Raw genomic sequence first — 112,408 nt, forward strand, 5'->3', positions numbered from 1 at the left:
CAGGTTCCAGTGCGCGCGCTGTTCCTGATGGCCCCGCCGATCAACCTCGTCAGCGAATACCCGCTCGAGGCCGCCGCCGTGCCAACCGCGATCATCCACGGCTGGGACGATGAGCTGATCCCCGCCGCCGACGTCTTTGCCTGGGCTGCGCCGCGTCGCGACCGATTGCTGCTGGTCGACGATGATCACCGCCTGTCCGATCACGTCGAAGCCTCGGCCGCGCTGTTCGCCGGGCTGCTGGGCGCGCTCGCGTCGTGAGGTTCTTCGCGAGCTGCGGCAAGGGCCTGGAATACCTGCTGGCCGATGAACTGGCGGCGCTCGGCTGCGTGCGTGCCACCGCCACCGTCGCCGGCGTCAACGTCGAGGGCGAACTGGCCGATGCGCAGCGCGCGGTGATGTGGTCGCGCCTGGCCAGCCGGGTGCTGTGGCCGCTGGCCGAGTTCTACTGCGACAGCGAGGACGTGCTCTACCGGACCATCGTCGAGCTTCCCTGGAGCACGCACCTGGCCCCCGGGCGCACGCTGGCGGTGGATGCGCGCGTGTCCGGCGACGGCATCACCCACGCGCGCTATGCCGCGCAGCGGGTGAAGGACGCGGTCGTCGACAGCCTGCGCCGCGAGACCGGCGCACGGCCGGACGTCGATCTGGAATCGCCCGACCTGCTGCTCAACCTGGTGGTGCGCAAGGGGCGCGCGGTGCTGTCGGTGGACCTTGGCGGCGGCGCGCTGCACCGTCGTGGCTGGCGCCGCGCGCAGGGCGACGCACCGCTGAAGGAGAACCTGGCTGCCGCCGTGCTGCTGCGCGGCCAGTGGCCGCAGGTGTACGCCGAAGGCGGCGCCCTGCTCGATCCCATGTGCGGCAGCGGCACCCTGCTGGTGGAGGGCGCTGCGATCGCCGCCGACGTTGCGCCGGGCCTGCTGCGCCATGGTGAAACGCCGCCGTCGCGCTGGAGCGGCTTCGATGCCGCCGCCTGGGATTCGCTGCGCCAGGACGCGCTGGAGCGCGAGCGTGCCGGCCGCGCCGCGTTGCGCCCCGTGTTTTTCGGTAGCGACGTCGATCCGGCGGCGCTGGAATCGGTGCGCGCGAACGCGGCCGCGGCCGGCTTCGGCGATGCGATCCAGCTGGAGGAGCGCCAGGTCGCCGCGCTGCGGCCGATGACCCAGCTGCGCGGCCTGGTCGCCAGCAACCCGCCCTACGATGCGCGCCTGGCCGCCGACGCCCAGCTCTACCGCGGCCTGGGCGACGCCCTGCGCCGGATCGCGCCGTACTGGCGCGCCAGCCTGCTGTGCGGCAGCCCCGAGCTTGCGCGCGCCACCGGCCTGCGGGCGCAGAAGGTCTACCAGGTGTTCAACGGCGCGCTCGAGTGCGTGCTGCTGGTGGCCGACCCGGTGCAGCCGCCGCTGCGCGAGGACGCCGGGCCGCGGCCGCTGTCGCCGGGCGCGCAGATGCTCGCCAACCGCCTGCGCAAGAACCTGCGTGCGTCCAAGTCCTGGCGCACCCGCGAGGGCGTGGACTGCTATCGCGCCTACGACGCCGACCTGCCCGAGTACGCGGTCGCGATCGACGTCTACACCGAGGCCGACGACCCCGATGCCACCTGGCTGCACGTGCAGGAATACGCCGCGCCGGCCGACATCCCCGATGCCGACGTGCGCCGCCGCTTCGGCGAGGTGCTGGGCGCCGCGCGCGAAGTGTTCGGCGTACCGCGCGAACGCCTGGCGACGAAGGTGCGTGCACGCGGCAAGGGCGGCAGCAAGTACGGCGCCGCCGTGGAGCGCCGTGGCGAGTTCATCACCGTGCGCGAAGGGGCTGCGCGGCTGCGCGTGAACCTGTTCGATTACCTCGACACCGGGCTGTTCCTCGACCACCGCCCGCTGCGCACGCGCATGCAGCGCGAGGCGCGCGGCAAGCGTTTCCTCAACCTGTTCTGCTACACCGGCGCGGCCACGGTGCACGCTGCCGTCGGCGGTGCCGCGAGCACCACCAGCGTCGACCTCTCGGGAACCTACCTGCAGTGGGCCGCGGACAACCTGCGCGGCAACCGCGTCGACGGCCGGGCCCTGGGCGGCAGCGCCCATCGCATGGTGCAGGCCGACGCGGTGTCCTGGCTGGAGGCCGACACCGGCGAGTACGACCTGGTGTTCTGCGATCCGCCAACCTTCTCCAACTCCGCGCGCGCCGACGACTTCGACATGCAGCTCCAGCACGTGCGCCTGCTGCGGGCCGCGGTGGCGCGGCTGGCGCCGGGCGGGGTGCTGTACTTCTCGAACAACTACCGGCGCTTCAAGCTCGACGAGGAGGCGGTGGCGGCGTTCGCCCGGTGCGACGACATCACCGCGGAGACGATTCCCCCGGACTTCGCGCGCAATCCGCGCATCCATCGGGCGTGGAGGCTGCGGCGGAGGTAGGAGCCCGCCGCGCGGGGTGGCCGCCACGGGCCGCTCCCCGCGCGATCCGCCGCCATGGTGGCTCCAGCGCGGTGCTGGCCGCTGCAAGGGAACCGCAGCGTTGCGCCGGCGGGGCTGTCGCGGGCGCCCTGCGGCACCATGATATGGGGAGTACCTTCGAGGAACCCGCCATGACCAATGCCCAGTTCGATTCCACCCGCGTCCTGCGCAAGGTGCGCGGCCGCGCGGCCTCCGACGGCGCCGGCGTGAAGCTGACGCGCGTGATCGGCGGCCCCGACCTGCCCGACATGGATCCCTTCCTGCTGCTCGACGAGTTCGGCACCGATCGCGCCGAGGACTACCTCGCCGGCTTCCCGGACCATCCGCACCGCGGCTTCGAGACCGTCACCTACATGCTCGACGGACGCATGCGCCACCGCGACAACCACGGCAACGAGGGCCTGCTGGTTCCCGGCAGCGTGCAGTGGATGACCGCCGGCCGCGGCCTGGTGCACTCGGAAATGCCCGAACAGGAGGAGGGCCGCATGCGCGGCTTCCAGCTGTGGGTGAACCTGCCGGCCAGGGACAAGATGGTCGAGCCGCGCTACCAGGAGTTCGCGCCCGACCGGATCCCGCTGGTGCGGCCCGCCGACGGCGTCGAAGTGCGCGTGATCGCCGGCGAGGTCACCTCGGCTGACGGCACGCGCGTGCGCGGTCCGATCGACCAGCCGGCCACCTCCCCGCTGTACCTGGACGTGTCGCTGGCGCCGGGCGCGGCCTGGGAGCACAGGCTGCCGGAAGGCCAAAGCGCCTTCGCCTACATGTTCGAGGGCGGGGCCTGCCTGGGCTGCGGAGACGAGGCGCGCCAGCTTGCCAGCCACGAGCTCGGCATCCTCGGCGGCGGCGACCTGCTGCGCGTCGAGGCCGGCGAGGCCGGTGCGCGCCTGCTGCTGGTCTCGGGCCGCCCGCTGCGCGAGGCGGTGGTGCGCCACGGGCCCTTCGTGATGAACACGAAGCAGGAGATCATGCAGGCCTTTGTCGATTTCCAGGAAGGCCGCTTCTGACGTTCGCGGTGCCCGGGCATCCGCAATGAAGAAGGGCGGCGCTGATGCGCCGCCCTTCTTCGTTCAATGGTGTCATCCCGCGCTGGTCAGCTGCCCGCCGCGGGCTCGCGGCCAAGCCAGCCGTAGATGCCTCCGCCGGCTCAGCGGATCGAGACCCGCACGTCGTCGAAGCGCAGCGATTCCGCCAGCGATATCGCCTGCGACAGTTCCTGCTCGCTGCGCCCGCGCAACGAGATGTGGGCGACGTGGGCGCGGTCGAGCTCCACCAGGGTCTCGCGCACCTCGACCCCGACCATCCCGGAAAGCTCGCTGCGGTACCACCAGTTCTGGGTTCCGTCGATCAGGGTTTCCTGGGTGCGGTTGGCGCGGCGGGGACGAAATGGCGCCTCGGTGGTGATCATCACCGCCAGCACCTGGTGGCCGTCGCTGTCGCGGAGAGCCTTGCAGAAGGTGTATCCCGCGCCGTCGAGCTTCTCCCATGCCAGCTCGCTGCCGGCCGGAAGCGTCGGGCAATCGCTGCCCGACTGGGCGTGGACGCCGCCTGCCGCAAGCAGCATGGCGATGGCCAGCGCAGTGGTCGCTTTCATTTTTTTCCCCCTGGACAGGCGCTGAACGAAGATGCGCCTTGCCCGATGCTGCTTTGTGCGTCGCGGAAAAGTCTGTGATGTTCGTCACGCTTTGTTGGGTTGCCTTCAGATTTCCGTGGAATTTGCCGCATCCAGGCGCGAAGCCAGCAGTTCCGCGAGCCGCGTCGGCTCGGGCAGGCGGTGGTCGCGGGTGAAGCGCATGACCAGGTCCGCGGCCGATGCCAGGGCCACGCGATGCCCGGGGGACACCACCAGGGGCAGGCAGCCGGGCCGGCTGCGCAACAGCCAGCCAAGCTGCCGGCGCTCGCGGTTGCGCAATGCGGTGTAGGCGCCGCGGGTTTCGTGCGGCTCGGGGCCGGATCCGGTCAGGATGGCCCTTGCCACGCCGATGCAGGGCAGCCCGCTGGCGACCCCGAAATGGGCGGCGATCCCCAGGCCCTGCGGGTGCGCGATGCCATGGCCGTCGACGAAGGCCAGGTCGGGTGGCCGCGGCAGCGCCGCCAGCGCCGCCCGCAGCGCAGGCAGCGCGCGGAACGGGAGCAGTTCGGGCAGGTCGGACACGGGCGTGGGCAGGGAGACCGATTCGCTGGCCAGCACCTCGAGGGTCCCCGCGTCCAGGAGTATCGCGGTCGCGTGCACGACTGCGCCGTCATCGCTGAAGTCGGTGCGGAACCCGCCGATGGTGGCCAGGTCCCTGGGGAAGCGGTCGCGCAGCTCCAGCTGGCCGGCCAGCCGGGACCGCAGCAGGCGCGCCTGTTCCAGTGTTCCGTCCTGGTCGATGGGAGCGGCGCAGGCCGCGGGGCCGGGCCGGCCTGCAAGGGAAGGGGGTGGGAGGGGCATCGTGTGGCAGAGGATACGCCCCGCGCTTCAGCTTCCGGAGGTGACCTGGCGGGACAGTGCGTGCAGACGCTGCGGTGTCCCGACGTCCGTCCATGGCCCGCGGTGGTGCTCGCCGCTGGCTGCGCCGCGCACCATGGCGGCCCGCAACAGGGGTGCCAGCTTGAAGCGTGGAGGTGTCCTGTCGGCGCCCGGGGCCTCGCCGATGACGTCGCGCCAGGCGTCCAGCAACGATGGCCTGTAGACGCCGATGCCCGCGAAGGTCAGCCGCGTTCCGCCTGCGTGCTCGCTGTGGACGCGGCCATCGGCAGCGAGCACGAAGTCGCCCGCGGGGTGGTGGCCGGGGTTGTCGACCAGCACCAGGTGCGCGTCTCCATCCGGCTCGCGCGGCAGGCGTGCGAAATCGAAATCGCACCAGACATCGCCGTTGACCGCGATGAAGGGTGCGTCGCCAAGCAGGGGCAGGGCGTGCAGCATGCCGCCGCCGGTCTCGAGCGGAGTCTCGCCTTCGTACGAATAGTGGATGCGCAGGCCCCAGCGGCTGCCGTCGCCCAGGCGCTCCGGAAACTGCGAAGCCAGCCACGAGGTGTTGACCACCACGTCACGGACGCCGGTGGCGGCGAGCCTCTCGAGGTGCCAGGCGATCAGGGGCTGGCCGCCGGCTTCGAGCAGCGGCTTGGGCGTGGTGTCGGTCAGCGGACGCATGCGCTCGCCGAGACCGGCGGCGAAGACCAGTGCCTTCACGGTGCGGCGTCCCGTCCGTTGCCGGCCGCGGCCAGTGCCGGGCGCACGTGGCGATCGAGCACGCCGGCCAGCGCTGCGAGTTCCGGATGCCGCGGCAGCGCCTGGTCGAGGTAGGCAAGGAAGCGCGGGGCGTCGGCGATGTATTTCGGTTTGCCGTCGCGATGGTGGAGGCGGGCGAAGATGCCAAGCACCTTGAGGTGGCGCTGGACGCCGACCAGTCCGGCATCGCGCAGGAAGCGCTCGGGGGCCGCGGGAACCGGAACCCCGGCCGCGACGGCGCGGGCGTGATAGCCGGCCAGCCATGCATCGACGCGCGCCTGCGGCCAGCTCAGGAAGGCGTCCTTGAACAGGCTCACCGGATCGTAGGCCACTGGCCCCAGCACCGCATCCTGGAAGTCGAGCACGGCCAGCCCCCCGGTCACCGGCATCAGGTTGCGCGGCATGAAGTCGCGGTGCACCAGCACCCGCGGCTGGGCCAGCGCGCTGTCGATGAGGACGCGATAGCCGAGGTCGAGCGCTTCAAGATCGCTGCAGCCAAGCTCGACGCCCAGGTGGCGGCCGAGGAACCACTCGTCGAACAGGCGCAGTTCGCGCGCGAGCAGGGCTTCGTCGTAGCGCGGGAGGTCGTCGGGCGCGGGGATGGCCTGGATGCGCAGCAGCTGGTCGATGGCGGCCTCGAAATGCGCGTCGGCATTCCCGGCGTCGATGGCCTGGAGCAGGGTATCCACGCCCAGGTCCTCGAGCAGCAGGAAGCCGCGTTCGACGTCGCGCGCCAGCACCCGTGGCACGCGCACGCCGCCGCGTTCCAGCAGGTCGTGCATGCGGAGCCAGGGGCGCACGTCCTCCAGTGCCGGGGGCGAGTCCATCACGATCAGGCTGGCGTCGCCGCTGCCGGTGGCGCGCCAGTAGCTGCGGAAGCCGGCGTCGGTCGATGCCCGCTCCAGCACGAGGCCGGGGCATGACGCGGCGGCGCGGGCCCAGTCCAGGCGTGCGCTCGCACGGATGTCGTCGATGGCTGCGGTCATGCGGTCTCCAGGCCGGCGGGGCGGCGGTGTGCACAGGGTAAACTTCGCGCTGGTCCTTTAGACAGCGCAGGCCCCGCCACATGATCCAGCTGCAACCCGTGCTCCTGTCAGGCGGCTCCGGCACGCGCCTGTGGCCGCTGTCGCGCGAGGCCTATCCCAAGCAGTTCCTGGCGCTGGCCGGTGAGCACACCATGCTGCAGGACACCTGGCTGCGCGTGGCGCCGCTGGACGCGCTGGCGCCGATCGTGGTCGCCAACGAGGAGCACCGCTTCCTGGCCGGCGAGCAGCTGCGCCAGGTGGGCGTGGAGGCCGCGGCGATCATGCTCGAACCGGTCGGTCGCAACACCGCCCCGGCCATCGCCGCCGCGGCCCTGCAGGCCACCGCTGCCGGCGCCGACCCGCTGCTGCTGGTGCTGCCATCCGACCACGTCGTCCGCGACGCCGACGCGTTCCGTGCTGCCGTGCGCGAGGCGACGCCGGCGGCCGAGGGCGGCGCGCTGGTGACCTTCGGTATCGTCGCCGAGGCCCCGGAAACCGGCTTCGGCTACATCCAGGCCGGCCCGGGTGAGGGCGTGCGCGAGGTGCTGCGCTTCGTCGAGAAGCCCGACGCCGCCACCGCGCAGGGCTACCTCGATGCCGGCGGGTACTACTGGAACAGCGGCATGTTCCTGTTCCGCGCGTCGCGCTACCTCGAGGAGCTCGGCCGCTTCCGTCCGGAGATGCTGGATGCCGTGCGCAAGGCCTTCGAAAGCGCCGCGCGCGACGGCGACTTCGTCCGCCTGGACCGGGACGCCTTCGCCACCGCGCCATCGGATTCGATCGACTACGCGGTGATGGAGCGGACCGATCGCGCGATGGTGCTGCCGGTGGACATCGGCTGGAACGACGTCGGCTCCTGGTCGGCGCTGTGGGCGGTGAGCCCGCAGGACGCCGACGGCAACGCCCACCACGGCGAGGTGATCGCCGTCGACAGCCGCGGCAGCTATGTCTGGTCGCGGCGCATGGTGGCCCTGGTCGGCGTCGAGGATCTGGTGGTGGTGGAGACCGATGACGCGGTGCTGGTCGCGAAGAAGGACCGCGTGCAGCAGGTCAAGGAAGTGGTCGCCCGGCTGAAGGCCGACGACCGCAGCCATGCCGTGCTCCACCGCGAGGTGCATCGTCCCTGGGGCAGCTACGACTCGATCGACCAGGACGAGGGCTTCCAGGTCAAGCGCATCAAGGTCAAGCCCGGCGGTCGCCTGTCGCTGCAGTCGCACAAGTGCCGCGCCGAGCACTGGATCGTGGTCCGCGGCACCGCGCGCGTGACCCGCGACAACGACGTGTTCGAGCTGCACGCGAACCAGTCGACCTACATCCCGCTGGGCGCGAAGCACCGGCTGGAGAATCCCGGCACCGAAGTGCTGGAACTGATCGAAGTGCAGTCGGGCGACTACCTCGGCGAAGACGACATCGTCCGCTACGAGGACGTGTACGGCCGTTCATGAGCGGCGTTGGCGCGATCGATCGCCAGCTGGATCGCCTCGAGGCGGAAAGCCTGCACATCCTGCGCGAGGTTGCGGGCCAGTGCCGCAGCCCGGTGATGCTGTATTCCATCGGCAAGGACAGCTCGGTGCTGCTGCACCTGTTGCTGAAGGCCTTCGCGCCCGCGCGGCCGACGGTCCCGCTGCTGCACGTCGACACCACCTGGAAGTTCAGGGAGATGATCGCGTTCCGTGACCGGCGCGCGGCGGAGACCGGCGTGGACCTGCGCGTGCACGTGAACCCGGACGGCGTGCGCGAGGGCATCGGCCCGCAGAGCCATGGTGCCAGCCGCCACACCGAGGTGATGAAGACGCTGGCGCTGAAGCAGGCGATCGCCGCCGGTGGCTACGACGCCGCGATCGGCGGTGCGCGTCGCGACGAAGAGAAATCGCGCGCCAAGGAGCGCGTGTTCTCGTTCCGCGACGCCCACCAGCGCTGGGATCCGCGCCGCCAGCGCCCGGAGCTGTGGAACCTGTACAACGCGCGCGTGAATGCCGGCGAGAGCATGCGCGTGTTCCCGCTGTCGAACTGGACCGAGCTCGATGTCTGGCGCTACATCCGCCGCGAGGGCATCCCGGTGGTGCCGCTGTACTTCGCCGCGCCGCGCCCGGTGGTCGAGCGCGAAGGATCGCTGGTGATGGTCGACGACGAACGCTTCCAGCTGCGGCCCGGCGAAACGCCGACGATGCGCCGGGTGCGCTTCCGCACCCTGGGCTGCTATCCGCTGACCGGCGCGGTGGAGTCGGAGGCCACCGACCTCGATGCGATCATCGCCGAGATGGAAGCGGGCACGCAGTCCGAGCGCGCCGGCCGCCTGATCGACCACGCCGTGGGAGATTCCATGGAGAGGAAGAAGCGCGAGGGTTATTTCTGATGGCGCGCGACTTCCTGCGCGTCGTCGCCTGCGGCAGCGTCGACGACGGCAAGAGCACCCTGATCGGACGCCTGCTGGCCGAAGCCGGGCGCGTGCCCGACGACGAGCGCGCGGCGTTGGCCAAGGCCAGCGTCGTGCACGGCACCCGCGGCGAGGACATCGATTACGCCCTGCTGCTCGACGGTCTCGAGGCCGAGCGCGAGCAGGGCATCACCATCGACGTCGCCTGGCGCCACCTGGACACGCCGCGGCGCCGCTTCCTGATCGCCGACTGCCCGGGGCACGTGCAGTACACGCGCAACATGGCCACCGGCGCGTCAGTGGCGGACCTTGCGATCGTGCTGGTCGATGCCACTCGCGGGTTACTGCCGCAGACGTTCCGCCACACCGCGATCGCCGCCATGTTCGGCGTGCGCCACGTACTGCTGGCGGTGAACAAGATGGATCGCACGGGATACGACCGGGCCATCTTCGACGCCATTGCCGGTGCCTACCGCGAGCATGCCGCGAAGCTCGGCATCGCCGACGCCACGGCGATCCCGCTTGCCGCGGCGACGGGCGACAACGTCACCACGCCTTCGGGCGCGATGGACTGGTACAGCGGCCCCACCGTGCTCGGGCACCTGGAATCGGTACGGGTCGAAACCCGCGATGCCGAGCTGCCGGTGCGGCTGCCGGTGCAGCTGGTGCTGCGCAACGGCGACGCGGGGCGCTGGCTGGCCGGCACCCTGGCCTCGGGCACCCTGCGCGTGGGCGATGCGCTGCGCGTCGAGCCCGACGGCGTGGCCGCCACCGTCGCCGGCCTGCGCCTTGCCGGTGAGGAAGCACGCGAAGTGCGCGCCGGAAGCGCCGTCTCCGTGCGCCTGGCCGAAGACGTCGATGCCGCGCGCGGCGACGTGCTGGCCGCGGCCGGTGCGCCGCTGGCGGCGACCGACCAGTTCGTCGCCGACCTGCTGTGGTTCGACGAGGCCGCGCTGCTTCCCGGGCGGCGCTACCAGCTGCAGGCGGGCACCCGCGTGGTCGGCGCGCGCGTGGGCGAGATCAAGCACCTGCTCGATCCCGAAACCCTGCAGCCGCTGGCGGCCAAGCGCCTGCAGGCCAACGACATCGGCGAGGTCGCCCTGGCGCTCGACGCGCCGATCCCGTACGCGCACTACGCCGACGAGCCCGCGATGGGCAGCTTCGTGCTGGTCGACCTGCTCAGCCGCACGACCGTCGGCGCGGGCATGATCCGCCACGGCCTGCGCCGCGCCGACAACATCCACTGGCAGGCGCTGGACGTCGACCGCGACGTGCGCGCCGCGCTCAAGGGCCAGCGCCCGCGCTGCGTCTGGTTCACCGGCCTGTCCGGCGCCGGCAAGTCGACCATCGCCAACCTGGTCGAGCGCGGCCTGGTCGCGCGCGGCTGCCACACCTACCTGCTCGACGGCGACAACGTCCGCCACGGCCTCAACCGCGACCTCGGCTTCACCGAAGAGGACCGCGTCGAGAACATGCGCCGCGTCGCCCACGTCGCGCGGCTGATGACCGACGCCGGCCTGATCGTGCTGGTGAGCTTCATCTCCCCGTTCCGCGCCGAGCGCGCATCGGCGCGCGCGCTGTTCGCCGACGGCGACTTCATCGAGGTCTTCGTCGACACCCCGCTGGCCGAGGCCGAGCGCCGCGACGCCAAGGGCCTCTACGCCAAGGCGCGCCGTGGCGAGCTTCCGAACTTCACCGGCATCGACTCGCCCTATGAGCCGCCTGGGTCGCCGGAACTGGTGCTGGACACGATGTCGGCGACGCCCGAGGCGCTTGCGGAACAGGTCGTCTCCCTGCTTCGCGCCTGATTGTCCGGGACGCGCTACGGCGTTGGCGGTTCTCCAACCAGGTGATAGACGCAACTCCGCCGATACACGGGCAGCCTTGCATTTCCCCCAACCCGGTGGTAACACACCCCCATGCGCCCGGCGGAGTCCGATCAGGCGCCACCAGTCCAAGGACCTTGGCCCGCAACGGGCCGGACGGGAGGGGGTAATGGCAGTGCGCATGGTTGCGGCCGCGGTGCTGTGGCTGCTGGGAAGCATGGGAGTCGCGCAGGCACAGAACTACGGCCTGCACCAGAAGTCGCTGGAACGGATCAACGCCGCGCAGGCTGTCGCGCCATTGAGCGTGGACACTGCCTTCGGCGAGCAGGTCAGCCACTACAACGGCAGCGTGCAGTTCGCCAACGTCGACATTTCCATCCCGGGCAACACCTCGATTCCCGTCGAACTGCGCCGCCGTTTTGCGGTGCAGGGCCACAAGGGCCCCTCGGGCCTGCTGGGCGGCATGGGCGAGTGGGACATCGACCTGCCGCACCTGAAGGGCACCTTTTCCTCGGCCGCGGGCTGGAAGGTCGGGCCGTCAAACTCCGTCCAGCGCTGCAGCACCACCAGCGCACCGCAGGACACGCCGCTGTTCCAGTCGCACGACTATTGGGACGGCTACCACCTGCACGTGCCCGGGGCGGTCGACGAGATGCTGCTGCACACCCCCAGCAGCCTGATCCCGGCGCCTGGCAGCGGCAGCTACCCGTGGATCACCAAGGGCATGTGGCGGATCAGCTGCAAGGCCTCCACCAAGAACGACTATGGCGGCGAAGGCTTCATCGCCCATTCGCCCGACGGCCTGAAGTACCACCTCGACTGGGTGGTGACACGCGCCTACCCCTCGGCGAAGTCTGGCTGGACTTCGGGTCCGGGGTCTTCGATTTCCCGCAGCGTGGTGTACTTCCTGGTGTCGCGCGTGGAGGACCGCTTCGGCAACTGGGTCGACTACACATACTCCGGCGACAAACTCACCGGGATCAGCTCCAACGACTTGCGCCAGATCAGCCTGACCTGGAGCGGCGCCAACGTGGTCACGGCGACCTCGAGCGTGGGGACCTGGAGCTATACCTATGCAAGCGGGCGGCTGTCACAGGTCACGCAGCCCGATGCAAGCAAATGGACCTACACGCCCACTGGCAATCTCGTGATCGAGACCACCGATCCCGAACCGATCGACGATCCGTTCAACAACTGCCTGGAAGGCATCGTCGACTGGACCGGCAATTTCGCCTACGGCGTGACCGCGCCCTCGGGCGCCAAGGCGCAATATGCCTTCACCATCCTGAAACACTATCGCCACAACGTCCCGAAGATCTGCGTCAAGCCCACAACCACGTACCAGTACCTGGAGATCCCGAACAGCACGCTGAACTTTACCGTGAGCCAGAAGACGGTGACAGGGCCGGGATTGCCCACGATGACGTGGGCGTACAGCTACGACACCGGACACAGCCTCGGCTTTGCCGACATGTGCGCCTCCAACCCCCTGATCTGCCCGCCCATGAAGGGAAACATCGTCACCGGCCCGGGTGGCACCTGGACGCGCTACTCCTACGGCATGCTCTACGGGGTCAACGAAGGCCAACTGCTGAAGGTCGAGCAGGGCGGTGGTCCCTCGGCGATCCTGCGCACGCAGGTCAACACCCACGTCGCGAATGCCGAGGCGGCAGGCCAGAATTTCCCGGCCAGCGTGGGCATCAACCCACTGGGCTACTCCGACCAGCTCTCGAGCAACTGGCTGCGCCCGTTGCGGCAATCGGTGACCACGCAGCAGGGGGTGAACTTCACCTGGCAGGCCGGCAGCGCGTGCTCGGGCAAGCTCTGCTTCGACGCCTTCGCGCGCCCCACACAGGTGACAAAGTCCAGCACGGTGACGGGTAACCCCACACGCACCGAGCAGACCAGCTACCACGACAACACCAGCCTCTGGGCGCTGGGTCAGGTGGCGCAGGTGAAGTGCGTGGCACCGACCACCGCGCTGCCGGCGGGCTGCGGGTCCGCGGGGGTGGTGATGTCGGAGACGAGCTACCAGGCCGCCTTCGCGCTGCCGCTGGTGAGCAAGCGCTTCGGCAAGACCATGCAGACGCTGGGGTGGGACACTACCTCGACGGTCGCCAGCGGCAAGCGTGGCACGGTGAAGACCGTTGCCGACGGCAAGGGCAACACCATCACCCTGAGCAGCTGGAAGCGCGGCATTCCGCAGTCGATCAAGTATCCCGCTACGCCTGAGGCGCCCACGGGAGCCACGCAGTCGGCAGTGGTCAGCAACGCCGGCTGGATCACCTCGGTTACCGACGAGAACAGCTTTGTCACCGGCTACACCTATGACGCCATGGGCCGACTGGCGGGCATCGTGTACCCGACCGGCGACAGCACGGCCTGGAACACCACCACCCAGGCCTTCCAGCAGGTGACCAGTGCCGAATACGGCATCCCGGCCGGTCACTGGCGCCAGACCGTCAGCACCGGCAATGGCCGCAAGGTCACGTACTTCGACGGCCTGTGGCGGCCGCTGGTCACGCGCGAGTACGACACCGCCAACGAGGCGGGCACCCAGCGCTTCCAGCGCTTCACCTACGACCATGCCGGGCGCACCACGTTCGCGTCCTATCCGGCCACGGTGCACAACCCCACAACGGGCAGCTGGAACGAGTACGACACCCTGGGCCGACCCACTTCAGCCTCGCAGGACAGCGAACTCGGCCTGCTGACGACAATGACGACCTACCTCACCGGGTTCCAGACCCGGGTGACCAGCCCGAAGCTTTACCAGACCACCATGCGCTTCCTGGCGTGGGACCAACCGACAAGCGACTTCCCGGTCCAGGTCACGCATCCCGAAGGTGCCTTCACCCACATCACCCGCGACGTGTTCGGCAAGCCCACCGTTCTCAGGCGCAGCAACAACAGCAGCCCGACCGGCGGCACGGTCGCGCTCAACCGCAGCTATACCTACAACGCCCACCAGGAGCTGTGCCGCAGCGTGGAGCCGGAGACTGGCGCCACGCTGATGGGCTATGACCTGGCCGGCAACCTCAGCTGGTCGGCCGCGGGCCTGCCGGCGGCCACCGCCTGCCATGCCACGGGCGAACACGCGACCATCAACCCGCGCAAGGTCAGCCGCGCCTACGACGCCCGCAACCGCCTGACGGCGCTCGGCTTCGCCAACGGCATCGGCAACCAGGCCTGGACGTACACGCCTGACGGCCTGCCGGCGACGATCGCCACCTACAACACCAGCGGCGGCACGTTGGTCACCAATGCCTACACGTACAACAAGCGCCGGATGCAGACCGGTGAAAGCGTGAAGCGCGGCACGGCCGCGGCCTGGGCCGTGGGCTACGGCTACAACGCCAACGGCTTCCTGAGCAGCCTGGTCTATCCCTCGGGCCTGACCGTGAACCATGCCCCCAACGCGCTGGGCCAGCCGACGCAGGCCGGCAGCTACGCCACCGGCGTGAGCTACTTCCCCAACGGCGCGATCAAGCAGTTCACCTATGGCAACGGCGTGGTGCACACGCTGAGCCAGAACGCCCGCGGGCTGCCGGCGCGCAGCACCGACTGCACGCTTGCGGGCACCTGTGCTTCAGCCAACCGGCGGCTGGACCTGCAGTACGCCTACGACGAGCACGGCAACGTCAGTGACATCACCGACCACGCCCTGGGCGGGCGGCAGACGCGCGGCATGAGTTACGACGCCCTGGACCGGTTGATCCAGACCACGTCGGGCAGCACGGTCTTCGATACCGCCAGCTACGCCTACGACGTGCTGGACAACCTGAGCACGGTGCACGTGAGCGGAGGCAGCCAGAGCCGGAACCATACCTATGCCTACGACCCGGCGACCTGGCGGCTGAGCCAGGTGAAGAACACGGTCGGCGGCACGGTGGTGGCGAACCTGACGTATGACGTACAAGGGAACTTGGCCACCAAGGGTGCGCAGACCTATCAGTTCGACCTGGGCAACCGCCTGCGCAGCGTGCCGGGGAAGGAGGCGAGCTATGAGTACGACGGCCATGGCCGGCGGGTGTACGCGCAGACGGTGGGCAGCGGGCAGATCGTGTCGCAGTACGCCGGCTCCGGGCCGCTGCTGTACCAGGAGAACCACAAACAGGCCAAGCGGATCGACTACGTATACATGGGCAGCAGCCTGGTCGCGTTCCGGGAGCGGCCGTTGTCGGGGACTACGGCGACAGTGAAGTACCAGCACACCGATGCGCTGGGGTCACCGGTGGCGGTGACGAATGCGGCGAAGGTGCTGATCGAGAGCAGCGAGTACGAGCCATACGGCCAAGTTGTGAACAAGCCGCTGTTCGACGGGCCGGGCTACACCGGGCATGTGCAGGATGCCGCGACCGGCCTGACGTATATGCAGCAGCGCTATTACGATCCGCAGCTCGGAGTGTTTCTATCCGTCGATCCGGTGACTGCTTACTCAAATCCGGTCGGGCAATTTAATCGCTACAGATACGCAAATAACAACCCGTACTCTATTACAGATCCTGACGGTCGATGCGGCACCCGCATTCCAGGGCGGGCCGCGCCAAATTGCATAAGTAATGGAACTGGAAATATATCAGTGGAAAGTCAGAACATCGACATTAAAGCACGACGAGCGGCGGGCGCGGGAGCGACTGTCATAGGAGCAAGTTCGGCTACAGGGGGCGGGGGAACGGCGAGTGGCGCATTGCAAACCGCTGGGAGGATACTCGCTGGAATGGTTAGTGCACCAGTTGCTGCCATTGTTGTGGGGATAAGCGCGGCGGTCTATTCCTCGGAGGCTGGGGCTGGTAGTGATGATGTTTCGTCGCCGTACACCTTGTATCATGGCACCTCCGAAGCGCACGCGCTTGCGTTCTTGAATGGTATGGTTCTCTCGTCAAGTGGCGCTACAGAAAACCATATTCATGGTCAGATTGGGTTCTATTTGGCAACGGACCCAGGCGCCGCGTTGGCATTCAGTACTTATCACTCTGACAGATATGCAGTGCTACAGTTCACGATAAGCAAGGAGGCTATGTCCAGTTTAATACAATCTGGGGCGAGATTTCAGCCCATCCCCCAAGGAGGCCTGAGGATGACTGGAGTCGAGTTCTATGTACCAGTTTCTTCATTCGGAACATTCAATGGGATGATCGGCTCAGGCGGTATACTTATAACGCCGTATGAAGGAGGATTTTGAAGTGAAAGTTTACAGAGGAATGGATGCACTGAGAATTTCTCCACATATTTTCCTTCGAGATAAGATTTCTGCTAATCAATCTATTTCTTTGTCGTTAATTGAAACGGCATTTTACGACGGGGTGCCGTCGATTGCCGCTGAAGTTAGCAGTGAATATTCTTCGGTATTTTTTAGTAGTAATTGGATAGAAGAATTTTATGGAGCCAAGAAGTTCTCCTCTTTTACTTTGCTTCCGCTCTCAGGGATGCAAAATACTTTTCGCGGCGAAGTGTTGCTTTCTGCGTTCTGTGATTTTTACGCATTCTTAGAGTATGGCAGGATAATATTTAAATTCGGCGAGTGTGAGGATGGTTCTGTTATCGACAGGATTGTGGAGAAGAGTTGTGGGTTTAGGTTTGGAGTTGTTTTCAGGTCTCCTGGTAATGAATAGCTTCGCGCCGCTAGTGACATGAAATTTTCCGGTAGAATGTGCCTCGGGCGAATTAATGCAAGAGTGTTTGTGCTGACTGGATCATTTAATAGAAGTGGCTACTTCCGGCGAGTTTCCACGCCACCCTATGGCGTATGCCCGGCCACGTGCGCACTCCGCTGCGCCGCCAGGAACGCCCGCAGCGACGCGGGCTTGATCGGCTTCGTCAGTACCCGGTAGCCCCGGGCCCGGACCCGGGCATCCCGCTTCACCTGGTCGCTACCGTCCGCGGTCACCAGCGCACCCGGCACGCGAGGGCCGTGTTCGCGAAGTGCGTCGAGGGTGTCCAGGCCGTCCATCCGGTCGTGCAGGTGGTAGTCCACCAGCAGTACATCCGGTGCCTTGGCCATCTTCCGCAGCGCCTCGTCCACGGTGGTTGCATGCAGCACCTCGATGTTCCAGCGTCCCAGCAGCAGGACCAGCCCACCAGCGATTTGCCTGTCCAGGTCACGCATCCCGAAGGTGCCTACACCCATATCACCCGCGACGTGTTCGGCAAGCCCACGATCCTGCGCCGCAGCAACAACAGCAGTCACACCGGCGGCACGGTCGCGCCCAATCGCACGTATACCTACAACCAGACCGGGGAAAGCGTCAAGCGCGGCAGCGATGCGGCCTGGGCCATCGGTTATGGCTACAACGCCAACGGCGTCCTGAGCAGTCTGGTGTACCCGTCGTCGCTGACCGTGAACTACGCCCCCAACGCGCTGGGCCAGCCGACGCAGGCCGGCAGCTACGCCACCGGCGTGAGCTACTTCCCCAACGGCGCGATCAAGCAGTTCACCTATGGCAACGGCGTGGTGCACACGCTGAGCCAGAACGCCCGCGGGCTGCCGGCGCGCAGCACCGACTGCACGCTTGCGGGCACCTGTGCTTCAGCCAACCGGCGGCTGGACCTGCAGTACGCCTACGACGAGCACGGCAACGTCAGTGACATCACCGACCACGCCCTGGGCGGGCGGCAGACGCGCGGCATGAGTTACGACGCCCTGGACCGGTTGATCCAGACCACGTCGGGCAGCACGGTCTTCGATACCGCCAGCTACGCCTACGACGTGCTGGACAACCTGAGCACGGTGCACGTGAGCGGAGGCAGCCAGAGCCGGAACCATACCTATGCCTACGACCCGGCGACCTGGCGGCTGAGCCAGGTGAAGAACACGGTCGGCGGCACGGTGGTGGCGAACCTGACGTATGACGTACAAGGGAACTTGGCCACCAAGGGTGCGCAGACCTATCAGTTCGACCTGGGCAACCGCCTGCGCAGCGTGCCGGGGAAGGAGGCGAGCTATGAGTACGACGGCCATGGCCGGCGGGTGTACGCGCAGACGGTGGGCAGCGGGCAGATCGTGTCGCAGTACGCCGGCTCCGGGCCGCTGCTGTACCAGGAGAACCACAAACAGGCCAAGCGGATCGACTACGTATACATGGGCAGCAGCCTGGTCGCGTTCCGGGAGCGGCCGTTGTCGGGGACTACGGCGACAGTGAAGTACCAGCACACCGATGCGCTGGGGTCACCGGTGGCGGTGACGAATGCGGCGAAGGTGCTGATCGAGAGCAGCGAGTACGAGCCATACGGCCAAGTTGTGAACAAGCCGCTGTTCGACGGGCCGGGCTACACCGGGCATGTGCAGGATGCCGCGACCGGCCTGACGTATATGCAGCAGCGCTATTACGATCCGCAGCTCGGAGTGTTTCTATCCGTCGATCCGGTGACTGCGCATGATGCCAAGGATTGGCGCCTTTTCCACCGTTACGCGTATGCCTTTAACAATCCCTACGGCTTCACTGATCCCGATGGACGGCGAGCAAGTGGCGAGAATGAGCCGTCGCCTCCACCGGAGCCAACGACGATCGAGACAATTACTGTCAGAGGTGATCCCAGTAGCTCATTGCCCCAACCTCGCATACCGAGCTTCTTTAGACTAACGACCACGGAAACTCTTCGTAGAGATAGATCCGCCGAGCAGGCGATCGAAGACGGCGTTTTGACACGGACAGTGACTTTGCCTGCGATGATAGTGACAGCATCGCCCAGCGCAATTTCTATAGGCAGTAGCGCTGCGCCATCCGTTGGTAGCGGCATGCTTGTTGTGGGCCGCGCTGCTGTTGATCCAAGATCCGTCAGGAGTGTCTGCTTGGCTGCCGGAATTGGTGCTTCGTTCTGTAATGGCAGGGGGTTTGAAGTGCTCGATGACCTACTTCAGAAGGGCCAGCAACGTAGAGAAGCGCGTGAGGGGGTGGTGCGGGAAACAAGAGAGAGGGCTGACAAGAGAGAAGTTTCGCAATGATTTCACCCAAGGTTGAGTCTGAGTCCTATCAACGGGCAATTCAAATGCTCAGAAAGGGCAGTGTTGATCTAGCGGTGCGAAAACTGGAAGGACTTTCTGCGGACGGCGATGGCCATGCAGACGCCATTCTTGGAGCCATCTTTGAGTTTGGAAAAGGGGACATTAAGCCGGACGCACGCCGAGCACTCAGCTACTACGAGCGTAGTGTTCGTTTGTCCGCATCTCTTCAGGGCTGGATGGGTGTCGGGCGTATTCGCTTACTTGGAAACGATGAGCTCCGCAATTACCAAACCGCACTTGGTGCGTTTGTTCGCGCCGCGGAGTCTGCAGATTATCCCCAAGCATGGTTATCAGTTGCCGAGATGAAGATGCGGGGATTAGGAACGCCGGTCGATCTTGATGAAGCAGAACGATCGTTTCGGCATGCGGTCGAACTGGGGAACATTCTTGGCTACACGGGGTTAGCCGCCGTTGCATTTCGCCAAGGAAAGCTGCTTTCGTCTCTACTGTTCAGATTTAAAGCGATATCGAAGGCTGTGGCGGCTGTCGCGAAGCACAAGGGCGGTGGGGACGCATTGCAACGTTGGTAATCGTGCCGTCGCGCCTGAAAGGCTGGCCAGCATGGCGCCGCAAATGGGCGTCGGATCAGAGTGTTCAGCGCTAATACGATCCACAGCTAGGACTCTTCCTCAGCGTCGATCCGGTGGCGGCATTTTCAAACCCGGTGGGACAGTTCCATCGATATAGATATGCAAGTGGCAATCCTTACACATTCAAGGATCCTGATGGACGCAAGTCTTCCATGAGAGATCATCCATGCATCACGCAGAGCCTTGTGTCCATCTCTATGAGCGGAATGGCAGCTGCCGGAGCCAAAACAAAGACATACTCCGTGAAGGTTCTCGGGGACCAGGTTGCGGTAATCACGCCTAGTAATTGGTCTGGAAATCGAGGCGCGCAACAAGTTCAAGTTCAATTTAGAGAGGGATTCCCGTGAGGCTTCTAGTAGTTCTTCTGAGTGCGGCGACTCTGATGACGGCATGCCATCCTCCGGAGGAGGAAGTTGCAATCGCCATTGCGAAGGAGCAATTTGGACTTGAAAAGGCGCTTGCGTGCACAGATGAACATTTTATTAAGTCAGTGACGACAGATTATTATATTGAAACGTTTTGGGTATGCCGGGACGGGCAGGGGGAAGAGTTAAACGTAAATATACTCATAGATGGGAACGGGGTGAGGGAGGTCCTTCGCGCCGAGGCCTATTCAGAGTTGTCTGATGACAAGCTGATAATCCGCGGAGAATAGGCTGCTGTGCGGTAATCGTCTCGGGTTTAGTAGACACTCACTGACCGCTGAGGGCACAGCGCCATTCAAGCTCTACCGGTGAGACGCCACCAGCAGAACAGATCATCGCCTTGTTGCTCGACTGAGCGCCGGAGCCTTCCCCCGCAAAGCGGGGGAAGGTGCCCGAAGGGCGGATGGGGGAAATCCCGCGGGACACCCCATCCACCACAATCTCAGCGCCGCTTCCGCTTGCCGTTGACAAACTCGGCAATGAACAGCAGCACGATGGCGCCGATCAGCGACGCGATGAAACCCACTTTCTCGCCCTGCTGGTACCAACCCACGAGCTGCCCGACCCAGCCCGCGAACAGCGCGCCGACGATGCCGAGCACCACCGTCAGGATGATGCCGATGTTCTGTTTGCCGGGCTTGATCAGGCGCGCGAGCACGCCGACCACGAAGCCCACCAGGATGATCCACAGCCAGCTGCTGCCGCCGAATACACCTTCCATGACGCCCCCTCTCAAGTGGATGACCCGCGGAGCTTAGCAGGCCCCGGAGGCGCCGCAGGGCGTGCGCGCCTCCCGGCCGGCGCGCCTCAGCAGCAGCCGTGGTCGCCGTGGCGGGTGCCGCTGTCGGCCGCCACCGCCGCACCCGTGGTTTCGCCGCGCGCGCTGGCCGCCTGGTGGGCGGCGATCACCTGCGCCACGCAGGACGTCACCCGCTTGCCCATCTCGATGTGCAGGAACTCGTTGGGGCCGTGTGCGTTGGAGTGCGGGCCGAGCACGCCGGTGATCATGAACTGCGCGCCCGGGAACTTCTCGCCGAGCATGCCCATGAACGGGATCGACCCGCCTTCGCCCATGTACATCGCCGGGCGCTTGTAGAAGGCCTGGCTGGCGGCGTCCACGGCGCTTTCCAGCCATGGCGCCATCGCCGGCGCGTTCCAGCCGCTGGATGCCTTCTCCAGTTCAAGGGTCACCTTCGCGCCGTTCGGCGGATCGCGCAGCAGCGCCTCCTGCAGCAGCTCGCCGGCGCGCTTGCCGTCGAGCGTGGGCGGCAGGCGCAGCGACAGCTTCACCGCGGTCTGCGGCCGCAGCACGTTGCCGGCCGACTCCAGGGTCGGCATGCCGCCGATGCCGGTCACCGACAGCGCCGGACGCCAGGTACGGTTGAGCACCAGCTCGGTGAGGTCGTCGCTCATCGGCGTCATGCCGGGCAGGAACGGGAACTTGTCGAACACCGCCGTGTCGAGCACGTCTGCGCACTTGCGCGCCTGGGCCAGCCGGTCGGCGGGGATCTCTGCATGCAGGCCGTCGAGCAGGATGCGGCCGGTGTCCTCGTCCTCGATGCGCGAGAGCAGCTGGCGCAGCAGGCGGAAGCTCGACGGCACGACGCCGGAGGCATCGCCCGAGTGCACGCCTTCATCGAGCACGCTCACGCTGAAGTTGCCGCCGGCCAGGCCGCGCAGCGAGGTGGTGCACCACAGCTGGTCGTAGTTGCCGCAGCCCGAGTCCAGGCAGACCACCAGCGAAGGCTGGCCGATGCGGTCGGCGAGGTGATCGACATAGGCGGGCAGGTCGTAGCTGCCGGACTCCTCGCAGGCCTCGATCAGCACCACGCAGCGCGCGTGCGGCAGCTTCTGTTCGTGCAGCGCCATGATCGCGGTCAGCGAGCCGTAGATCGCGTAGCCGTCGTCGGCGCCGCCGCGGCCGTAGAGCTTGCCGTCGCGCAGCACCGGCTTCCAGGGGCCGAGGTCGTCGTCCCAGCCGGTCATCTCGGGCTGCTTGTCGAGGTGGCCGTAGAGCAGCACGCAGTCGTCGGCGTTGCCGCCGTTGGTCGCGGGGATCTCGATGAAGATCAGCGGCGTGCGGCCTTCCAGGCGGACCACCTCGAGCTGCATGCCGGGGATGTCCTGGGCGCGCGCCCAGCCCTCCATCAGCTTGACCGCGTCCTCCATGTAGCCGTGTTCCACCCAGTCGGCGTCGAACATCGGCGACTTGTTGGGGATGCGGATGTATTCCACCAGTTGCGGAACGATCTCGTCCTCCCACTTGGACGACACGAACTGCTCTGCGCGGGCGGGATCGATCAGGCTGGTATCCATGGCGGAACCCTGTTTCAGCGGGGAAACCGCAATTCTACGCCCCTCCCGTCAGGGTTTCCGGACGCCCGGGGGCGCGGGGGACTGGTATCCGGGCGGGCGTCGTGGCGATGCACGTGGCCTGCGGCGGCGTCGGAGACTGGCCCCGCCGGTGCCAGGAAGGCCCGGCGGAATGGAATCCATACACCGCAAGGAACCGCAAGGAGAGCGCCATGATTCCCCTGAAGTCCGTGCTTGCACCCGTGCTGCTGTCGCTGCTCATCGCCGGCAGTGCGTTCGCGAGCGAGAAGGTCAACATCAATACCGCCGACGCCGAGGCCATCGAGCGCGCGCTGGTCAATATCGGCCTGTCGAAGGCCGAGGCGATCGTCGCCTACCGCAAGGCCAACGGTGCGTTCAAGAGCGCCGATGAACTGGTCAACGTGAAGGGCGTGGGCCTGAAGACCGTCGAGCGCAACCGCGACCGGATCGTGGTGGGCGGCGGCGTTGCGAAGCCCGCGGCCGCGGCGGCAAAGCCCACCCCCGCCAAGCCCAAGCCTGCGGCCGCCGCGGGAACGCCCTGAGCAAGGCCGGGCCTGTTCCGGGGCGCAGGGACGCGCCCTGGAGCAAGGGCGGGGCCGTCGGTTCGCACGCGATGGCCCCGTCTGTTGTCAAGGCGCATCGGGACGCAGGGACGCGTCCCGGGCGCCTTCGCGTGGACGCCCGAGCGGGATGCCCGTGCCGGCACATCCGCGCGGGACTCCCGCTCGGACACTGGTGAGCGCTTTGGCAGCGCTACACTCGCGCCATGTACAGCGCCGCAGCCTTCGCGCGACATCTTCCGGCGAACGAATACCGGCGCCTGCGCTGGCGCAACGGCCTGGGCTGGACGCGCGAGATCCACGCGGCGTCGCTGGCCGGGGGTGATGGCTGGGACTGGCGGCTGTCGATTGCGGAGATCGAGGCCGATGGTCCGTACTCCGCGTTCCCGGGCGTGGAGCGCGAGCAAGTGCTGCTGTCGGGCGAGGGCCTTGCGCTGGATTTCGGCGACGGCCACGAACGGATGCTTGCACCGCCGCACGGACGGCAGCGCTTCGGCGGCGACGCGGCCGTGCAGGCGCGGCTGCCGGCGGGCCGGGTCGAGGTGTTCAACCTCATGTGGCAGCCTGGGCGGGTTGCGCCGCGGCTGTGGCATCGGCCGCTGGTGGACTCGATGCTGCTGTTCGTCGACCCCGGGAGCAGTTGGGCCGTGCACGTGATGGCCGGACAGGCCACGGTTGGCGGCGATCACGCGATGCCGCTGCTGGAGATGGGGGACAGCGCGCTGCTGGCCGCCGGTGATGCGCGCCTTCGGTACGTGATCGAGGGCGCGGGCGAACTCCTGCTGGTGCGCGTCGAGCCGAAGGCTCTGCAGACACTTCGGCCTTAGCGCGTGGTGGTCGCTCAGTACACGTCGCGGCGGTAGCGGCCGGCGACGAGCAGCTCCTCGACGCGCTCCTTGCCCAGGACCTCCCGCAGCACGGCATCCACGCCCGGCGCCATGCCCTTGAGGCTGCCGCAGACCAGGATCGTGGCGCCGTCGTCGACCCATTGGCGCAGGCGGGCGGCTTCGGTGCGCAGCGCGTCCTGCACGTAGCCGCGGTGCATGGCCGCGTTGTCGCCGGTCGCGGCGGAGGCTGGAAGGCCCGCGCCGTCCCCGTCGCGGGAGAAGGCGAGGTCGAGCCGCGCCAGGGCGCCGTCGTCCAGCCACTGCAGGATGTCCTCGCGCAGGTGGAAGTCGCGGTCGGCGTGGCGCTCGCCGAATAGCAGCCAGCTGCGGTGGCCACCGGCGGCGACGCGCTCGGCGAGGTGCGCGCGCAGTCCGGCAATGCCGGTGCCGTTGCCGACCAGCACCAGCGGGACATCCGTTGCAGGGCCGCGGAAGCCCGGGTTGGCACGGGTGCGCAGGTCGATCATGCCGCCCGCCGGCGCGTGGTCGCAGAGCCAGCCGCTGCCGACGCCGGGGCTGCCGTCCGGGCGCAGCATGCGCCGCAGCAGCAGGCGCAGCGCGCCTTCGCCCGGCACTGAAGCGATCGAGTACTCGCGATGCGGCAGCGGCTGCAGGCGGGCGGCAAGGGCCTGCGCATCGAGTCCCTGGACATCTTCAGCAGCGGGCAGGTGTGAGCGCGAAAGCAGGTCGCGCAGCGAGGCCCGGGCGTCGCCGACGCGGACCTGGGTCGCGGGATCGAGGCCGGTCGCAACGAGCAGCGCGGCGACGGCCGACGGCGCCTGCCGCGGCCCGATCTCGGCGATGTCCCCGGCGCGCCACTGCGGGTGGCTGCCGGCCGGCGGCGACAGGCGGACCTCATGCACCGCGCCGCCGACGCTGCCGGGGTTGAGCTCGCGCCGCGCGGCCAGCGTCCAGGGCGCGTAGCTTGCCGGCGACCAGTCGGGCAGCTCCGGCGCCCCGGCGGCGACGCCGAGGTGGTGCTGCCAGTGGCGCAGCGCGGCGGGATCGCCGTTGTCGACTTCGACAAGGTCGAACAGCGGACTGGCGCCCGCGCCGCGCAGCCACTGGTCCAGGGCGTGGCCGAAGGCGCAGTAGTTCTGATAGCTGCGATCGCCCAGCGCCAGCACGGCATAGCGCAGGCCGGGCAGGGCGAGGTCGGGGCGCATCGCGGCGCGGATGAAGGCCGCGGCGGGGTCGGGCGGGTCGCCTTCGCCGGTGGTGCTGGCGACGAACAGCGCCTGCCGCGCCGCGGTGAGCGTCGCCGCGTCGAGCCTGGCGATATCGCGCAGGCGCGCGCGCAGGCCGGCGGCGCGCAGGGACTCGGCCGTGCGTTGGGCGAGTTCGAACGCCTGGCCGGTCTGGCTTGCATGGATCACCAGCCACTCGTCGGCTTCGGGTGCGCGGGCGTCCGTGGCGTCGGACGCGGCTTGCGCGCGCTCACCGCGGCGGGTGCGCCACAGCCTGGCGACGCTGGCGCCGACGTATGCGGCCAGGAGCAGGGCGGCCAGCCATCCCTGCCGGGCGGAAGGCGGTCCGGGCCACCAGGACTCGTCGTGCAGCGGGATGAAGGCCAGCGCTGCCAGACACAAGGCGAACAGGATCCCGGCCTGCAGCACGCGTGCGGTGCTCACGGCGCGAGGTGCCGGCGGAAGGCGTCGGTGCTGCGTTCGTGCAGGCCTTCGGCGTCGCGCAGCACGAAGCGTGCGGCGATGCCGCGCGCCTGCGCCAGTCGATGGCCATCGTCTGAGCCCAGCACCGTGAGCGCGGTCGCCCAGGCGTCGGCGGCCAGGGCGGTGCTTGCAACCACGGTGACCGCGGCGGGGGCGTGGTCCACCGGTGCGCCGGTGCGCGGGTCGACGGTGTGCGAATACAGGCGGCCGTCGTGGTCGAAGCGGTGCCAGTGGTCGCCGGAGGTGGCCACGGCGGCGTCTTCCAGGACAAGCACGCAGGGCGGCAGCGTGTGTTTGTCGCCGTCGCCGGCATTGCCGTCGACGCTGATGGCGCCGCCAACGTCGCCAGTGCCGATACCGTTGTCGCTGTCCTCATCCGGCCAGGCCTCGGCCAGCACCTGCCAGGCCTTGCCGTCGGGCTTGCGCCCGTAGCCACGCAGTTCGCCGCCGACTTCGACCAGCGCGGCCGGCACCCCCTGCGCGCGCAGCCAGGCGACGGCGGCATCCACGCCGTGGCCCTTGGCGATGCCGGAGAGGTCCAGGCCGACGCCGCCGGGCTGGCATGCGCGCCGGCCCGGCGCGTCGAGTTCGACGCGCTGCCAGCCGACCCGTGCGCGTGCGGCGGCAAGCGTCGCGGCATCGGGCACCGCGCCGCCGTGTCCGCCCGGACCGAAACCCCAGGCCGCGACCAGGGGGCCGACGGTCGGATCGCAGGCACCGCCGCTGTCGGCGGCGATCGCCAGCGCGTCGCGCAGCACGTCGAAGAACGGCTGCGGCAGCGCCTGCCAGCTGCCGGCGGGTGCGCGGTTGTAGCGACAGATGTCGGAGTCGTGCTCCCAGGTGCTCATCTGCGCGACCACCTCGTCCAGGCAGGCCTGGATGCCGACATGCAGCGCGTACAGGTCGGCGTCGGGCGGTGCCGACACCGAAGCGTGCCAGAGCGTGCCCATGGTGGCGCCGCCCAGCGCGTGCACCGCGTGGGCGCGGCGCGCGTCGACGGCGCCTTCCCGGGTCATTACTGCGGCAGCACTTCCATCGTGGCCACGTAGCCCAGGCGGCGGGCGTCGGCCTGCGGCAGGGTTGCCTTGTCGTCGCGCAGGTTGGCTTCCAGCCAGTACATGCCGGCCTCGGGCCAGGTCACCGTGAACTCGCCCTTGGCGTCGGTGGTGACCATGATTTCTTCCTGGGCGTTGCGGTAGCGGGTACCGCCGCGGGTGATCTCGAACTCGACGCCGGCCGCGGGCGCGCCGTCGGCCAGCATGCGAAAGCGCGCTTCCTCGCCGGCGAACAGGTCGTTGGGGTGGGTCACCGGCACCAGCTCCAGGCCTTCGTTGGACGGCTGCAGGTTTTCCGTGGTCGGCGAGCCGTTGGTGACGAAGGTTTCGATGCGGCTCACGCTCTGCGTGACCGTGAGCTCCGGCGCGTCCTTCGGCACCTCGGTGGCGAAGGTCTCGGCGGTACCGCGCCAGCGCTTGGGCTTGCCGTCTTCCTGCCAGCTCGCGTTGAGCCCGGTGTTGACCACCGCGATGCGGTACGTGCCCTGCTGCAGCAGCTCGACGTCGAACACGCTGCGGTACTTGCCGGTGGCGGGATTCTGCGCTTCGACCGCGGTCCCGTCGGGCGCGGTGATCACCAGGTTCCGGGTGCGCAGCGGCACGTGGTTGAAATAGAACAGGTCGTTGGACACCGCGGCGTCGACCGTGATCCACGGGTTGTTGCCCGCGATCACCGTCTGCGAGGGCTGCAGCCAGGCCTTGTGGGCGGCGGCGGTCATGGGCAGCGTGGCGGCCAGCGCGATCGCAAGCGCGAGGGTCTTCTTCATCGTGGATCTCCGGTTCGTGTGCTGGTCGTGGTTCAGGGCTTGATGGCGAGGGCGATGGCGCCGAGTTCGGTCTTGCCCTGCGCCTTGCCGGACTGGGCGGCGGTCGCGGGCCAGTCGAAGGGGATCTTCAGCAGTTCGCGGCCGCCGACTTCGCGCACGGCTTCGACCACGAGGTTGTAGCGGCCGGCGGCGAGGCCGGACAGGCGCGGGTCGCGCGCATCGAACTTGACCGCATGGCGGCCGGCCGGGCGGGTCGGCCCGGTGACGCCGTCCACCGGCATCTGCTGCGTGCGCCCGGACTTGCGCCACCACTGGCGCAGGTCGGGCAACCACTTGGTGCCGTGGCCTTCGGCGGTGTCCTTCAGCATGTACCAGACCGTGAGGTCGGCGGCGGCCTTGCCCTCGGCGCCTTCGACGTAGACCGCGACGTAGGGGCGGTGGTACTCGGCCACGGTCATCGTGGGGATCTCGACCTCGACGGTCAGCTCCACGGCGTATACCGGCGCGGCCAGCAGGCCGCCAAGGACGATGGTCAGGGGAATGCGCATATGCGGTTTCCTGGTGGTCGTGTGGTCAGTGGATGAACAGCAGCGCGAGCAGCACCGGCACCACCAGCCCCAGGCCCACCCAGGGCCAGGTGGTGGGGCGCTGGCGCGCGTGCATCTGCAGCAGGAACAGCCCGGTCAGCGTGAACACGATGCAGGCGATGGCGAAGACGTCGATGAACCAGCCCCAGGCGGGACCGGAGTTGCGACCCTTGTGCAGGTCGTTGAGGTAGGAGATCCAGCCGCGGTCGGTGCGTTCGTACTCGACGGCGCCCGCGGCCTTGTCGATCGCCAGCCAGGCGTCGCGGCCCGGGCCCGGCATCGACAGGTAGACCTCGTCTTCCGACCACTCCGCATCACGGCCGCCGACCGGCGCATCGAGTTCGTCGCGCAGCCAGCGTGCCAGCGGCTGCGGCAGCGGCGCATCGCCTTCGGAGTGTGCGTCGAGCTGCGGGAGCAGGGCCGCGGGCAGTTCGACCTGCCGGTTCTCGACCGAGGGGCTGCCCTCGATCTTGGCCGCGTGGTTGAGCGTGATCCCGGTGACCGCGAACAGCAGCATGCCGACCAGGCAGACCGCCGAGCTGATCCAATGCCACTGGTGCAGCGTGCGCAGCCAGAAGCCGCGCCGCTGCCGGGCTGCCTCAAAACTGCACATTCAACCCCACCCAGAGATTCCGCGACTTGTCCTTGTTGTTGTAGTCGTCAAGGTACGTCGGTGCCCAGGCCCCGGTGTTCGCGTCCTGCGTCCAGATCGTCTGGAACGAGGTGAAGTCCTCGTCGAGCAGGTTGTTGATCCGCGCGTTGATGCTGATGCTGTCGTTGAACCGGTACTGCGCGCCGAGGTGGAACGCGGTGTAGTCCTCGTAGTCGCGACGGACGCCGTCGACCGCATCGCGGTAGCGCTTGGAGCGGGTCTCCGAAACCAGCTGCATGCTGAACCTGTCGGTCGCCTGCCAGCCCAGCGTGGCGTTGGCCATGTGCTTGGCGGTGTCGGTCAGCGGCAGGCCCTTGTCTGCGCCGCTGAGCTGCTCGCTGTCGGTGAAGGTGTAGTTCGCGCGCAGCGACAGGGTCTCGCTGATGCCCCAGCGCCCGGCCAGCTCGGCGCCCTGGATGCGGACCTCGTCGATGTTGATGTTCTGTGCGTAGGTCGTGTAGCCCAGCAGTGCAAAGTCGCCCAGGTTCGCGCAGGGACGCACGCCGCCGGTCTGCTCGCAGCTCTGGTTGGCCTCGCCACGGGTGATCTTGTCGTCGAAGTCGTTGCGGAACACGGTGACGTTGAAGTTGTGCCGGCTGTCGGGCGAGGTCCAGTACAGCGCGACCTCGCTGTTGACGCTGGTCTCGGGCTGGAGGTCCGGGTTGCCGACGAAGGGCAGGGTGCCCTGGGCGCCGAAGCCGGTGATGCCGTCGTACAGGTCGGTGGTCTTGGGCGTCTTGTAGCCGGTGCTGACGCCGCCCTTCAGCGTCCAGGCCGGGGCGATGTCCCAGACCGCGTAGGCGCGCGGGCTGAGCTGGCCGCCGAACACGTTGTGGTCGTCGTGGCGCAGGCCCAGGGTGATGGTCAGCGCCTCGATCGGGTTCCAGTTGTCCTCGGCGAACAGCGACCACATCTTGTGCTCCTGCACGGTGCCGTTGCCGTCGCCGCCGGCCTCCATGCCGAACACGCCATCTTCGAGCTCACCGTCGGTGACCTGGCCGCCGACGATGACGTGGTGCCGCTCGCCCACGGCGAAGTCGAGCTTGGCGTCCAGCGTGTACTGGCTGCTTTCCATGGCGCGCTTGGGGCGGGGCAGGAAGGTGTCGGCAAGCAGCTGCCGGCGTTCGTCGCGGCCCAGCCCCGCGTAGGGACCGGTGGCGCAGGTGGCCGCGTCGTCGCAGTACATGTCCTCGTGGAGCAGGCGCTCGGCCACGGTGAAGGGCAGGGTGCGGCCGTGGTTGGCGGTGTCGATGTGCGCCAGCGAAACGAAGCTGTTGCCCCAGCCCCACTGGCCCTGGTACGTGATCGACCACTGGTCGCGGGTGAACTCCTGGTCGGCGGCGTAGCCGACGCGCGGCGCCGCGCGCCAGAGGCCCTCGATCCCGTCGACGGTGCCCAGCGGATAGGTTTCGGTGCCGAGGTTGTTGATCCAGGGCGTGTTGTCGTACTTCTGCTCGGAGGTGTCGTAGTCGAACACCACGCTCTGGTATTCGCTCGGCGTCCAGCTCAGGGTCACGCCGGCAGTCTTGTTGGTGTTGTTCACCGTCTTGCCACCGCCGCCGAAGCCCAGCGAGCGCTCGAACCCGGTGCCGTCGGGCGCGGTGATGACCTCGTACTCCGGCGTCGAGGCGTCGCGGTCGTACCACGAGCCGCGCACGCCCAGGCCGAGCCTGTCCTTCACCAGCGGACCGCTGAGGGCGAAGTCGAAGGTGCTGTCGCTGCCGAAGTCGTCGTTTTCCTGGTAATTGTGCGAGACGGTCGCAGAGCCGTACCAGCGCTCGCCGACCTTGCGGGTGATGATGTTGATCACGCCGCCCAGCGCGTCGGCGCCGTACAGGGTGGAGGCCGGGCCGCGGATCACCTCGATGCGCTCGATCATGTCCAGCGGCGGGATGTGGTTGAACTGGTTGCCGCCGAAGTTGTTCGGGTAGATGTCGCCGTGGTTGTTCTGGCGCCTTCCGTCGATCAGGATCAGCGTGTAGTCCGGGCCCATGCCGCGCATGCTGATGGTCTTCTGGCCGGTCTTGTCGGAGGTCTCGCCGACGTCCACGCCCTCGAGGTCGCGCACGGCGTCGATCAGCGTCATGTACGGACGCTTGGTCAATTCTTCGCGGGTGATCACGCTGATGCTGGCCGGTGCGTCGGTGATCTTCTGTTCGAAGCCGGCGGCGGTGACGACGATGGTGTCGAAGTCCGTCGGATCACCGCTGCCGTCGGGCTGCGCCACCTGGGCCGTGGCCTGGGACAGGGGCAGCAACGCCGCGATGGTGGCGAAGAGAAGAGTGCGCGCGGGGACGTGTCGCCCAGAGAAGCGGGCAGCAGTGGTGGACATGGAAAGAAAGCTCCGGAGTCGTTTGCAGCAATGAAGGGTGCCCACGTCTCTGGCGGCTGCTGGACGGGTCGAACGGCTGTCGGGATCCCTGGAATCCGCGGTCAGCCGTTCGTATGGCCGTCATGTTAATGAGAACCATTAACAGGCGCAACAGAAAATCAATACGCTTTCCGGAAAGCGCCGGGTTTCAGTCCCGGTCGTCGCGGGTCCAGACGCCGTCGTGTTCGCGCTTGACCGGGAACTTGGCCACCGGTTCGTAGGCCGGGGCGCAGAGCGCGCGGCCGTCGCGGACGTCGAACTTCGCCCCGTGCAGCACGCATTCGATCGTGCCTGCGTCGGGATCGAGGGTGCCGGCGGAGAGCTCGAAATCCTCGTGGCTGCAGATGTCCTCGAGCGCGTACAGCTCGCCGTCGAGGTTGAGTACCAGGATCGGCGCGCCGGTCACTTCGTCGAACGCAGTGCGCATTTCTCCGGGCAGCAGCTCGGGGCTGGCGCAGACGAAGGTCCAGGTCTCGCTCACAGGGCTTTCTCCAGGACCTCGAAGCGGAGGTCGTCGCGCCTGGGCGCGCCGAAGCGGGCGTCGCCGTAGGGGAAGGGTCTGTACTCGCCGGTGCGCCGGTAGCCGAGGCGTTCGTACCAGCTGATCAGCTCCTCGCGCAGGTCGATCACGGTCATGCGCATCAGCGGCAACTGCCAGTCATCGCAGGCGATGCGCTCGCATTCGGCGACCACGGCGCGGCCGATGCCGGCACCCTGCAGCGTCGGCTCGACCGCGAACATGCCGAAATAGCCTTCACCGCCGGCATCGGCCACGTGCGCGCAGGCGACGAGCGCGTCGCCCCGGAAGGCCAGCAGCACGCGGTTGCGCGGGCGGGTGATGTCGATGCGCAGCAGCGCGGGATCGATGCGCTGGCCGTCGAGGAGTTCAGCCTCGGTGGTCCAGCCCTGGCGGCTGGCGTCGCCGCGGTAGGCGCGCGTGACCAGGGCGACGATGGCGTCGATGTCGGCCTCGTTGGCCGGGCGGAACCCGAGTGGTGTCATGGCGTGATTCTGCCGTCCCCCGGCTGCATCACGCCAGCAGCTTGCGTACCTTGTGGAGCGCGGCCATGAAGGCCTCGATTTCCCCGTGGGTGTTGTAGAAGGCCAGCGAGGCGCGGCAGGTGGCGGACACGCCCAGCCATTCCAGCAGCGGGTGGGCGCAGTGCTGGCCGGAACGCACGGCCATGCCTTCGAGATCAAGCAGGGTGGCGAGGTCGTGCGAGTGCACGCCGTCGATGGCGAAGGAGACCACCGCGGCCTTGCCCGGCGCGTGGCCGAAGACGCGCAGGCCGTCGACCTTGGCGAACTCCTCATCGAGGTGCGCCAGCAGTGCCTGCTCGCGCGCTTCGATCCGCGCCATGCCCAGGGCCGAGAGGTAGTCGACCGCTGCACCGAGTCCGACGAAACCGGAGATGTTCGGCGTGCCGGCCTCGAACTTCCGCGGCGGGTCGTTGAACACGGTGCCGTCCAGGCGCACTTCCTTGATCATCTCGCCGCCGCCGATGAAGGGCGGCATCGCCTCGAGGTGTTCGCGGCGCGCCCACAGCGCGCCGGTGCCGGTGGGCGCGCACATCTTGTGGCCGGTGAGCGCGTAGAAGTCGCAGCCGATGGCGGCGATATCGACCGGGCGGTGCGGCAGCGCCTGCGAGCCGTCGACCACGGTGACGATGCCGCGCCTGCGCGCTTCCCGACAGATGTCGGCCACGGGGTTGACGGTGCCAAGCACGTTGCTGACGTGGGCGAGGGCAAGCAGCTTCACGTCGCCGGTCATCTTCGCGCGCAGCATGTCGAGGTCGAGGCTGCCGTCGGGCAGCAGCTCCACCACCTCGATCCGCGCGCCGGTGCGCTGTGCCACCAGCTGCCAGGGCACGATGTTGGCGTGGTGCTCCATGCGCGTGATCAGGATCGCGTCGCCGGCCTTGAGTCGCGGCAGCGCCCACGAATACGCGACCAGGTTGATCGCGAAGGTGGTGCCGGAGGTGAGCACCAGGTCGTCGACGCGGACATTGATGAAGCGCGCCAGCTTCGCCCGCGAGCCTTCATAAGCTTCGGTCGCCTCGCTGCCGAGCTGGTGCACGGCGCGGCTGACGTTGGCGTTGTGCCTGCGGTAGAAGTCGTCGACCGCCGCGATCACCGCCGCCGGCTTCTGCCCGGTATTGGCCGAGTCGAAGTACACCAGCGGCTTGCCGTGCACCTCCCGCGCCAGCAGCGGGAAGTCCCCGCGGATCCGGCTCCAATCCACCTCCGCAGCCGCCCCGCCTTCCTCCAAGGCCGCACCCCCTTCTGCCGGAAGGTGTCCGAAGGGCGGATGGGGGCGAAGCTCGCGGGACTCGCTCATACCAGGGCCTGCCCCGAGATCGCCCGATCCAGCCGCGCTTCCAGCATCTCGCGCATCGCCGGCGTTTCCACCACCGACAGCAGCGGCTCGCGCACGAAGGCCGCGGTCAGCAGCGCTCGCGCCTCCGGTTCCGGCAGCCCGCGCGTGCGCAGGTAGAACATCGCGTCCGCATCCAGCTCGCCCACGGTCGCACCGTGCGCCGCGGTCACCTCGTCGGCGTGGATCACCAGCACGGGCTGGGTGTCGATCTCCGCGGTGTCGGACAGCAGCAGGTTCTTGTTCGACAGCCGCGCATCGGTGCCGTCGGCGCCTTCGCGGATTTCGATGCCGCCGTGGAACACGGCGCGGCCGCGGCCCGCGGCCATGCCGCGCCAGCCCAGCTCGCAGCGGGTGTCGCGGGCGATGTGTTCGATGCCCAGGCGGGTGTCGAGGTGGCGGCGGCCCGACGCCAGCAGCACGCCGTTGGCGACGAGCTCCGCCCTGTCGCCTTCGAGGCGTACGTTGAGCTCGTGGCGCGAGAGCGCAGCGCCCAGTTCGAGGTCGAGCCGGCGATAGCTGGACTCGCGCGCAAGCACGGCGTCGGTGCGGGTGAACAGGCTCGCGCGCGCCGATTCTTCCTGCACGCGCGCGTGGCGCAGCGTGGCGCCGGCGGCGAGGTGGACATGGGCGATGGCGTTGCCGAGGTGGGCGTGCTCGCCGCCGGCGATGTGGTGCTCGACCACCGTGGCCGAGGCGTTGCGGCGCAGCTCGAGCAGATGGCGCGAATGCCAGGCAAGGTCGCCCTCGACGGGCAGGCCGATGAACACCAGGTGCACCGGCGCGTCCACCGTCACGTCTTCGGCGACGCGCAGCACGGCGCCGTCGTCGGCAAGCGCGGCATTGAGGCGTGCGAAGACTTCGTCGGCGCGCTCGTAGCTGCGGGCGAGCACGTTGCTTTCGCGCGGGTCCGGATCCGCCAGTGCTTCGGCCATGGTCAGCAGGCGTGCGCCGTCGGGAAGCCCGGACCGGTCGGAAAGCGCGGCGTCGTAACGTCCATTGGTGAACACCAGGCGCGGCGCCGGGATGCCGGCGACAAGCGCGGGATCGACCGGCGCGTGCGGCAGCGCCGCGGGCGAGAAGCCGCGGCGCTCCAGCGTGCGCAGCGAGGTGTACTTCCAGGCTTCGCTGCGCGCGTGCGGCAGGCCGTCGCGCAGCGCGGCGTCGAGCGCGGCGCGGCGTGCGCCATCGCCGCTGAAGCCGGTGGAGAGGGAGTCGAGCAGTGCGGCCATTACGCCACCGCCTCCGGCACCTTGCGCTCGCGCAGCCACTCGTAGCCCTGGGCCTCGAGCTGCAGGGCAAGCTCCGGGCCGCCGGACTCGACGATGCGGCCGTCGGCCAGCACGTGCACGGCGTCGGGCTTGATGTAGTCGAGCAGGCGCTGGTAGTGGGTGATCACCAGGAAGGCGCGGTCGGGCGAACGCAGCGCGTTGACGCCGTCGGCGACCTGGCGCAGGGCATCGATATCGAGGCCGGAGTCGGTCTCGTCGAGGATCGCCAGCCTGGGCTGCAGCACCGCCATCTGGAAGATCTCGTTGCGCTTCTTCTCGCCGCCGCTGAAGCCTTCGTTGACGCCGCGGTGCAGCAGCTTGTCGTCGAGGTGCAGGATGCCGAGCTTCTCGCGCACCACCTTCAGGAACTGCATCGAGTCGAGTTCCTCTTCGCCGCGCGCCTTGCGCTGCGCGTTGAGCGCGCTGCGCAGGAAGTAGGTGTTGTTCACGCCGGGGATCTCGACCGGGTACTGGAAGGCCAGGAAGACGCCGGCCGCGGCGCGCTCCTCGGGATCCAGCGCCAGCAGGTCGATGCCCTCGAACTCGACGCCCCCGGCGGTGACCTCGTAGCCGTCACGGCCGGCGATGATGTTGCCCAGCGTCGACTTTCCGGCGCCGTTGGGACCCATGAGGGCGTGGATTTCGCCGGGCTTCACCTCGAGGTCGAGGCCCTTGAGGATTTCGCGGCCGTCGCCGACGGTGGCGTGGAGGTTGGTGATCTTGAGCATGTGTGTGGTCCGGTAAGAGATGGTCGCGGGGTTGCCCCGGACAGGGGCGGATCGGGCAACCCTGCAGTAAGTCGGAAAATCAGCCGACGGAGCCTTCGAGGCTCACTTCCAGCAGCTTCTTCGCCTCCACCGCGAACTCCATCGGAAGCTCGCGGAAGACCTGCTTGCAGAAGCCGTCGACGATCAGGCTGACCGCGTCCTCTTCGCCCAGCCCGCGGCTGCGGCAATAGAACATCTGGTCGTCGCTGATCTTCGAGGTCGTGGCTTCGTGCTCGACGGTGGCGCTCGGGTTCTTCACCTCGATGTAGGGGAAGGTGTGCGCCCCGCACTGCTTGCCGATCAGCAGGCTGTCGCACTGGGTGTAGTTGCGCGCGCCCTCGGCGCCGGAACCGACCTTCACCAGCCCGCGGTAGGTGTTCTGGCCATGGCCGGCGCTGATGCCCTTGCTGATGATCTTCGACTTGGTGCGCTTGCCGAGGTGGATCATCTTGGTGCCGGTATCGGCCTGCTGGCGGTGATGGGTCAGCGCAACGGAATGGAACTCGCCCGAGGAGTCGTCGCCGAGCAGCACGCAGCTCGGATACTTCCAGGTGATCGCGGAACCGGTCTCGACCTGGGTCCAGATCACCTTGCTGCGCGCGCCGCGGCATTCGGCGCGCTTGGTGACGAAGTTGTAGATGCCGCCGACGCCGTTTTCGTCGCCGGGATACCAGTTCTGCACCGTCGAATACTTGATCTCGGCGTCATCGAGCGTGACCAGTTCCACCACCGCCGCGTGCAGCTGGTTCTCGTCGCGCATCGGCGCGGTGCAGCCCTCGAGGTAGGACACGTGCGAGCCCTCCTCGGCGATGATCAGGGTGCGCTCGAACTGGCCGGTGTGGCCGGCGTTGATGCGGAAGTAGGTGCTGAGCTCCATCGGGCAGCGCACGCCCTTGGGGATGAAGACGAACGACCCGTCCGAGAACACCGCCGAGTTCAGCGCCGCGAAGTAGTTGTCGCCCGTCGGCACCACGGTGCCGAGGTACTTGCGCACCAGCTCAGGGTGTTCCTTGATCGCCTCGGACATGGAACAGAAGATCACGCCCTTCTCGGCCAGTTCCTTGCGGAAGGTGGTGCCGACCGACACCGAGTCGAACACCGCATCCACGGCCACGCCCGCGAGCCGGGCACGCTCGTGCAGCGGCACGCCGAGCTTGTCGTAGGTGTCGAGCAGTTCCTGCGGGACTTCGTCGAGCGACTGGTACTTCGGCCCCTTGGGCGCGGAGTAGTAGCTGATCGCCTGGAAGTCGATCGGTGCGATCGAAAGCTTGGCCCAGTGCGGCACCGGCATGGTCAGCCAGTGGCGGTAGGCCGCCAGGCGCCACTCGGTCATCCACTCGGGCTCTTCCTTGATCGCGGACAGGGCGCGGACGGTGTCTTCGTCCAGGCCGGGCGGAAGCGAGTCCGACTCGATGTCGGTGATGAAGCCGGCGTCGTAGCGACGGCCGAGCTGCTCGTGGATCTCGCGATTGGCGATGGGTTCGACGGGTGTTTCGATCTGGGTGGCCATGGGGGGCTGCCTGGTATTCAAACGGTGGCGAGGCGGGCGGGGATGCGTCTGGGCGCAACCGGGCCGGCCCCGGGATCGGGAGGTGGCGCCTCGAGCATCTGCGCGAGGGTCACATTGCGCAGGGCATCGGCGACGATGTCGTTGATGCGCCGCCAGTTGGCGCGCGCGCCGCACTGGCTGGCGATGCCGCAGCTGGTGTCGTCGAGGCTGCACTCGGTCATCGCCAACGGACCTTCCATGGCCTCGACGATGGCGATCAGGCTGACCTCTTCCGGCGGGCGCGACAGGCGGTAGCCGCCGTGCGCACCGCGGAACGCTTCGAGCAGGCCCGCCTGGGCCAGGGGCCGCAACACCTTGCTGACCGTGGGCGGCTCCAGGCCGGCGCGCTCGGCCAGCTCCACCGCACTCAGCACGCGTTCGGGCTCGGCGGCAAGCACGGTGAGCACCACGGTGGCGTAGTCGGTGAGGCGGGTGACGCGGAGCATGGGGCGGCGGTCCTTCAATCAGGACCGAAATTGTACGCTTTTGCATCCGGCCCGTCCAAGGGGGCCGTTCATGCACGGGCGTGGAAACAGTGTTCCGCGGATGCAGCGCTGCGATGGAAGATCGTGGGCGCTTGCACCACAATGCTCCCCTTTCCCGCGAGACGATGCAAAGCCGATGGCCAAGAGCAGCAAGGACAAGCCCGAAAAGAAGAGCAGGAAGGTCGAGGCCCGCCAGTCGGAGATCCACGGCAACGGCGTGTTCGCCATCGCCGCCATCGGGAAGGGCGAGCGGATCATCCGCTACAAGGGTGCGCTGCGCACGCACGACCAGGTGGACGAAGATTATGGCGACGTCGACGAGAACGGGCATACCTTCCTGTTCACGCTCAACGACGACTACGTCATCGACGCCAACATCAAGGGCAGCGTCGCGCGCTGGATCAACCACAGCTGCGACCCCAACTGTGAAGCCGTGGTGGAAGAGGACGACAAGGGCCGTCCGCACAAGGACAAGGTGTTCATCGAGGCGATGCGCAGCATCGAGCCGGGCGAGGAGTTGACCTACAACTACGGCATCGTGCTGGACGAGCGCCACACGCCCAGGCTGAAGAAGCTCTGGGGCTGCCGCTGCGGCGCGTCCAACTGCACCGGGACCATGCTCCAGCCCAAGCGCTGAGGTCCTGGCTGTGGGTCTCCGAGGCGGTCGCGATGCGGCTGCCGCGCAAAGGGTTTACATGACTTGTGCCATGCGGTAGCCGCGCCTGCCGCAGGTAAGGTTGCGCCGCACGCGGCCCGACGCCGCGGATGGATCCGACGATGCGCTCACCGCGCCCCTGCCTCGCCCTTGCCCTGCTTGCAACGCTGTCCCTGCCGGCGGCGGCGATCGAAGTCGACGGTGTGATCGACCCCGCTGAATGGGCGGGCGCGCAACGCGTCACCGACTTCCGCAAGGTGCAGCCGATGTCCGGCGAGCCGGCGACGCTCCCCACCGAGGCCTGGATCATGGCCACGCCCGATGGCCTCGCGGTCGCCTTCCGCAACGTCCAGCCGGCCTCGGTGCCGCGCACCCGCCAGCGCGTGCAGCGCGACTTCAGCGAGCAGGTCGACCGCGTCAACCTGATGGTCGATTTCGACGGCGGCGGCCGCACCGCCTACAACTTCGTGGTGGCGTCCACCGGCGGCGTCGCCGACGCGGTGATCAGCAACCAGAACCAGTTCAACGACGACTGGGACGGCCACTGGCGCAGCGCGGTGGCCGAGGATGACGAGGCCTGGACGGTCGAGATCCTGGTGCCCTGGTATATCGCACCGATGCGCAGCGGCAGCGACGGTCGGCGCACGCTCAAGGTCTACCTCGACCGCGTGGTCGGATCCACGGGTGAGCGCGCGGCCTGGCCCGCGGCGAGCCACGAGCGCTCGCGCTTCGTGTCCGAGTTCGCAGCGCTGGAGGTGCCGCACTACAGCCAGTCGCTGCTGGCGGTCACGCCGTACGCTTCGGGCCTGTACGACAACGTCGGCGGCGGCGGCGAATTCGAGGCCGGCGCCGACGTGTTCTGGAAGCCCAGCGGCCAGTTCCAGCTCACCGCGACCCTCAACCCCGATTTCGGCCAGGTCGAAAGCGACGACCTGGTGGTCAATTTCGGCGCCACCGAGACCTTCATCAGCGACAAGCGTCCCTTCTTCACCGAGAACCAGGGGCTGTTCGAATACACCACGCCGTCCGACTTCAGCCAGCTGCTGTATACGCGCCGTATCGGTGGGCCGGCCGATGACGGCGAGGGCTCGGGCGACATCACCGCCGCGCTGAAGCTCAATGGCAGCACGGGAGCCACCCAGTACGGCCTGTTCGCCGCCGACGAGGCCGATGCGGACGGCCGGCGGTTCGCGGCGCTGCGGCTGGTGCACGATTTCGAGAAGCAGAACCTCGGCGCGATGGTCACCCACGTCGAACGGCCGTGGCTCGACCGCGAGGCGCTGGTCGCCGGCATCGACCACAACTGGCGGCCGACGCCGCGCTGGAACCTGCGCAGCCGGCTGTTCGGCAGCCACATCACCCAGCCCGGGAACGACAGCGACGACCTCGGCGCCACCCTGTGGGCCGACTACGAGATGGACCACGGCTGGCGCCAGCAGTGGATCGCCATGCATTTCGGCGACGCGCTCGAGATCAACGACATGGGCTACCTGGCGCGCAACAACCTCAACTACCTGCACTGGCAGCTGCAGCGCCGCTTTCCCGACCAGGCGGCCGGCTCGCGTTACGCGTCCAAGGACTGGCGCTGGCGCGCCAGCTCCACGTACAACGACCACGGCCAGCGGCTGAACCACCAGTTCCGCATGAGCCGCGACGCACAGCTGCGCAACGGCGCCCACGAGTACGCGCAGATCAACGTCAACAGCGCGGGCGTGGATGATCGCCTGACCCGCGGCAACGGCGTGCTGCGCCTGCCGTCGAATTTCAACGCGTACTTCGAGTACTCGGTGCCGCGCAAGGGCGACTGGGCCTTCGACACCGAGGCGGAGGTGTTCAGCGGTGGCCTGGCCGGCAACGACAGGGTCGGCTACGCAGTCTGGCTGCAACCCACCTACTTCTTCAGCGACGCGCTGAGCATGTACGCCGGCGTCGCGGCCAAATCCCGGCCGGACTGGCTGCTGTGGCAGCGCGAGAACCTGATCGGCAGCTTCCGCGGCCGCGAGCTCACGTTCGAGGCCGGCGCCGACTGGCACATCGACCCGCGCCAGGAGCTGCGGGTGAAGCTGCAGGCGCTCACCGTCGATGCGCGGCTGCGGCAGGCCTGGCGGATCGACGGCGCCGGCAACGCGGTGGCCAGCGCCGAGCCGGTGGACGACGTCGCGGTCCGCACCCTGGGCTTCCAGGTGCGCTACCGCTACGAGCTGGCGCCGCTGAGCTACCTGTACGTGGTGTACGCGCGCGGCGGCTACCGCGAGGACACGCTGGTGGACGGGCCGTTCGATGGGCTGGAGGACACCTTCGGCCTGCGCGACGACGAGCAGCTGCTGGTGAAGCTCAGCTATCGCTTCGAGCTGTAGGCCGGCTCAGGGCCGCAGTTCGCGCAGTTCCGCCGAGGCGATGTACCAGCCGGGCGCCGCGCCTTCCACCTGCGAGCTGCGCATGACGAAGGCGCCGACCTGGCGCACCTCGCGGCCGTCGCTGCCGCGGCTGGTCACGGTGACCGGTATCTCCACATAGCGCGATCCGGCCGCGCCTTCGATGCGGCCGGTTTCCCCGACGGATACCGACAGGATGTCGAGGCCTTCGACGCCCGCGGCGAACTGTTCGGGAGTGCGCCCGCTGGCGCGGCCGCCGTCGGACCAGGCGGCGTAGGCCCGGGCGAGGTCGCCTGCCTGCACGGCGTCGTAGTACCCGCGGACGGCCGCGACGGCCTGTGCCGCGTCCGGCGCCGGCCCGGCGGCGATGGTGGCGCTGTCGACTGGCGCAGGTGCCAGGCCTGTCTCCGGGTTGTCTTCTAGAGGGGGCAGGGTCCCATCGGCGAACGCGATCACCGCGACAGGTCCCTCGTCCGCCGCGGCCGCATCGGGTGGCGGGGCCGTGCTCTCCAGCAGCGCCGTCCCCGATGCCGGAGGTTCGGGGATGCTGGTGACGGGACCGTTCGCGGGCAGCGGTGCCGGTAGCGGTTCGGCCTCGCCTTCGGCGGTGACGACGGGCTCGAATTCGCGCTCGCCGCAGGCTGCAAGCGCGAGGGCGATGAGCACGACGGAGAGGCTTTGCTGAAGCGACATGGCGATGCCGGTGGCAGGGGGCCATGACCACGATACGCAGCGCCGATGAAGGCGCGGTCAGCATGCGTCAGGGCGGGGGAAGCAGCCCGCGCCGGTGCGGCTGCAGCCAGGCCAGCAGCATCCCCAGCAGCACCATCGCCACCAGGTCGAGCGCCACCTGGCGCAGCATCAGCGACAGCGGCAGCGGCTGCCCGACGAAGGCGAGCACATGCCCGGGCACGTAGGACACCAGCGCGACCGCGAGCCCGAAGCGCGCGCCGCGCCCCAGGTCGACGCCATCGCTCGCGGGCATGCGGCGGTACAGCCAGGTCATCGCCAGGCCGAGCAAGAGGTAGGCGGGAAGGATCCAGGCCGCCTGGGCGTTGGCCTGTTCCTGGCTACGGTACAGCGTGGCCAGCGCCTGGTAGTCGGCGCGCAGCAGCAGGCCGTGGACGAGGAGGCCCAGGATCAGCGCCGCCGCCGCGACCACGATCCCGCATATCCAGAAACGCTTGTCCATGCCGTGGTGTCCCATCCGTACCGGCGCGGTGCCGCCGCGCGACCCGCTGAGCCTAGCGCCGCTCAGGCACCGCGTCGATCACCGCATGGTATCCGCGGAGCCGGATGCGTCTCCAAATGTTGCCGGCCAAAAACGACTCGGGACGGCAATTGCCGTCCCGAGCAGGTGTTGCCCTGGCGCGCTGCGATCAGGCAGCGGCGTCCTTCAGCTTCTTGAGCGGGCGCACCTTCACCTTCACCGAAGCCGGCTTGGCGGCGAACCACTGCTCTTCCTTGGTGAAGGGGTTGATGCCCTTGCGCTTCGGCTTGGCCGCGACCTTGACCGAGGTGATCTTCAGCAGGCCGGGCAGGGTGAAGCTGCCGATGCCCTTCTTGCTGATCGAACCCTGCACCGCGCCCTCGAGCGAGGCCAGCACCGCACGGACGTCCTTCGCGACTACGCCGGTGGATTCGGCGATGTGGGAGACCAGGCCGGCCTTGGTCAGGGCGTCCTTGATCGGCTTCGGTGCGGCAGGCTTCGCTGCGGCGGCCTTCTTCGGGGCGGCCTTCTTAACCGCCTTGGTTGCTTTCTTCGCCATTTGAGTGTGATTCCGTTTATCGGTAGATGGGATGTCGGCCGACCCCGTCGGCAAGCGCAATGTAGGGCATGCCCGGGGCCACGCCAAGTGGGAAAGCGCAGGAAAACCGCATCTTTCGCGTGCGATGTCGATGCGGGGGGCGCCTAGTCGTCGTCCTGGCGGGGGTGCCAGGCCTCGGCCAGCTTCTGCTGCAGCTGCGCGGGAACGGGCTCGTAATGGCTGAAATCAAGCGAATACCGGCCGCGTCCGGCGGTTGCCGACTGCAGTTCCGCTGGGTAGCCATCAAGCTCCGACAGGGGCACCTGCGCCTTTACCACGATGTCGCCGCCGCGCGCGGAGTCGGTGCCCAGGATGCGCGCGCGACGGCCGGCCAGCCCGCCGCTGATGTCGCCCATATGCGCCTCGGGCGCGGTGACCACCAGGTCGACGATCGGCTCGAGCACCCTGGGCGAGGCCTTGGCCACCGCGTCCAGGAAGGCCTTGCGTCCTGCGGCCGCGAACGCGACTTCCTTGCTGTCCACCGGGTGGTGCTTGCCATCGTGCACGGTCACGCGCACGTCCTGGATCGGATGTCCGGCCACGGCGCCGCCCGCCATGGCCTGGCGTACGCCTTTCTCCACCGCCGGGATGAACTGGCCGGGGATGGTGCCGCCCTTCACCGCGTCGACGAATTCGAAGCCGGCGCCGCGCTGCAGCGGCTCGACGCGCAGCATGACCTCGCCGAACTGGCCGGCGCCTCCGGTCTGCTTCTTGTGCCGGTGGTGGCCCTCGGCGGCGCTGGTGACGGTCTCGCGGTAGGCGATGCGCGGCGGCCGCGTCGACACCTCGACGCCGTGGCGATCACGCAGGCGCTCGAGCTGGATGCGCAGGTGCAGCTCGGACAGCCCGCGCACCACCGTCTCGTTGGTTTCGGCATCGTGCTCGACCTGGAAGCAGGGATCTTCCTCGGACAGCCTGTGCAGGGCGGTGGCGAGTTTCTGCTCCTGGCCGCGGCTGCCGGCCTCCACCGCCAGGCCGAACATCGGGCGCGGCCAGGCCATGGGTTCGAGGCGGATGTTGTCCTCGTCGTGGCTGTCGTGGAGCACGGCGTCGAAGTGCAACTCCTCCACCTTCGCCACGGCGGCGATGTCGCCCGGCACGGCCTGGTCGATCTCGATGTGGTCCTTGCCCTGGATCCGGTACAGGTGGGCGACCTTGAACGGCTTGCGGCCGTCGTCGACGAACAGCTGCTGGTCGCGCTTCACCGTGCCCTGGTGGACGCGGAACACGCCCAGTTTGCCCACGAAGGGGTCGTTGATGATCTTGAAGACGTCGGCGATCACGTGCGCGTCCGGGTCGGGACGCGACGCCACCGGTTCGGCGCCCTTGCCGGCGCCACGCGTGAACGGCGGCGGATTCGCCTCGCCCGGGTGCGGGAACAGGCCGGCGACGACGTCGAGGCACTCGCGCAGGCCGGTGCCGGTGCGCGCCGAGACGAAGCACACCGGCACCAGATGGCCTTCGCGCAGGCACTGCTCGAAGGCGTCATGGAGCTCGTCGTGGCCGAGCGCGCGCTCGCCGCCGTCGAGGTAGTGCTCCATCACCGACTCGTCGACCTCGACCACCTGGTCGAGGATGCGCCGGTGCCAGTCGGCCACCGGGCCGAGGTCGCTGTCGCCGCCGTCGCCGGCGAAGCAGTCCACCACGCGGGTGCCACCGCCGGCGGGCAGGTTGACCGGCAGCACCTCGGCACCGAACTCCCCGCGCAGCTCGTCGAGCAGGCGCGCGCAGTCCGCGCCCTCGGCATCGATGCGGTTGACCACCACCGCACGGCACAGCCCGCGCCGTGCGGCGTGCTCCATGATCCTGCGGGTGCCGTGGCCGATGCCGGCATCGGCGTCGACCACCACCGCCACGGTTTCCACCGCCGACAGCGCCGACAGCGCAGGGCCGCGGAAATCCGGGTAGCCGGGCGTGTCGAGCAGGTTGATGTGGACCTGCGTGCCGTCGCCTGCGCGGTGGTCGATGCCGGCGATGGCCGCGTCGATGGAGTGCCCGCGCGTTCGCTCCTGCGGATCGAAGTCGGACACGGTGCTGCCGCGCTCGATGCTGCCTGCCGCCTGGATCGCGCCGCCGGCATGCAGCAGGGCTTCGAAGAGCGTGGTCTTGCCGGCGCCTGGGTGGCCTGCGAAGGCCACGTTGCGGATGTCTGGGGTGGCATGGGACATGGGTCCGTTTCTCCCTTGGCTGGGCGGAAAGGACGTCATGGCTGTCCGTCGCATGTTGCGACCGGGCCTGCGAGCGGCGGGCGGTCATGGCGGATCGCAACAGTAGCGCGGCCCCCGCGCGGGCGTCGCGTTGCGCCGCAGCATCCACGCGGACCGACGCCGGCGTAACGGATGCAAGCCTAGTGTGAAAGGTCTCACTCAACACACGGAGCATCCGACATGGGCATTTCGCGCAAGGCCACCGCACACTGGGAAGGCGACCTCAAGTCCGGCCGCGGCAGCATCAGCACGCCGGCCAGCGGGCTGCTGCAGGACACCCGCTACGGCTTCAACAGCCGGTTCGGCGACGAAAAGGGAACCAATCCCGAAGAGCTGATCGCCGCCGCGCACGCCGGCTGCTTCACCATGGCGCTGGCCAACGCGCTGGCCGAGGCCGGGCATCCCGCGGATTCGGTCGATTCGCGCGCCGAGGTCGACCTGTCGATGGAAGGCGGGCCGACGCTGAGCGCGATCCGGCTCTTCACCAAGGCGAAGGTGCCGGGGATCGACGAGGCGAAGTTCCGCTCGATCGCCGACGACGCCAAGAAGAACTGCCCGGTCTCGAAGGCGCTGTCGGCGGTGCCGATCACGCTGGAGGCCGAACTCCTGGGCTGAGTCCCGCGACGCCGGCGGATGCTGTCGGCCCGATGAACGCGCGCAGTGCCGCGGCGCTGCGCGCGCGTGGATTCAGCCGCGCGTCAACGCCAACGCCATAGCGTTGCCTTCGAGCGCCAAGGGTGGCGCGTGGAGCCTGCCATGCGTCGTGCCGCCGTCCTTGCCATCGCCCTGGCCGCTGCCAGTGGCTGCGCCTCTGCGCAGTCGCCCTACGGGCCCGTCTATCCCCAGGCCGACCGCTATGGCCAGGGCATCCCGGACGATGGCTACGATTATGCGCGCGTGGTGCGCGTCGACCCGGTCTTCGATGGCGCCCGCGGCTATCCCGCGTCGCAGCAGCGCTGTTACACGCGCGAGGATCAATATGCCGGCGGGTATGGAAACGAGGACTATCGCGACTACGGTTCGTACGGACGCGACGGGTACGGACGCGACCCATATGGCCGCGACGCGTACGACCGCCATGACGGCGATCGCTATCGCCGCGACGACGAGAACCGGCGCATGGTCGCGACAGTGGTGGGCGGCGTGGTCGGCGCGGTGCTGGGCAGCAAGGTCGGCGGCGGCTCGGGCCGCTACGCCACGTCGGCGATCGGCACCATGGTGGGTGGCATCGCGGGGCGCGAGATCTACGACGCCAGCCAGCGCGACCGCGTCGACCGCCATGGCCGCGTGACCGTCTGCGATCCGGTGCCCGACCGTCCTGGCTCGGGCCGGTATCCGGATGACCGCTACGGTGGCGTGGCCGAGTACGACGTGACCTACGAATACGGCGGCCGCCGCTACACCACCCGCACCGATTACCACCCCGGCGACACCATCCGGGTGCGCGTGGACGTGCGACCGGAGTAGGCGGCGGGGCTGCACGCGGCGGCGTGCTGCGGAGCGTCATTGCCCCGCCGCGCGATCACGGACATAGTCGGCGCGGTCCATCCAGGGAGCCTGCCGCATGCGTCGTCTCGTCAATATTCCGATCGCCCCCGTCGCCGCGGGCCTGCTGCTCGCGCTTGCCGCGACAGCCCATGCCGCTGATGGCGAGCGCCTGCTGACCGCGGCGCGCATCCACACCTCCGACGCCGCGATGCCGGTCGCGACCGCGATGGCCTGGGATGCCGAGGGCCGGATCATTGCCGTCGGCGATGCATCGGAGCTCGTCGCGCGCTATCCCGATGCCGAGCGCATCGACGCCGGCGACGCCACCGTGGTCCCCGGCCTGATCGACGCCCACGCCCATCTGGTCGGTCTTGGCCAAGCCCTCATGCAGGCCGACCTGGTGGGCGCGCGCAGCACCGCCGAGATCGTCGAGCGTCTGCAGGCATTTGCCAGGGACATGCCGGCCGATGCCTGGCTGCTCGGTCGCGGCTGGGACCAGAACCTCTGGCCGGAGACCGCGTTCCCGACCGCCGCCGTGCTCGATGCCGCGTTCCCGGAGCGGCCGGTGGTGCTCGAACGCATCGACGGCCACGCCACCTGGGCCAACAGCGCGGCGATGCGCGCCGCCGAGCGTGACCTGTCCGGCGACTGGCAGCCGGACGGTGGCCTGGTGCTGCGCGAGGACGGCCAGCCGACCGGCGTCTTCATCGACACCGCCGCGCGCCTGGTCTACGCCGCGGCGCCTGCGCCCAGCGAGGCGTGGCAGGACCAGGCGTTCGAGCGCGCCCTGCAGCACGTGGCCAGCCTTGGCCTGACGGGCGTGCACGATATGGGCACTTCCGACGCCGGGTTCGCGCTGATGAACCGCTTCGCCGACCGCGGCGCGCTGAGCCTGCGCGTGCGCGCCTACGCGTCCCGTGGCGCCGGCGCGATCGAGTCGCTGTGCCGCGACGGCGCCTACCACCACGACTCCGGCCGCCTCGACATGCGCGGCGTGAAACTGATGATCGACGGCGCCCTGGGCAGCCGCGGCGCGGCGCTGATCGAGGACTACAGCGACGATCCGGGCAATCGCGGGCTGCTGATACAGGACGAGGACGCGTTTGAAGCCGCGGTGCGGCGCGCGCACGAGTGCGGGCTCCAGGTGGCCACCCACGCCATCGGCGATCGCGGCAACCGCATCGTGCTCGACACCTACAAGCGGGTGCTGGGCGACGATGCGTCCGGCGACCACCGCTGGCGGGTCGAGCACGCGCAGGTGATGGCGCCCGGCGACATCGCGCGCTTCAGCGGGTTGAAGCTGGTGGCGTCGATGCAGCCGACGCATGCGACCTCCGACATGCCCTGGGCGGGCGAGCGGCTGGGCGAGGAGCGCCTCGCCGGGGCCTACGCCTGGCGCAGCTTCGTCGAGGCCGGCGTGCCGCTGGCCCTGGGCTCCGATTTCCCGGTCGAGTTCGCCGATCCGCGGCTGGGTTTGCTCGCGGCGGTGACGCGGCAGGACGCGCATGGGCACCCGCCGGGCGGCTGGCTACCGGGGCAGGCGCTGACGGCGGCCGAAGCGCTGCATGGCTTCACCGCCGGCGCGGCGTGGGCGGCGTTCGACGAGGACGAGGCCGGGCGCCTGGCGCCAGGCCTGCGCGCGGATTTCGTGATCCTTGGCCAGGACCCGCTGGTGATCCCCGGCGCCGAACTCGATTCGCTCGAGGTGCGCTCGACCTGGGTCGACGGCCGGCCGGTGTACGAAGCCATCGACCAACCGTAGGAGCAGCCATGGCTGCGACCTGGCTCTGGGTGGTCATGCAGGGCTGGTCGCCGCCGTAGCGGCCCCTGCGGGGGCCGTTCGGGTTTGCGGCTACCAGTCGATCGTGCCGCTCACGACGCTGCGCGCGCGGCCGCCGGACCAGACTTCGCCTTCCTCGTCCACGCGCAGTTCGATGATGGCGTCGTGGCCGACTTCGCGGCCCTGGCTGATGCGGTAGAAACCGGTGTCGCCGGGGAGGGCGTCGCGTTCCGCAAGCCAGGCCGCAAGCGTGGCGTTGGCGGCACCGGAAGCGACGTCTTCGAACGGCGCCGGCGAACCCACCCAGGCGCGCACCGCAAGGTAATAGACCGGGTCGTCGCTGCGCGCGAACACGCACAGGCCCATGGTGCCGGTGGCTTCGGCGAGCGCGGTGACCGCCGCCCAGTCGGGGGTGGCGGATCGCAGTTCGGCCTCGTCGCGCAGCTCGGCCAGCCACCAGCGGCGGCCGCCGTCCATCAGCGCCGGCGGCAGGGCGCCGGTGACGAGTCCGGCGAGCGCGTCGCGAAGCCTCGGATCCGCGGCATCGGCCACTTCGACCACGCTTGCGCGCGGCGTGCGCACGGCGACCGTGCGCTTTGCGCCTTCGCCGTCCACGCGCAGCGGCAGCTCGCCCACTGCGCAGGACTGGACCAGGATGCCTTCGCGCGGCGTGACCAGGCCGCGGTCGAGCAGTACGTGCGCGGTGCCGACGCTGGGGTGCCCGGCGAAGGGCACTTCGCGGCGCGGGCTGAAGATGCGCACCGCGTAGTCCGCCGTGGGCGTGGGCGAGGGGAAGACGAAGGTGGTTTCCGGCAGCCGCGTCCAGCGTGCGATCGCCTGCATCGTGGCGTCGTTCAGGCCGGTGGCATCGGGGACGACGGCGAGCGGATTGCCCGCACCGGGGCGATCGGCGAAGACGTCGAGCTGGACGTAGGGGCAGGCGGGCATGGAAGGGGCTCCAACGCGGGGCGCGACAGTGTAGCCGTGGCCGCTTGCCGCGCAGGGGCAGCGGCCCGCCCGCACTGCACACGGCGCTAGAATCGCAGGCCTTGCCCGCTCCGCCGGACCACCGGCTGCCCATGCCTACCATTCCCGAACCCGACCGCTGGATCGTGCTCAAGTTCGGCGGCACCTCGGTGTCGCGCCGCGAGCGCTGGGACACCATCGGCCAGCTCGCCGTGTCGCGCGCAGCGGAGGGGGACCGCGTGCTGGTGGTGGTCTCCGCGCTGTCCGGCGTCACCAACGAACTCACCGCGATCGCCGACGGCGCGCCGGACACGCCGGCGCGGCTGCATGCGCTGGTCGAACGGCATGTCGTCTTCGCCACCGGGCTCGGACTCGATCCGGAAGCGGTGGTCGGGGGACGCCTGGATGCGCTGCGCACCCTGGTCGCCGAGCCGCGCGCGAGCACGCGGCCGCTGGACTGGCAGGCGGAAGTGCTGGCCCAGGGGGAGCTGCTGTCCTCGACCCTCGGCGCCGCCTACCTGCGCAGCCGCGGCCTCGATTTCGGCTGGTGCGATGCCCGCGACTGCCTGCAGGCCGTTGCGCTGCCCAACCAGAACGACTGGGCGCGGCGGCTCTCGGTGGCCTGCCGGCGCGACGCGGATGCCGGCTGGCGCGCGCGCTTCGACGCGCAGCCGGGCGCCATGCTGCTCACCCAGGGCTTCATCGCCCGCCACGAGGACGGTGGCACCGCGATCCTCGGCCGTGGCGGTTCGGACACGTCCGCGGCGTACTTCGGGGCGCTGCTCGATGCACGCCGCGTGGAGATCTGGACCGACGTGCCGGGCATGTTCAGCGCCAACCCGCGCGAGGTGCCCGACGCCCGCCTGCTCACCCGCCTGGACTACGCCGAGGCCCAGGAAATCTGCACCACCGGCGCCAAGGTGCTGCATCCGCGTGCGATCAAGCCCTGCCGCGAGGCCGGCGTGCCGATCGCGATCCTGGACACCGCGCGCCCGGAACTTCCCGGTACGCGCATCGACGGCGATGCCGACACCGTGCCCGGGGTCAAGGCCATCTGCCGCCGCGACGGCGTGGTGCTGGTGTCGATGGAAACCATGGGCATGTGGCAGCAGGTCGGCTTCCTGGCCGACATCTTCGAGACCTTCCGCCGCCACGGACTGTCGGTCGACCTGATCGGTTCGTCCGAGACCAACGTCACCGTGTCGCTGGACCCGAGCGAGAACCTGGTCAGCACCGACGTGCTGGCGCGGCTGTCTGAAGACCTCGCGCAAAGCTGCCGGCTGAAGGTGATCGCCCCCTGCGCGGCGATCACCCTGGTCGGGCGCGGCATGCGCTCGCTGCTGCACAAACTGTCCGACGTCTGGGCCACCTTCGACCGCGAGCGCGTGCACCTGATCTCGCAGTCGTCCAACGATCTCAACCTGACCTTCGTCATCGACGAAGCCGACGCCGAGGGCCTCATGCAGGAAATCCACGACGAACTGATTGCCAGCGGCGCGATGCCGGTGCGCGAAACCGATGTCTTCGGGCCGCGCTGGCGCGAGATCGAAGGCCGGCTGCGGCGGCGCCCGGCGCCGTGGTGGCAGGCGCGCCGCGACGCGCTGCTGGCGCTGGCCGCGCAGGGCACGCCGCGCTACGCCTACGACCCGGCCACGGTGCGCGCCCGCGCGCGCCAGCTGGAGGCGGTGGCGGCGGTCGATCGGCGCTTCTACGCGATCAAGGCCAATCCGCACCCGGACATCCTGCGCCTGATCGTGGACGAAGGCTTCGGGCTGGAGTGCGTGTCGGCGGGGGAACTGGAGCATGTGTTCTCGGTGCTGCCGGGGCTGGATCCGGAACTGGTGCTGTTCACGCCGAGCTTCGCGCCGATCGGGGAGTACGCGATTGCGTTTGCGCGCGGCGTGACCGTGACCCTGGACAACGTCGAGGCGCTGCAGCAATGGCCGGACGTGTTCCGCGGCCGCCCGCTGTGGCTGCGCGTCGACCTCGGCCGCGGGGAAGGGCATCACGAGAAGGTGCGCACCGGCGGCCTGGCCTCGAAGTTCGGCCTGCAGGTCGATCGCGTCGAGGACTTCCTGGCCGCCGCGCGTCCGCTGGGCGTGCGCGTGACCGGGCTGCACGCGCACCTGGGCAGCGGCGTCGATACCCCCGACCACTGGCGCGAGGTCTGCGACGAGCTCGGCGGCATCGCCGACCGCATCGGCAGCATCGACACCATCGACATCGGCGGCGGCCTGCCGATCCCCTATCGCGAGGACGACGAACCCTTCGACCTCGACGCCTGGAGCGCCGGCCTGGCCGAGGTCAAGGCCGCGTATCCGGCCTACCGCCTGGCGATCGAACCCGGCCGTTTCCTGGTCGCCGAAGCGGGCGTGCTGCTGCTGACCACGACCCAGGTGGTGGAGAAGGGCGGCATCCGCCGCGTCGGCGCCGACGCCGGCATGAACGTGCTGCTGCGCCCGGCGCTGTACGAGGCCTGGCATGACATCCACAACCTGTCGCGCCCCGACGGCGGCGAGATGGTCGCCTTCGACATCGTCGGCCCGATCTGCGAATCCGGCGACGTGCTCGGCCACCACCGGCCGTTGCCAGGCGACACCGCGCCGGGCGACGTGCTGCTGGTCGCCGACGCCGGCGCCTACGGCATGGCCATGGCCAACACTTACAACCTGCGCGCGTTGCCTGCGGAAAGCGTGCTCGTGGAGAGCAAGGAATGAGCATCGTGTTCACGCGCGAGGCGGTGGCGTGCTTCCGCTTCGTCGACTGCGGCTTCGACCCGGCCACGGGCGTCGCGCGGCTGGCCTACGCCTTCGACGACGGCCCCGAGCTGGTCGAGACGGTGACCGTGCCGGGCGCGCCGTTCGTGCTGGAAGGAGCGCGCGCGGAGGCCGCGACGCAGGCGCTGCGGCTGCTGCACCTGGTCGCGGGCGTGAGTTATTACAAGGCGGCGGTGCCGGGGGACATCCGCATCGACGGGTATGGCATCGACGACGGGACCGCGACGCTGCTGGAAGAGGTGTACCTGCACGGGCTCGGGGAGTTTGCGTATCGGAACGGCTTGGACCTGCACGGCAGGATCCGCTTTCCGCGCTCCGCTCGCCCCAAGGAAGGTGCGCGAAGGGCGGATGGGGGCAGCCTCGCGGAAAATCCCCGCGCACATGCCCTCGTCGCCATCGGCGGCGGCAAGGACTCGCTGGTTTCCATCGAAGCCCTCCGTGCCGCCGGCATCGAGCAGACCGTGGCCTGGATCGGCGGTTCGCAGCTGATCCGCGCCTGCGCCGAGCGCACCGGCCTGCCGACGCTCAACATCGGCCGCCAGCTGGCGCCGGAGCTGTTCGAGTACAACCGCCAGGGCGCATACAACGGCCACATCCCGGTGACCGCGATCAACTCCGCGATCCTGGCCTTCGCCGCGGTGCTGCTCGGCGCCGGCCAGGTGGTGTTCTCCAACGAGCGCTCGGCCAGCTACGGCAGCATCATCGAGGGCACCGGCGAGGTGAACCACCAGTGGTCCAAGGGCTGGGCCTTCGAGCAGGCCTTCGCCGCCCATCTCGCGCGCCACGTCGCCGCCGACCTGCGCTACTACTCGCTGCTGCGGCCGCTGTCGGAGCTGGCGGTGGCGCGGCAGTTCGCGCGCATCGACCGCTACGACGCCTGGTTTTCCAGCTGCAACCGCAACTTCCACCTGCTCGGCGAGCGCCCCACCAGCCGCTGGTGCGGGGTCTGCCCGAAGTGCCACTTCGTGTTCCTGGCGCTGGCGCCGTTCATGCCCAAGCCGCGGCTGGTGGGCATCCTCGGCCGCAACCTGCTCGACGATCCCGCGCAGATCCCGGGCTACGACGCGCTGATGGAGTACCGCGACCACAAGCCCTTCGAGTGCGTCGGCGAGGCGCGCGAGTCGCGCGCCGCGATGGCGGCGCTGGCGGCGCGCCCGGAGTGGCGCGAGGACGCGGTGGTGGCGCGCTTCCGCAGCGTGATCCTGCCGCAGCTCGCGGGCGACGACCTGGAGATCGCGTCGCTGCTGGTGCCGGACGAGGAGCACGGCATCCCCGACGCGGTCTGGAGCCGCCTGCGTGCGTATTTCGCAGCTTGAAGGCCGGCGCGTCGCGCTCTGGGGCTGGGGGCGCGAAGGTCGGGCGGCCTACCACGCGCTGCGCGGGCGGCTGCCGGAGCAAGCGCTGACCCTGTTCTGCAGCGCCGACGAGGCGGCGTCGGCCGACGCGCTGGGCGATGGCCTGCTGTCGGTCGAAACCGACGCCAGTGCCGGCCGCCTGTCGGCGTTCGAGGTCGTGGTGAAGTCACCCGGCGTCAGTCCCTATCGACCTGAAGCCATGGTCGCCGCGCGTGCGGGCACCGCCTTCATCGGTGGCACGGCGCTCTGGTTCGGCGAACGGGCAGGGGAGGGCGAGGTCGCCCGCGGTGTCGCCTGCGTGACCGGCACCAAGGGCAAGAGCACGACGACGGCGCTGATGGCGCACCTGCTGCGCGCCGGGGGCGTGCGTACCGCGCTGGCCGGCAACATCGGCCTGCCGCTGCTGGAGCTGCTGGATGACGACGCCGACGCCTGGGCGATCGAGCTGTCGAGCTACCAGACCGGCGACGTGGCTGCCGGCGGCGTGCGCCCGGACGTGGCGGTGGTGACCAACATCTTTCCCGAGCACCTGGACTGGCACGGCAGCGAGGACCGCTACGTCGAGGACAAGCTGGCGCTGGTGACGCGCGCGCGACCGCGGATCGTCGTGCTCAATGCCGCCGACCCGCGGCTGGCGACGCTTGGCGCCGCGCTCGATCCCGGGACCGAAGTGTGCTGGTACGGCCGCGACGACGGTTGGCACCTGCGCGGGGACGTACTCCATCGCGGCGACACGGCGCTGTTCGACACCCGCGACGTGCCTCTGCCCGGACGCCACAACCGCGGCAACCTGTGCGCGGCGCTGGCGGCGATCGAGGCCCTGGGCCACGACGCCGCGGCGCTGGCGCCGGCGGCACGCGCGTTCCGGCCGCTGCCGCACCGCCTGCAGGTGCTGGGCGAGCGCGGTGGCACCACCTGGGTCAACGATTCCATCAGCACCACGCCGCACGCGACCCTGGCTGCGCTGGATGTCTACCGGGGGCGGCGCGTGGCGCTGCTGGTGGGCGGCCACGACCGCGGACTGGACTGGTCGGACTTCGCTTCGCGGATGCGCAGCCATGCGCCCGCGGCGGTCGTGAGCATGGGTCGCAACGGACCGCGCATCCATGAGCTGCTGGCGCCACTGGCGGGGGACGGCGGCTTCGTCCTGCGCGAAGCGCCCGACCTTGCGGGTGCGATCGAGCAGGCGCGGGCGGCGCTGGCCGCGGGCACGCGCCCGGCGACCGGCGACGTCATCCTGCTGTCGCCAGGCGCGCCCAGCTTCGGTCCCTACCGTGACTACGTCGAACGCGGCCGCGACTTCGCGCGGCTGGGCGGCTTCGATCCCGATGCGATCGCGGCGATCCCGGGGCTGGGCATCGCGTCATCCAGCCCGGACTGAGCCGCCGGGCCAGGGTTCTCGCACTTCGCCCGTCAAACCGGCGAGTCCCGCACGACGGACTCCGTCAGGCGCTGCGATCCACCGCGTGCCTGACCAGTCCGCGCAGCGCGGCCACGGCCTGGCTGTCTTCCAGGCCGTCGAGCGCGGCCTCGGCCAGGGCGGCGTATTCCCGGGCGCGGGCGATGCTGTACTCCAATCCGCCGCTGGCGTGGATCGCGGCGATCGCCTCGCCGAGCGCGTCGACATCGCCCTGCTCGACGATCGCGCGCAGGCGCACGCGCAGCCCGTCGTCGGCCCGGGCCATGGCGTGGATCAGCGGCAGGGTCATCTTGCCCTCGGCGAGGTCGTCGCCCAGGTGCTTGCCCAGCGAAGCCTCGTCGGCGCTGTAGTCGAGCACGTCGTCGGCGATCTGGAAGGCGATGCCGAGGTTGAGACCATAGTCGTGCAGGCGCTGCTGCACGCTTTCATCGGCGCCGGCCAGCAGCGCGCCCAGGCGCGTGGCGGCGGCGAACAGGATCGCGGTCTTGCGCTCGATCACGCGCAGGTAGGCGGTCTCGTCGACGTCCGGGTTGCGCACGTGCAGCAGCTGCAGCACCTCGCCCTCGGCGATGCGGTTGGTGGTATCGGCCAGGATCTCCTGGATCGGCATCGAGCCCAGCTCGACCATCAGCTGGAAGCTGCGCGAATACAGGAAGTCGCCAACCAGCACGCTGGCGGCGTTGCCGAACACGGCATTGGCGGTGCTGCGGCCGCGACGCAGGTCGGATTCGTCGACCACGTCGTCGTGGAGCAGGGTGGAGGTGTGGATGAACTCGACCACGGCCGCCAACTGGTGGGCGTCGGCCCCCTGGTGGCCCAGGGCGCGGGCGGCGAGCAGCAGCAGCATCGGGCGCAGGCGCTTGCCGCCGCCGGCGACGATGTGCTCGGCCACCTGGTTGACCAGGACCACGTCGGAGGCGAGTCGGCGGCGGATCAGGGCGTCCACCGCGGCCATGTCGGCGGCGGCGTAAGCCTGGACCTGAGGCAGCGGCAGGACGGAGCTGGCCGGGACGGCCTGGGCGTTGGGATCCATGTCGGGCGCGGTTCTGGGGGCGGCCATTATAGGGGCCGGGACCTGTCCGCAGCCCCACGCGGCGTTCCCCGACCCGGGGCCGGGTGAGCGGCGGATGGTCCCGGGCCGGCGGTTATACTCACCCTTTTCCTCTGCCAATCCCGGCGGAGAGCGAAAGGAACCCAGTTCATGGCCCGCGGAATCAACAAGGTCATCCTCGTCGGCAACCTCGGCAACGATCCCGACGTCAAGTACACCCAGAGCGGCACCACGATCACCACGATCAGCGTCGCGACCACCGAGGCCTGGAAGGACAAGCAGTCCGGCCAGCAGCAGGAACGCACCGAGTGGCACCGGGTCAAGTTCTTCGGCCGCCTGGCGGAGATCGCCGGCGAGTACCTGAAGAAGGGCCGGCAGGTCTATGTCGAAGGCTCGCTGCGCACCGAAAAGTACACCGGCAAGGACGGCGTCGAGCGCTACAGCACCGACATCATCGCCAACGAGATGCAGATGCTCGGCGGCGGTGGCGAGGGTGGCTCGCGCGGCGGTGGCGGCGAGAGCGGGGGTGGGCAGCGCGGCGGCGGCGATTACCAGCGTGGCCAGCGCGAGCCGTCCCGTCCGGACCAGGGCGCCAAGCCCGGCCCCGTGTCCGATGACGGCTTCTCGGACGACGACATCCCGTTCTGACCGCCCTCCGGCGGTCGCAGCAGCGTTCCAGGAGGATTCCCCCGCATGCCTGTTTGGCTGGTCACCGGCGGTGCCGGTTTCATCGGCGGCAACTTCGTGCTCGAAGCGGTCGCCGCGGGTGTGCGCATCGTCAACCTCGACGTGCTCACGTACGCCGGCAACCTTGACACCCTGTCGCCGCTGGCCGGCCACCCGGACCACGTGTTCGTGCAGGGCGACATCGGCGATGCCGGGCTGGTTGCCGGCCTGCTGGCCGGGCACCGTCCGGACGCGGTGATCAACTTCGCCGCCGAGAGCCACGTCGACCGTTCGATCGATGGCCCGGCGGCCTTCGTGCAGACCAACGTGGTCGGCACGCTGGCCCTGCTGGAGGCCGTGCGCGATTACTGGAAGACGCTGGAAGGCGACGCGAAGGACGCCTTCCGCTTCCTGCACGTGTCCACCGACGAGGTCTACGGCACCCTGGGCGACACCGGCAAGTTCCTCGAAACCACGCCGTACGCGCCCAATTCGCCGTACTCGGCGTCGAAGGCCGCCAGCGACCATCTGGTACGCGCCTTCCACCACACCTACGGGCTGCCGGTGGTCACCACCAACTGCTCGAACAACTACGGCCCCTACCAGTTCCCGGAAAAGCTCATTCCGCTGGTGATCGCCAAGGCCCTGGCCGGCGAGTCGCTGCCGATCTATGGCGACGGCAAGAACGTGCGCGACTGGCTGTACGTGGGCGACCACTGTTCGGCGATCCGCGCGGTGCTGGAGCGCGGCCGCGTGGGTGAGACCTACAACGTCGGCGGCGACGCCGAGCGCCAGAACATCGAAGTGGTGCGTGCGATCTGCGCCCTGCTCGACGCCGAGCGCCCGCTGGCTGGCGGCCGCGCGCGCGAAGGCTTGATCACCTATGTCACCGACCGTCCCGGACACGATCGCCGCTATGCGATCGACGCCGCCAAGATCCAGGGCGAGCTCGGTTGGGCGCCGTCGGTGGGCTTCGAGGAGGGCATCGCGCGCACCGTGCGCTGGTACCTCGAGAACCAGCCCTGGGTGCAGCGCGTGCTTGACGGCAGCTATCGCCTGGAACGCATCGGGGTGGAGGCATGACCGCGCGTCGCGGCATCATCCTGGCCGGCGGCTCCGGCACGCGCCTTTATCCGATCACGCAGGCGATCAGCAAGCAGCTGCTCCCGGTGTACGACAAGCCGATGATCTACTACCCGCTGAGTGCGCTGATGCTCGCCGGGATCCGCGAGGTGCTGATCATCAACACCCCGCACGAGCAGGCGCTGTTCCAGCAGTTGCTGGGTGACGGTTCGCAGTGGGGCATGGACATCCGCTACGCGGTGCAGCCCAGCCCCGACGGCCTGGCGCAGGCCTACCTGATCGGCCGCGACTTCGTCGACGGCAAGCCGAGCTGCCTGGTGCTGGGCGACAACATCTTCCACGGCCACGGCTTCACCGGGATCCTCAAGCGTGCCGATGCCCGCCAGGACGGCGCCACGGTGTTCGGCTATTGGGTCCGGGACCCCGAGCGCTACGGCGTGGCCGAGTTCGACGCCGCCGGCAAGGTGGTCGGCCTGGAAGAGAAGCCGGCCAAGCCGCGTTCCAACTATGCCGTCACTGGCTTGTACTTCTACGATGGCCGAGCCAGCGAATTTGCGGCCTCGCTCAGACCCTCTGCGCGCGGCGAGCTCGAGATCACCGATCTCAACCGCTGTTACCTCGAAGAGGGCAGCTTGCACCTCGAGCAGCTCGGTCGTGGCTACGCTTGGCTCGACACCGGCACCCACCAGTCGCTGATGGAGGCCTCGAACTTCATCGGGACGATCGAGGCGCGCCAAGGCCAGCGCGTGTGCTGCCCCGAGGAGATCGCCTGGTCCCATGGCTGGATCGACGATGCCGACCTCGAGCGCCTTGCCGCGCCGCTGGCCAAGAATGGGTACGGCCAGTATCTGCTGTCGCTGCCCAAGCGCGGAGTGTTGCGGTGAAGGTGGTCGAAACCGGGCTGCCAGGCTGCGTGGTGATCGAGCCGCAGGTGTTCGGGGACGAGCGTGGCTTTTTCTTCGAATCCTTCAACGCCGAAAGGCTGGCCGCTTACGGGCTCACGCCTGCCTTCGTGCAGGGTAACGTGTCCTCGTCCTCGCGCGGCGTGTTGCGGGGGCTGCACTACCAGTGGCCGAAGCCGCAGGGCAAGTATGTCTCGGTCGTGCAAGGCGAGGTCTGGGACGTGGTCGTCGACATCCGTAGGGGCTCGCCCACTTTCGGCAAATGGGCTGCGGCGGTGCTGAGCGCGGAGAACAAGCGCCACGTCTGGATCCCCGGGGGATTCGCTCACGGCTTCGTCACCTTGAGCGAACGCGCCGTGTTCACCTACCTCTGCACGGCAAGCTATGACCGCGCGGCAGACGCAGGCATTCGCTGGAATGATGCCAGCCTGGCGATCGATTGGCCCGTTGCCGAGCCGGTGCTCTCAGACAAGGACGCTCGCGCGCCGTTCCTGGCCGATGTGCCCCAGGAGCGGTTGCCGGTCTACGCGCCGTGAGGCTGCTGCTGCTGGGCGCCAACGGCCAGGTCGGCCATGCGCTGCGGAGCGAGCTGGCCTTCCTGGGCGACCTGGTCTGCACCACGCGCAGCGGCGTGCTGTCCGATGGCAGTGCCTGCGAGACCGCTGATTTCGACGTGCCCGGGACGCTGCCGCCCCTGGTCGACCGCATCGCACCCGACGTGGTGGTCAATGCCGCCGCCTACACGGCCGTGGACCGCGCCGAGCAGGAGCGCGACGCCGCCTTCCGCGCCAACTCGGAAGCGCCCGCGGCCCTGGCCGACGCCTGCGCCCGCCGCGGCGCGCTGCTGGTGCATTACTCGACGGACTATGTCTTCGACGGCAGCGCCGACCGGCCCTGGCGCGAGGACGACCCGACCTCCCCGCTGGGCGCGTACGGCGCCAGCAAGCTCGCCGGCGAGGCGGCGGTCCGCGGCAGCGGTGCCCACCATATGGTGTTCCGCACCGCCTGGGTCTACGGCGCCCACGGCCACAATTTCATGCGGACCATGTTGCGCCTGGGTGCGGAGCGCGATGAGCTGGGCGTGGTCGCGGACCAGGTCGGCACACCGACCCCTGCGCGGCTCATCGCGCAGGCGACGGCTCACGCCCTGCGAACGGATCCGGGTGCCAGCGGCCTCTGGCACCTCACCGCGGCCGGAGGCACCACCTGGCATGGCTTTGCCGAGGCGATCTTCGCCGGGGCGCGGGCCCGCGGCCTGCTGGCCAAGGTTCCGCGGGTGCTGCCGATCGCCACCAGTGATTACCCGACACCCGCGCGCCGGCCGGCATATTCACGCCTGGACACCGGCAGGCTGGAGTCGGACTTCGGTATCGCGCTCCCGGAATGGGAGCAGGCGCTCAAAGCCGTTCTGGACGAGGTGGCCGCGCCCGGTTGAGTCTGGAAGAATGCGTGGCACTCCCGGAGGGAGGCGGGATTCCAGTTCGCGTGCTGCACAGGGAAGAGCGTGAGCCACCGCCGAGCGGGCCACTGCAACAGGGGACATCCATGTACACGTTCAGCATCCGTTTCGCTGCAGCCTTGCTGCTGGCCGTTGCATGCGCAACGCCGGCCGCGGCACTCGACATCGAGCCGTTCATCCGCAAGTCCGAATTCGGCGAGATCACCATCTCGCCCAGTGGCGAATACCTCGCCGCAACCGTGCCGATGGAGGACACGACCGCGCTGGTGGTGCTGCGGCGCTCCGACATGGAGATCACCGGCGGCGGCGGGCTGGGGAAGAACCGCCACGTGTCCGACATGTGGTGGGCCAATGACGAACGGCTGCTGTTCTCGGTGGCGGAGAAGATGGGTGCGCTCGACCAGCCCCGCCAGACCGGCGACATCTACATGATGAAAGCGACTGAGCGCCGGATCGAATCGCTGGTCGGCCAGAACGTCAACGCGATGAGCGCGGGCACGCGCCTGGGCGGCAAGAAAGCGGAGATGGTCTGGGCGCAGGTGGTGGATACGCTTCGCGACAATCCCAACGAAGCCATCATTTCCGTGGGCGGTTTCGGCGACGATCCCTACACCCGCGCCGAGCGCCTGAACGTGGTGACCGGACGCAGGCTGCCGGTCACCCGCGCGCCGGTGCGCAATGGCCGCTACGTAACCGATGGCGCCGGCGTGGTGCGCGCGGCCCATGGCGTCACCATCGAAAACTCGGTGAAGACCTTCATCCGGCAGCGCGACGGGGCGGAGTGGACCCTGATCAACGACGAGGCCAGCAATGGCGTGTCCCTGATCCCGATCGGGTTCTCCGCCGACGACGCCTCGCTCTACGTCTACGCCCAGCGCAACAGCGGCACCTCGGTGATCGAGGCCTACGACATGGTGACCGGCAAGCGCACGGTCGTGCTGGCCGACGAGAAGGCCGAGCCCGAACGCGTGCTGCGCGATCCGGTCAGCGGTGTCCCCGTGGGCGTCCGCTACATGGACGGCATTGCGCGCACAGGGTTCTTCGATCCGGAATCGGCCATTGCACGCCAGTACCGCAGCCTGGAGGCCGCCTTCCCGGGGCAGTCCGTGCTGATCACTTCGTCGACCGCCGATGGGTCGATCATGCTGTTCCACGTGTGGAGCGACCGCAATCCGGGGGAGTTCTACACCTACGACAGCGTCAACAAGCGCGCCGCGCACGTGCTGGCCACGCGGAGCTGGCACGACCCGGAAAAGATGGCGGCGATGCGCCCGATCGCGCTGCAGGCGCGCGACGGCCTGCCGCTGGCCGGTTACGTCACCCTGCCGCACGGCTCGGACGGCACCGGCCTGCCGATGGTTCTGATGCCTCATGGCGGGCCTTACGGCATCTACGACCGCTGGGCCTTCAATCCGGACGTCCAGCTCCTGGCCGCGGCCGGTTACGCGGTCCTGCAGCTGAACTATCGCGGTTCGGGCAACCACGGCCGTGCCTTCCAGCAGGCGGGCGCGCGCGAGTGGGGCGGCAAGATGCAGGACGACCTGACCGATGCGACCCGCTGGGCGATCAGTGAAGGCATCGCGGATCCCTCGCGCATCTGCATCCATGGCGGCAGCTATGGCGGCTATGCGGCCCTGATGGGCGCGGCCAAGGAACCTGACCTCTACCGCTGCGCGTCGGGCTACGTGGGCGTGTACGACTTGCCCGCCATGCAGGCTGAGGACGCGCGTTCCAGCCGCCGGCTGGGCAACTGGTCCAAGGACTGGGTCGGCGACGATCCGGTTGCCCTGGCGGCGGTGTCGCCGAGCCGGATGGCCACCCGCATCAAGGTGCCGGTGTTCCTGGCCGCCGGTGGCGAGGACGAGGTCGCGCCGGTCGAGCACACGAGGAAAATGGAGCGCGCGCTGCAGGCGGCGAACGTTCCGGTGGAGTCCCTGTACTACCGCAACGAAGGCCATGGCTTCTACGTCGACGCCAATCGCCGGGAGTACTACTCCAGGCTGCTGGACTTCCTCGGCCGGCATATCGGCGGGAAGACCGCGGTCGCGGCGGCGGACTGACCGGACCTCCGGGCGGGGTGCCCGGGCGTTTCGCCTTTGCGCCGACGGGCCCCGGCCCCTACCATCGGGCCTTTCCGCTCCGGAGTTCCGATCCATGCCGCGTATCGCCTTGCTGGCCCTGTGCCTGATCGCCGCGCTCCCCGCGCTCGCCGATGCCCGCGGGCTGGAGGGACGCGACCTCGCTGCGATGGAACGCGTTTCGTCGCCGGCTCTGTCGCCCGACGGCAGGCAGCTGGTGTTCGCGCAGCGCAGCGTCGACCTCGACGCGAACGCGTCGACCACGGCGCTGTACGCGCGCAACCTGGTCACCCGCGACATGGCGCCGCCGAAGCGGCTGACCCCCGAGGGCTGGAACGTCAATTCGCCGTCGTTCTCCCCTGATGGCGCAACCGTCTATTTCCTCAGCTCCAGGAACGGTTCGCAGCAGCTCTACGCGATTCCGCTTGCCGGCGGCGAGCCCCGCCAGTTGACGGCCTTCGAAGCGGATGTCGGGACCTACCACGTCTCGCCCGATGGTCGCCGCGTGGCGTTCAGCGTCGACACCTTCGCCGACTGCGGCGCGGACTTCGCCTGCACGAAGAAGCGGCTCGACGAGCGCAAGGAATCCAAGGTCTCCGGCGTGGTCTACGACCAGCTGTTCGTGCGCCACTGGGACACCTGGACCGACGGCCGCCGCAACCGCCTGTTCGTGGCCGGCCTGCCGGACGCCGGCGCCAAGCCGGTCGTCGCCGCCACTGCCGTCAGCGCTGCGCTCGACGGCGACGTGCCGGGCAAGCCCTTCGGTGGCGCCGGCGACTACGCCTGGGCGCCGGACGGCGGCAGCATCGTCGCCAGCGTGAACGTGGCCGGCCGCGAAGAGGCCTGGTCGACCAACTACGATCTCTATCGCCTGGATGCCGCCGGCAGCGCTGCACCGGTCAACCTCACCACGGACAACAAGGCCTGGGACGCCGGCCCGGTGTTCAGCGCCGACGGCAAGACCCTGTTCTACCGCGCCATGGCCCGTCCGGGCTTCGAGGCCGACCGCTACGCATTGATGGCGCTCGACCTGGCCAGCGGCGAGCGTCGCGAGATCGCGCCCGACTGGGACCGCTCGCCCAGCGGCCTCCAGCCCTCGGCCGATGGAAGCACCCTGTATGTCACCGCGCAGGACACCGGCGAGTACCCGCTGTTCAAGGTCGACGTCGCCAGCGGCGAGGTCACGCGCGTGGTCGGCGACGGCAGCGTGTCGTCTTTCGAAGTGGCCGGCAACACCCTGGTCTTCAGCCGCAACGCCATCGACACCGGCGACGTGATCTACGCCGCCTCGCCCGACGGGCAGGGGCTGCGCGCCATCACCCCGGCCGCGTCCGAGCGCCTGCCCGACGTTGGTTTCGGTGCCTTCGAGCAGTTCAGCTTCACCGGCGCGAAGGGCGCCACGGTGTACGGCTACGTGGTCAAGCCCTGGAACTTCGAGGAGGGTCGCGAGTACCCGGTGGCGTTCCTGATCCACGGCGGCCCGCAGGGCAGCTTCGGCAACGGCTGGAGCTACCGCTGGAACCCGCAGACCTATGCCGGCCAGGGCTACGCCGTGGTCATGATCGACTTCCACGGCTCCACCGGCTACGGCCAGGACTTCACCGATGCGATCAGCGGCGACTGGGGTGACGCGCCGCTGGAAGACCTGCAGAAGGGCTGGGCCGCCGCGCAGCAGCAGTACGCCTTCCTCGACGGCGACAATGCCTGCGCGCTCGGCGCCAGCTACGGCGGCTACATGGTCAACTGGATCGCCGGCAACTGGAACGAGCCGTGGAAGTGCCTGGTCAACCACAACGGCGTCTTCGACACCCGTTCGATGGGCCTGGTGACCGAGGAGCTGTGGTTCACCGAGTGGGAAAACGGCGGCACCGTGTTCGACAAGCCCGAAGCCTACGAGCGCCACAACCCGGCGCGGCACATCGACAAGTGGCGCGTGCCGATGCTGGTGGTCGCCGGCCAGAACGACTTCCGGGTGCCGATCGACCAGAGCCTGTCGACCTTCACCGCGCTGCAGCGCCAGGGCATCGAGTCGAAGCTGATGTACTTCCCCGACGAGAACCACTGGGTGCTGAAGCCGCAGAACAGCGTTTTCTGGCACGACACCGTCAACGACTGGCTCAAGCAGCACATCGGCCGGTAATCGCCACTCCGCGCGGCCGGCACAGCGCTGCCGGCCGCGCGCGACCCTGCACCACCCATCCCGAACCGAACCGACAGGAACACTGCCGATGGCCCCTGCATCCACCGCGCCCGAAGCATCCGCCGAAGCCGCCGCCATCGACGCCATGGACCCGGTCGGCGCGGTCGAGGCGATCGACGCTGCGGCGCCGCTGATCACCAACGACATCGTCGTCTTCGGCCTGATCGCCGCCACGCTCGGTGCCATCTTCTGGCTCGCGTCCGGGCCGACGCCGTTCTGGAAGAAGTTCTTCGCCTGGGTGCCGGCGCTGCTGCTGTGCTACTTCGTGCCGGCCATCTACAACACCGCGGGGCTGATCGATGGCGAAAGCAGCGCGCTGTACAACCCGATCGCCAGCCGCGTGCTGCTGCCCGCCGCACTGGTGCTGCTGACGCTGTCGATCGATCTCAAGGGCATCCTCAAGCTGGGGCCGAAGCTCCTGTTCGTGTTCTGCGCGGGCACCTTGGGCATCGTGCTCGGCGCGATCGTCAGCTTCCAGCTGCTGGAGTGGTTCTGGCCGGCGGCCGTGGCCGGTGACACCTGGAAGGGCATGGTGGCGCTCGCTGGCAGCTGGATCGGTGGCGGCGCCAACATGGTCGCCATGCGCGAGATCTACGGTGTCGACGCGACGCTGTTCGGGCAGTTCGCGGTGGTCGACGTGGCGATTGCGAGCACCTGGATGGCGGTGCTTCTTTTCCTGGCCAACCGGTCGCAGCAGATCGATGCGCGTGCCGGCGCCGATACGCGGGCCATCGACGAGATGCGGGCGCGCGTGTCGGCCTACGAGACGGCCAACGCGCGCGTGCCGACGCTCACCGACCTGATGGTGATCGTCGCGGTGGCGTTCGGCCTGGTGGGCCTGGCGCACGCGGTGGCGGACCCGGCCTCGGCGTGGTTCAAGGTCAACGTGACCTGGGCGGCGCAGTTCAGCCTCGATGCGCCCTTCGTCTGGGTGATCGTGCTCTCGACGTTCTCGGGCCTCCTGCTGAGCTTCACGCCGGTGCGGCGCCTGGAGAACGCGGGTGCGTCCAAGCTGGGCACGGTCTTCCTGTATTTCCTGATCGCCTGCATCGGCATGCAGATGGACTTCCTGAAGCTGGCCAATCGCCCTGAACTGCTTGCGATCGGCGTGCTGTGGATGGCGGTGCACGTCCTCGTGCTGTGGGCCGCGGCACGGCTGGTACGCGCGCCCTTGTTCTATATCGCCATGGGCTCCCAGGGCAACATCGGTGCCGCGGCCTCGGCCCCGGTCGTGGCCGCGGCCTTCCATCCGACCCTGGCGCCGGTGGGCGTGTTGCTGGGCACGGTCGGCTATGCCACCGGCACGGTCATCGCGTACGGCCTTGGCCAGATCCTGCGGGTGATGGCGGGCGCCTGAGCGACTGCGCTGGTGCTGCCCGCGATTGCGCGGTCAGCAGCAGCGGAACCCGCCACGCCCGCCGTAGCGGGCTTCCTGGCGCTCGCGGAAGAAGGTCGGGTAATCCATCGGCTCCCGGTCGGGGTGCTTCTCGAGGACGTGGCGGACGTAGTTGTCGTAGTCCGGGATCCCGCAGCACAGGCGCGCGGTCTGCAGGACCCTCCGCCACACACGCTTGTGCGTGGCGAAGTGGTCCAGCGTGACCAGCTGTCCTGCCATCAGAGCCAGACCTTCTGCTGCTCGGCCGTCAGTGCGACGTACGGCGTCTCACGATCGGTACGCGCGGGGTTGGCGCGCGCCTTGCGCACCGCGCCGACCGAGTAGAACAGCACCGCCAGCACAACGAACATGAAGAGCGCGGTCAGCCCGGCATTGACGTAGTTGTTGATCATGATCTGCTGCATGCCGCCGAAGTCCCTGGACGGGGCGATCAGTTCGCCGGCCGCGAGCGCGTCGCGGTACTTGTTGGCCTGGGCCAGGAAGCCCACGCCCGGATCACTGTCGAAGAGCTTGATCCAGCCGGCGCTGAGCGTGCACAGCAGCAGCCAGATGGTCGGTACGATCGACACCCAGGCGTAGCGCCCCTTCTTCATCTTGAACAGCACGACCGTGCACAGCATCAGCGCGATGCCCGCCAGCATCTGGTTGGCGATGCCGAACAGCGGCCACAGCATGTTGATGCCACCCAGCGGGTCGTTCACGCCCTGGTAGAGGAAGTAGCCCCAGAGCGCCACGCAGCCGGCGGTGCCGACGAGGTTCGCGCCCCAGGATTCGGTCCTGCGCATCACCGGCACGAAGTTGCCGAGCAGGTCCTGGAGCATGAAGCGCCCGGCGCGGGTGCCGGCGTCGACCGCGGTGAGGATGAACAGCGCCTCGAACAGGATCGCGAAGTGGTACCAGAAGGCCATCATGCCTTCGCCCGGGATCACCGCGTGGAAGATCTGCGCGATGCCCACCGCCAGCGTCGGCGCACCGCCGGCGCGCGAGATGATCGAGGCCTCGCCGACGTCCTCCGCGGTCTGGATCAGCACCTCGGGCGTGACCACGAAGCCCCAGCTCGACACCATCTCGGCGACGGCGGCCGGATCGGTGCCGATCAGCGCCGCCGGGCTGTTCATGGCGAAGTACACGCCCGGGTCGATGATCGAGGCCGCGACCATGGCCATGATCGCCACGAACGATTCCATCAGCATGCCGCCGTAGCCGAGGTAGGGCGCGTGGCGCTCGTTGGCCATCAGCTTGGGCGTGGTGCCCGAGGCGATCAGCGCGTGGAAGCCCGACACCGCGCCGCAGGCGATGGTGATGAACAGGAACGGGAACATCGAGCCCTTCCACACCGGCCCGGTGCCGTCGGTGAACTGGGTCAGCGCCGGCATGCGCAGCTCGGGCATCACGATCAGGATGCCGACCGCCAGGCCGAGGATGACGCCGATCTTCAGGAAGGTGGAGAGGTAGTCCCGCGGTGCGAGCAGCAGCCACACCGGCAGCACCGCGGCGACGAAGCCGTAGCCGATCAGCATCCAGGTGATCTGGGTGCCGGTGAAGGTGAAGGCCGGGCCCAGCGTGGGATGCGCGGCGACGTGGCCGCCGTACCAGATCGCCGCCATCAGCAGCACCAGGCCGATGACCGAGATCTCGCCGATCCTGCCGGGCCGGAGGTAGCGCATGTAGACGCCCATGAAGATCGCGATCGGGATGGTCGCGATCACGGTGAACATGCCCCACGGACTCTCGGCCAGCGCCTTCACCACGATCATCGCCAGCACTGCGAGGATGATGATCATGATCAGGAAGGCGCCGAACAGCGCGATGGTGCCCGGTACCTGGCCCATTTCCTCGCGCACCAGGTCGCCGAGCGAACGCGCGTCGCGGCGGCTGGAGACCACCAGCACCATGAAGTCCTGCACCGCGCCGGCCAGGACCACGCCGACGATCAGCCACAGCGTGCCGGGCAGGTAGCCCATCTGCGCGGCCAGCACCGGGCCGACCAGGGGGCCGGCGCCGGCGATCGCGGCGAAGTGGTGGCCGAACAACACGTGCTTGTTCGTGGGGACGTAGTCGAGGCCGTCGTTGTTGATCATCGCCGGCGTGGCACGCGAAGCGTCCAGCTCGAACACCTTGTTGGCGATGAAGCGTGCGTAGAAGCGGTAGGCGACCAGGTAGATCGAGACGGCGGCGACCACGATCCACAGCGCGTTGATCGGCTCGCCGCGGCGCAGGGCGATGGTTCCGAGGCAGAACGCTCCCAGCACGGCGAGTGCCGCCCAGGCCAGTTTTCCAGCGGCACCTTTCATCACCCACACCCCACGTCGTCTTGTGAAGTGGGGAGAGTCTCGCTTGCGCCGGCGGTGGTCAATCCTATTGCGCCGCACAACGACCCTGGCCGGCTAAGACTTTGGTCTATGCCCCGGTCGCCACAGCACCGCGAGGAGGGCCGCCTGCAGCGGCAGCATCAACGCAAGCCAGTGCCCGTTGCGCTGGGACTGCAGCGGCATCCACAGCAGGAACGGCGCGATCAGCAGGCCCACGGCGACCACCGCCAGGGCCGCGCGGAACATCGGCCCCCCGTCGCGGCCGCGGCTGATCCGCCAGGCTCCCGGCAGCAGCAGCAGGCACAGCGGGTTGAACAGCAGCAGGTTGTGGTTGGCCCAGCCGAAGCGGTGGGCTGTGCCCAGCCAGATGTAGAGCATCAGCGCACCGATGGCCGCGCAGAGCAGCCAGACGGGCTGCGCTGCGGTGGCAACGGCACGGGGCCGGTCGCGCTGCGACCAGGCCAGCGCCGCCAGCGCAAGCCCCGCCAGCAGCCAGGGCCACCAGGCCACGCGGCGCGGAACGGGCTCGGGCTCCAGCAAGTGTGGCAGCAGCGCTTCTTCGGCCACGACCAGGGGCCGTCCGTCGGCCAGGCGCACGTCGCGCAGGGACTGCGCCAGCCGCATCGGCACGAAGGCGTCCTCCCAGAGCGCGTTGGGGCGGTCGGACGCCGGGCCCAGGCCGAGGTCGAAACCCAGCGCCATCAGCCGGTCCGGGCGCGCCAGGCGCACGGCCTCGCTGCGGAAGGTGTTGCCCTGCGAGCGCCCCTGCAGGTGGCGGGCCAGCGCGCCGTCCAGCGCCGCGTCCAGCGCGTCGCGCACGCGGGTGCTGCAGTTGTCGAGGAAGTAGTCGTAGGGGTAGCTGGCGTTCTCGGGGCGCGCGTTCCAGGCCAGGCGTCCGGCGAGCTCCGTGGCTGCTGTTTCGTCGAGGTCGAGCCACTGGATGGAGACGCCGCGGCCGACGCTTTCGTAATACGCAAGGTCCTGCGCCAGCGGCAGCACGGCGAGCCGGTACTCCATTTCGCCGCGCATGAAACGCTGGTGGAAGTCGGGTTCGTCGGGATCGAAGAAGCCGAAGTTGTAGGACAGCGGCGGGCCGGCGGCGGGGTCGTCGACCACGATCGCGTTGTGCCCGAAGCGCTCGAAGAAGATCTCGCCGGGCTGCATCGTGGCCACGCCGATGCGCGGTGCGGCCAGTGCCGGCAGGCAGCAGGCCATGAGTGCCAGCAGCAGGCACAGCATGGCGGAGCGGCTCGGGCGCGCCGCGCGGTGCGTCATCGCCAAGCGTGCAGTCACGCGTCAGTCGCCATGGATCGACAGGTGCAGGGCGTGCAGCCGGCGCGCGTCGGCGCTGGCCACGCGGAACGTGAAGCGGCCGAGCGTGAGCTCCTCGCCGGCCTCGGGCAGGTGGCCGATGGCGGCGGTGACCAGGCCGCCGATGGTGTCGTACTCGTCGTCGTCGAAATCGGCGCTGAAGCGCTCGTTGAAGTCGTCGATCGGGGTCAGCGCGTCGACCACGTACTGGCCGTCGGCCTGGGCCGCGATCAGGGCCTCGGGATCCTCGGCGTCGTCGTGCTCGTCGTCGATCTCGCCGACGATCTCCTCCAGCACGTCCTCGATCGTGATCACGCCGGCGACGCCGCCGTACTCGTCGATCACGATCGCCATGTGGTTGCGCGACTGGCGGAATTCGCGCAGCAGCACGTTGAGCTTCTTCGACTCCGGGATCAGCACCGCCGGGCGCAGCAGCTCGTGGATCGAGCCGGGCCCGTTGTCTGCGACCACGCCGCGCAGCAGGTCCTTGGCCAGCAGGATGCCGAGGATCTCGTCCTTGTCCTCGCCGTGCACCGGGAAGCGCGAGTGGCCGGATTCGACCACGTCCTTCATCAGCTCGATCAGGCGGGAGTCGACGGGCAGGGACACCATCTGCGAGCGCGGCACCATGACGTCGCCGACGGTCATGTCGGACACGGCAATGGCGCCTTCCATCATCCGCAGGGTGTCGGCCTCGATCAGGCCGTCGGCCTGGGCGTCGCGCAACAGTTCGACCAGGTCGTCACGCGAACTGGGATCGCCGGAAATCGCCGAGCTCAGGCGATCCAGCCAGCTGCGCCGGCGTTCCGGGGGTTCCGGCACCGTGCCGTTGCCATTGCCACTACTACTGTCGTCTTCGGACATCTCGCTCGTATCGTCGCCCCGGGGGGTAGGGCGGCCGGGTGCAGTTTACCGCGTCCGTTCAGGCTGCGCGGTAGGGGTCGTCGATGCCCAGCCCGGCCAGGATGTCCCGCTCCAGCTGCTCCATGGCCTCGGCCTCGACGTCGTCGCCGTGGTCCCAGCCCAGCAGGTGCAGGGTGCCGTGGACGGTCAGGTGGGCGTAATGGGCCGCGAGCGGCTTGTCCTGCTCGCGGGCCTCCCGGGCGATGACCGGGGCGCAGAGCACCAGGTCGCCAAGCAGCGGCATGCGTACGCCCGGGGGCAGCTTGATGCCCTCGTCAAGCTCGGCGGGGAAGCTGAGCACGTTGGTGGCGTAGTCCATCCCCCGGTAGTGGCGGTTCAGGGCGCGGCCTTCCTTCGTATCGACCAGGCGGATCGCGAGGTCGGCCTCCAGGATGCGGCCGGCCAGCGCCGCGGCCACCCACTTGCGGAAACTCACAGAGGCCGGCAGCCCGGCGCGGGGCAGGGCATAGCCGACGGACACGTCGAGGCGGACCGGACCCTTGGTCATGGCCCGGAGTCTACGCCGGTCCGCTGGACGCGTCCTGCGCGTCGCGGCGGTCATAGGCGTTGACGATGCGGGCCACCAGCGGGTGGCGGACCACGTCGCGCGATTCGAAGAAGGTGAAGCTCACGCCCTCGACGTCGTGCAGCACGTCCAGCGCGTCGCGCAGGCCCGACTTCACCTGCTTGGGCAGGTCGATCTGGGTGAGGTCGCCGGTCACCACCGCCGTGCTGCCGAAGCCGAGGCGGGTCAGGAACATCTTCATCTGCTCGATGGTGGTGTTCTGGGCCTCGTCGAGGATCACGTAGGCGTCGTTGAGCGTGCGTCCGCGCATATACGCCAGCGGCGCGATCTCGATGACGTTCTTTTCCAGCAGGCGCAACACGGTCTCCACGCCCAGCATTTCGTACAGCGCGTCGTACAGCGGGCGCAGGTAGGGGTCGACCTTCTGCGACAGGTCGCCGGGCAGGAAGCCGAGCTTCTCGCCGGCCTCCACCGCCGGGCGTACCAGCACCAGCCGCTGCACCCGCGATTCGTTCAGGGCCTCGACCGCGCTGGCCACGGCCAGGAAGGTCTTGCCGGTGCCCGCCGGGCCGACGCCGAGATTGATGTCGTGGGTGGCGATGGCGTGCAGGTATTTCTGCTGGTTCGGCCCGCGGCCGCGGATGGTGCCGCGCTTGACGCGGATCGCGACTTCCTGCGGCACGAAGTCCGGGTCGGCGCGGCGCGCGGTGGTGGCGTGCCGGGTCGCTTCCTGGTCCTCGCGCGCGGCGCGGAAGGCGTTCAGGCGCAGGTGGATGGCATGGCCGTCGAAGGTTTCGGCGGCCGCCTCGCGGTACATGTCGCGCAGCAGGCGCTCGGCCTCGCCGACGCGCGCGGCATCTTCGCCGGTGACCCGGAAGACGTTGCCGCGATTGGCGATCTCGACGCCGAGCGCGAGCTCGATCTGGCGAAGGTGGCCGTCGAAGGGGCCGCTGAGGTTGGCCAGCCGTTCGGTGTCGGCGGGTTCGAGGCTGAAGTCGCGCTGGTGGGGGCTGGGCATAGGTGGAGAAGGGTAGCGCGCCGCCCGTCCAGGGACCATGACCGCGGCACCGGGCCTGGTACTCGCTGAGGGAATGGCGCGCCATTGATACGCTCGGGCGCCGGGTGCCAAGGCCCTTGAGTGCTCATGTCCCCCGGCGCTGGCCTGCGGCCATCGCCTCCTCCTTTACTTCGCTCTCAAGGGCCTTGGCACCCGGTGCGCAGCAGTACGCGGTGGCCCGGGAGCAAAGCCGGTATCCCGCGAACCCGCAGCAACGCCGAGCCCCGTCGTGGCCGGGAGGCCTTCGCGGGGAAGTCAAGGAGGAGGCATCCGCCGCCAGGCGGATGCCGGGGGACATGAGCCGCGAAGGCCTCCCGGCCGCGGCGGGGCCCTCCAGGTCACGACGAAGCATGGCGAAGGAAGCAGACGCTCCTCGTCGAAACCGTTTCCCCGGAGATGGGAGATGAACCAAAAAGAAACCCCGGCCTTGCGACCGGGGTCGTGTCTCGCGGAGCGGGAGAGAGGTCGCGCCGCGATTCAGGGGCTTGCCAAAGGACTTACCAGGTGAAACGGGGGCCGACAAACCACTCGGTCACGTCGCCGTTGAACTTGACGTCGCCGTTGAGGCCCCAGTTCGGGCTGAAGCGGACGTTGGCGCCCAGGCGGCCATAGAAGTCGCCGTCGATGCCGCCGTCGTAGTCCTCGTAGCCGACCAGCGCGTAGCCGTCGAAGTTGTTGGCGAGCAGGCTGCGTGCGCCGACTTCGGTGCTCCAGCCGTCGAAGTCGAGGTCGTTGCCGAGCACGCGGCCGGCGTCGAGCTTCTGGTAGGCGACGCGCGCCAGCAGGTCGGTGCGCTGCGAGATCCCGAGGTTGTAGCCGAGGCCGATGCGGTACTGGTCGACGTCGATCCGGGTGTCGTCGATCTCCTGGCTGTTGAAACCGCCGAAGACGTGGAAATTGTCGTGGAAGGCGAACGAACCATTGGCGGCATAGCCGTCGGCGTCGACGTCGCCGTTGGAGGCCAGGTAGCCGGCTTCCAGGTAGTTGTAGGAGATGCCTTCGGCCGCATTCGCGGCGAGCGGCAGCGATGCCGCCAGTGCAATGGCGATCAGGGAACGCTTCATCGGGGGGAATCCTCTGTTTAGTTCTAGCTTTAGGGAGAGGACCGGCCACGGGGGCAGGGGAGGGAGAGAACCGATCGGGGAAATCGGATACCGCCCGTGGCCGGTGGATGCATTCTCGCCAAGCGAAGGCAACGTGGCCTGAATATTGAACCCGGGGGTTCAGGAACTTTTTGCCCGAGGGGTGTACAGCCCGCGTCAGCCGTGCCTCAGTCGGCCGTCCATCCCCACGCGTCCAGCATCACCTGGAACAGGTGCGTGCTCGGGAAATAGCCCCGGACGCGGTGCGCGCCCGCGCCGATCCCCAGGGCAACCACCTCCTCGGCGGTATGCGTCCGGTTGACCAGGACGTTGTCCAGGCGGACGAGGTCGTCCTTCGTGCCGGACGCGTCCACGGCCTGTTTCCACTGTTCATACCCCTGCAGCAGCGGCTCGCCGCGTTCGCCACCATCGACCTGCAGGCCAAAGGAGTGGTCGGCGGTGAACAGCAGGAGGGTGTCTTCCAGGTCGACGCGCTTCTGCACCTCGGCGATCAGGCGGTCGAAATCGACGATGTTCTGCAGCCCCTTGCGCACGTCGTCGGTATGGGCGTCCCACTCCACCATCAGGAAATAGCCTTCCGGGGAGTCCTGCAGGATATCCAGCGCCTTCAGGGTGGCCTCATGGACGTCCAGCCCGTCGGTGACCACCACGGGCCTCGCGTCGGAGTCCACCACCTCGGCCAGTGAGGCGTGGATCGGCCGGTCGTGCCGCCTGCCCAGGGCATCGAAGCTGGTCCCGGCCTCTGCAAGCTGCTCGCCGATCTTCTGGCGCCCGGTGCCCATCAGCACATCCACGCCGTCGCCGTAACGCGGCGAAAACGCCTGCGGGAAGATCTCGCCCCACTTCTTGCGATCGTTCGAGTGCGCGTAGGTCGCGGCCGGCGTCGCATCGGCGATGGACTGCGTGCTGATGACGCCGGTGCGCAGGCCGCGCTCTTCGGCGTACTCGAGGATGGTCTTGGTCGGGGCGCCGTCCCTGCTGCCACGCACGGCATCGGGGCCCTGGCTGATCACGCCGTTGCGCGTCTGGACCCCGGTCATGATCGAGGACATGCCGTTGGCGGAGTCCGACACCCATTTGTCCACCGGCGAGGTTTCGCTGAGGCCGAGGTGGGGCCAGGTCTGGATGTGCAGCTGGAGCGGTGCGCCATGCCCGTGCAGGCTGGCCGCGTGCAGGGTGGAGACGCCGGCGGCATCGGCCAGGAAGACGATGACGTTCTTCGCGCGCGGTTCCGCGCCTTCGGCCGCGAGCGCGCCGTGTGAAACGAAGGTCGCCGCAAGCAGGGCGGTCGCGAGGAGTCGTGGAAGCGGGCGTTTGTTCAAGGTGTGCTCCGGGTCAGGGGCGTGTTCGAGGCCGGCGGACACCTTGCCGCAGGACAGCTGGCAGCTTCGGCCGGGAGACCGCGCATGTTCGGTTGCGAAGGTGACAGGGCGATGGCGCAGCGCACGTGCCATCCGGGTGGCGAACTAGCGCGCGCCCGAAAACCCCAGCTGGCGCCAGGCCTCGTAGGCCACCACCGCCACGGCATTGGACAGGTTGAGGCTGCGATTGCCCGGGCGCATGGGCAGGTGCAGCCGGCGGTCGGCCGGAATGGTCTCCAGCACGTCGTCGGCAAGGCCGCGGGTCTCGCAGCCGAACACGAACGCATCTCCGGCCGCGAAGCGCGGGGCGTCGTATCGCACCTGGCCGCGCGCACTGAGTGCGAACAGGCGCGGCGGTGCGATCGCGGACAGGGCCGCGTCAAGGTTGTCGTGCACCAGCACCGGCGCGAACTCGTGGTAGTCCAGGCCGGCCCGCCGGAGCTGGCGATCGTCCAGGGTGAAACCCAGGGGGCGTACCAGGTGCAGGCGCGCGCCCGTGTTCGCGCACAGGCGGATCACGTTGCCGGTATTGGGCGGGATCTCGGGCTGGTGGAGGATGATCTCGATCATCGGTGTCGGTGGAATGCCAAGGCGCGGGGCGGCCGGGCGCGGCAGGATACCCGGCCGCGCACGGCTACCAGGCGAGCGCTTCGCCGCGCCAGTCGAGGAAGCGGCCGCTGTCGCCGGCGTCCAGGCCGTCGATGACGCCAAGCAGGCCGGTGGCCGACTCGCCCACCGTTTCGGTGGCCTGCTCGCCGCCCATCCCGGTCTGCACCCAGCCCGGATGCAGCGCGACCACCACGATGCCGCGCTCCGCCAGCGCATGCGCCAGCAGCGCCGTGGCCATGTTCTGCGCGGCCTTGCTGATGTTGTAGCTGGGCGTGCCGAAGCGCCCGCAGCCGGCGATCGAGCCCAGCTGCGATGACAGGTTGGCCACTCTCGCGCCGTCCGCCAGCAGTGGGGCCAGGGCCTGGGTGAGCAGCAGCGGGCCCATGGCGTTGATCCGGAAGCTGTGCTCCAGCGTGGCTTCGCCGAGCGTTCCGAAGCGCTCCCCGGAGTGCAGCACGCCGGCGTTGTTGAGCAGCAGGTCGATGCGTCCGCCGTCGCCAAGCACCAGCGGCAGCTCGGCCGCAAGGGCGGCGCGGGAGCGCGCGTCGGCGACATCCAGCGGCAGCACGTGCAGGCGCCCTGGATGCTCGCCGGCCAGGGCATTGAGCGCCGAGGCCCGGCCCGGCTCGCGGCAGGCGGCGATGGCGTGGTCGCCGCGGGCCAGCAGGCGGCGGATGAATTCCAGGCCCAGGCCGCGGTTGGCGCCGGTGACCAGGGACGTGCGCGGTCGGGTATCCATGCCGCGAGCATGCACCAGCCGCCGTCGTGGCGCAGTGGCCAACGGGACCTATGGCCCGGTCACCGGCGTGGAAAGGCGGCTTACCATGGGCGCCTGACCCATCAAGGAAGACCTCATGCCGACGCTCAAGACCTCGCCGCGCCGCGGCACCGTCCTCGCCATTGCGCTTGCCGCCGCCCTTGGCACGGCCGCCCCGCTGGCCTGGGCCGAGGCGCCGCCGGCGGCGGCCCAGGCCGGCGTCGACATTCCCTACGAGCAGTTCACCTTGCCCAACGGCCTGCGCGTGGTGGTGCACACCGACCGCAAGGCGCCGATCGTGGCGGTCAACATCTGGTACCACGTCGGCAGCAAGGACGAGCCTTCCGGGCGCAGCGGCTTCGCGCACCTGTTCGAGCACCTGATGTTCCAGTCGTCGGAGAACCACCAGGGCGAGTACTTCACGCCCTTCAAGCAGGTCGGCGTGACCAACCAGAACGGCACCACCAACACCGATCGCACCAACTATTTCCAGAACGTACCCACCACCGCGCTCGACACCGCGCTGTGGATGGAATCCGACCGCATGGGCCACCTGCTGGGCGCGGTCGACCAGGCGGCGCTGGACGAGCAGCGCGGCGTGGTCCAGAACGAGAAGCGCCAGGGCGAGAACCAGCCCTATGGCCAGGCCTGGACCAAGCTGATGCAGGCGCTGTACCCGGTCGGCCACCCCTACAACCACACCGTGATCGGCTCGATGAACGACCTCGACGCCGCCGCACTCGAGGACGTGCACGCCTGGTTCCGCGCCTGGTACGGCCCGAACAACGCGGTGCTGGTGCTGGCCGGCGATATCGACCTTGCCACCGCGAAGGACAAGGTGGCGAAGTACTTCGGCCACATCCCGGCGGGCCCGGACATGGCGCAGCCCGCAGTGGACATCGCCCGGCGGACGGAGCCCACCCGCGAAACGATGCACGACAAGGTCCCGCAGGCCCGCATCTACCGGGTCTGGAACGTGGCCGAGGTGGGCGACGCCGACCTCGATCGCCTGCAGCTGCTGGGCCAGGTGCTCGGCGGCAGCCGCTCCTCGCGCCTGGACGCGCGCCTGCTGCACCGCGACCAGCTGGTCGACAGCATCAGCGCCGGCACCTATGCCAAGCAGCTGGGCTCGAACTTCATCGTCATGGCCAACGTCAAGCAGGGCGTGGACCCGGCGAAGGTCGAGGCGGTGATCGACGAGGAGATCGACCGCCTGCTGGCCGAGGGTCCGACGGCGGATGAGCTGGAGCGCGCGCGCACCGTGTTCCGCGCCGGCTTCGTCCGCGGCATCGAGCGCATCGGTGGCTTCGGCGGCAAGGCCGACGCGCTGGCCGAATGCGCGGTGTATGCCGATGACCCGGGCTGCTTCCGCGAGTCGCTGCGCATCATCGACACCAGCACCGCCGACCAGGTCCAGGCCGCCGGGCGCGAATGGCTGGCGCAGGGCGACCACACCCTGCTGATCCTGTCCGGCGAGCGCACCGCGCTGGTCGAGGACCCGGCCGGCACGCCCGGGCCCTGGGACCTGCCCGCCGTCGACGGCCGCTACGGCGTGCAGCCGGCCGCGGTCGACCGCAGCCTGGGCGTGCCGCTGCCCGAAGCGTTCCCGGAGCTGAAGTTCCCCGAGGTCGAGCGCGCCACGCTCGGCAACGGCAGCACGGTGGTGCTGGCGCGCCGCAGCGGCGTGCCGGTGGTGCAGCTGCGCTACCAGTTCCCGGGTGCCGGCTACACCGCCGACGCCGGGCACAGGATGGGCACGGCGAGCTTCGCCATGGGCATGCTCGACGAAGGGGCCGCCGGCCTCGGTGCGCTGGAGTTCGCCGACCGCGCCGAGGCGCTGGGCGCGCAGATGGGCGCGGGCTCCGGCCTGGATGCCGGCACTGCCTGGCTGTCGGCGCTGACCGGCAACCTCGACGCGTCGGTGGCGCTGTTCGCCGACATGCTGCGCAAGCCGGACTTCGTCGCCGCCGAGATCGAGCGCGTGCGCGCGACCTGGATCGCCAACATCGCCCAGGAGAAGGCCCGGCCGCAGACCGCGGCGCTGCGCGTGCTGCCGCCGCTGCTCTACGGCGAGGGCCACCCCTACGCGATGCCGTTCACCGGCAGCGGCACCGAGGACTCGATCGCAGCGCTGACCCGCGACGACCTGGTCGCCTTCCACCGCACGCAGATGCAGCCCGAAGACGCGACCCTGATCGTGGTCGGCGACACCACGCTGGCCGAGATCGTGCCCGTGCTGGAGAAGCACCTGGGCGACTGGTCGGGAGGCGGCGAGGCGCGCGCGGCGGCGGCGGAGATCCCCGCGGTCGCCCGGCCGTCGGCGGCGCGCGTGTTCCTGATCGACCAGCCCGGCGCGGTGCAGGCCAACATCTACGCCGGCCTGCTGGTGCCTTCGACCATGGACGACGGCGCGGTGCGCTTCGACATCGCCAACGGCGTGATCGGCGGCGACTTCACCGCGCGCCTGAACATGAACCTGCGCGAGGACAAGCACTGGTCGTACGGCGCCCGCAGCGGCGCCTCCGGTGCGCTGGGACCCCGCCCGTGGCTGGCATCCGCCCCGGTGCAGATCGACAAGACCGCCGAAGCCATGGCCGAGATGCAGCGCGAGATCGCGAGCTTCGCAAGCGGCGAAGCACCGCCGACGGTGGAGGAGGTCGAGCGCATCCGCGCGATCAACACCCTGAGCCTGCCGGGTGCGTACGAGACCGCGGCGTCGGTGGCTTCGACGATTGCCGGCAACGTCATGTACGACCGCCCCGACGACTACGTCGTGCGTCGCAAGGCCGAGATCCAGGCCATGACCCCGGCGCAGGTGGCGGAGGCGGCGAAAACGATCGACGCCAACGCCCTGACCTGGGTGGTGGTCGGCGACCTGTCGCAGATCGAGGCGCCGGTGCGCGCGCTGGAACTGGGCGAGGTGACCGTGCTCGACACGGACGGAAAACCCGTCCCCCAATGAGGCGACCAACCGCTGCCGCTTCCACAAGGCACAATCCCCCGGTCTCCCACGGAGCCTGACCCATGCGCCACCTCCTGCTGATCCCCTTCTTCGCCGTGCTGTCCGCCTGCACCTGGGTGCACATGGCGCCCGGGGCCTCCTCGGTGCGCGTCGCCGCCTCCCCGCCGGTCGGCTGCGACAAGCGTGGCGAGGTCGAGGTCGCGGTGAAACACAGCATTGCATTCATCGACCGCAACCCGCTGCGCGTGCGCGAGGAACTCGAGACCCTGGCCCGCAACGAAGCCCCCGGCCTGGGCGCGGACACCATCCACCCGCTGTCGGATCCGATCCGCGGCGCCCAGCGCTGGGCCGCCTGGCACTGCGGCGGCTGATCGCCCGCCCTGAACAGGGCGGGGCCGGAAGTGCGCAGCGGGCTGGAAGCCGGTACCCTAGGCGGTCTTTGTTCCTGTTCCCCACGGCGGCCAGCCCATGATGTTCCAGCACGTAGCCATTGCCGGTCTCGCGCACATCGACGCCCCGCGTCGACTGTCCTCCGACGAGATCAATGCCCGCCTGAAGCCGACGCTCGACCGTCTCGGCATCAAGACCGACGTCCTCAGGGACGTCGCCGGCATCCACGCCCGGCGCCTGTGGGATGGCGACATGCTGGCTTCCGACGCGGCCACCCTGGCGGGCGTCAAGGCCCTGGCCGACGCCGGCATCGACCCCGCGCGCGTGGGCCTGCTGATCAACACTTCGGTCAGCCGCGACTACCTGGAACCTTCGACCGCCAGCATCGTCAGCGGCAACCTCGGCCTGCCCGACACCTGCCAGAACTTCGACATCGCCAACGCCTGCCTGGCCTTCATCAACGGCATGGACATCGCCAGCCGCATGATCGAACGCGGCGAGATCGACTACGCCCTGGTCGTTGACGGCGAGACCGCCGACCTCGCCTACGAGAAGACGATCGAGCGCCTGAGCCGTGCCGACTCGACCGAAGAGAACTTCCGCAATGAACTGGCCACGCTGACGCTGGGCTCCGGCGCGGCGGGCATGGTCCTGGCCCGCGCCGAGCTCGCCCCCGGCGCCCCGCGCTACAAGGGCGGCGTGACCCGCGCGGCCACCGAGTGGAACAAGCTCTGCCGCGGCAACCTCGACGGCATGATCACCGACACCCGCATGCTGCTGATCGAAGGCATCAAGCTGGCCACCAAGACCTTCGAGGTCGCCAAGCACAAGCTGGGCTGGGTGGCCTCCGAACTCGACGAGTTCGTGATCCACCAGGTCAGCAAGGTGCACACCGCCGCCTTCACCAAGGCCATGGGCATCGACCCGAAGAAGGTCATGACCATCTTCGGCGAGCACGGCAACATCGGCCCGGCCTCGGTGCCGATCGTGCTCAGCAAGCTGCGCGAGATGGGCCGCCTGAAGAAGGGCGACCGGGTGGCGCTGCTGGGCATCGGGTCCGGCCTGAACTGTTCGATGGCCGAGGTGGAGTGGTAAACGCCCGCGGCTGCTGATGCGCAGGAAGGCCGGCCTGTCCGGCCTTCGTTGTTTTCGGGGCCCGTCGTCATGGGATGCGGGTCGGGATTCTTCCAGGGCATGTCATGGAATTCGGAATCGAGGTGCTGGCGCTACTTGCGCTTGCGGCCTTCGTCGCAGGCACCATCGATGCGCTGGCCGGCGGCGGCGGGCTGATCACCATCCCCGCGCTGATGGCCGCCGGCGTGCCGCCGGTGCAGGCGATCGCCACCAACAAGCTGCAGTCGAGCTTCGGCACCACCAGCGCCGTGCTCGCCTTCGCGCGCCAGGGGCGGATCGACTTCCGGCGCTTCCTGTGGCCGGCGGTGGCTGCGTTTGCCGGCTCGGTGGGCGGTGCAGTGGCGGTGCAACTGGTGGACCCGTTCGTCCTCGCGGGCCTGGTGCCGGTGCTGCTGGTGGCGATGGCCGCCTATTTCCTGCTTGGCCCCAAGGCCAGCGAGGCCGGGACCCGTGCGCGGCTGGGCCAGGCCGCGCTGGTCACGATCATGTTCGCGATCGGCTTCTACGACGGCTTCTTCGGGCCCGGCACCGGATCGTTCATGGCCACCGCGCTGGTGGCGCTGTTCGGCATGGGGCTGGTCTCGGCCACGGCGCACACCAAGTTCCTCAACCTGGCGAGCAACGTCGCCGCGCTGGCGACGCTCATCGTCGGCGGACAGGTGCTGTGGCTGGTGGGCCTGGTGATGGCGGTGGCGAGCATCGCCGGCGGGCAGCTGGGTGCGCACCTTGCGCTGGGCCGGGCCGGGGCGCGGCTGATCCGGCCGCTGCTGGTGGTGATGTCGCTGGTGCTGACCGCGAAGCTGCTGCTGGAGCCGGACAATCCGCTGGTGGCGTTCGTCGTCGGCTGAACTGCCTGCGCCGCGACGCATCTCGGCCACAATGTGCACGAACGCAAGGACACGGGACGCAGGTAGGCATGAGCAAGAGAACGAAGGCCAAGCGGAAACGGACGCAGCCGGCACGGCATGGCGCTGGCGTGGCGACAACGTCGAAAGCACTGACAGCGCCGCGATCAAGCACCGACATCGCATTGCGTGTGCTCACCGCGTTCGGCCTGCTGCTGACCGCCTACCTGACGTGGGTGGCGGTGCGCGACACCGGTGCGGCGTTCTGCACGGAAGGCTCGGGGTGCGACGTGGTGCAGAACAGCCGGTGGTCGCGCTTCCTCGGCGTGCCGATCGCGCTGTGGGGCGGCGCGCTGTATGCGCTGCTGGCGTGGGCGACATGGCGGCCGGCGCCGAGGCTGACGCGCTGGCGGCGGCTATGGCGCCTGTCGTTCCTGGGCCTGGCGATCAGCGTGTACCTGACCCTGGCGGGCTGGATCGCGTTGGCTGCGTTCTGCGCCTGGTGCCTGCTGTCGCTGGCGACGTTGCTGGCGATCTTCGTGCTGGTGCACGTGGCCCGGCCCGACAGCGCGCCGGGAACGCAGTGGTCGACGTGGTGCCTGGGCAATGGCCTGCTCGCGCTTGCGGTGGTGGCGGCCTTGCACGTCTCGTCGTCGGGTCTGCTGGACCGCCGCGGCGGCCCGCGCCTGCATGCACTTGCCGCGCATCTGGAAGAGTCAGGTGCGAAGTTCTACGGCGCCCATTGGTGCCCCACGTGCACCCAGCAGAAGCGCAAGTTCAGCGGCGCGGCCGCGCAGCTGCCGTACGTGGAGTGTGCGCCCAACGGCCCCAACGGCGGCATGGTCTCCGAATGCGCCATTGCCGGCGTGACCGGCTACCCGACATGGGTCATCGGTGGCCGCCACTATGTCCAGGTGATCGAGCCAGAGCAGCTGGCCGCGATGACCGGCTTCGACTGGGAGGGTGCACGCGGCGACTGACGACGGGCAGGTGCCTGCTCGACCACCCGCCACCTCCGCATCTTCTGGCAAATAACGAAAAAAAGTGGTATTTAATTTTCCTTGACCACGCCGCGGGTGCCCGCAAGGAAAGCTGACCATGGCCACCAGGGTTACAGGCCACTATGTCACCGGCTCCCTGGCCGGCAGCCGTTATCAGGCCTTCATCCCCGATCCACTGCCGCCGGAGCCGCCGCTCGACCTTGCCGCAGGGGATCTGGTTGCGCGCAAGGAGCGCGCCGACCAGGCGCTTGGGCGTCTGGACGGCATCACCCTGATGCTGCCGGACCCGGAGCTGTTCCTGTACCAGTACGTGCGCAAGGAAGCGCTGCTGTCTTCGCAGATCGAGGGCACCCAGTCCTCCCTGTCCGACCTGTTGTTGTTCGAGGTTGACGCCGCGCCAGGCGTGCCCATCGACGACGTGGAGGAGGTCTCCAACTACGTGGCCGCGCTCAAGCACGGCCTGCGCCGCCTTCGCGAAGACGACTTCCCGCTCTCCCTGCGCCTGATCCGCGAGATGCATGCGCTGCTGCTGCGCGGCGGGCGTGGTGCCACCAGGCAACCCGGAGAGTTCCGCAAGGGACAGGTGTGGGTCGGTGGTCCGTCGCCGGCATTGGCCCATTTCGTGCCGCCGCCACCGGAGGCCCTGCCCGACGCACTGGCTGCGCTTGAGCGTTTCCTGCATGAGCCGGCAGGCCGGACCCCGCCGCTGCTGAAAGCCGCACTGGCGCACGTGCAGTTCGAGACCATCCATCCCTTCGGTGATGGCAACGGCCGCCTCGGTCGCCTGCTGATCGTGCTGATTCTTTGCAATGAAGGCGTGCTGCGTGATCCCAGCCTGTACCTCAGCCTGTACTTCAAGCGCCATCGTGCCGACTACTACGACCGCCTCAACGGCGTGCGCGTGCGCGGCGACTGGGAGGGCTGGCTGGGCTTCTTCCTCGACGGCGTGGCCGAAACCGCGCAGCAGGCGGTCGACACCGCGCAGCGCCTGCTGGCCCTGCTGGCAAGCGATCGCGCCCGCATCGCAGCGCTGGGGAAGCGTGCCGGCAATATCGGCCTGGTGTTCGACCAGTTTGCCCGCCGCGTAATACTGACCGTGCCGCGCGTGGCCCCTGAGCTCCCGCTCAGCCCACCCACTATCCGCGCGGCGGTGCGCGCGCTGGAAGAACTCGAGATCGTGAACGAAGTGACTGGGCAGCAGCGGCATCGCGTGTTCGCCTACACCCGGTATCTCGACATCCTCAGCGAAGGAGCGCAGCCGCTGTGAGCAGCACCGGACTGCGGAAGATCAGGGCCGACAACAGGAGCATGTGCACATGCCGCTGAGCCTCAACGAGATCCGAGACCGCGCCCGTGCCTTCGCCCGCGAGTGGGACGGCGAAACCTCCGAGCGCGCCGAGGCGCAGAGCTTCTGGAACGACTTCTTCCACGTGTTCGGCAAGAAGCGCCGCAGCGTGGCCGTGTACGAACAGAAGGCGAAGCGCTTCACCGGCACCGCCAGCGGCCGCATCGACCTGTTCTGGCCCGGCGTGATGCTGGCCGAGCACAAGAGCGCGGGCGTCGACCTGGACGCCGCCTTCGACCAGGCCACCGACTACTTTGCGGGCTTGAGCGAATCGGAGAAGCCGCAGTACATCCTGGTCAGCGACTTCCAGCGCTTCCGCCTGTACGACCTCGACGGCCGCGAGCCGCACGTGGAGTTCCCGCTGGCCGAGCTGCACCGGGAGATCGGCCGCTTCGGCTTCATCAGCGGCTACCAGACCCGCAGCTACAAGGAAGAAGACCCCGTCAACGTGCAGGCCGCCGAGCGCATGGGGCGGCTGTACGACGCGCTGAAGGCCGCCGGTTACGACGGCCACGCCCTGGAAGTGCTGCTGGTGCGGCTGCTGTTCTGCCTGTTCGCCGACGACACCGGCATCTTCCCCCGCCACGCCCTGCACGACCTGATCGACCAGCGCACCAGCGAAGACGGCGCCGACCTCGGCGGCTGGCTGGCGCGCCTGTTCCAGGTGCTCAACACGCCCGAAGACCGGCGCCAGAGCACGCTGGACGAGCAGCTGGTCGAACTGCCCTACGTCAACGGCCGGCTGTTCGAGGAAATGCTGCCGCTGGCCGACTTCAACGCCGCGATGCGCCGCCAGCTGCTGGACGCCAGCGCCCTGGACTGGAGCCGCATCAGCCCCGCGATCTTCGGCTCGATGTTCCAGTCGGTGATGGACGCCAAGGCCCGCCGCAACCTGGGCGCGCACTACACCAGCGAGAAGAACATCCTCAAGCTGATCGGCCCGCTGTTCCTCGACGGCCTGAAGGGCGAGCTGGACAAGGCTCGCCAGGACACGAAGAAGCTCGCGCAGCTGCACCGCAAGCTGGCCACGCTCCGCTTCCTGGACCCCGCCTGCGGCTGCGGCAACTTCCTGGTCATCGCCTACCGCGAGCTGCGGTTGCTGGAGCTGGAGATCCTCAAGCGCCAGTTCGCGACCCAGCAGTCGGTGCTGGCACACGTGCAGGACCACGTGCTGGTGGACGTGGACCAGTTCCACGGCATCGAGATCGAGGAGTTCCCGGCCCAGATCGCCCAGGTGGCGATGTGGCTGATGGACCACCAGATGAACCTGCGGGTGGCCGAGCAGTTCGGCGAGACGATGGTGCGGCTGCCGCTGAAGAAGTCGGCGGCGATCTTGCATGGAAATGCGTTGCGGGTGGATTGGAATGAGGTGGTGGGGGCGGGGGAGTTGGATTACATCTTGGGGAATCCGCCGTTCATCGGGAAAAAGGAGCAGAGCGCAGAACAGAAGACCGACATGAGGCGCGTGTTCGCAGGAGTGAATGGTGCCGGCGTGCTGGACTTTGTCGCAGCATGGTATGTGAAGGCCGCCGCGATGATGCAGGACAATCCCGCGATACGGTCGGCGTTCGTGTCCACGAATTCGATCACGCAGGGAGAGCAGGTGGGGGTGCTCTGGTCAGCACTCTACCCGCGCGGCATGCATATCCAGTTCGCACACCGAACTTTCAAATGGAGCAATGAAGCGCGCGGCAAGGCGGCGGTGCATTGCGTGATCATCGGTTTCGGTCAGGGCGAGTTGGCACAGAAGCGGCTGTTCACCTACGAGGCAATAGATGGTGAGTCGCATGAAGTTATTGCCGACAACATCAATCCATATCTGGCGGATGCTGTGGACGCGTTGGTGGTTCGACGTGAACATCCGATCTGCGACGTGCCGAAGATCAACAAGGGTAGTGAGGCTACTGACTTCGGTCATTTGTTTCTTGACCCGGATGAGCGGGCGCATTTGCTCGTCACGACGCCTGAGGCAGATAGATGGCTGCGCCGTGTCTATGGTGGAGATGAGCTGATCAACGGCATCGAGAGATGGTGTCTGTGGTTGGTGGATGCTCGTCCGGAGGAGTTGCGCCAAATGCCGGATGTCTTAGCTCGGGTGGAGCGCGTGCGCCACGAGCGGGCGAGGAGCGGCAAAGCCAGGACGCGGGAATGGGCGGCAAAACCGAGTCTTTTCTCAGAGAACCGGCAACCTGACAAGCCGTACTTGGCTGTGCCCAAGGTTTCATCGGAGCGTCGGAGCTATCTGCCGATCGGCTTCCTGGCGCCTGAAATAATTGCTACCGGCAGTTTGCAGGTTGTGCCGGACGCTACTGCATTTCACTTCGGAGTCCTCTCTTCCGCCATGCACATGTCATGGATGCGCTACACCTGCGGCCGCATGAAGAGCGATTACCAGTATTCGAACAGCATTGTCTACAACAATTTCCCCTGGCCCGAGCTTGTCGGTGACAAGCATCGCAGCGCCATCGAAGTGGAAGCTCAAGGCGTCCTCGACGCACGCGCCGACTTTCCCGACAGCACACTGGCCGATCTCTATGACCCGTTGACCATGCCGCGGGATTTGATCAAAGCCCACCAGCAGCTCGACAAGGTGGTGGTAGCAGCCTACCTTGCGGCCGAAAAGGCCGCAGGTCGAAAGGCGCCAAAGCTTGGAACGGACGCGGAGCGCGTCGCATTCCTGTTCGAGAGGTATCAGCAGATTGTGTCGCTGCTCCCGACAGAGAATCGCAAGCGGGTAGCCCGCAGAGGATCATGAAGAGGCATGGCAGTGTGGCGCGCGAGCAACATCTTGATAGGCGGTCCGTTTGCCGGGAATGTCGGCTATCGGCCAAGAGCGGACATCACGTAGCAACGCCCGGGATGAGAGAGCGGCCGATGACTTACCGCCAAGCAAATCGCGCTGCACGCCCCAACAGATGTCATTTGGCCAGATAGGTGTCGGCTGAAATGACTTCCGCATACCCGAATGCGAGCGTTGACATCAGGGCCGTATGCACTTGCTCGGCGGGCACGCTCTTCCCATCGAACTCGAGCTCGCGGGTTGCGCAGGCGTCGTGCACGACCGTTGTCTTGTAACCAAAATAGCCGCGGCGCAAGTTGTCGCGTCGATGCACATGTGGCTCATCGGCCAATAACCGTGACTTATTCGATGCCGTCGGAATCGAGTGTCTCCTTGAGGTCCGTCTTGTGGAACGAGTTCGGATAGTTCTTTGTGATGACGTGCTCGTCGTCTTGGGGGGCTACCTTCGGATGTATCAGCACGCCCTCGGTGCCGGGTACGAAGAACGGCAGGTCGCCGGCGCGAACGCTTACCGGATCATGGACGCAGTCCGGCACTGACCGGACCCGGCACGCAGCGGTCGTTAGCCCGGGACCTTGCTCCTGGCCTGGGAAGCGTCGGCCTCGATCCTGCGGCGCACCTCTTCCTCAAGACCCTTGAGCCCCCAGGTTCTTCCGATCGCGATCGCTTCATCGGCCTCCTTTCCGTCCACCCATGCGGCCCGGAGCGCTGCCATCGCACCGACACGGTTGCCGCTGGCACAGTGCACGAGCACCGGACGTTTCGCGTCTCGAACAATGGCATCAAACGCCATCACGTTCTCACGGGTGAGATCCACTGCACCGCGTAATGGCAGGTTGGAGTACAGAAGGCCGGCCGCGCGGACGGCTGCCGCCTCGTCGAAATCTGGCGTCTCCGCATCCAAGGTGAGGTCGATGACGTGGCGGATGCCAGCATCACGCACGCGTGAGATGTCGTCGGCATCCAGCCGCCCCGCCGACACGATGCCCGGCGCAGGTGACACCGCATCCGCAACGGTCGGCAGTGCAGTCGGGTACGTGGCGGAGGCGCAGCCGGGGCCTGCGAGCGCAACGACAAGGAAGAGCAATGGAATAGGCTTCATGGCATAACCTCAGGCGCGGTTGACGACACGGTGCAACAGGATGCCAGCCAGCATGGCCGGGATGAACCACAGCGCTTCGACCGAGCCGATCCCCAGGCCCGCGAGTGCAGGACCTGGACAGTAGCCGGCGATACCCCAGCCGATTCCGAACAGTGCCGCACCGCCGAGCAGCTTGCGGTCGACCTGCTTCAGGTTCGACAGCTGGAACGTATCGGCGAGCACCGGGCTGCCACGGCGCAGCACCAAGCGGAACAGCAGCCCGGTGGTGGTGACGGCGCCGCCGAGGACGAACGCCAGCGTCGGATCGAAATCTCCGAACACGTCGAGGAAGCCGAGCACGATGCGGGGGTCGGTCATGCCCGACATTGCCAGCCCCAGACCAAACAGCGCACCCGACAGCAGCGCGGCAATCGAGAACTTCATCATCAACTCCAGACGTGGCGCACAAGGAAGGTGGTTGCAATGGCCGTGGCCATGAAGGTCAGGACGGCCGCCAGCGAGCGCATGGACAGTCGGCCGAGCCCACACACGCCGTGGCCGCTCGTGCAGCCGTTGCCCATGCGCGTGCCGAAGCCCACCAGCAGCCCGGCGACCACCAGCCCGACTCGCGAATAGTCCGTCCGCGGCAGTGGTGCACCGGGCACCAGTGCCATGTATAGGCCCGCGGCGACGATCAAGCCCAGCAAAAACATGGCGCGCCACGACACATCACCTGCCTTCGGGAACAGAACGCCGTTGAGGATGCCGCTGACGCCCGCGACCCGTCCGTTGAGCCACAGCAACAACGTCGCGGACAGTCCAATCAGCACCCCGCCTGCCAGGGCGATCATCCACGTGGTCATGCCTCACCTCCCAATTGGTTCAGGGGCAGCCGCAGGTAGCGGATGCCGTTCGCGTCCGTCGGCGGCAGCTCGCCAGCGCGAATGTTCACCTGCAACGCCGGCAGAATCAGCTTGGGCGCCGCCAGTCTTGCATCCCGTTCGGTCCTCAACTTCACGAACGTCTCCTCATCTGCCTCGCCGCCCACATGCACATTGCGCTGCTTCTGCTCGTCGAGCGAGCTCTGCGGATGCGCCTCGCGCTCGGCCGGCGGGTAGTCGTGGCACAGGAACAGGCGGGTGTCGGCGGGCAGATCGAACAAGGTGCGGATCGATCGGTAGAGCTTGCGCGCGTCGCCCCCTGGGAAGTCCACTCTCGCGGTGCCCGTTTCAGGGGCAAACACCGTATCGCCCACGAACGCGGCGTCACCAACGAGATAGGTCAGACTATCGTCGGTGTGACCGGGCGTCGCGATCGCACGCGCTTCGAGCTCGCCGATGGCGAACGTGTCTCCATCGGCGAACAGCCGATCGAACTGGCGGCCGTCGGTGGCGAACTCCGGCTCCATCCCGAACAGCGCCTTGAAGCGCTCCTGCACCTGGGTGATACCGCGACCGATCGCGACCTTCGCGCCGGTTTCGCGTTTGAGGTATGCCGCCGACGTCAGGTGGTCGGCATGCGCATGGGTTTCAAGGATCCAGTCCACGATCAGCGAATGATCGCGCACGAACGCGAGCACGCGGTCGGCCGAGGCGGTCGAGGTTCGGGCACAGGCGGGATCGTAGTCGAGCACCGGGTCGACGATGGCGGCATGGCCACCGTCACGATCGTAGACCACGTAGGTGAAGGTGAACGTGGCCGGGTCGTAAAAGCTCTGCACCTGCGGATTCATTTGACAGCTTCTTGCTCTGTACTTTAGGTACTGCTAAATTATATTCGTCACCTGTCCTTGTCAAGAACTTACTAAACTACATCCGCCATGGCCCGTTCATCAAAGAAGATACGTCCGATGCCCTCGACCGAGCAGATGGCGCAGCATGCCAATGAAGCGGCCGCACTGTTGAAGGCACTGGCCCATCCGGCACGCCTGCTCGTGCTGTGCCAGCTGGTCGAGGGCGAGGCTTCGGTAGGAGAGTTGCAGCCGATTACCGGGCTCAGCATGTCCGCCCTGTCGCAGCACCTGGCCGTACTGCGCGAGATGCAGCTCGTCACGACGCGTCGCGAGGCGCAGACCATCTACTACGCGCTAGCCGAGGGCCCTGCTGCAAGCGTGCTCGATACGCTATACGCCGCCTACTGTGGCAGCCAGGAGGCTGTCCAATGACCACGTTCCAGTTAGTGATGGGGGTCATTTCCGGCGGCGTCGTCGGCTTCACGCTCGGGCTGGTCGGTGGCGGCGGCTCCATTCTCGCGGTCCCGCTCATGGTCTACCTCGTCGGGGTGCGCGACCCGCATGTGGCGATCGGCACCAGCGCGCTTGCGGTTGCGGCCAACGCACTTATCGGCCTGACCAACCATGCCCGCAAGCGCAACGTGAAGTGGCGTTGCGCCGCGGCGTTCGCTATCGCCGGCGTGCTGGGCGCGTGGTTCGGGGCGATGCTCGGCAAGGCCATGGACGGGCAGCAGCTGCTTGCATTGTTCGCGCTCCTGATGCTCGTGGTCGCCGGCATGATGTTCCGCTCGCGCGGAAGTGAAGGGGATCCGGCGGTGGTGCTCAATCGGGGCAACGCGCCGAAGCTGCTGGGTTCGGGCGCGGTCACCGGGCTCCTGTCGGGTTTCTTCGGTATTGGAGGGGGCTTTCTGGTAGTACCGGGCCTGATCGCCTCGACCGGCATGCCGATCCTGTTCGCGGTCGGTTCATCGCTGCTCGCCGTTACCGCCTTCGGACTGACCACCGCATTGAGCTACGCGAGCTCCGGACTGGTCGCCTGGTCGCTTGCGGTGGCGTTCATCGGCGGCGGCGCGGTCGGCAGTCTGTTTGGCGCCCGCCTCGCCACACGCCTGGGCGACCGCAAGGGCGTGCTCAACACGGTGCTTGCCGGCCTGATCGTCGTCGTCGCGGTGTACATGCTGTACCGCACCGCGAGTGAACTCGGCTGGATCTGAATTTCGTTCTTCCCCGCAAACATTCCGGAGGCTCCCATGAACACACCCTGGCGCTTCGCTGAAGATCACTACGCCGGTGGGCAGCCCACGCCGGCGCATCTGGCCGAACTCGTGCGCGAGGGCGTGCGCACGGTTATCAACCTGCGTGCCCCGGACGAGCCCACGGAATATGACGAAGCCGCCGAGGCCGCCCGGCTCGGCCTGAACTACGTGTCGCTGCCGATCGCCGGCGCCGCCGATCTCGACCGAGCCCGGGTGCGCGAGTTCGGCCAGACGCTGGACGATGCGCGCCGCGAAGGCGGGGTCCTGATCCATTGCGCGAGTTCCAACCGCGTGGGCGCAATGATCGCGCTTGACGCGACACTTAACCGCGGCTGCTCGCTGGAAGCGGCACTCAAGCGCGGCCGTGAGGCCGGTCTGGCGACGCTGGAGCCGGCCGTAGTGGCGCTCGCGGAAAAAGAAGGAGCCCGGTCATGATCGGTCCCGCCACCATCTTCCGCCAGCTCTTCGAGCCGGTGTCTTCGACCTACACCTATCTGATCGCCTGCCCCGAAACGCGCGAAGCCGCCCTCGTGGATCCGGTGATGCCCGCCTGGCAGCGCGACCTGCAGGTAGTCAACGAGCTCGGTCTGAAGCTCGTCATGACGATCGACACGCACATTCATGCAGATCACATCACGTCGGCGTCGATGCTCCGGCGGGAGGTAGGCAGCCGCATCGCTACCCCCGCGCTCGACGCATTGTCCTGTACCGACGTGCCGATGGAAGACGGCGTCCCCCTGCAGGTCGGCGGCGTGCGCATAGACCCGATGCACACGCCCGGCCACACCGACAACCACTTCGCGTTGGTGATGAATGACCGCGTGTTCACCGGCGACGCGCTGCTGATCGACGGCTGCGGCCGTACGGACTTCCAGAGCGGCGACGCGCGTGAACTGTACGAGAGCGTACGCGGTCGGCTGTTCGGCCTCCCGGGCGAGACGCTCGTGTACCCGGCGCATGACTACCAGGGGCGGTGGGTATCGAGCATCGCGCAGGAGAAGCAGCGCAACCCGCGGCTCGGCGCCGAACGCACGCTCGAGGATTTCGTCGAGCTGATGGAAAACCTGAACCTGCCATACCCCAAGTTCATCGACTATGCCGTGCCGGGTAACAAGGCGTGCGGGCAGTGTCCTCCGGACCTGCCGGAGCACCTTCGCCAGTACTGTCAGGAAATGGCGGAAAGCCCCCAAGGTTAGCGAGGGTCGGGGGTTGGAGGCATTCCACGGCCGCCGAATCTAACCGTCCTGCCTCGGCAGGACGAGCTCCGAGACCGTCCCACCTCCCTCCCTGGGACGCAAGACCACGTACCCGCCATGACGCTCGGCGATTGCCTCGACGATCGTCAACCCCAACCCGCTGCCTCCTGCGCTGCCGGTCGCGCGTCCTCGCCAGAACCGTTGCGTCGCCTGCCGGTACTCGTCAGGTTCGAGACCAGCGCCACGATCGGTCAGACGGAACCGTACCGTGGTGGCATCGGCATCAACAACAAGGTCTACGGCACTTCCCGGAGGCGAATAGCGCAACGCGTTGTCGACGAGGTTGCGCAACGCCGCCACGGACAGCGCGGGGGGCACCGCCGGCACCGCCTGACTACCGCTTCCAGCCACGACAACGACCCGGCCATTGGCCGCCGGACTGCTGGCCGCCACCGCCTGCTCCACCACCTGCGCGGCGGTGATCCACTGTCCGTCGTCGAACGGCAGCCGTCCTTCGACCCGCGCCAGCATCAGCAACTGGTCCAGCGTCGCACGCATACGCTGCACGCCTTCACCGGCATCGGCCAGCGCACGTCGTGAGTCCTCGCCACCAGTCAGCCGCGCAACCTGCAGGTGAGTGTCGATCGCAGTCAAGGGTGTGCGCAGTTCGTGCGCAGCATGGTTGGTGAAGCTGCGCTCTCGTGACACCGCGTCGGAAACGCGCTGCAGCAGGTGGTTGAGGGATTCGACCAATGGCCGGAGTTCGCCCGGCATTGGTTGCGCGTCGAGGGGCTCGTCGGCATCGGGCTGGCGTTGCGCAAGCGTGCGACGCAGCCGATCGAGCGGCGCGAGCGCACGGCCCGCGCCCAGCCACAACGCAAGCAAGCCACCCACCGCGGCAATCAGGAACGGCAGCCCGGCCGCCAGCGCGATCTGGCGGCTCAGTTCGGCACGCTCACCGAGACTGTCGGCAGTGGTAATGCTGTAACCGTTCGCCTCCAGCGTGTAGGTACGCCACGCCGTACCCTCGATCTCACGCGTGCGATAGCCCGGCGCGTCGGTCGCCATCAGTGCGCTGGATGCGCCCTGGGTGGTGGCGATCACCTCCCCACGCAGCGAGCGTATCTGGCACGCCATCCCGCGACTGCCGGCAACGGTCACCGCATCAGCCGCCGCTACCGGCGAGGCGCCCACCAACGCGCCCTGCGCCAGCAGTCCGGACACCATGCGTGCCGACATCGCCAGCCGGTCGTCGAGGGTATGCTGCAGGTTGCGATCGAGGTCACGCAGCATCCACGCCGCCGCCACGCTCCACAGCACCGCCAAGGCGATGCCGATTGTCAGCACCAGGCGGAATCGCAGGCTCATGGCTCGGCCCTGCCGAACCGATATCCGAGTCCGCGCACGGTTTGAATGACATCGGCACCGAGTTTCCGGCGCAGGTGATGGATGTGCACGTTGATTGCGTTGCTGCCGACCTCCTGTTCGAAACCGTACAGGCTGTCCTTGAGCTGTTCGCCGGACAGGCAGCGCCCGCCTGCCTGCATCAGGCTGGCGAGCAGTGCGGTCTCGCGACGCGACAGGTCGACGGGTATGCCGTCGAGCCAAGCCTGCCCACTGGCGGGATCCAGCGCCAGTGAACCTGCTTCGATTAGGTTCACGCTGCGGCCAGCGGCACGCCTCGACAAGGCGTGCAGCCGTGCCACGAGCTCGCCGAGATCGAACGGTTTGACCAGATAGTCGTCGGCGCCGCCTTGCAGGCCGGCGATGCGATCCTCCACCGCATCGCGCGCGGTCAGCAGCAGTACCGGCAATTCATCACCGCTCTGGCGCATGCGCACCAGCAGCTGCATACCGTCCTCGTCGGGCAGCCCAAGGTCCAGCACCATCGCGTCGCAATGGGTCGTCTGTCGCGCGAGTTCGGCGTGCGCGACGCTCTCCACGCGATCGGCTGTCATTCCAAAAGCCCGAAGACCGGAGACTATGCCCCGGGCGATCAATTCGTCGTCCTCAACGACCAGGATCCTCATTGATGCCAACTCCGGAAACCAGATGCGCGCTGCACCCTAGCGCAGGGTACCCGGCGTCGCCACCGCCGGGTCATGGCTCCAGCCTGGGGGGCCTTTAATCGTGACTTAATCGCGCGCCTTCATCGTGGCCGGCTGGATCTCCGGAGTACTGAATGATGCTGTTGCTGCGCCGGTTGTTGCTAAGCCTGTTGATGTTGCCGATGTTGGCGGTTCCCGTGCCCGCGATGGCGCAAGGCTGGCTCGCACCACCGAGCGGGCAGCAGCAGCCCGAGTTCCTCGAGGTCAGCGAGGTGTTCAGGGTCGAGGCAACGGCCGTGAAGGATGGCGCGACCCGGCTGAGCGGCACTATCGCGCCGGGCTACTACCTCTATCGACACCGCCTGAGCGTTGTTCTCGACGGCGGCAAGGCGTTGCCGCTGCAGTTGTCGAACGGCAGGGCGAAAACCGACGAGTTCTTCGGCCGCACCGAGGTCTATTACGACACTGTCGAAATCATAGTCAATGGTGGCGACGCACGCTCGGCGACGCTGCATTGGCAGGGCTGCGCAGATGCCGGCATCTGCTATCCGCCGCAGACCATGCCGGTCGATCTGCCATCGGTCGAGACGCCACCGGCAACCAATGCCGCTGTGGACACCGCAGCGACGACGCCGCCCTCGGAAAAGGCGACAAGCGACAGCGCCCCGCAGCCGCCCACCGCCCCCTCTGCGGCCTCCGTCGCACAAAACTCGGCAGGCGTCGGCGCATCATCCGTCACGGGCTCGATCAGGGAGGCCGCCCCGGCGCCTTCCGTTGCCGGCGAGGACCAGCGCTTCGCCAGCCGCCTCGCCGATGCCAGCCTGTTCGCGTCGGTCGCGGTGTTCTTCGGCATGGGGCTGCTGCTCGCGTTCACGCCGTGCACGCTGCCGATGATCCCGATCGTTTCCAGCCTGATCGTTGGCGGACAGCCGACCACGCGGCGTGCGCTCGCCTTGTCGGTGGCCTACGTTCTGCCGATGGCGTTGACCTACGCCGCGCTCGGCGTGGCCGCCGGGATCGCCGGTGCCAACCTGCAGGCGGCCTTGCAGAACCCGTGGCTGTTGGGCGCCTTCGCGGCGGTGTTCGTGGTGCTTGCGCTGTCGATGTTCGGTGCGTTCGAGCTGCAGTTGCCGGCGTGGCTCGGCAACCGCCTGGATCGCGCCGGTCGCCAGCAGCGCGGCGGCACGCTCGCTGGCGCCGCCGCGCTCGGGTTCCTGTCCGCGCTGCTGGTGGGACCGTGCATGACTGCGCCACTTGCCGGCGCGCTGCTCTACATCAGCCAGTCCGGCAGCGCGCTGACCGGCGGCCTGGCGCTGTTCGCGCTTGGGCTGGGCATGGGATTGCCCCTGCTCGCGATTGCGGTGTTCGGCGCACGCATCCTGCCGCGCCCCGGCGCGTGGATGGATCGCGTCAAGGCGGTCTTCGGCTACGTCCTGCTGGCGTTGGCGATATCGATGCTGGCGCGGGTGCTGGCACCGGCGACGGCGCTGGTGCTATGGGGCGCCTGGCTGCTCGGCGTGGCGGCGGGTTTCCTGGCCCTGGTCGCACCGCCTGCAAGCGGCCCGCTGCGCCTGTGGCTGCCGCGCTATTTTGCAGCCGCGTCGGCGGTCTGGGCACTGGCACTCATGATTGGCGGTGCCAGCGGCTCCGGCGATCCGTGGCGCCCCCTGGAACGACTCGGTGCCGGCGATGCGAGTGCGCAGACAGCCGCGCCGACGGTCGCCTTCGTCCAAGCCAAGACGGCCGACGACCTGTCACGTCGCATCGCCGAAGCCGGTGCGCGAGGCCAATGGACGCTGGTCGATTTCTACGCCGACTGGTGCGTTTCCTGCCATGTCATCGAACGGGAAGTGTTCGGTGATCCGCAGGTGGCATCGATGCTCGCCGGCATGCAGGTCGTGAGGCCCGACGTCACCGCCAACGATGTGGCCGATCGGGCATTGATGAAGGCATGGCAGGTGGCCGGTCCGCCGACGTTGCTGCTCATCGGACCCGACGGCCAAGAACACCGCGCCGAGCGCACGGTGGGCGAGATCACCCCCGAAGCATTCCTGGCCCGCCTGCAGCGCGTCCAGCAAGGAGCGCAATGATGGTCAGTCTTGGCCCGTTTCCCATGTCCCTGGTGGTGCTGCTGGTCGCACTCGCGATTGCCGCACTGGTCGCCCGGCAGTTCGTTGTGCCCTTGCCCGGGCAACCCGCGATCAAGCCGCCTTCGACGTTCCTCGACATGCTGATGGTCGGCGTGCTCGCGGCGCGGCTAGCCTTCGTGCTCGCATGGTGGCCGCAGTACCTCGCGGATCCGTGGTCAATTGTCCGCATCGGCGACGGCGGCTTCTCGATCTGGGCGGGCGTGCTCGCGGGCCTCGCATTCGGCGCATGGCGAGCGCGAAACGCTCCCGCGCTGCGACGTCCGCTGCTGTTCGGTGCGATCGCAGGGCTGGCTTCCTGGGCCGTTCTCGGTGGCGCGCTGCTGTTGATGCAGCAGTCGGTGGTGAAACTGCCGGCGACCGAACTGAGCACGCTCGACGGCGGCAGCACGAAGCTTTCGGCGATGACCGGCGAGCCGATGGTCGTGAACCTGTGGGCGACGTGGTGCCCGCCGTGTCGCCGCGAAATGCCGGTCCTGGCCAAGGCGCAGGAAGAACGCGGCGACGTGACGTTCGTCTTCGTCAATCAGGGGGAATCCGAATCGGAGATCCGTGACTACCTGCGCGAGAGTCACCTGCAACTGAGCAATGTGCTGCTCGATCCATTCTCGTCCGTAATGCAGGAGTCCGGCTCGCGCGGCCTGCCAACGACGCTGTTCTTCGATGCCGACGGCCGGCTTGTGGACACCCACATGGGCGAACTCTCGAATGCGAGCCTTGCCGTAAAGCTGCGGCGCTTCGGTGCTGCGCCCTCATCGAGTCCCCCAACCCTTCCAACCAAGGAGGTGCCGTGATGGCACGAGTGAACCCCACTGCAATACTGCTTTCGTCCGCCCTGCTGCTCGCCACCGGTTGCAGTCAGGCCGCCGAGGAAAAGTCGGTTTCCACCGCACCGGCTGTCCCAACGAACGCCACCAGCAACCCGGAGACTGAAAGGCCCGCCGTGATCGAAGCCATTGAAGCCCAGGGTTTCGAAGTGCTCGGCGAGTTCGACGCCCCATCGGGTCTTCGCGGCTTTGCAGGCGTCGCAGGCCAGCAGCCCGTGGCGGTATACGCGACCAACGACGGCGAACATGCCGTCGTTGGGACGCTGATCAATGCAAAGGGCGAGGACATCGGCGCCGAGGCGCTGCAGCGACTTGTCGCCGGTCCGATGTCGGCCCGCACCTGGGCACTGCTGGAGGCGAGCGAATGGATCGCCGACGGAAAGGCCGATGCGCCCCGCGTGATCTACACGTTCAGCGACCCGAACTGCCCGTTCTGCAACAAGTTCTGGAATGCAGCGCGGCCGTGGGTGGATTCGGGCAAGGTGCAACTGCGGCACATCATGGTCGGTGTGATCCGTCCGGACAGCGCCAACAAGGTTGCCACGATCATGACCGCCAGCTCGCCGTCGGAGGCGCTCCGTCGCAATGAAACCAGCTACAGCTCAGGCGGCATCAAGCCGGCGGCCTCCGTGCCCGCCAATGTGCGCGCCACCCTCGATGCGAACCAAAGACTGATGGTCCAACTAGGGTTCCAAGGCACGCCGGGCATCCTGTTCCGCGACGACAACGGCACGGTCCAGCGCCGAGCCGGCATGCCGGCACCAGATGACCTGGCCACCGTGCTCGGACCGCGCTGATGCGGGGCACATCCTTGCTATTGGGCCTGGTGCTGGCGGGCATGACCTACTTCGCGCAGGCGGCGACGCCGGCGACGTCTCCCGCCCACACTACCGCCATGCATGGCAAAGCGATCGTCCTGCCGGACGCCGCCCACCAACCCGACCCGAAAATGCGCCAGCGGGCGGTATTCAGCCTGACCGTGGCGCCGGCTTCACCCGCTGCGACGGATCCGGGCTTGGAGCGGGTCGCGCGCGCCGTCAACCTGCTCAAGGCAAGCGGAGTGACGAAGAAGCAGTTGGACTTCGTCGTGCTGCTCAGCGAAGGAGCAACGGATTCAGCGCTGGCTGATCCCGCGTACCGCGTCCGCCATGGGGTCGCTAACCCGAACCTCGGGCTGATCGCGCAACTGTCGGCGGCGGGAGTGCAAATGTTCGTGTGCGGCCAGGCCTTGCACTCCCGGCAGCTGGACAGCAACTCGCTGGCACCCAGCATCGCAATATCGCTTTCGGCGTTGACCAGCATCATCACGCTGCAGCAGCAAGGCTATGCGCTGGTTCCGCTGTGAACCAGCAGCAGACGCCGCTGGCTGAATCGACTGTGCCCAGCGATGGTCTCCGGACACCGATCTCGGTGCCTTCCGCAATAGGAGTTCGTCGGCAGTCACTGAGGGGGGGGGCTCGCCGGCCAGCTGCTCCAGGGTCGGCTCCTGTACCGCTTCTAGGTATGCGGTCGAAGCGTTGATCACGAGAATCAGTCGACCGCGACGGAGACTTGGAGCCAGCGATGTCCGCTTTGGGTCGAAAGCTGCCCTTGCCGAACTCAGATATCGCTGCCTAATCGCTTTGTCCGTCAGTGCTAGAAAGCTCCCGAAGCAGATCCTGATGAAACCGCTCCGGGTCCTGGATATGCGGGGAATGCCCCAGATCTTCGTACTCGACCAGCACGGCCCCCGGGATTGCTTCCGCGGTCCGGCGACCCAGCGCCCGGTAATCGCCAAGCCCGGCCTGCACCTCCGGCGCCGCCGCTCCTCTGCCAAGCGCGGTCCGGTCGTGGACACCGATGAACAGCGTGGTCGGAACACGCAGCAGGGGCAACTCGTACACCACCGGCTGCCACATCAGCATGTCGAAGGTCAGTGCCTGGTGCCACGCCACGACTTCGCGGCCCGGGCCCGCATACATGCCGGCCTGCATCCTCGCCCAGCGCTCGAACTCCGGGCGCCACTGCCCTGCGTAGTACACCGCGACCTGGTAGTCGCGAATGCTGTCGTAAGTCGTGCGCAGTTCCGCGGCGTAGACCTGTTCCACCGGCTGGTAGGGCACGCCCTTCGCCTTCCAGTCCTCCAGCCCGATGGGACCCACGAGGGCAAGGTGCTCGACAGCCTCGGGATACATCAGCGCGTAGCGCATCGCCAGCATCCCGCCCATGGAATGTCCGACCACCACGCTGCGCTCGATGCCGAGCGAGGCCAGCAGGCCGCGCGTGTTGTGTGCAAGGCCTGCGAGCGCGTACTGGTAGCCGTCGGGCTTGCTGGACTTGCAGAAGCCCACCTGGTCGGGCGCGATCACGCGGTATCCCGCCTCCTCAAGCGCGGTGATGGTGTGCTCCCAGGTTGCGGCACAGAAGTTCTTGCCGTGCAGCAGCAGCGCGGTCCGGCCGTTGGCCTCGCCGGTGGGCGGCACATCCAGGTAGATCATTTCGACCTGCTGGCGCTGCGACTCGAACGCATGCGTGCGAACGGGATGCGGGTAGTCGAAGCCTTCGAGTCGCGGGCCATAGACGGCGCCGCCCTCGGTCGCGGCAGCCATGCCGGTCATGCCAAGCAGGCCCGCGAGCAGGAGGGCCGCACGGGACAACCGGAACGGATGGCCATGGTCGGCTCGAGGACGTCCGCCGGCACCGGCGGTGATGAGGGCGCGCTGGCTCATTGCAGGTCTCCTGGATGAGTGGCTCGCAGGAGTGCGAAGGTCCTTCGTCCCGCGTGATCCGTGAGTTTACGCACCCGATCTGCTGGGCAAGCGCTTGCGTCTGCGCCATAGCTTCGCCGCGTAGAACATGGCGATCGCGGCGCTGATCAGAAGGGCCGGGACCAGGTACTTGTTGGCCAGGCGCCCGATTGCATCGCGTGGAAGCTTGATGTCGATCGGTACCGCCAGGTCGGTGAGCGGAGCGACGACGCCTTCACCTTCGCCGTCGGCCCAGAAACGCATGGCTGTCACGTCTCCGGTCGCGTTGCGCAGCACCTGCAAGCGGGTGAAGTCTGTCGGATACACGAATGTGTCGACGGCGATCGCGGTGAGTTCAGAGCGCATCCCCAAAGTGCGCTGGGCGGTCAAGGTTCCGCCGACAACGCGCAGCGTCCGCGTCGCATCCTGGTCGACGCGATACACGCCCTCGTACTGCTTGAGCACGGCAACGTCCACGACGACCGGCTTCACCGGCGGATACGGATCGCCCAGGGCGGCGGCCGCAAGGCGGCGCGCGACCGTGCTGGGCGAATGTGCCGAAGGTGGCCTTTCGCTGTTCTGGAGCACAGCGACCGTGACATCCGCTCCCGGGACATAGACCAGGTACGAGGTGAAGCCGGGAATGCCGCCATCGTGCTGCAACGCCGGGGCGCCCCGCACCGTGGACGTCCAGATGCCGTACCCGTAGTCGTTGGGCTCCGCCTGGCCGACTGGCGTGATCATGCGCGCATAGGTGGCAGGCTTGAGCACGTGCCCCTCGTGCAGGCCGCGGTTCCAGCGTGCCAGGTCATCAACCGTCGAAACCAGCGCACCCGCGGCATGAGGTTGGGTCATGCTGAGCTGCGGGGGAGGTGCCGGGGCTCCGCCGTACATAATGTAGCCCTTGACCTGACGCTCGATGACCGCGGGGTCCGCGCCGTACCCGGTGTCGTTCATGCCGAGTGGCTTGAAGAAGGCCTGGTCGAGATAGCGGTGCCAGGGCTGGCCGCTTGCCGCTTCGATCACGGCACCGACGAGCACATAGCCGGAGTTGTTGTACATCCATCCTTCGCCCGGCGCGAAGTCCGGGGCTTCGTTCTTGAAGTAGTCGACCAGCTGCGCGGTCGTGACGTGGCGCCTGATCGGTCCGTCGAACGTCCCCGGAATGGATGTGTAGTCCTTGACGCCGGACGTGTGGTTGAGCAGTTGCTCGATCGTGATGCGCTCACCGCCCGGATAGGTCGGCAGGTACTTCGAAAGCGGGTCATCCAGCGAGACCTTGCCGGCGTCGACCAGCGTCAGCAGTCCGGCCGCGGAGAACTGTTTGGTGACCGACGCGATGCGAAACCGGTCGCAGGGATCGAGCGGCACGCCGGTGGCAAGATCGGCCTTGCCGCGCGCGCCCCGATACAACACCTCGTCCCCGCGCATCACAAGCACCGCCCCGCCCGGAGCCTCCGCGGGGTACGCGTCCGCCAGCAGCGTGTCCGCATAACGCGCGAATTCGGCGGGCGTGGGCGGCGTGGGCGGCGTTGCGGCGGTCGCCGCCTGCAGCGTCAGCAATCCGGTGAGGGTGAGCGTCACGCCGATCATTCGCATGCGTGGAGATCCTTTCACAAGATGGCGGACCGGCACCGCGTCCGCAGCGTAGCAACATCAAGCCTTCCAGTGCGCCACGTAGGTCTTGCCGTTGCGAGATCGATAGCCGGCTACTTCGAGCTCAGCCAGTAGGCGAGGGCTGAGGCTGGTCCTCTCGATCTGACGTCGAGTGACCGGGGACCGCAGGGGCGGGCGCGGGCCGGCGGGCTACAATTGCCGGATGGAATTTCCCGGTTATCCCGCCACACGCCACCGATTCCAGGTCCGCCCGGGCATCGAGCTCAGCTATCTCGACGAGGGCCCGCGCGACGGCGAAGTGGTGGTCATGGTCCACGGCAATCCGTCGTGGAGCTATTACTGGCGCACGCTGGTCGCGGGGCTGTCGGATCCCGCTTCTGGCAAGGGTTATCGCTGCATCGTCCCCGACCACGTCGGGATGGGTCTTTCCGACAAGCCCGACGATGGTCCGAACGCGGTGCCGCGCTACGACTACACGCTGCAGTCGCGCGTGGACGACCTGTCCGCGCTGCTCGGGCACCTGGGCATCGATGGTCCGGTGACGCTGGCGGTGCACGACTGGGGCGGCATGATCGGCTTCGGCTGGGCGCTCTCGCACCAGGCGCAGGTGCAGCGGCTGGTGATCCTCAACACCGCCGCGTTCCCGATGCCCGAGACCAAGGCGATGCCCTGGCAGATCGCACTGGGCCGCGACTACAACGTCGGCGAACTGGTGATCCGCGGCTTCAACGCGTTCTCCGCCGGGGCCTCGTGGCTGGGCGTGAAGCGACGGATGCCGGCCGATGTGCGTCGGGCCTACGTGGCGCCCTACGACAGCTGGAAGAACCGCATCTCCACGGTGCGCTTCATGCAGGACATCCCGCTGTCACCCAAGGATCGCGCCTGGCCGATGCTCGATGCCGCGGGCCGGCGCCTGCACGAGTACGCGGGGCTGCCCGCCTTCATTGGCTGGGGCCTGGAGGACTTCGTGTTCGACCACCACTTCCTCGATCGCTTCAAGGCCGAGCTGCCGGGTGCCGAAGTGATGGCGTTCGACGATGCGGGGCACTACGTGCTGGAAGACAAGCATGAAGTGCTGGTGCCGGCGATCCGCGACTTCCTGGACCGCAATCCGCTCTGATCCCGGCGCGTTGCCGACCGCCGGAGCGATGTCAGGCCGCGATCGGCGGAGGCAGGGCGGGCGGCGGCCGTGCACCGCCGTCATTCGGCGCGTCGTCGTCGCGCGGATTGCCATCGCGGTCGTTTGCCGCGGCCTCGCGCCAGATCCAGTCGGCCGGAGTGAGCGGCGGCAGGCCGTGCGCGATGCGTGCGTTGTCGCACTGCCGGCTCGGCAGGCCGAATTCCAGGGACGCGGGGACGTCGCGGCAGGCCTGCGGGCGTACGGGATGGATCGTGCAGCGGGAATACCGGCCGATATCGGCATCCAGCGCGACGCAGCGCGGCTTGTCGCCGCCCGCGGTGCCGCGCATGGCGCGTTCGTGGCTGCGCAGCGGCACGGTCAGCGCCGCCGGCACCGTGCCGCCGAGCGCGGGCTCGGCTTCGGACCAGTGGAAGCTCACGCGGTAGTGGGCGCAGCAGGCGCCGCAGCTCAGGCAGGGGTGCGGCATCGGCAGGTGGCCGGGCGGAGGGCGGAGTGGAATCTTTCTCCGTCCGGCGGTGCCGCGCAAGGGGCGATAATCGGACCATGAGCGAACCCTGCAACATCGCCGCGGCGCTCCCGCGGCTCGCGGCCGAAGCGCCGGACCGCATCGCCATGCGCTGCCCCGGTCGTGGCGGCCGCTACGACATCGCCCTGAGCTATGGCGAACTGGATCGGCGCAGCGACGCCATCGCCGCCGGCCTGGCCGGGCGCGGCATCGCGCGCGGCAGCCGCGCGGTGGTGATGGTGCGGCCGACGCCCGAGTTCTTCCTGCTGATGTTCGCGCTGTTCAAGGCCGGCGCGGTGCCGGTGCTGGTGGATCCGGGCATCGACAAGCGCGCGCTGAAGCAGTGCCTGGACGAGGCCCGGCCGGATGCGTTCATCGGCGTACCGCTGGCGATGTTCGCGCGCACGCTGCTGGGCTGGGCGAAGGCGGCGCGCGTGCGCATCACCACCGGGCCGCGCGCGCGGCTGGCCGACGCGACGCTCGCCCAGGTGGAGCGCGAAGGCGCCAGCGCCGGGGCGCAGCTGACCGACACGCAGCCCGACGATGTGGCGGGCATCCTGTTCACCAGCGGCTCCACCGGCGTGCCCAAGGGCGTGGTCTACCGGCACCGCCACTTCGTGGCCCAGGTCGACATGCTGGGCGGCATGCTCGGGCTGTCGCCCGGCGGCGTGGACCTGCCGACCTTCCCGCCGTTCGCACTGTTCGACCCGGCGCTGGGCCTGACCTCGATCATCCCGGACATGGATCCCACGCGCCCGGGCAAGGCCGACCCGCGCAAGCTGCACGCGGCGATCAAGCGCTTCGGGGTGACCCAGCTGTTCGGTTCGCCGGCGCTGATGCGCGTGCTGGCCGAGCATGGCGAGCCGCTGCCCACCGTGACCCGCGTGACCTCCGCCGGCGCGCCGGTGCCGGCGGAGGTCGTCGCGAAGATGCGTGAACTGCTGCCCGCCGACGCGCAGTTCTGGACGCCCTACGGCGCCACCGAATGCCTGCCGGTGGCGGTGATCGAAGGTCGCGAGCTGGTCACCCTGCGCGAGCGCACCGAAACCGGCGCCGGCACCTGCGTCGGCCGCCCGGTGCCGCCGAACGAGGTCCGCATCATCCGCGTCACCGACGCCGCCATCCCCGAATGGTCCGACGCGCTGCTGGCGAGACCCGGCCAGGTGGGCGAAATCACCGTCGCCGGCCCCAGCACCACCGACACCTATTTCAACCGCGACGCGCAGACCCGGCTGGCGAAAATCCGAGAGGCATGCAGCTCTGCCGCAAGCTCGCCCCCGTCCGCCCTTCGGGCACCTTCGCCCGCAGGCGGGTTCCGCATCGTCCACCGCATGGGCGACCTCGGCTACTTCGACGTCGAAGGCCGCCTCTGGTTCTGCGGCCGCAAGTCCCAGCGCGTGGTCACGCCGGAGCGCACGCTGTGCACCGAGCAGGTCGAACCCGTCTTCGACACGCACGCCGACGTCCGCCGCACCGCCCTGGTCGGCATCGGCGAACGCGGCGCCCAGCGCCCGCTGCTCTGCGTCGAACTCCATCCCGGCATCGCCAAGTCCGAACACGCCCGCATCGCCGACGAACTGCGCCACCACGGCGAAGGCTTCGTCCACACCGCGCACGTCGACAGCTTCGCCTTCCACCCCGCATTCCCGGTCGACATCCGCCACAATGCGAAAATCGGCCGCGAGAAGCTGGCCGCCTGGGCCGCGCGCGCGCAGCGCGCCGGCAGGGTGTTCGCGCCGGCGGCCACGCCCGATTAAGTGAGTGATTGACGTGCGTGATTGACGCGATGGAGGACTGAAGTGCGGGTACTGGTAACCGGCGGCGGCGGATTCCTTGGCCAGGCCTTGTGCCGCGGCCTGGTCGAGCGGGGACACGAGGTCACCAGCTTCAACCGCGGGCACTATCCGGAGCTCGACGCGCTCGGCGTGCGCCAGCTGCGCGGCGACCTCGCCGACCGCCATGCCGTCATTGCCGCCTGCGCCGGCATGGACGCGGTGCTGCACAACGCCGCCAAGGCCGGCGCCTGGGGCAGCTACGACAGCTACCACCGCGCCAACGTGATGGGCACCGGCAATGTGCTGGCCGGCTGCCGGGAACACGGCATCGGGCGCCTGGTCCATACCTCTTCGCCCAGCGTGACCCACCGCGCCACGCATCCGGTGGAAGGTGGCACCGCCGACACCGTGCCCTATGGCGAAGACCTGAAGGCGCCGTACGCGGCCACCAAGCTGATCGCCGAGAAGTGCGTGCTCGCCGCCAACGACGACACCCTGGCCACGGTCGCCCTGCGCCCGCGCCTGATCTGGGGGCCGGGCGACAACCAGCTGGTGCCGCGCCTGGCCGAACGCGCCCGCGCCGGGCGCCTGCGCTTCGTCGGCGGCGGCATGAACCGCATCGACACCACCTTCATCGACAACGCGGCCCAGGCCCATTTCGATGCGCTCGAGCATCTGGACATCGGCGCCGCCTGCGCCGGTCGCGCCTACTTCATCAGCAACGGCGAACCCATGGCCGCGCGCGAGATCGTCAATGCCCTGCTGCGCGCGACGGGCGCGCCCGAGGTCGAGGGTTCGATCCCCTTCGGCGTGGCCTATGCGGTCGGTGCGGCCTGCGAGACCCTGTGGCCGCTGCTGCGCCTGCGCTCGGAGCCGCCGATGACCCGCTTCCTGGCCGAGCAGCTCAGCACCACGCACTGGTACGACATGGCGCCGGCCACCCGCGACTTCGGCTACGTGCCCCGGGTGTCGATCGCCGAAGGCCTCGAACGACTGGCCGCGGCCAGCCGGGGCGCCGTCACTTCCTGACGACCCCGGCCCCGTGAACATGGCGCCAAGCCGTCCGCGCTCCGACGGACTGGAGAGCCACCATGCTGAGCTACGCCGTCATCTTCCTCGTCATCGCCCTGGTTGCGGCCGTACTGGGTTTCAGCGGCATCGCGGGTGCCGCAAGCAACATCGCCTGGATCCTCTTCATCGTGTTCCTGGTGCTGGCCGCGATCTCGTTCTTCCGCGGTCGAAAGGTCTGAGCCACGCTGCCGGCCGCCGCCCCGGCGGCGCGCCGGCGGCCCCGGGCTGGCCGCTACAATGCCGGCCATGGCCCGATCCCCATCCCCGCTGTCCGGCTTGAAGCCGCTGGCCGGTCGTGCGCTGGAGTCAGCGCTAAACCGTGCGCTCGCCCTCGACGACGACACCCGCCAGGCGCTGTCCAGGCTGGATGGCCGCCGCGTGGCCCTGCACCTGGCATCGCCACCGCTGGCGGTGTCGATCCGCGTGGATGGCGAGGCGCTGCGGGTCGGACCGGTGGATGCGGACGCCACCACGCCCGACCTCTCGGTGCGCACCACGCTGGGCGGCCTGCTCGGCCAGCTGCAGGGCATGCTCGGCGCGGCCGACGAGCACGCCACGCCCAGCGGGCGCCTGCGCATCGAGGGCGATGCCGAGCTGGCGCGCGCGCTGCAGCGGCTGGCGCAACGCTTCGATCCGGACTGGCAGCGGCCGTTCGTGGCGGCCTTCGGCGAGGTCATGGGCGTGCAGGTGGCGAACGCCGCGGCGTCCGCGCTGAAGGGCGCGCGCCGCGCGGGCGAAGGCTTCGCCGCCACCGCGGCCGAATACGTGGTCGAGGAGTCGCGCGACGTGGTCGGCCGCCACGAACTCGACGCCTTCCACGACGACGTGGATACGCTGCGCGACGATGTCGAGCGCATCGCCGCGCGCGTCACCCGCCTGGCCTCGGCCGCCGGGGGCGCGCGGTGAGGTCGGCGCTGCACGCCCTGAAGATCGGGCGCGTCCTGCTCCGTTATCGCCTGCACAACCTGGCCGAGGGCACGCCGGCCGGGCGCTGGCTGTGGCTGCTGCGCCCCTTCGTGCCGCGCGCCTCGCGCGAGGTCACCGACCTGCCGCGCGGCGCGCGCGTGCGCCTGGCGCTGCAGGAGCTGGGGCCGATCTTCGTCAAGTTCGGACAGGTGCTGTCGACCCGCCGCGACCTGGTGCCGGCCGACGTCGCCGACGAGCTGGTGCTGCTGCAGGACCAGGTGGCACCGTTCGACGGCGAGGTCGCGCGTGCCATCGTCGAGCGGGAGCTGGAGCGCCCGGTCGGCGAGGCCTTTGCCGCGTTCGACACGGTGCCGCTGGCGTCCGCGTCCGTGGCGCAGGTCCATGCGGCACTGCTGTCCGGTGTCGACGGCCAGCCGCCGCGCGAGGTGGTGGTGAAGGTGCTGCGTCCCGGCATCGACGCGCGCATCGCCGCCGACATCCGGCTGCTCGAGCGCATCGCCGGCTTCGTCGAGCGCACCCATCCCAATGCCGGGAAGATCCGCCCGCGCGAGGTGGTGGAGGAAGTCGCGAGCACGCTCGCGGCCGAGCTCGACCTGCAGCGCGAAGGCGCGAACGCCTCCGTGCTGCGCCGCAACTGGGAGAATTCCACCGACCTCTACGTGCCGGCGCCGGTGTGGTCGCACAGCACCGAGCGCATCCTGACGCTGGAGCGCGTCAGCGGCATCCCCAGCGACGACATCGCCGCCATCGAGGCCGCGGGCATGGATCGCAAGCTGCTGGCGGCCAAGGCCGTGCGCGTGTTCTACACCCAGGTCTTCCGCGACAACTTCTTCCACGCCGATGCCCACGCCGGCAACATCTGGGTGGATGACGATCCGGCGCGACGCGCCAACCCGCGCTTCATCGCGCTGGACTTCGGCATCGTCGGCCAGCTGTCGGGCGACGACCAGTACTACCTCGCCGAGAACTTCATGGCGATCTTCAACAAGGACTACCGGCGCATCGCCGAACTGCACGTGCAGGCGGGCTGGATGCCGTCGAACCTGCGCCTGGACGAACTCGAGGCCGCGGTGCGCGGCGTGTGCGAACCGTACTTCACGCGCCCGCTGTCGGAGTTCTCGCTGGGCGAGGTGTTGCTGAAGCTGTTCCGCACCGCGCAGCGCTACCAGCTGACCCTGCAGCCGCAGCTGATCCTGCTGCAGAAGACCCTGCTCAACGTCGAGGGCGTGAGCCGCCACCTGGATCCGACGATCGACATCTGGGCGGTGGCGCGACCGGTGCTGGAACGCATCCTGGCCGAGCGCTACAGCCCGCAGCGGCTGGCCAGCGAGTTCCGCAAGCGACTGCCGGAGCTGGCCACCCGCGCGCCGGAAATGCCGGGCCTGCTGCACGCCTGGCTGACGCAGCAGGTGGAGGGCCGGCACCAGTTGGGCATGCACTCGAAGGAAATGGCCGACCTGGTCGACGTGATGCGCGCGATGCAGCGCCGCACCGTGGCCGCGATCCTCGGCGTGGGCCTGCTGGTGGCGGCCGCGGTGCTGTACGGCCTCGACGCCGGCGGGCCGCGGCTGTGGTCGGTGCCGGTGGCGGCCTGGGTCGCCGGCATCGGCGGCCTGTGGGCCATCATCGCCGCCCGCCCGCGGCCGTGAACCAGCAGGCTGCGACGGTGCCGCCAGACCCCTGTAGGAGCAGCCATAGCTGCGACCGCAATGTGCTGGCAGCCGAATCCGCTCTTGCCGGTGGCGTTGGGGGTGACCGGGTCGCAGCCATGGCTGCTCCTACAAGTGCAGATGCGAATGCGGCTGCAGATGCCGGACCACGTGCGGAGTCCCCGCTCCGCGTCCTGCATCTGGAAGACACCTTCGCGGTGGTCGACAAGCCCGCCGGGCTGATGGTCCACGACAGCAAGCTCGCGCGCGGCGAGAGCGACTTTGCCGCCGACCGCCTGCGTGCGCAGTTCGGCAAGCCGATCTTCCTCGTGCATCGCCTGGACCGCGCCACCAGCGGCTGCCTGCTGCTGGCCTTCAATCGCGAGACCGCCTCGGCGTTGGGCAAGTCACTGATGGCCGGGGAGGTCGACAAGGCCTATCTCGCCGTGTGTCGCGGCTGGCCCGCGGACGCGGAATTCACGGTCGACCATCCGCTGGACGGCGGCCCCGGCAAGCCGCAGAAGAAGCCCGCGGTGACGCGCTTCGAACGCCTGGCCACGGCCGAACTGCCGGTGCCCTCGGCCGGCTTCGAGACCTCGCGCTACGCGCTGCTGCGCGCCTGGCCGCAGACCGGGCGCTTCCGCCAGATCCGCCGCCACCTCAAGCACCTTTCGCACCACCTGATCGGCGACACCAGCCACGGTGACGGCCGCCACAACCGCAGCTTCCGCATGCTCGGCATCCATCGCATGCTGCTGCACGCGGAGCAGCTTTCGTTCCCGCATCCATGGGACCCGGCGCGACGCGTGCACGCGGTGGCGCCGCCTGACGCGGAGTTCGCGCGCGCGCTGGCATTCTTCACGCAGCCCGCCGATGCCGCGCCGGCTGCCGAGGCGGGACCGCGCTGACCGTCGCGCTGGCCATCGATTCCGGACGCCCATGACCACCACGCCATCCGCCATCGAAATTCCCGAAGCCGAAATCATCGAACGCTTCGTGCGCGCATCGGGCCCGGGCGGGCAGAACGTCAACAAGGTCGCGACCGCGGTCGAGCTGCGCTTCGACATCGCCAACTCGCCTTCGCTTCCCGAGCCCGTGCGCGAACGTCTGCTCGCCAAGCGCGATCGCCGCCTCACCGACGACGGCGTGCTGGTACTCAACGCGCAGCGCTTCCGCACCCAGGACCGCAACCGCCAGGATGCGCGCGAGCGGCTGGCGGCGTTCATCGAGTCCGGCCGCAAGGCGCCGAAGAAGCGCGTCCCGACCAGGCCCAGCCGCGCTTCCAAGGCACGGCGGCTGGATGCCAAGCGCGAGCGGAGTACGATCAAGCGTGGCCGCACGGGGAAGGGTTGGGATTGAGCGGCACGGGAGGCCCATGAGCGGAGCGAACGCCGACATCCTGCCGCCCCTGCCTCCGCAGGTGCCGCGGGTGAAGCGCAACCGGTTCACGCGCTGGCTCGGGCGCGGCATCCTCCGCCTCGGTGGCTGGCGCGTGGTTGGCGAGTTCCCGGACGAGCCGCGCCTGGTCCTGATCGCGGCGCCGCATTCGTCCAACTGGGATGGCATCTGGGGCTTCGCGGTCAAGTTGGGCCTGGGCCTGGACATCAAGCTCCTCGGCAAGCGCGAGCTGTTCTGGTGGCCGCTGGGGCCGCTCTTGCGCAAGCTCGGCGTGATCGCGGTCGATCGCAACCGTTCGGCGGGCGTCGTGGAGCAGGTCGCGGCGATGATCCGCACCCACGACCGCTTCTGGTTCGGGCTGGCGCCGGAGGGCACGCGCAAGCCGGTGGAGCACTGGAAGAGCGGCTTCCTGAAGATCGCCCGCGCCGCCGACGTGCCGGTGCTGCCGGTGTACTTCCACTATCCGGACAAGGTCATCGGCATCGGCCCGCTGTTCCAGGCGGGCGAAGATGCGGTCGAGGACATGCGCCGCATCCGCGAGTGGTACCGACCGTGGCAGGGGCGCAACCGCGGTACGGTGTGAGGTGCTGACGGCTGGTCCTGCCGCGGCGGCCGGCGGCGGTGATTTCGAGGAGAAGTACATGAAGCAACATCGACGAAAGCTTGCCATCATTGCGGCGCTGGCCTGCCTGGCGCTGCTGGCGCCGGTGTCCGCCGCGAACGCGGACGAAGCCGCGGCAAAGCCCGTGCTTGCCATCCACGGCGGCGCCGGCGTGGTGCGTGCCGGCCTGTCGCCCGGGGACCAGGCCGCCGCCCGTGCGGGACTCGAGCGCGCGCTGCTGGCGGGCCACGCGAAGCTCCAGGCCGGGGCGGCGGCGCTCGACGCCGTGATCGCCGCGATCACCGTGCTCGAGGACGATCCCGCCTTCAATGCCGGGCACGGCGCGGTGTTCACGCACGAAGGCCGCAACGAGCTCGATGCTTCGCTCATGGATGGCCGTGACGGCAGCGCGGGCGCGGTGGCCGGCGTGCAGCGGGTGCGCAATCCGATCCTGCTGGCGCGCGCGGTGATGGAGCACTCCCCGCATGTGATGCTGGTCGGCAGCGGCGCGGAAACCTTTGCAGAAGGACAGGGCATCGAGCTGGTCGACCCGTCCTATTTCCGCACCGAACGGCGCTGGGAACAGCTGCAGCGCGCGCTGCGCAAGGACGCCGCGGAGGGCGCGGAGGCCGGGGCTGGCGTGGACGCGGACGTGGACGTGGAGCGTCGCGGCCTGAAGTATTTCGGCACCGTCGGCGCCGTGGCGCTCGATGTCGAGGGTCACCTCGCCGCCGGCACCTCCACCGGCGGCATGACCAACAAGCGCTGGGGCCGCGTCGGCGACGCGCCGATCATCGGCGCCGGCACCTGGGCGGACGCGCGCTGCGCGGTCTCGGGCACCGGCTGGGGCGAGTTCTATATCCGCACCGCTGCGGCGCACGAGGTCTGCGCGCGCGTGCGCCATCGTGGTGAAGGCATCGCGGCCGCCGCGGACGCGGTGATCAACGGCGAGGTCGTGCGCGCGGGCGGCGACGGCGGCGCGATCGCGATCGACGCGGCGGGCAACGTCGCCTTCCCCTTCAACACCGAAGGCATGTACCGCGGCTGGATCGGTGCCGACGGCGTGCCGCACGTGGCGGTGTTCGCCGACGAGGCGCTTCCGGGCCGCTAGGGCGTCCCGTAGCCGCCGAAGCTGCCCGCCGCGCCCGGGAACACGACCGGGCTTTCGGCGCCGTCCTTCGCGACGGCGGACACGCCAAAGAAATAGTTGTCGATCACCACGTTCTTCAAAGTGTGCTGCGTCACGTCGCCGACGTAGACGCTGTGCGTCCACTGCGGCTCGGTGGTCAGCCGCCAATGGACCCTGTAGCCGGCGAGGTCGGGCGCCTGCGACGCGGGCGGGCGTGTCCATCCGAGGGTGGTGTCGGCGGTGACCGCGCCCGTGATCGACACGTCCGCCGGCGGTGGCGGCGCCGAAGCCATGCCGGCCAGGCTGACGGCGTTGAGCGCGGTGAGCTTTGCGACGTAGTCGAAGTCCACGCCTTCGATCACGTCGCCGTAGGCGATGCCGCCCTCCGTGCGCAGGTCCTGGTGCTGGCGGTCGTAGTTCTCGTTGGTCTCCATCACCCGCACCGCCGGATAGCCGAGGTCGTTGAAGGGGCGGTGGTGGCCGCCGCGCCCGAAGCGGTCGAGCCGGTAGACCATCATCACGTCGAGGTTCGGAACGTAGAGGTCGGCCATGCGGTCGATGTAGCGGGCCAGGTTGCGCGAGGGCGAATCGACCTCGCCGCCGGTGAAGCGGCGCTGCCTGGCGTCCTCCGGCGTCTCGGTCACGCGGGTTCCCTCGGCGAACACGCGTGCGGTGGTGTTGTCGACCACGCCGTTGCCCCCGGCGATGTTGCCGATCATGTCGTTGTTGAGCACCGCCTCGATGCGCCAGCCGTCCTGCTGTGCCTTCGCGGCGACGATCTTTCCGCCGAACAGGCCCTGCTCTTCGCCGGAGAGCGCGGCATAGACGATGGTGCCGGGGAAACGGTGCTTCGAAAGGATCCGTGCCGCCTCGAGCGCGCCGGCGACGCCGGAGGCGTTGTCGTTGGCGCCCGGCGAGTCGGAGCTGAAGTCCATCACGTCGGAGACGCGCGAGTCGATGTCGCCGCTCATGATCACGTAGCGGCCCGGATCGCTCGTGCCGCGCTGGATCGCGAGCACGCTGACGACTTCGGTCGGCTCGGGGATGCGGTCCTCGCCGGAGATCGTGCCGGCGACATCGATCACCTCCAGGCAGCCGCCGCACTGCGCCGAGATGCGCTCGAACTCGGCGTGGATCCAGCGCCGCGCCGCGCCGATGCCGCGGCTGTCCGATGCCGTGTCCGACAGCGTGTGGCGGGTGCCGAACGACACCAGCTGGCGGATATCGGCCTCGATGCGCGCGGCCGAAGGCGCGGTGCCGATGTCATGCAGCAGCGCCTGCGTGGCCGGCGGCGCCACCGGCGCATCCGCGGCGGCGACGGGGGCGGCGACGGGCGTCGCGAGGCAGGCGGACAGGATGGCGATGGGCAGGTGGCGCATGCGCGGGCTCCGGCGTTCGGGCGAAGGACGCAACCGTACGCCATCGGCGGCGCGGATGCGTCCCGCATCGCAGGATGGCCCGGGCCCCGCGCCGGACATCAGCGCCGGCTGATCACCTCCTGCAGCGCCAGCGAATGCGGCCAGCCGCCGGCCAGCGCACGGTACAGCGCCACCGCACCGGTGGCGCTGCGGGTGCGCCCGGCGGCGAAGGCGTCCTCGGCCTGCAATCGGGTGCGCTCCGCGTCGAGCACTTCCAGCAGGCCGATGGCGCCGGCATCGAAGCGGATGCGGGCGAGCTCCGCGGCCCGCGCGCTGTCGCGGGCGGCGCGTTCGAGATGCGCATCCTCGGCGCGCGCGCGGTCCAGGCGGACCAGCGCGTTCTCGGTGTCCTCCAGGGCCAGCAGCACGGTCTGCTGGTAGTAGGCGAGTTCGCCGGCGGCATCGGCGTCGGCGGCGGCAATGCGCGCGCGCACGCGGCCGATGTCGAGGAACGACCAGTCGATGCCCAGCGCGATGAAGCGCGTCTCGCTGTCGCGCTCGAACAGCATGTCGCTGTCGATCGCCTGGCTGCCGATCAGGCCGCCCAGGGTGAAGCGGGGGAAGAGGTCGGCGGTGGCGACGCCGATGCGCGCGGTGGCCGCGTGCAGCCGCGCCTCGGCGGCGGCCACGTCGGGCCGGCGGCGCAGCAGCTCGCCCGGCGTGCCGGGATCGATCGCGCCGGGAAGCGTGGGCAGGGGCGCGGCTTCGCCGAGCAGGGCCGCGAGTGCGTCGGGCGTGCGGCCGGTCAGCACGCCGAGACGGTGGATGGAGAACGCCACCTGGGCTTCGAGGGCAGGGATCCGGCTCAGCGTCGCTTCCAGCTGGGCGCCGGCGCGCGCGGTGTCGA

Annotated in this window: 102 protein-coding genes and 1 pseudogene (2 of these 103 only partly in view); 54 read left to right on the forward strand and 49 right to left on the reverse strand. The window is 68.7% G+C overall.

The genetic code is table 11. The features are described from left to right. From E2169_RS10370 to E2169_RS10380, 3 genes are all read left to right on the forward strand, one after another. On the forward strand, nt 1-258 hold the final stretch of the coding sequence (locus tag E2169_RS10370) for an alpha/beta hydrolase (RefSeq protein ID WP_132986538.1). 279 nt of this gene lie to the left of the window's left edge; the window shows 258 of its 537 coding nt (coding positions 280-537); the start codon falls outside the window, past its left edge; it ends in the stop codon at nt 256-258. After that, nucleotides 255-2,408 carry a bifunctional 23S rRNA (guanine(2069)-N(7))-methyltransferase RlmK/23S rRNA (guanine(2445)-N(2))-methyltransferase RlmL gene (gene rlmKL / locus E2169_RS10375; protein ID WP_132986539.1) on the forward strand — a complete coding sequence of 718 codons (2,154 nt, stop codon included), beginning with the start codon at nt 255-257 and terminating at the stop codon, nt 2,406-2,408. The genes E2169_RS10370 and rlmKL overlap by 4 nt, the downstream gene beginning before the upstream one ends. A 170-nt stretch (nt 2,409-2,578) precedes the next feature. Continuing rightward, complete coding sequence (locus tag E2169_RS10380) at nt 2,579-3,451, forward strand: pirin family protein (protein WP_132986540.1); 873 nt, start codon at nt 2,579-2,581, stop codon at nt 3,449-3,451. A 140-nt stretch (nt 3,452-3,591) separates the two neighbouring features. Here the strand turns inward: E2169_RS10380 and E2169_RS10385 are convergent, their stop codons facing one another. The 4 genes from E2169_RS10385 to E2169_RS10400 all read right to left on the reverse strand — a co-directional run bounded on the left by E2169_RS10385 (nt 3,592) and on the right by E2169_RS10400 (nt 6,644). Then, nucleotides 3,592-4,038: a hypothetical protein gene (locus E2169_RS10385; RefSeq protein ID WP_132986541.1), complete on the reverse strand. Its 447-nt coding sequence runs from the start codon at nt 4,036-4,038 to the stop codon at nt 3,592-3,594. Between the two features lie 105 nt (nt 4,039-4,143). Next, nucleotides 4,144-4,878 carry an endonuclease V gene (locus tag E2169_RS10390; RefSeq protein WP_132986542.1) on the reverse strand — a complete coding sequence of 245 codons (735 nt, stop codon included), beginning with the start codon at nt 4,876-4,878 and terminating at the stop codon, nt 4,144-4,146. 27 nt (nt 4,879-4,905) lie between these two features. Next, complete coding sequence (gene murU, locus E2169_RS10395; RefSeq protein WP_132986543.1) at nt 4,906-5,619, reverse strand: N-acetylmuramate alpha-1-phosphate uridylyltransferase MurU; 714 nt, start codon at nt 5,617-5,619, stop codon at nt 4,906-4,908. Next, nucleotides 5,616-6,644, reverse strand: a complete 1,029-nt coding sequence (locus E2169_RS10400) for an aminoglycoside phosphotransferase family protein (protein ID WP_132986544.1) — start codon at nt 6,642-6,644, stop codon at nt 5,616-5,618. Before E2169_RS10400 ends, murU begins: the two co-directional genes overlap by 4 nt. Before the next feature lie 80 nt (nt 6,645-6,724). Between E2169_RS10400 and E2169_RS10405 the strand changes: the two genes are divergently transcribed. The 5 genes from E2169_RS10405 to E2169_RS10425 all read left to right on the forward strand — a co-directional run bounded on the left by E2169_RS10405 (nt 6,725) and on the right by E2169_RS10425 (nt 16,501). Continuing rightward, the gene (locus E2169_RS10405) at nt 6,725-8,128 is read left to right on the forward strand and encodes a mannose-1-phosphate guanylyltransferase/mannose-6-phosphate isomerase (RefSeq protein WP_132986545.1); all 1,404 of its coding nucleotides are present in this window, start codon (nt 6,725-6,727) and stop codon (nt 8,126-8,128) included. Beyond that, nucleotides 8,125-9,039, forward strand: a complete 915-nt coding sequence (gene cysD / locus E2169_RS10410) for a sulfate adenylyltransferase subunit CysD (RefSeq protein ID WP_132986546.1) — start codon at nt 8,125-8,127, stop codon at nt 9,037-9,039. Before E2169_RS10405 ends, cysD begins: the two co-directional genes overlap by 4 nt. After that, nucleotides 9,039-10,868 (forward strand): adenylyl-sulfate kinase, encoded by a 1,830-nt coding sequence (gene cysC / locus E2169_RS10415; protein WP_132986547.1) that lies wholly within the window; start codon nt 9,039-9,041, stop codon nt 10,866-10,868. The genes cysD and cysC overlap by 1 nt, the downstream gene beginning before the upstream one ends. Nucleotides 10,869-11,055: 187 nt before the next feature. Then, on the forward strand, nt 11,056-16,071 hold the full coding sequence (locus tag E2169_RS10420) for an RHS repeat domain-containing protein (RefSeq protein ID WP_132986548.1): 5,016 nt from the start codon (nt 11,056-11,058) through the stop codon (nt 16,069-16,071). A 1-nt stretch (nt 16,072) separates the two neighbouring features. Next, a complete protein-coding gene (locus E2169_RS10425; protein WP_132986549.1) occupies nt 16,073-16,501 on the forward strand; it encodes a hypothetical protein in 429 nt (142 codons plus the stop codon). A gap of 125 nt (nt 16,502-16,626) precedes the next feature. On the opposite strand, the pseudogene E2169_RS10430 reads toward E2169_RS10425, so the two are convergent. Beyond that, a pseudogene (locus tag E2169_RS10430) lies at nt 16,627-16,989 on the reverse strand (response regulator); the annotation flags it as partial. On the opposite strand from E2169_RS10430, the gene E2169_RS14690 reads away from it, so the two are divergent. The 3 genes from E2169_RS14690 to E2169_RS14565 all read left to right on the forward strand — a co-directional run bounded on the left by E2169_RS14690 (nt 16,921) and on the right by E2169_RS14565 (nt 19,828). Then, the gene (locus tag E2169_RS14690) at nt 16,921-18,831 is read left to right on the forward strand and encodes an RHS repeat domain-containing protein (protein WP_132986551.1); all 1,911 of its coding nucleotides are present in this window, start codon (nt 16,921-16,923) and stop codon (nt 18,829-18,831) included. The pseudogene E2169_RS10430 and the gene E2169_RS14690 sit on opposite strands and share 69 nt — an antisense overlap. Beyond that, complete coding sequence (locus E2169_RS10440; protein WP_132986552.1) at nt 18,828-19,421, forward strand: SEL1-like repeat protein; 594 nt, start codon at nt 18,828-18,830, stop codon at nt 19,419-19,421. Before E2169_RS14690 ends, E2169_RS10440 begins: the two co-directional genes overlap by 4 nt. A 113-nt stretch (nt 19,422-19,534) precedes the next feature. After that, nucleotides 19,535-19,828, forward strand: coding sequence for an RHS repeat-associated core domain-containing protein (locus E2169_RS14565; protein WP_370465126.1), 294 nt, complete (start codon nt 19,535-19,537; stop codon nt 19,826-19,828). A gap of 520 nt (nt 19,829-20,348) precedes the next feature. On the opposite strand, the gene E2169_RS10450 is transcribed toward E2169_RS14565, so the two are convergent. Together E2169_RS10450 and E2169_RS10455 are read right to left on the reverse strand one after the other, a co-directional pair. Beyond that, nucleotides 20,349-20,627 (reverse strand): GlsB/YeaQ/YmgE family stress response membrane protein, encoded by a 279-nt coding sequence (locus E2169_RS10450; protein ID WP_132986553.1) that lies wholly within the window; start codon nt 20,625-20,627, stop codon nt 20,349-20,351. Between the two features lie 86 nt (nt 20,628-20,713). Beyond that, nucleotides 20,714-22,222, reverse strand: coding sequence for a M20 family metallopeptidase (locus tag E2169_RS10455; protein WP_370465125.1), 1,509 nt, complete (start codon nt 22,220-22,222; stop codon nt 20,714-20,716). A gap of 209 nt (nt 22,223-22,431) precedes the next feature. Here E2169_RS10455 and E2169_RS10460 point away from each other — a divergent pair, with 209 nt between their 5' ends. Both E2169_RS10460 and E2169_RS10465 read left to right on the forward strand, forming a co-directional pair. Continuing rightward, on the forward strand, nt 22,432-22,782 hold the full coding sequence (locus E2169_RS10460; RefSeq protein WP_132986554.1) for a ComEA family DNA-binding protein: 351 nt from the start codon (nt 22,432-22,434) through the stop codon (nt 22,780-22,782). 224 nt (nt 22,783-23,006) lie between these two features. Then, nucleotides 23,007-23,627, forward strand: coding sequence for a HutD/Ves family protein (locus E2169_RS10465; protein WP_132986555.1), 621 nt, complete (start codon nt 23,007-23,009; stop codon nt 23,625-23,627). A gap of 14 nt (nt 23,628-23,641) precedes the next feature. Here E2169_RS10465 and E2169_RS10470 read toward each other — a convergent pair whose 3' ends face one another. The 13 genes from E2169_RS10470 to E2169_RS10530 form a co-directional block, all read right to left on the reverse strand. Next, on the reverse strand, nt 23,642-25,318 hold the full coding sequence (locus E2169_RS10470; protein WP_132986556.1) for a flavodoxin domain-containing protein: 1,677 nt from the start codon (nt 25,316-25,318) through the stop codon (nt 23,642-23,644). Beyond that, a complete protein-coding gene (locus E2169_RS10475; protein ID WP_132986557.1) occupies nt 25,315-26,373 on the reverse strand; it encodes an FAD:protein FMN transferase in 1,059 nt (352 codons plus the stop codon). Before E2169_RS10475 ends, E2169_RS10470 begins: the two co-directional genes overlap by 4 nt. Then, on the reverse strand, nt 26,373-27,179 hold the full coding sequence (locus tag E2169_RS10480) for a DUF4198 domain-containing protein (RefSeq protein WP_132986558.1): 807 nt from the start codon (nt 27,177-27,179) through the stop codon (nt 26,373-26,375). Before E2169_RS10480 ends, E2169_RS10475 begins: the two co-directional genes overlap by 1 nt. A gap of 32 nt (nt 27,180-27,211) precedes the next feature. Next, nucleotides 27,212-27,727 (reverse strand): DUF2271 domain-containing protein, encoded by a 516-nt coding sequence (locus E2169_RS10485; RefSeq protein ID WP_132986559.1) that lies wholly within the window; start codon nt 27,725-27,727, stop codon nt 27,212-27,214. A gap of 25 nt (nt 27,728-27,752) precedes the next feature. Continuing rightward, on the reverse strand, nt 27,753-28,379 hold the full coding sequence (locus tag E2169_RS10490; RefSeq protein WP_132986560.1) for a PepSY-associated TM helix domain-containing protein: 627 nt from the start codon (nt 28,377-28,379) through the stop codon (nt 27,753-27,755). Then, on the reverse strand, nt 28,366-30,750 hold the full coding sequence (locus tag E2169_RS10495; RefSeq protein WP_132986561.1) for a TonB-dependent receptor domain-containing protein: 2,385 nt from the start codon (nt 30,748-30,750) through the stop codon (nt 28,366-28,368). Before E2169_RS10495 ends, E2169_RS10490 begins: the two co-directional genes overlap by 14 nt. A 187-nt stretch (nt 30,751-30,937) precedes the next feature. Continuing rightward, nucleotides 30,938-31,270: a non-heme iron oxygenase ferredoxin subunit gene (locus E2169_RS10500; protein WP_132986562.1), complete on the reverse strand. Its 333-nt coding sequence runs from the start codon at nt 31,268-31,270 to the stop codon at nt 30,938-30,940. Then, entirely contained in the window at nt 31,267-31,791 is a 525-nt protein-coding gene (locus E2169_RS10505) for a GNAT family N-acetyltransferase (RefSeq protein WP_132986563.1), read from the reverse strand. The genes E2169_RS10500 and E2169_RS10505 overlap by 4 nt, the downstream gene beginning before the upstream one ends. 28 nt (nt 31,792-31,819) lie before the next feature. Further along, on the reverse strand, nt 31,820-33,031 hold the full coding sequence (locus E2169_RS10510) for a cysteine desulfurase (protein WP_370465124.1): 1,212 nt from the start codon (nt 33,029-33,031) through the stop codon (nt 31,820-31,822). Between the two features lie 92 nt (nt 33,032-33,123). Next, nucleotides 33,124-34,395: a Fe-S cluster assembly protein SufD gene (sufD, locus tag E2169_RS10515; RefSeq protein ID WP_132986565.1), complete on the reverse strand. Its 1,272-nt coding sequence runs from the start codon at nt 34,393-34,395 to the stop codon at nt 33,124-33,126. Beyond that, nucleotides 34,395-35,162 carry a Fe-S cluster assembly ATPase SufC gene (sufC, locus tag E2169_RS10520; protein WP_132986566.1) on the reverse strand — a complete coding sequence of 256 codons (768 nt, stop codon included), beginning with the start codon at nt 35,160-35,162 and terminating at the stop codon, nt 34,395-34,397. The genes sufD and sufC overlap by 1 nt, the downstream gene beginning before the upstream one ends. Before the next feature lie 79 nt (nt 35,163-35,241). Next, nucleotides 35,242-36,711: a Fe-S cluster assembly protein SufB gene (sufB, locus tag E2169_RS10525; protein ID WP_132986567.1), complete on the reverse strand. Its 1,470-nt coding sequence runs from the start codon at nt 36,709-36,711 to the stop codon at nt 35,242-35,244. 17 nt (nt 36,712-36,728) lie between these two features. Further along, the gene (locus tag E2169_RS10530) at nt 36,729-37,196 is read right to left on the reverse strand and encodes an SUF system Fe-S cluster assembly regulator (RefSeq protein ID WP_132986568.1); all 468 of its coding nucleotides are present in this window, start codon (nt 37,194-37,196) and stop codon (nt 36,729-36,731) included. Nucleotides 37,197-37,371: 175 nt separating this feature from the next. Here E2169_RS10530 and E2169_RS10535 point away from each other — a divergent pair, with 175 nt between their 5' ends. Both E2169_RS10535 and E2169_RS10540 read left to right on the forward strand, forming a co-directional pair. Further along, complete coding sequence (locus E2169_RS10535) at nt 37,372-37,872, forward strand: SET domain-containing protein (RefSeq protein ID WP_132986569.1); 501 nt, start codon at nt 37,372-37,374, stop codon at nt 37,870-37,872. Nucleotides 37,873-38,012: 140 nt separating this feature from the next. Then, a complete protein-coding gene (locus E2169_RS10540) occupies nt 38,013-40,247 on the forward strand; it encodes a DUF5916 domain-containing protein (RefSeq protein ID WP_132986570.1) in 2,235 nt (744 codons plus the stop codon). 6 nt (nt 40,248-40,253) lie between these two features. Here E2169_RS10540 and E2169_RS10545 read toward each other — a convergent pair whose 3' ends face one another. From E2169_RS10545 to fusA, 4 genes are all read right to left on the reverse strand, one after another. Further along, a complete protein-coding gene (locus tag E2169_RS10545) occupies nt 40,254-40,958 on the reverse strand; it encodes a hypothetical protein (protein ID WP_132986571.1) in 705 nt (234 codons plus the stop codon). A gap of 67 nt (nt 40,959-41,025) precedes the next feature. Then, nucleotides 41,026-41,457, reverse strand: coding sequence for a hypothetical protein (locus E2169_RS10550; RefSeq protein ID WP_132986572.1), 432 nt, complete (start codon nt 41,455-41,457; stop codon nt 41,026-41,028). Between the two features lie 187 nt (nt 41,458-41,644). Continuing rightward, nucleotides 41,645-42,034, reverse strand: coding sequence for an HU family DNA-binding protein (locus E2169_RS10555; protein WP_132986573.1), 390 nt, complete (start codon nt 42,032-42,034; stop codon nt 41,645-41,647). 143 nt (nt 42,035-42,177) lie between these two features. Further along, complete coding sequence (gene fusA, locus E2169_RS10560; RefSeq protein ID WP_132986574.1) at nt 42,178-44,241, reverse strand: elongation factor G; 2,064 nt, start codon at nt 44,239-44,241, stop codon at nt 42,178-42,180. A gap of 219 nt (nt 44,242-44,460) precedes the next feature. On the opposite strand from fusA, the gene E2169_RS10565 reads away from it, so the two are divergent. The 3 genes from E2169_RS10565 (at nt 44,461) to E2169_RS10575 (ending at nt 47,530) form a co-directional block, all read left to right on the forward strand. Next, complete coding sequence (locus E2169_RS10565) at nt 44,461-44,895, forward strand: OsmC family protein (protein WP_132986575.1); 435 nt, start codon at nt 44,461-44,463, stop codon at nt 44,893-44,895. A gap of 141 nt (nt 44,896-45,036) precedes the next feature. Beyond that, complete coding sequence (locus tag E2169_RS10570) at nt 45,037-45,747, forward strand: glycine zipper 2TM domain-containing protein (RefSeq protein WP_132986576.1); 711 nt, start codon at nt 45,037-45,039, stop codon at nt 45,745-45,747. A 97-nt stretch (nt 45,748-45,844) separates the two neighbouring features. After that, nucleotides 45,845-47,530 (forward strand): amidohydrolase, encoded by a 1,686-nt coding sequence (locus tag E2169_RS10575; protein ID WP_132986577.1) that lies wholly within the window; start codon nt 45,845-45,847, stop codon nt 47,528-47,530. A gap of 90 nt (nt 47,531-47,620) precedes the next feature. On the opposite strand, the gene E2169_RS10580 is transcribed toward E2169_RS10575, so the two are convergent. Then, a complete protein-coding gene (locus tag E2169_RS10580; protein WP_132986578.1) occupies nt 47,621-48,496 on the reverse strand; it encodes a PhzF family phenazine biosynthesis protein in 876 nt (291 codons plus the stop codon). A gap of 131 nt (nt 48,497-48,627) precedes the next feature. Between E2169_RS10580 and E2169_RS10585 the strand changes: the two genes are divergently transcribed. The 3 genes from E2169_RS10585 to murD are packed head-to-tail and all read left to right on the forward strand — an operon-like array spanning nt 48,628 to nt 54,027. Next, nucleotides 48,628-51,231 carry a bifunctional aspartate kinase/diaminopimelate decarboxylase gene (locus tag E2169_RS10585; protein ID WP_132986579.1) on the forward strand — a complete coding sequence of 868 codons (2,604 nt, stop codon included), beginning with the start codon at nt 48,628-48,630 and terminating at the stop codon, nt 51,229-51,231. Next, a complete protein-coding gene (gene murL / locus E2169_RS10590; RefSeq protein ID WP_132986580.1) occupies nt 51,228-52,607 on the forward strand; it encodes a UDP-N-acetyl-alpha-D-muramoyl-L-alanyl-L-glutamate epimerase in 1,380 nt (459 codons plus the stop codon). The genes E2169_RS10585 and murL overlap by 4 nt, the downstream gene beginning before the upstream one ends. Beyond that, the gene (gene murD, locus E2169_RS10595; protein ID WP_132986581.1) at nt 52,588-54,027 is read left to right on the forward strand and encodes a UDP-N-acetylmuramoyl-L-alanine--D-glutamate ligase; all 1,440 of its coding nucleotides are present in this window, start codon (nt 52,588-52,590) and stop codon (nt 54,025-54,027) included. Before murL ends, murD begins: the two co-directional genes overlap by 20 nt. A gap of 64 nt (nt 54,028-54,091) precedes the next feature. Here murD and E2169_RS10600 read toward each other — a convergent pair whose 3' ends face one another. Further along, nucleotides 54,092-55,099 carry a polyprenyl synthetase family protein gene (locus E2169_RS10600; RefSeq protein ID WP_132986657.1) on the reverse strand — a complete coding sequence of 336 codons (1,008 nt, stop codon included), beginning with the start codon at nt 55,097-55,099 and terminating at the stop codon, nt 54,092-54,094. A 168-nt stretch (nt 55,100-55,267) separates the two neighbouring features. Here E2169_RS10600 and ssb point away from each other — a divergent pair, with 168 nt between their 5' ends. From ssb to E2169_RS10640, 8 genes are all read left to right on the forward strand, one after another. Beyond that, nucleotides 55,268-55,765, forward strand: a complete 498-nt coding sequence (gene ssb / locus E2169_RS10605) for a single-stranded DNA-binding protein (RefSeq protein ID WP_132986582.1) — start codon at nt 55,268-55,270, stop codon at nt 55,763-55,765. 45 nt (nt 55,766-55,810) lie between these two features. Further along, the gene (gene rfbB, locus E2169_RS10610) at nt 55,811-56,866 is read left to right on the forward strand and encodes a dTDP-glucose 4,6-dehydratase (RefSeq protein ID WP_132986583.1); all 1,056 of its coding nucleotides are present in this window, start codon (nt 55,811-55,813) and stop codon (nt 56,864-56,866) included. Next, nucleotides 56,863-57,750, forward strand: coding sequence for a glucose-1-phosphate thymidylyltransferase RfbA (rfbA, locus tag E2169_RS10615; RefSeq protein ID WP_132986584.1), 888 nt, complete (start codon nt 56,863-56,865; stop codon nt 57,748-57,750). Before rfbB ends, rfbA begins: the two co-directional genes overlap by 4 nt. Then, complete coding sequence (rfbC, locus tag E2169_RS10620; RefSeq protein WP_132986585.1) at nt 57,747-58,304, forward strand: dTDP-4-dehydrorhamnose 3,5-epimerase; 558 nt, start codon at nt 57,747-57,749, stop codon at nt 58,302-58,304. The genes rfbA and rfbC overlap by 4 nt, the downstream gene beginning before the upstream one ends. Further along, a complete protein-coding gene (gene rfbD / locus E2169_RS10625) occupies nt 58,301-59,203 on the forward strand; it encodes a dTDP-4-dehydrorhamnose reductase (protein ID WP_132986586.1) in 903 nt (300 codons plus the stop codon). Before rfbC ends, rfbD begins: the two co-directional genes overlap by 4 nt. Before the next feature lie 110 nt (nt 59,204-59,313). Beyond that, the gene (locus E2169_RS10630) at nt 59,314-61,287 is read left to right on the forward strand and encodes an alpha/beta hydrolase family protein (RefSeq protein WP_132986587.1); all 1,974 of its coding nucleotides are present in this window, start codon (nt 59,314-59,316) and stop codon (nt 61,285-61,287) included. Nucleotides 61,288-61,381: 94 nt separating this feature from the next. Beyond that, nucleotides 61,382-63,445 (forward strand): S9 family peptidase, encoded by a 2,064-nt coding sequence (locus tag E2169_RS10635; RefSeq protein ID WP_132986588.1) that lies wholly within the window; start codon nt 61,382-61,384, stop codon nt 63,443-63,445. Between the two features lie 145 nt (nt 63,446-63,590). Next, the gene (locus E2169_RS10640; RefSeq protein ID WP_132986658.1) at nt 63,591-64,862 is read left to right on the forward strand and encodes a DUF819 family protein; all 1,272 of its coding nucleotides are present in this window, start codon (nt 63,591-63,593) and stop codon (nt 64,860-64,862) included. Nucleotides 64,863-64,895: 33 nt separating this feature from the next. Here E2169_RS10640 and E2169_RS10645 read toward each other — a convergent pair whose 3' ends face one another. The 10 genes from E2169_RS10645 to E2169_RS10690 all read right to left on the reverse strand — a co-directional run bounded on the left by E2169_RS10645 (nt 64,896) and on the right by E2169_RS10690 (nt 74,822). Further along, the gene (locus E2169_RS10645; protein WP_132986589.1) at nt 64,896-65,120 is read right to left on the reverse strand and encodes a YbdD/YjiX family protein; all 225 of its coding nucleotides are present in this window, start codon (nt 65,118-65,120) and stop codon (nt 64,896-64,898) included. Next, nucleotides 65,120-67,195 carry a carbon starvation CstA family protein gene (locus tag E2169_RS10650; RefSeq protein ID WP_132986590.1) on the reverse strand — a complete coding sequence of 692 codons (2,076 nt, stop codon included), beginning with the start codon at nt 67,193-67,195 and terminating at the stop codon, nt 65,120-65,122. Before E2169_RS10650 ends, E2169_RS10645 begins: the two co-directional genes overlap by 1 nt. A gap of 93 nt (nt 67,196-67,288) precedes the next feature. Then, a complete protein-coding gene (locus E2169_RS10655; RefSeq protein WP_165942403.1) occupies nt 67,289-68,452 on the reverse strand; it encodes a lipoprotein N-acyltransferase Lnb domain-containing protein in 1,164 nt (387 codons plus the stop codon). Nucleotides 68,453-68,509: 57 nt separating this feature from the next. Further along, entirely contained in the window at nt 68,510-69,388 is an 879-nt protein-coding gene (locus E2169_RS10660) for a CorC family transporter (RefSeq protein WP_132986591.1), read from the reverse strand. Nucleotides 69,389-69,446: 58 nt separating this feature from the next. Next, nucleotides 69,447-69,935, reverse strand: coding sequence for an rRNA maturation RNase YbeY (ybeY, locus tag E2169_RS10665; RefSeq protein WP_132986592.1), 489 nt, complete (start codon nt 69,933-69,935; stop codon nt 69,447-69,449). A 10-nt stretch (nt 69,936-69,945) separates the two neighbouring features. Next, on the reverse strand, nt 69,946-70,971 hold the full coding sequence (locus E2169_RS10670) for a PhoH family protein (RefSeq protein WP_132986593.1): 1,026 nt from the start codon (nt 70,969-70,971) through the stop codon (nt 69,946-69,948). Nucleotides 70,972-71,507: 536 nt separating this feature from the next. Then, nucleotides 71,508-72,074, reverse strand: a complete 567-nt coding sequence (locus tag E2169_RS10675; RefSeq protein ID WP_132986594.1) for a porin family protein — start codon at nt 72,072-72,074, stop codon at nt 71,508-71,510. A 206-nt stretch (nt 72,075-72,280) separates the two neighbouring features. After that, nucleotides 72,281-73,435, reverse strand: coding sequence for an alkaline phosphatase (locus E2169_RS10680; protein WP_207918385.1), 1,155 nt, complete (start codon nt 73,433-73,435; stop codon nt 72,281-72,283). Between the two features lie 144 nt (nt 73,436-73,579). Beyond that, the gene (locus tag E2169_RS10685; protein ID WP_132986596.1) at nt 73,580-74,044 is read right to left on the reverse strand and encodes a tRNA (cytidine(34)-2'-O)-methyltransferase; all 465 of its coding nucleotides are present in this window, start codon (nt 74,042-74,044) and stop codon (nt 73,580-73,582) included. Nucleotides 74,045-74,108: 64 nt separating this feature from the next. Then, the gene (locus E2169_RS10690; RefSeq protein WP_132986597.1) at nt 74,109-74,822 is read right to left on the reverse strand and encodes an SDR family oxidoreductase; all 714 of its coding nucleotides are present in this window, start codon (nt 74,820-74,822) and stop codon (nt 74,109-74,111) included. 115 nt (nt 74,823-74,937) lie between these two features. On the opposite strand from E2169_RS10690, the gene E2169_RS10695 reads away from it, so the two are divergent. The 7 genes from E2169_RS10695 to E2169_RS10725 all read left to right on the forward strand — a co-directional run bounded on the left by E2169_RS10695 (nt 74,938) and on the right by E2169_RS10725 (nt 85,272). Beyond that, a complete protein-coding gene (locus E2169_RS10695; RefSeq protein WP_132986598.1) occupies nt 74,938-77,802 on the forward strand; it encodes a M16 family metallopeptidase in 2,865 nt (954 codons plus the stop codon). Nucleotides 77,803-77,864: 62 nt separating this feature from the next. Next, complete coding sequence (locus E2169_RS10700; RefSeq protein WP_132986599.1) at nt 77,865-78,173, forward strand: DUF4156 domain-containing protein; 309 nt, start codon at nt 77,865-77,867, stop codon at nt 78,171-78,173. Between the two features lie 97 nt (nt 78,174-78,270). Then, a complete protein-coding gene (locus E2169_RS10705; RefSeq protein WP_132986600.1) occupies nt 78,271-79,287 on the forward strand; it encodes a 3-oxoacyl-ACP synthase III in 1,017 nt (338 codons plus the stop codon). A 104-nt stretch (nt 79,288-79,391) separates the two neighbouring features. Further along, a complete protein-coding gene (locus tag E2169_RS10710) occupies nt 79,392-80,174 on the forward strand; it encodes a TSUP family transporter (protein WP_132986601.1) in 783 nt (260 codons plus the stop codon). 188 nt (nt 80,175-80,362) lie between these two features. Continuing rightward, on the forward strand, nt 80,363-81,151 hold the full coding sequence (locus E2169_RS10715) for a vitamin K epoxide reductase family protein (protein ID WP_229659233.1): 789 nt from the start codon (nt 80,363-80,365) through the stop codon (nt 81,149-81,151). Nucleotides 81,152-81,269: 118 nt separating this feature from the next. Next, complete coding sequence (locus E2169_RS10720) at nt 81,270-82,439, forward strand: Fic family protein (protein ID WP_132986603.1); 1,170 nt, start codon at nt 81,270-81,272, stop codon at nt 82,437-82,439. A gap of 49 nt (nt 82,440-82,488) precedes the next feature. Further along, on the forward strand, nt 82,489-85,272 hold the full coding sequence (locus E2169_RS10725) for a DNA methyltransferase (protein WP_132986604.1): 2,784 nt from the start codon (nt 82,489-82,491) through the stop codon (nt 85,270-85,272). A gap of 163 nt (nt 85,273-85,435) precedes the next feature. Here E2169_RS10725 and E2169_RS14340 read toward each other — a convergent pair whose 3' ends face one another. The 6 genes from E2169_RS14340 to E2169_RS10750 are packed head-to-tail and all read right to left on the reverse strand — an operon-like array spanning nt 85,436 to nt 88,130. After that, on the reverse strand, nt 85,436-85,630 hold the full coding sequence (locus E2169_RS14340) for a hypothetical protein (RefSeq protein WP_198551474.1): 195 nt from the start codon (nt 85,628-85,630) through the stop codon (nt 85,436-85,438). A 28-nt stretch (nt 85,631-85,658) separates the two neighbouring features. Next, nucleotides 85,659-85,853, reverse strand: a complete 195-nt coding sequence (locus E2169_RS14645; protein WP_052338391.1) for an isochorismatase family protein — start codon at nt 85,851-85,853, stop codon at nt 85,659-85,661. Between the two features lie 26 nt (nt 85,854-85,879). Next, on the reverse strand, nt 85,880-86,419 hold the full coding sequence (locus E2169_RS10735) for a protein tyrosine phosphatase family protein (protein ID WP_100441027.1): 540 nt from the start codon (nt 86,417-86,419) through the stop codon (nt 85,880-85,882). Between the two features lie 9 nt (nt 86,420-86,428). Then, complete coding sequence (locus E2169_RS10740; RefSeq protein ID WP_024890249.1) at nt 86,429-86,845, reverse strand: DUF6691 family protein; 417 nt, start codon at nt 86,843-86,845, stop codon at nt 86,429-86,431. Further along, the gene (locus E2169_RS10745; RefSeq protein WP_024890248.1) at nt 86,845-87,261 is read right to left on the reverse strand and encodes a YeeE/YedE family protein; all 417 of its coding nucleotides are present in this window, start codon (nt 87,259-87,261) and stop codon (nt 86,845-86,847) included. Before E2169_RS10745 ends, E2169_RS10740 begins: the two co-directional genes overlap by 1 nt. Then, entirely contained in the window at nt 87,258-88,130 is an 873-nt protein-coding gene (locus E2169_RS10750) for an MBL fold metallo-hydrolase (protein ID WP_100441026.1), read from the reverse strand. The genes E2169_RS10745 and E2169_RS10750 overlap by 4 nt, the downstream gene beginning before the upstream one ends. Before the next feature lie 117 nt (nt 88,131-88,247). Between E2169_RS10750 and E2169_RS10755 the strand changes: the two genes are divergently transcribed. The 4 genes from E2169_RS10755 to E2169_RS10770 are packed head-to-tail and all read left to right on the forward strand — an operon-like array spanning nt 88,248 to nt 90,582. Further along, the gene (locus tag E2169_RS10755) at nt 88,248-88,562 is read left to right on the forward strand and encodes an ArsR/SmtB family transcription factor (RefSeq protein ID WP_043689608.1); all 315 of its coding nucleotides are present in this window, start codon (nt 88,248-88,250) and stop codon (nt 88,560-88,562) included. After that, nucleotides 88,559-89,344, forward strand: a complete 786-nt coding sequence (locus E2169_RS10760; protein ID WP_024890245.1) for a sulfite exporter TauE/SafE family protein — start codon at nt 88,559-88,561, stop codon at nt 89,342-89,344. Before E2169_RS10755 ends, E2169_RS10760 begins: the two co-directional genes overlap by 4 nt. 36 nt (nt 89,345-89,380) lie before the next feature. Beyond that, nucleotides 89,381-89,821 (forward strand): protein tyrosine phosphatase family protein, encoded by a 441-nt coding sequence (locus E2169_RS10765; RefSeq protein ID WP_132986605.1) that lies wholly within the window; start codon nt 89,381-89,383, stop codon nt 89,819-89,821. Next, the gene (locus tag E2169_RS10770) at nt 89,818-90,582 is read left to right on the forward strand and encodes an MBL fold metallo-hydrolase (RefSeq protein ID WP_132986606.1); all 765 of its coding nucleotides are present in this window, start codon (nt 89,818-89,820) and stop codon (nt 90,580-90,582) included. Before E2169_RS10765 ends, E2169_RS10770 begins: the two co-directional genes overlap by 4 nt. Before the next feature lie 39 nt (nt 90,583-90,621). Here E2169_RS10770 and E2169_RS10775 read toward each other — a convergent pair whose 3' ends face one another. Further along, a complete protein-coding gene (locus tag E2169_RS10775) occupies nt 90,622-91,950 on the reverse strand; it encodes an ATP-binding protein (protein ID WP_132986607.1) in 1,329 nt (442 codons plus the stop codon). Further along, the gene (locus E2169_RS10780) at nt 91,947-92,612 is read right to left on the reverse strand and encodes a response regulator (protein WP_100441021.1); all 666 of its coding nucleotides are present in this window, start codon (nt 92,610-92,612) and stop codon (nt 91,947-91,949) included. Before E2169_RS10780 ends, E2169_RS10775 begins: the two co-directional genes overlap by 4 nt. A gap of 152 nt (nt 92,613-92,764) precedes the next feature. Here E2169_RS10780 and dsbD point away from each other — a divergent pair, with 152 nt between their 5' ends. The 4 genes from dsbD to E2169_RS10800 are packed head-to-tail and all read left to right on the forward strand — an operon-like array spanning nt 92,765 to nt 96,949. Continuing rightward, nucleotides 92,765-94,720, forward strand: coding sequence for a protein-disulfide reductase DsbD (dsbD, locus tag E2169_RS10785; protein WP_229659225.1), 1,956 nt, complete (start codon nt 92,765-92,767; stop codon nt 94,718-94,720). Next, nucleotides 94,717-95,571 (forward strand): TlpA disulfide reductase family protein, encoded by an 855-nt coding sequence (locus tag E2169_RS10790; RefSeq protein WP_232767863.1) that lies wholly within the window; start codon nt 94,717-94,719, stop codon nt 95,569-95,571. Before dsbD ends, E2169_RS10790 begins: the two co-directional genes overlap by 4 nt. Next, nucleotides 95,571-96,401, forward strand: a complete 831-nt coding sequence (gene dsbG / locus E2169_RS10795) for a thiol:disulfide interchange protein DsbG (RefSeq protein WP_101101300.1) — start codon at nt 95,571-95,573, stop codon at nt 96,399-96,401. Before E2169_RS10790 ends, dsbG begins: the two co-directional genes overlap by 1 nt. A 41-nt stretch (nt 96,402-96,442) precedes the next feature. Further along, the gene (locus E2169_RS10800) at nt 96,443-96,949 is read left to right on the forward strand and encodes a DsrE family protein (protein WP_157825093.1); all 507 of its coding nucleotides are present in this window, start codon (nt 96,443-96,445) and stop codon (nt 96,947-96,949) included. 268 nt (nt 96,950-97,217) lie between these two features. Here E2169_RS10800 and E2169_RS10805 read toward each other — a convergent pair whose 3' ends face one another. Both E2169_RS10805 and E2169_RS10810 read right to left on the reverse strand, forming a co-directional pair. Next, nucleotides 97,218-98,201 carry an alpha/beta fold hydrolase gene (locus E2169_RS10805; protein WP_132986661.1) on the reverse strand — a complete coding sequence of 328 codons (984 nt, stop codon included), beginning with the start codon at nt 98,199-98,201 and terminating at the stop codon, nt 97,218-97,220. A 177-nt stretch (nt 98,202-98,378) separates the two neighbouring features. Next, nucleotides 98,379-99,929 (reverse strand): serine hydrolase domain-containing protein, encoded by a 1,551-nt coding sequence (locus E2169_RS10810; protein ID WP_132986608.1) that lies wholly within the window; start codon nt 99,927-99,929, stop codon nt 98,379-98,381. 220 nt (nt 99,930-100,149) lie between these two features. Here E2169_RS10810 and E2169_RS10815 point away from each other — a divergent pair, with 220 nt between their 5' ends. After that, nucleotides 100,150-101,067: an alpha/beta fold hydrolase gene (locus E2169_RS10815; protein ID WP_132986609.1), complete on the forward strand. Its 918-nt coding sequence runs from the start codon at nt 100,150-100,152 to the stop codon at nt 101,065-101,067. 31 nt (nt 101,068-101,098) lie between these two features. On the opposite strand, the gene E2169_RS10820 is transcribed toward E2169_RS10815, so the two are convergent. Then, nucleotides 101,099-101,554: a YkgJ family cysteine cluster protein gene (locus tag E2169_RS10820; protein WP_132986610.1), complete on the reverse strand. Its 456-nt coding sequence runs from the start codon at nt 101,552-101,554 to the stop codon at nt 101,099-101,101. Nucleotides 101,555-101,631: 77 nt separating this feature from the next. On the opposite strand from E2169_RS10820, the gene oleC reads away from it, so the two are divergent. The 9 genes from oleC (at nt 101,632) to E2169_RS10865 (ending at nt 110,125) form a co-directional block, all read left to right on the forward strand. After that, on the forward strand, nt 101,632-103,350 hold the full coding sequence (gene oleC, locus E2169_RS10825) for an olefin beta-lactone synthetase (RefSeq protein ID WP_132986611.1): 1,719 nt from the start codon (nt 101,632-101,634) through the stop codon (nt 103,348-103,350). A gap of 42 nt (nt 103,351-103,392) precedes the next feature. Then, nucleotides 103,393-104,397 (forward strand): 2-alkyl-3-oxoalkanoate reductase, encoded by a 1,005-nt coding sequence (gene oleD, locus E2169_RS10830; protein ID WP_132986612.1) that lies wholly within the window; start codon nt 103,393-103,395, stop codon nt 104,395-104,397. A 62-nt stretch (nt 104,398-104,459) separates the two neighbouring features. Continuing rightward, entirely contained in the window at nt 104,460-104,618 is a 159-nt protein-coding gene (locus E2169_RS10835) for a DUF1328 domain-containing protein (protein ID WP_132986613.1), read from the forward strand. Nucleotides 104,619-104,685: 67 nt separating this feature from the next. Further along, entirely contained in the window at nt 104,686-105,345 is a 660-nt protein-coding gene (locus E2169_RS10840) for a ubiquinone biosynthesis accessory factor UbiJ (protein WP_132986614.1), read from the forward strand. Next, a complete protein-coding gene (gene ubiB / locus E2169_RS10845) occupies nt 105,342-107,015 on the forward strand; it encodes a ubiquinone biosynthesis regulatory protein kinase UbiB (protein ID WP_132986615.1) in 1,674 nt (557 codons plus the stop codon). Before E2169_RS10840 ends, ubiB begins: the two co-directional genes overlap by 4 nt. A 119-nt stretch (nt 107,016-107,134) precedes the next feature. Further along, entirely contained in the window at nt 107,135-107,923 is a 789-nt protein-coding gene (locus E2169_RS10850) for a pseudouridine synthase (RefSeq protein ID WP_132986616.1), read from the forward strand. A 31-nt stretch (nt 107,924-107,954) separates the two neighbouring features. Then, nucleotides 107,955-108,374, forward strand: coding sequence for an alternative ribosome rescue aminoacyl-tRNA hydrolase ArfB (gene arfB / locus E2169_RS10855; protein WP_132986617.1), 420 nt, complete (start codon nt 107,955-107,957; stop codon nt 108,372-108,374). Between the two features lie 16 nt (nt 108,375-108,390). Continuing rightward, a complete protein-coding gene (locus E2169_RS10860; protein ID WP_132986618.1) occupies nt 108,391-108,996 on the forward strand; it encodes a lysophospholipid acyltransferase family protein in 606 nt (201 codons plus the stop codon). Nucleotides 108,997-109,054: 58 nt separating this feature from the next. Next, a complete protein-coding gene (locus E2169_RS10865; protein ID WP_132986619.1) occupies nt 109,055-110,125 on the forward strand; it encodes an isoaspartyl peptidase/L-asparaginase family protein in 1,071 nt (356 codons plus the stop codon). Here E2169_RS10865 and E2169_RS10870 read toward each other — a convergent pair. Both E2169_RS10870 and E2169_RS10875 read right to left on the reverse strand, forming a co-directional pair. Beyond that, complete coding sequence (locus E2169_RS10870) at nt 110,122-111,522, reverse strand: M28 family metallopeptidase (protein WP_132986620.1); 1,401 nt, start codon at nt 111,520-111,522, stop codon at nt 110,122-110,124. The two genes, E2169_RS10865 and E2169_RS10870, sit on opposite strands and share 4 nt — an antisense overlap. Before the next feature lie 98 nt (nt 111,523-111,620). Next, a protein-coding gene (locus E2169_RS10875; RefSeq protein WP_207918387.1) for an efflux transporter outer membrane subunit crosses the window boundary here: on the reverse strand, nt 111,621-112,408 show its 3' portion. The gene runs 724 nt beyond the window's last position; only the last 788 of its 1,512 coding nucleotides appear in the window; its start codon lies off the right edge, out of view — the gene reads right to left on this strand; its stop codon occupies nt 111,621-111,623.

The sequence above is a fragment of the Luteimonas terricola genome, assembly GCF_004352845.1.
GTDB lineage: Bacteria > Pseudomonadota > Gammaproteobacteria > Xanthomonadales > Xanthomonadaceae > Luteimonas > Luteimonas terricola.

What these genes read in the sequence shown, in the direction of transcription:
- E2169_RS10380 (WP_132986540.1), top strand. Translation starts at nt 2,579, where the DNA reads ATGACCAATGCCCAGTTCGATTCCACCCGCGTCCTGCGCAAGGTGCGC.
- E2169_RS10385 (WP_132986541.1), bottom strand. Translation starts at nt 4,038, where the DNA reads ATGAAAGCGACCACTGCGCTGGCCATCGCCATGCTGCTTGCGGCAGGC.
- E2169_RS10390 (WP_132986542.1), bottom strand. Translation starts at nt 4,878, where the DNA reads ATGCCCCTCCCACCCCCTTCCCTTGCAGGCCGGCCCGGCCCCGCGGCC.
- E2169_RS10400 (WP_132986544.1), bottom strand. Translation starts at nt 6,644, where the DNA reads ATGACCGCAGCCATCGACGACATCCGTGCGAGCGCACGCCTGGACTGG.
- E2169_RS10405 (WP_132986545.1), top strand. Translation starts at nt 6,725, where the DNA reads ATGATCCAGCTGCAACCCGTGCTCCTGTCAGGCGGCTCCGGCACGCGC.
- cysD (WP_132986546.1), top strand. Translation starts at nt 8,125, where the DNA reads ATGAGCGGCGTTGGCGCGATCGATCGCCAGCTGGATCGCCTCGAGGCG.
- cysC (WP_132986547.1), top strand. Translation starts at nt 9,039, where the DNA reads ATGGCGCGCGACTTCCTGCGCGTCGTCGCCTGCGGCAGCGTCGACGAC.
- E2169_RS10420 (WP_132986548.1), top strand. Translation starts at nt 11,056, where the DNA reads ATGGCAGTGCGCATGGTTGCGGCCGCGGTGCTGTGGCTGCTGGGAAGC.
- E2169_RS14690 (WP_132986551.1), top strand. Translation starts at nt 16,921, where the DNA reads ATGCAGCACCTCGATGTTCCAGCGTCCCAGCAGCAGGACCAGCCCACC.
- E2169_RS10440 (WP_132986552.1), top strand. Translation starts at nt 18,828, where the DNA reads ATGATTTCACCCAAGGTTGAGTCTGAGTCCTATCAACGGGCAATTCAA.
- E2169_RS10450 (WP_132986553.1), bottom strand. Translation starts at nt 20,627, where the DNA reads ATGGAAGGTGTATTCGGCGGCAGCAGCTGGCTGTGGATCATCCTGGTG.
- E2169_RS10455 (WP_370465125.1), bottom strand. Translation starts at nt 22,222, where the DNA reads ATGGATACCAGCCTGATCGATCCCGCCCGCGCAGAGCAGTTCGTGTCG.
- E2169_RS10460 (WP_132986554.1), top strand. Translation starts at nt 22,432, where the DNA reads ATGATTCCCCTGAAGTCCGTGCTTGCACCCGTGCTGCTGTCGCTGCTC.
- E2169_RS10465 (WP_132986555.1), top strand. Translation starts at nt 23,007, where the DNA reads ATGTACAGCGCCGCAGCCTTCGCGCGACATCTTCCGGCGAACGAATAC.
- E2169_RS10475 (WP_132986557.1), bottom strand. Translation starts at nt 26,373, where the DNA reads ATGACCCGGGAAGGCGCCGTCGACGCGCGCCGCGCCCACGCGGTGCAC.
- E2169_RS10480 (WP_132986558.1), bottom strand. Translation starts at nt 27,179, where the DNA reads ATGAAGAAGACCCTCGCGCTTGCGATCGCGCTGGCCGCCACGCTGCCC.
- E2169_RS10485 (WP_132986559.1), bottom strand. Translation starts at nt 27,727, where the DNA reads ATGCGCATTCCCCTGACCATCGTCCTTGGCGGCCTGCTGGCCGCGCCG.
- E2169_RS10490 (WP_132986560.1), bottom strand. Translation starts at nt 28,379, where the DNA reads ATGTGCAGTTTTGAGGCAGCCCGGCAGCGGCGCGGCTTCTGGCTGCGC.
- E2169_RS10495 (WP_132986561.1), bottom strand. Translation starts at nt 30,750, where the DNA reads ATGTCCACCACTGCTGCCCGCTTCTCTGGGCGACACGTCCCCGCGCGC.
- E2169_RS10505 (WP_132986563.1), bottom strand. Translation starts at nt 31,791, where the DNA reads ATGACACCACTCGGGTTCCGCCCGGCCAACGAGGCCGACATCGACGCC.
- sufD (WP_132986565.1), bottom strand. Translation starts at nt 34,395, where the DNA reads ATGGCCGCACTGCTCGACTCCCTCTCCACCGGCTTCAGCGGCGATGGC.
- sufC (WP_132986566.1), bottom strand. Translation starts at nt 35,162, where the DNA reads ATGCTCAAGATCACCAACCTCCACGCCACCGTCGGCGACGGCCGCGAA.
- sufB (WP_132986567.1), bottom strand. Translation starts at nt 36,711, where the DNA reads ATGGCCACCCAGATCGAAACACCCGTCGAACCCATCGCCAATCGCGAG.
- E2169_RS10530 (WP_132986568.1), bottom strand. Translation starts at nt 37,196, where the DNA reads ATGCTCCGCGTCACCCGCCTCACCGACTACGCCACCGTGGTGCTCACC.
- E2169_RS10535 (WP_132986569.1), top strand. Translation starts at nt 37,372, where the DNA reads ATGGCCAAGAGCAGCAAGGACAAGCCCGAAAAGAAGAGCAGGAAGGTC.
- E2169_RS10540 (WP_132986570.1), top strand. Translation starts at nt 38,013, where the DNA reads ATGCGCTCACCGCGCCCCTGCCTCGCCCTTGCCCTGCTTGCAACGCTG.
- E2169_RS10545 (WP_132986571.1), bottom strand. Translation starts at nt 40,958, where the DNA reads ATGTCGCTTCAGCAAAGCCTCTCCGTCGTGCTCATCGCCCTCGCGCTT.
- E2169_RS10550 (WP_132986572.1), bottom strand. Translation starts at nt 41,457, where the DNA reads ATGGACAAGCGTTTCTGGATATGCGGGATCGTGGTCGCGGCGGCGGCG.
- E2169_RS10555 (WP_132986573.1), bottom strand. Translation starts at nt 42,034, where the DNA reads ATGGCGAAGAAAGCAACCAAGGCGGTTAAGAAGGCCGCCCCGAAGAAG.
- fusA (WP_132986574.1), bottom strand. Translation starts at nt 44,241, where the DNA reads ATGTCCCATGCCACCCCAGACATCCGCAACGTGGCCTTCGCAGGCCAC.
- E2169_RS10565 (WP_132986575.1), top strand. Translation starts at nt 44,461, where the DNA reads ATGGGCATTTCGCGCAAGGCCACCGCACACTGGGAAGGCGACCTCAAG.
- E2169_RS10570 (WP_132986576.1), top strand. Translation starts at nt 45,037, where the DNA reads ATGCGTCGTGCCGCCGTCCTTGCCATCGCCCTGGCCGCTGCCAGTGGC.
- E2169_RS10575 (WP_132986577.1), top strand. Translation starts at nt 45,845, where the DNA reads ATGCGTCGTCTCGTCAATATTCCGATCGCCCCCGTCGCCGCGGGCCTG.
- E2169_RS10580 (WP_132986578.1), bottom strand. Translation starts at nt 48,496, where the DNA reads ATGCCCGCCTGCCCCTACGTCCAGCTCGACGTCTTCGCCGATCGCCCC.
- E2169_RS10585 (WP_132986579.1), top strand. Translation starts at nt 48,628, where the DNA reads ATGCCTACCATTCCCGAACCCGACCGCTGGATCGTGCTCAAGTTCGGC.
- murL (WP_132986580.1), top strand. Translation starts at nt 51,228, where the DNA reads ATGAGCATCGTGTTCACGCGCGAGGCGGTGGCGTGCTTCCGCTTCGTC.
- E2169_RS10600 (WP_132986657.1), bottom strand. Translation starts at nt 55,099, where the DNA reads ATGGATCCCAACGCCCAGGCCGTCCCGGCCAGCTCCGTCCTGCCGCTG.
- ssb (WP_132986582.1), top strand. Translation starts at nt 55,268, where the DNA reads ATGGCCCGCGGAATCAACAAGGTCATCCTCGTCGGCAACCTCGGCAAC.
- rfbB (WP_132986583.1), top strand. Translation starts at nt 55,811, where the DNA reads ATGCCTGTTTGGCTGGTCACCGGCGGTGCCGGTTTCATCGGCGGCAAC.
- rfbA (WP_132986584.1), top strand. Translation starts at nt 56,863, where the DNA reads ATGACCGCGCGTCGCGGCATCATCCTGGCCGGCGGCTCCGGCACGCGC.
- E2169_RS10630 (WP_132986587.1), top strand. Translation starts at nt 59,314, where the DNA reads ATGTACACGTTCAGCATCCGTTTCGCTGCAGCCTTGCTGCTGGCCGTT.
- E2169_RS10635 (WP_132986588.1), top strand. Translation starts at nt 61,382, where the DNA reads ATGCCGCGTATCGCCTTGCTGGCCCTGTGCCTGATCGCCGCGCTCCCC.
- E2169_RS10640 (WP_132986658.1), top strand. Translation starts at nt 63,591, where the DNA reads ATGGACCCGGTCGGCGCGGTCGAGGCGATCGACGCTGCGGCGCCGCTG.
- E2169_RS10645 (WP_132986589.1), bottom strand. Translation starts at nt 65,120, where the DNA reads ATGGCAGGACAGCTGGTCACGCTGGACCACTTCGCCACGCACAAGCGT.
- E2169_RS10650 (WP_132986590.1), bottom strand. Translation starts at nt 67,195, where the DNA reads ATGAAAGGTGCCGCTGGAAAACTGGCCTGGGCGGCACTCGCCGTGCTG.
- E2169_RS10655 (WP_165942403.1), bottom strand. Translation starts at nt 68,452, where the DNA reads ATGCTGTGCCTGCTGCTGGCACTCATGGCCTGCTGCCTGCCGGCACTG.
- E2169_RS10660 (WP_132986591.1), bottom strand. Translation starts at nt 69,388, where the DNA reads ATGTCCGAAGACGACAGTAGTAGTGGCAATGGCAACGGCACGGTGCCG.
- ybeY (WP_132986592.1), bottom strand. Translation starts at nt 69,935, where the DNA reads ATGACCAAGGGTCCGGTCCGCCTCGACGTGTCCGTCGGCTATGCCCTG.
- E2169_RS10670 (WP_132986593.1), bottom strand. Translation starts at nt 70,971, where the DNA reads ATGCCCAGCCCCCACCAGCGCGACTTCAGCCTCGAACCCGCCGACACC.
- E2169_RS10675 (WP_132986594.1), bottom strand. Translation starts at nt 72,074, where the DNA reads ATGAAGCGTTCCCTGATCGCCATTGCACTGGCGGCATCGCTGCCGCTC.
- E2169_RS10685 (WP_132986596.1), bottom strand. Translation starts at nt 74,044, where the DNA reads ATGATCGAGATCATCCTCCACCAGCCCGAGATCCCGCCCAATACCGGC.
- E2169_RS10690 (WP_132986597.1), bottom strand. Translation starts at nt 74,822, where the DNA reads ATGGATACCCGACCGCGCACGTCCCTGGTCACCGGCGCCAACCGCGGC.
- E2169_RS10695 (WP_132986598.1), top strand. Translation starts at nt 74,938, where the DNA reads ATGCCGACGCTCAAGACCTCGCCGCGCCGCGGCACCGTCCTCGCCATT.
- E2169_RS10700 (WP_132986599.1), top strand. Translation starts at nt 77,865, where the DNA reads ATGCGCCACCTCCTGCTGATCCCCTTCTTCGCCGTGCTGTCCGCCTGC.
- E2169_RS10705 (WP_132986600.1), top strand. Translation starts at nt 78,271, where the DNA reads ATGATGTTCCAGCACGTAGCCATTGCCGGTCTCGCGCACATCGACGCC.
- E2169_RS10710 (WP_132986601.1), top strand. Translation starts at nt 79,392, where the DNA reads ATGGAATTCGGAATCGAGGTGCTGGCGCTACTTGCGCTTGCGGCCTTC.
- E2169_RS10720 (WP_132986603.1), top strand. Translation starts at nt 81,270, where the DNA reads ATGGCCACCAGGGTTACAGGCCACTATGTCACCGGCTCCCTGGCCGGC.
- E2169_RS10725 (WP_132986604.1), top strand. Translation starts at nt 82,489, where the DNA reads ATGCCGCTGAGCCTCAACGAGATCCGAGACCGCGCCCGTGCCTTCGCC.
- E2169_RS10735 (WP_100441027.1), bottom strand. Translation starts at nt 86,419, where the DNA reads ATGAAGCCTATTCCATTGCTCTTCCTTGTCGTTGCGCTCGCAGGCCCC.
- E2169_RS10740 (WP_024890249.1), bottom strand. Translation starts at nt 86,845, where the DNA reads ATGATGAAGTTCTCGATTGCCGCGCTGCTGTCGGGTGCGCTGTTTGGT.
- E2169_RS10745 (WP_024890248.1), bottom strand. Translation starts at nt 87,261, where the DNA reads ATGACCACGTGGATGATCGCCCTGGCAGGCGGGGTGCTGATTGGACTG.
- E2169_RS10750 (WP_100441026.1), bottom strand. Translation starts at nt 88,130, where the DNA reads ATGAATCCGCAGGTGCAGAGCTTTTACGACCCGGCCACGTTCACCTTC.
- E2169_RS10755 (WP_043689608.1), top strand. Translation starts at nt 88,248, where the DNA reads ATGCCCTCGACCGAGCAGATGGCGCAGCATGCCAATGAAGCGGCCGCA.
- E2169_RS10760 (WP_024890245.1), top strand. Translation starts at nt 88,559, where the DNA reads ATGACCACGTTCCAGTTAGTGATGGGGGTCATTTCCGGCGGCGTCGTC.
- E2169_RS10765 (WP_132986605.1), top strand. Translation starts at nt 89,381, where the DNA reads ATGAACACACCCTGGCGCTTCGCTGAAGATCACTACGCCGGTGGGCAG.
- E2169_RS10770 (WP_132986606.1), top strand. Translation starts at nt 89,818, where the DNA reads ATGATCGGTCCCGCCACCATCTTCCGCCAGCTCTTCGAGCCGGTGTCT.
- E2169_RS10775 (WP_132986607.1), bottom strand. Translation starts at nt 91,950, where the DNA reads ATGAGCCTGCGATTCCGCCTGGTGCTGACAATCGGCATCGCCTTGGCG.
- E2169_RS10780 (WP_100441021.1), bottom strand. Translation starts at nt 92,612, where the DNA reads ATGAGGATCCTGGTCGTTGAGGACGACGAATTGATCGCCCGGGGCATA.
- dsbD (WP_229659225.1), top strand. Translation starts at nt 92,765, where the DNA reads ATGATGCTGTTGCTGCGCCGGTTGTTGCTAAGCCTGTTGATGTTGCCG.
- E2169_RS10790 (WP_232767863.1), top strand. Translation starts at nt 94,717, where the DNA reads ATGATGGTCAGTCTTGGCCCGTTTCCCATGTCCCTGGTGGTGCTGCTG.
- dsbG (WP_101101300.1), top strand. Translation starts at nt 95,571, where the DNA reads ATGGCACGAGTGAACCCCACTGCAATACTGCTTTCGTCCGCCCTGCTG.
- E2169_RS10800 (WP_157825093.1), top strand. Translation starts at nt 96,443, where the DNA reads ATGACCTACTTCGCGCAGGCGGCGACGCCGGCGACGTCTCCCGCCCAC.
- E2169_RS10805 (WP_132986661.1), bottom strand. Translation starts at nt 98,201, where the DNA reads ATGACCGGCATGGCTGCCGCGACCGAGGGCGGCGCCGTCTATGGCCCG.
- E2169_RS10810 (WP_132986608.1), bottom strand. Translation starts at nt 99,929, where the DNA reads ATGCGAATGATCGGCGTGACGCTCACCCTCACCGGATTGCTGACGCTG.
- E2169_RS10815 (WP_132986609.1), top strand. Translation starts at nt 100,150, where the DNA reads ATGGAATTTCCCGGTTATCCCGCCACACGCCACCGATTCCAGGTCCGC.
- E2169_RS10820 (WP_132986610.1), bottom strand. Translation starts at nt 101,554, where the DNA reads ATGCCGCACCCCTGCCTGAGCTGCGGCGCCTGCTGCGCCCACTACCGC.
- oleC (WP_132986611.1), top strand. Translation starts at nt 101,632, where the DNA reads ATGAGCGAACCCTGCAACATCGCCGCGGCGCTCCCGCGGCTCGCGGCC.
- E2169_RS10835 (WP_132986613.1), top strand. Translation starts at nt 104,460, where the DNA reads ATGCTGAGCTACGCCGTCATCTTCCTCGTCATCGCCCTGGTTGCGGCC.
- E2169_RS10840 (WP_132986614.1), top strand. Translation starts at nt 104,686, where the DNA reads ATGGCCCGATCCCCATCCCCGCTGTCCGGCTTGAAGCCGCTGGCCGGT.
- E2169_RS10850 (WP_132986616.1), top strand. Translation starts at nt 107,135, where the DNA reads ATGGCTGCTCCTACAAGTGCAGATGCGAATGCGGCTGCAGATGCCGGA.
- arfB (WP_132986617.1), top strand. Translation starts at nt 107,955, where the DNA reads ATGACCACCACGCCATCCGCCATCGAAATTCCCGAAGCCGAAATCATC.
- E2169_RS10860 (WP_132986618.1), top strand. Translation starts at nt 108,391, where the DNA reads ATGAGCGGAGCGAACGCCGACATCCTGCCGCCCCTGCCTCCGCAGGTG.
- E2169_RS10865 (WP_132986619.1), top strand. Translation starts at nt 109,055, where the DNA reads ATGAAGCAACATCGACGAAAGCTTGCCATCATTGCGGCGCTGGCCTGC.
- E2169_RS10870 (WP_132986620.1), bottom strand. Translation starts at nt 111,522, where the DNA reads ATGCGCCACCTGCCCATCGCCATCCTGTCCGCCTGCCTCGCGACGCCC.